104 protein-coding genes and 1 riboswitch (2 of these 105 running past the window's edge) are annotated in these 114,778 nt (G+C 59.6%); of the genes, 66 read left to right on the top strand and 38 right to left on the bottom strand.

Annotated features, from left to right (window positions below):
* Positions 1-1,054: the 3' portion of a bifunctional isocitrate dehydrogenase kinase/phosphatase gene (gene aceK / locus FQ182_RS07895; RefSeq protein WP_149412185.1), read on the top strand. It extends 680 nt beyond the left edge of the window; only the last 1,054 of its 1,734 coding nucleotides appear in the window; the start codon falls outside the window, past its left edge; it ends in the stop codon at positions 1,052-1,054.
* 34 nt (positions 1,055-1,088) lie between these two features.
* Here aceK and FQ182_RS07890 read toward each other — a convergent pair whose 3' ends face one another.
* Entirely contained in the window at positions 1,089-2,972 is a 1,884-nt protein-coding gene (locus tag FQ182_RS07890; protein ID WP_149412161.1) for a restriction endonuclease, read from the bottom strand.
* A 309-nt stretch (positions 2,973-3,281) separates the two neighbouring features.
* On the opposite strand from FQ182_RS07890, the gene hrpA reads away from it, so the two are divergent.
* The 6 genes from hrpA to FQ182_RS07860 all read left to right on the top strand — a co-directional run bounded on the left by hrpA (position 3,282) and on the right by FQ182_RS07860 (position 12,536).
* Entirely contained in the window at positions 3,282-7,193 is a 3,912-nt protein-coding gene (gene hrpA / locus FQ182_RS07885) for an ATP-dependent RNA helicase HrpA (RefSeq protein ID WP_149412160.1), read from the top strand.
* A 225-nt stretch (positions 7,194-7,418) separates the two neighbouring features.
* Positions 7,419-8,540 carry a beta-ketoacyl-ACP synthase III gene (locus FQ182_RS07880; protein ID WP_149412159.1) on the top strand — a complete coding sequence of 374 codons (1,122 nt, stop codon included), beginning with the start codon at positions 7,419-7,421 and terminating at the stop codon, positions 8,538-8,540.
* 133 nt (positions 8,541-8,673) lie between these two features.
* On the top strand, positions 8,674-9,288 hold the full coding sequence (locus FQ182_RS07875) for an RNA polymerase sigma factor (RefSeq protein ID WP_149412158.1): 615 nt from the start codon (positions 8,674-8,676) through the stop codon (positions 9,286-9,288).
* On the top strand, positions 9,282-9,515 hold the full coding sequence (locus FQ182_RS07870; RefSeq protein WP_149412157.1) for an anti-sigma factor: 234 nt from the start codon (positions 9,282-9,284) through the stop codon (positions 9,513-9,515). Before FQ182_RS07875 ends, FQ182_RS07870 begins: the two co-directional genes overlap by 7 nt.
* A 323-nt stretch (positions 9,516-9,838) precedes the next feature.
* A complete protein-coding gene (locus tag FQ182_RS07865) occupies positions 9,839-11,173 on the top strand; it encodes an OprO/OprP family phosphate-selective porin (protein WP_149412156.1) in 1,335 nt (444 codons plus the stop codon).
* A gap of 238 nt (positions 11,174-11,411) precedes the next feature.
* Positions 11,412-12,536 (top strand): GNAT family N-acetyltransferase, encoded by a 1,125-nt coding sequence (locus tag FQ182_RS07860; RefSeq protein ID WP_149412155.1) that lies wholly within the window; start codon positions 11,412-11,414, stop codon positions 12,534-12,536.
* A gap of 184 nt (positions 12,537-12,720) precedes the next feature.
* Here FQ182_RS07860 and FQ182_RS07855 read toward each other — a convergent pair whose 3' ends face one another.
* The 4 genes from FQ182_RS07855 to FQ182_RS07840 form a co-directional block, all read right to left on the bottom strand.
* The gene (locus tag FQ182_RS07855) at positions 12,721-14,553 is read right to left on the bottom strand and encodes an ABC transporter ATP-binding protein (RefSeq protein ID WP_149412154.1); all 1,833 of its coding nucleotides are present in this window, start codon (positions 14,551-14,553) and stop codon (positions 12,721-12,723) included.
* An 83-nt stretch (positions 14,554-14,636) separates the two neighbouring features.
* A complete protein-coding gene (locus FQ182_RS07850; RefSeq protein WP_133101818.1) occupies positions 14,637-15,200 on the bottom strand; it encodes a peptidylprolyl isomerase in 564 nt (187 codons plus the stop codon).
* Positions 15,201-15,203: 3 nt separating this feature from the next.
* Complete coding sequence (locus tag FQ182_RS07845) at positions 15,204-16,007, bottom strand: alpha/beta fold hydrolase (RefSeq protein ID WP_149412153.1); 804 nt, start codon at positions 16,005-16,007, stop codon at positions 15,204-15,206.
* Positions 16,008-16,021: 14 nt separating this feature from the next.
* On the bottom strand, positions 16,022-16,945 hold the full coding sequence (locus tag FQ182_RS07840; RefSeq protein WP_133101816.1) for a LysR family transcriptional regulator: 924 nt from the start codon (positions 16,943-16,945) through the stop codon (positions 16,022-16,024).
* Between the two features lie 49 nt (positions 16,946-16,994).
* On the opposite strand from FQ182_RS07840, the gene FQ182_RS07835 reads away from it, so the two are divergent.
* The 3 genes from FQ182_RS07835 to FQ182_RS07825 all read left to right on the top strand — a co-directional run bounded on the left by FQ182_RS07835 (position 16,995) and on the right by FQ182_RS07825 (position 19,129).
* Positions 16,995-17,309, top strand: coding sequence for a 3-phosphoglycerate kinase (locus FQ182_RS07835; protein ID WP_149412152.1), 315 nt, complete (start codon positions 16,995-16,997; stop codon positions 17,307-17,309).
* A gap of 150 nt (positions 17,310-17,459) precedes the next feature.
* A complete protein-coding gene (locus FQ182_RS07830; protein ID WP_149412151.1) occupies positions 17,460-18,059 on the top strand; it encodes an FMN-dependent NADH-azoreductase in 600 nt (199 codons plus the stop codon).
* A gap of 203 nt (positions 18,060-18,262) precedes the next feature.
* Positions 18,263-19,129: a carboxylate/amino acid/amine transporter gene (locus FQ182_RS07825; protein WP_149412150.1), complete on the top strand. Its 867-nt coding sequence runs from the start codon at positions 18,263-18,265 to the stop codon at positions 19,127-19,129.
* A 15-nt stretch (positions 19,130-19,144) separates the two neighbouring features.
* Here FQ182_RS07825 and FQ182_RS07820 read toward each other — a convergent pair whose 3' ends face one another.
* Complete coding sequence (locus FQ182_RS07820) at positions 19,145-20,440, bottom strand: mechanosensitive ion channel family protein (protein ID WP_149412149.1); 1,296 nt, start codon at positions 20,438-20,440, stop codon at positions 19,145-19,147.
* 193 nt (positions 20,441-20,633) lie between these two features.
* Here FQ182_RS07820 and FQ182_RS07815 point away from each other — a divergent pair, with 193 nt between their 5' ends.
* Positions 20,634-21,980 (top strand): DEAD/DEAH box helicase, encoded by a 1,347-nt coding sequence (locus FQ182_RS07815; protein WP_133101811.1) that lies wholly within the window; start codon positions 20,634-20,636, stop codon positions 21,978-21,980.
* Positions 21,981-22,025: 45 nt separating this feature from the next.
* Here FQ182_RS07815 and FQ182_RS07810 read toward each other — a convergent pair whose 3' ends face one another.
* Entirely contained in the window at positions 22,026-22,301 is a 276-nt protein-coding gene (locus FQ182_RS07810; protein ID WP_149412148.1) for a hypothetical protein, read from the bottom strand.
* A 156-nt stretch (positions 22,302-22,457) separates the two neighbouring features.
* On the opposite strand from FQ182_RS07810, the gene FQ182_RS07805 reads away from it, so the two are divergent.
* Positions 22,458-22,850, top strand: coding sequence for a transcriptional regulator (locus tag FQ182_RS07805; RefSeq protein ID WP_149412147.1), 393 nt, complete (start codon positions 22,458-22,460; stop codon positions 22,848-22,850).
* Positions 22,851-22,962: 112 nt separating this feature from the next.
* Here FQ182_RS07805 and FQ182_RS07800 read toward each other — a convergent pair whose 3' ends face one another.
* From FQ182_RS07800 to FQ182_RS07790, 3 genes are all read right to left on the bottom strand, one after another.
* A complete protein-coding gene (locus FQ182_RS07800) occupies positions 22,963-23,829 on the bottom strand; it encodes a DUF6279 family lipoprotein (protein ID WP_149412146.1) in 867 nt (288 codons plus the stop codon).
* A 66-nt stretch (positions 23,830-23,895) separates the two neighbouring features.
* Entirely contained in the window at positions 23,896-24,621 is a 726-nt protein-coding gene (locus FQ182_RS07795) for a TorF family putative porin (protein ID WP_149412145.1), read from the bottom strand.
* 222 nt (positions 24,622-24,843) lie between these two features.
* Positions 24,844-25,023, bottom strand: coding sequence for a hypothetical protein (locus FQ182_RS07790; RefSeq protein ID WP_007946007.1), 180 nt, complete (start codon positions 25,021-25,023; stop codon positions 24,844-24,846).
* A 322-nt stretch (positions 25,024-25,345) separates the two neighbouring features.
* On the opposite strand from FQ182_RS07790, the gene FQ182_RS07785 reads away from it, so the two are divergent.
* Together FQ182_RS07785 and FQ182_RS30170 are read left to right on the top strand one after the other, a co-directional pair.
* Positions 25,346-26,182, top strand: a complete 837-nt coding sequence (locus FQ182_RS07785; protein WP_149412144.1) for a S1 RNA-binding domain-containing protein — start codon at positions 25,346-25,348, stop codon at positions 26,180-26,182.
* A gap of 358 nt (positions 26,183-26,540) precedes the next feature.
* The gene (locus tag FQ182_RS30170) at positions 26,541-26,663 is read left to right on the top strand and encodes a PA1414 family protein (protein WP_256666160.1); all 123 of its coding nucleotides are present in this window, start codon (positions 26,541-26,543) and stop codon (positions 26,661-26,663) included.
* A gap of 244 nt (positions 26,664-26,907) precedes the next feature.
* Here FQ182_RS30170 and FQ182_RS07780 read toward each other — a convergent pair whose 3' ends face one another.
* Both FQ182_RS07780 and speB read right to left on the bottom strand, forming a co-directional pair.
* Positions 26,908-28,287 carry a sodium:solute symporter gene (locus FQ182_RS07780; protein WP_149412143.1) on the bottom strand — a complete coding sequence of 460 codons (1,380 nt, stop codon included), beginning with the start codon at positions 28,285-28,287 and terminating at the stop codon, positions 26,908-26,910.
* A gap of 189 nt (positions 28,288-28,476) precedes the next feature.
* Complete coding sequence (gene speB, locus FQ182_RS07775) at positions 28,477-29,427, bottom strand: agmatinase (protein WP_149412142.1); 951 nt, start codon at positions 29,425-29,427, stop codon at positions 28,477-28,479.
* A gap of 198 nt (positions 29,428-29,625) precedes the next feature.
* Here speB and FQ182_RS07770 point away from each other — a divergent pair, with 198 nt between their 5' ends.
* Positions 29,626-30,519, top strand: a complete 894-nt coding sequence (locus tag FQ182_RS07770; RefSeq protein ID WP_149412141.1) for a LysR family transcriptional regulator — start codon at positions 29,626-29,628, stop codon at positions 30,517-30,519.
* Positions 30,520-30,524: 5 nt separating this feature from the next.
* A complete protein-coding gene (locus FQ182_RS07765; RefSeq protein WP_149412140.1) occupies positions 30,525-31,127 on the top strand; it encodes a tRNA-uridine aminocarboxypropyltransferase in 603 nt (200 codons plus the stop codon).
* A 182-nt stretch (positions 31,128-31,309) separates the two neighbouring features.
* Here the strand turns inward: FQ182_RS07765 and FQ182_RS07760 are convergent, their stop codons facing one another.
* The 3 genes from FQ182_RS07760 to FQ182_RS07750 are packed head-to-tail and all read right to left on the bottom strand — an operon-like array spanning position 31,310 to position 36,218.
* Positions 31,310-32,665 (bottom strand): HlyD family type I secretion periplasmic adaptor subunit, encoded by a 1,356-nt coding sequence (locus tag FQ182_RS07760; RefSeq protein ID WP_149412139.1) that lies wholly within the window; start codon positions 32,663-32,665, stop codon positions 31,310-31,312.
* Positions 32,666-32,675: 10 nt separating this feature from the next.
* Positions 32,676-34,835: a type I secretion system permease/ATPase gene (locus FQ182_RS07755; RefSeq protein WP_149412138.1), complete on the bottom strand. Its 2,160-nt coding sequence runs from the start codon at positions 34,833-34,835 to the stop codon at positions 32,676-32,678.
* 24 nt (positions 34,836-34,859) lie between these two features.
* Positions 34,860-36,218, bottom strand: coding sequence for a TolC family outer membrane protein (locus FQ182_RS07750; protein ID WP_149412137.1), 1,359 nt, complete (start codon positions 36,216-36,218; stop codon positions 34,860-34,862).
* A 499-nt stretch (positions 36,219-36,717) separates the two neighbouring features.
* On the opposite strand from FQ182_RS07750, the gene FQ182_RS07745 reads away from it, so the two are divergent.
* The 6 genes from FQ182_RS07745 (at position 36,718) to FQ182_RS07720 (ending at position 48,606) form a co-directional block, all read left to right on the top strand.
* Positions 36,718-42,417 carry a retention module-containing protein gene (locus FQ182_RS07745; protein ID WP_149493976.1) on the top strand — a complete coding sequence of 1,900 codons (5,700 nt, stop codon included), beginning with the start codon at positions 36,718-36,720 and terminating at the stop codon, positions 42,415-42,417.
* A 148-nt stretch (positions 42,418-42,565) separates the two neighbouring features.
* Positions 42,566-43,468: a cysteine synthase CysM gene (gene cysM / locus FQ182_RS07740; protein WP_133101798.1), complete on the top strand. Its 903-nt coding sequence runs from the start codon at positions 42,566-42,568 to the stop codon at positions 43,466-43,468.
* Entirely contained in the window at positions 43,468-44,820 is a 1,353-nt protein-coding gene (gene rlmD / locus FQ182_RS07735; RefSeq protein ID WP_149412135.1) for a 23S rRNA (uracil(1939)-C(5))-methyltransferase RlmD, read from the top strand. Before cysM ends, rlmD begins: the two co-directional genes overlap by 1 nt.
* Before the next feature lie 119 nt (positions 44,821-44,939).
* Positions 44,940-47,183 carry a GTP diphosphokinase gene (relA, locus tag FQ182_RS07730; RefSeq protein WP_149412134.1) on the top strand — a complete coding sequence of 748 codons (2,244 nt, stop codon included), beginning with the start codon at positions 44,940-44,942 and terminating at the stop codon, positions 47,181-47,183.
* 18 nt (positions 47,184-47,201) lie between these two features.
* Positions 47,202-48,035: a nucleoside triphosphate pyrophosphohydrolase gene (mazG, locus tag FQ182_RS07725; protein WP_149412133.1), complete on the top strand. Its 834-nt coding sequence runs from the start codon at positions 47,202-47,204 to the stop codon at positions 48,033-48,035.
* 25 nt (positions 48,036-48,060) lie between these two features.
* Positions 48,061-48,606: a DUF2058 domain-containing protein gene (locus tag FQ182_RS07720; RefSeq protein WP_149412132.1), complete on the top strand. Its 546-nt coding sequence runs from the start codon at positions 48,061-48,063 to the stop codon at positions 48,604-48,606.
* A gap of 159 nt (positions 48,607-48,765) precedes the next feature.
* Here the strand turns inward: FQ182_RS07720 and FQ182_RS07715 are convergent, their stop codons facing one another.
* The 4 genes from FQ182_RS07715 to purM form a co-directional block, all read right to left on the bottom strand.
* Entirely contained in the window at positions 48,766-48,954 is a 189-nt protein-coding gene (locus FQ182_RS07715; protein ID WP_149412131.1) for a hypothetical protein, read from the bottom strand.
* A 272-nt stretch (positions 48,955-49,226) separates the two neighbouring features.
* Positions 49,227-49,940, bottom strand: coding sequence for a DUF3108 domain-containing protein (locus FQ182_RS07710; RefSeq protein WP_133101792.1), 714 nt, complete (start codon positions 49,938-49,940; stop codon positions 49,227-49,229).
* Between the two features lie 8 nt (positions 49,941-49,948).
* Positions 49,949-50,599: a phosphoribosylglycinamide formyltransferase gene (gene purN / locus FQ182_RS07705; RefSeq protein WP_149412130.1), complete on the bottom strand. Its 651-nt coding sequence runs from the start codon at positions 50,597-50,599 to the stop codon at positions 49,949-49,951.
* Positions 50,599-51,657, bottom strand: a complete 1,059-nt coding sequence (gene purM, locus FQ182_RS07700; RefSeq protein WP_149412129.1) for a phosphoribosylformylglycinamidine cyclo-ligase — start codon at positions 51,655-51,657, stop codon at positions 50,599-50,601. The genes purN and purM overlap by 1 nt, the downstream gene beginning before the upstream one ends.
* A gap of 356 nt (positions 51,658-52,013) precedes the next feature.
* Between purM and FQ182_RS07695 the strand changes: the two genes are divergently transcribed.
* From FQ182_RS07695 to FQ182_RS07675, 5 genes are all read left to right on the top strand, one after another.
* The gene (locus FQ182_RS07695; RefSeq protein ID WP_149412128.1) at positions 52,014-53,072 is read left to right on the top strand and encodes a DUF2066 domain-containing protein; all 1,059 of its coding nucleotides are present in this window, start codon (positions 52,014-52,016) and stop codon (positions 53,070-53,072) included.
* A gap of 43 nt (positions 53,073-53,115) precedes the next feature.
* Positions 53,116-54,189: an AI-2E family transporter gene (locus FQ182_RS07690; protein WP_133101788.1), complete on the top strand. Its 1,074-nt coding sequence runs from the start codon at positions 53,116-53,118 to the stop codon at positions 54,187-54,189.
* 230 nt (positions 54,190-54,419) lie between these two features.
* Entirely contained in the window at positions 54,420-55,124 is a 705-nt protein-coding gene (hda, locus tag FQ182_RS07685; protein ID WP_054049492.1) for a DnaA regulatory inactivator Hda, read from the top strand.
* Between the two features lie 214 nt (positions 55,125-55,338).
* The gene (locus FQ182_RS07680) at positions 55,339-55,983 is read left to right on the top strand and encodes a C40 family peptidase (protein ID WP_149412127.1); all 645 of its coding nucleotides are present in this window, start codon (positions 55,339-55,341) and stop codon (positions 55,981-55,983) included.
* 144 nt (positions 55,984-56,127) lie between these two features.
* Positions 56,128-56,661 (top strand): C40 family peptidase, encoded by a 534-nt coding sequence (locus tag FQ182_RS07675; protein ID WP_149412126.1) that lies wholly within the window; start codon positions 56,128-56,130, stop codon positions 56,659-56,661.
* Between the two features lie 65 nt (positions 56,662-56,726).
* Here the strand turns inward: FQ182_RS07675 and FQ182_RS07670 are convergent, their stop codons facing one another.
* Positions 56,727-58,040 carry a sorbosone dehydrogenase family protein gene (locus FQ182_RS07670; protein ID WP_149412125.1) on the bottom strand — a complete coding sequence of 438 codons (1,314 nt, stop codon included), beginning with the start codon at positions 58,038-58,040 and terminating at the stop codon, positions 56,727-56,729.
* Positions 58,041-58,139: 99 nt separating this feature from the next.
* Positions 58,140-58,377, top strand: a riboswitch (cobalamin riboswitch).
* A 77-nt stretch (positions 58,378-58,454) separates the two neighbouring features.
* Between FQ182_RS07670 and cobO the strand changes: the two genes are divergently transcribed.
* The 13 genes from cobO (at position 58,455) to FQ182_RS07605 (ending at position 70,248) form a co-directional block, all read left to right on the top strand.
* Entirely contained in the window at positions 58,455-59,066 is a 612-nt protein-coding gene (gene cobO, locus FQ182_RS07665) for a cob(I)yrinic acid a,c-diamide adenosyltransferase (protein WP_133101784.1), read from the top strand.
* Positions 59,063-60,403, top strand: a complete 1,341-nt coding sequence (locus FQ182_RS07660; RefSeq protein WP_149412124.1) for a cobyrinate a,c-diamide synthase — start codon at positions 59,063-59,065, stop codon at positions 60,401-60,403. The genes cobO and FQ182_RS07660 overlap by 4 nt, the downstream gene beginning before the upstream one ends.
* A complete protein-coding gene (gene bluB / locus FQ182_RS07655) occupies positions 60,400-61,050 on the top strand; it encodes a 5,6-dimethylbenzimidazole synthase (RefSeq protein WP_149412123.1) in 651 nt (216 codons plus the stop codon). The genes FQ182_RS07660 and bluB overlap by 4 nt, the downstream gene beginning before the upstream one ends.
* On the top strand, positions 61,047-61,955 hold the full coding sequence (gene cbiB, locus FQ182_RS07650) for an adenosylcobinamide-phosphate synthase CbiB (RefSeq protein WP_149412122.1): 909 nt from the start codon (positions 61,047-61,049) through the stop codon (positions 61,953-61,955). Before bluB ends, cbiB begins: the two co-directional genes overlap by 4 nt.
* Positions 61,948-62,937, top strand: coding sequence for a threonine-phosphate decarboxylase CobD (gene cobD, locus FQ182_RS07645; protein WP_149412121.1), 990 nt, complete (start codon positions 61,948-61,950; stop codon positions 62,935-62,937). The genes cbiB and cobD overlap by 8 nt, the downstream gene beginning before the upstream one ends.
* Complete coding sequence (locus FQ182_RS07640) at positions 62,934-64,385, top strand: cobyric acid synthase (RefSeq protein WP_149412120.1); 1,452 nt, start codon at positions 62,934-62,936, stop codon at positions 64,383-64,385. Before cobD ends, FQ182_RS07640 begins: the two co-directional genes overlap by 4 nt.
* Positions 64,386-64,959: 574 nt before the next feature.
* Positions 64,960-65,481 carry a bifunctional adenosylcobinamide kinase/adenosylcobinamide-phosphate guanylyltransferase gene (gene cobU, locus FQ182_RS07635; protein WP_149412119.1) on the top strand — a complete coding sequence of 174 codons (522 nt, stop codon included), beginning with the start codon at positions 64,960-64,962 and terminating at the stop codon, positions 65,479-65,481.
* Entirely contained in the window at positions 65,478-66,533 is a 1,056-nt protein-coding gene (gene cobT / locus FQ182_RS07630) for a nicotinate-nucleotide--dimethylbenzimidazole phosphoribosyltransferase (RefSeq protein WP_149412118.1), read from the top strand. The genes cobU and cobT overlap by 4 nt, the downstream gene beginning before the upstream one ends.
* Positions 66,530-67,105: an alpha-ribazole phosphatase family protein gene (gene cobC, locus FQ182_RS07625; RefSeq protein WP_149412117.1), complete on the top strand. Its 576-nt coding sequence runs from the start codon at positions 66,530-66,532 to the stop codon at positions 67,103-67,105. The genes cobT and cobC overlap by 4 nt, the downstream gene beginning before the upstream one ends.
* A 2-nt stretch (positions 67,106-67,107) precedes the next feature.
* Positions 67,108-67,836, top strand: a complete 729-nt coding sequence (locus tag FQ182_RS07620) for an adenosylcobinamide-GDP ribazoletransferase (RefSeq protein ID WP_149412116.1) — start codon at positions 67,108-67,110, stop codon at positions 67,834-67,836.
* A 42-nt stretch (positions 67,837-67,878) separates the two neighbouring features.
* Positions 67,879-68,283, top strand: coding sequence for a MarR family winged helix-turn-helix transcriptional regulator (locus FQ182_RS07615; protein WP_149412115.1), 405 nt, complete (start codon positions 67,879-67,881; stop codon positions 68,281-68,283).
* Between the two features lie 63 nt (positions 68,284-68,346).
* Entirely contained in the window at positions 68,347-69,546 is a 1,200-nt protein-coding gene (locus FQ182_RS07610; protein ID WP_178114410.1) for an MFS transporter, read from the top strand.
* 150 nt (positions 69,547-69,696) lie between these two features.
* Positions 69,697-70,248 (top strand): glutathione peroxidase, encoded by a 552-nt coding sequence (locus FQ182_RS07605; RefSeq protein WP_149412113.1) that lies wholly within the window; start codon positions 69,697-69,699, stop codon positions 70,246-70,248.
* Between the two features lie 65 nt (positions 70,249-70,313).
* Here the strand turns inward: FQ182_RS07605 and FQ182_RS07600 are convergent, their stop codons facing one another.
* The 3 genes from FQ182_RS07600 to FQ182_RS07590 all read right to left on the bottom strand — a co-directional run bounded on the left by FQ182_RS07600 (position 70,314) and on the right by FQ182_RS07590 (position 72,730).
* On the bottom strand, positions 70,314-71,597 hold the full coding sequence (locus tag FQ182_RS07600) for an OmpP1/FadL family transporter (RefSeq protein ID WP_149412112.1): 1,284 nt from the start codon (positions 71,595-71,597) through the stop codon (positions 70,314-70,316).
* 146 nt (positions 71,598-71,743) lie between these two features.
* Complete coding sequence (locus tag FQ182_RS07595; RefSeq protein WP_149412111.1) at positions 71,744-72,226, bottom strand: hypothetical protein; 483 nt, start codon at positions 72,224-72,226, stop codon at positions 71,744-71,746.
* A gap of 279 nt (positions 72,227-72,505) precedes the next feature.
* Positions 72,506-72,730, bottom strand: coding sequence for a hypothetical protein (locus tag FQ182_RS07590; RefSeq protein ID WP_019407963.1), 225 nt, complete (start codon positions 72,728-72,730; stop codon positions 72,506-72,508).
* 979 nt (positions 72,731-73,709) lie between these two features.
* Here FQ182_RS07590 and FQ182_RS07580 point away from each other — a divergent pair.
* Both FQ182_RS07580 and rmuC read left to right on the top strand, forming a co-directional pair.
* Positions 73,710-74,033, top strand: a complete 324-nt coding sequence (locus FQ182_RS07580; RefSeq protein WP_149412110.1) for a sel1 repeat family protein — start codon at positions 73,710-73,712, stop codon at positions 74,031-74,033.
* Positions 74,034-74,208: 175 nt separating this feature from the next.
* Positions 74,209-75,573 (top strand): DNA recombination protein RmuC, encoded by a 1,365-nt coding sequence (gene rmuC / locus FQ182_RS07575; RefSeq protein WP_178114409.1) that lies wholly within the window; start codon positions 74,209-74,211, stop codon positions 75,571-75,573.
* Between the two features lie 46 nt (positions 75,574-75,619).
* On the opposite strand, the gene FQ182_RS07570 is transcribed toward rmuC, so the two are convergent.
* The 3 genes from FQ182_RS07570 to FQ182_RS07560 form a co-directional block, all read right to left on the bottom strand.
* A complete protein-coding gene (locus FQ182_RS07570) occupies positions 75,620-79,090 on the bottom strand; it encodes a PAS domain-containing hybrid sensor histidine kinase/response regulator (protein ID WP_149412108.1) in 3,471 nt (1,156 codons plus the stop codon).
* Positions 79,091-79,207: 117 nt separating this feature from the next.
* Positions 79,208-79,591 (bottom strand): YbaN family protein, encoded by a 384-nt coding sequence (locus FQ182_RS07565; RefSeq protein ID WP_178114406.1) that lies wholly within the window; start codon positions 79,589-79,591, stop codon positions 79,208-79,210.
* 20 nt (positions 79,592-79,611) lie between these two features.
* Positions 79,612-80,199 (bottom strand): YecA family protein, encoded by a 588-nt coding sequence (locus FQ182_RS07560; RefSeq protein ID WP_149412106.1) that lies wholly within the window; start codon positions 80,197-80,199, stop codon positions 79,612-79,614.
* A 274-nt stretch (positions 80,200-80,473) separates the two neighbouring features.
* On the opposite strand from FQ182_RS07560, the gene recQ reads away from it, so the two are divergent.
* Both recQ and FQ182_RS07550 read left to right on the top strand, forming a co-directional pair.
* Positions 80,474-82,600: a DNA helicase RecQ gene (recQ, locus tag FQ182_RS07555; RefSeq protein WP_149412105.1), complete on the top strand. Its 2,127-nt coding sequence runs from the start codon at positions 80,474-80,476 to the stop codon at positions 82,598-82,600.
* Between the two features lie 121 nt (positions 82,601-82,721).
* The gene (locus FQ182_RS07550; protein WP_149412104.1) at positions 82,722-83,156 is read left to right on the top strand and encodes a MarR family transcriptional regulator; all 435 of its coding nucleotides are present in this window, start codon (positions 82,722-82,724) and stop codon (positions 83,154-83,156) included.
* A gap of 31 nt (positions 83,157-83,187) precedes the next feature.
* Here the strand turns inward: FQ182_RS07550 and FQ182_RS07545 are convergent, their stop codons facing one another.
* On the bottom strand, positions 83,188-85,377 hold the full coding sequence (locus FQ182_RS07545) for a patatin-like phospholipase family protein (RefSeq protein ID WP_149412103.1): 2,190 nt from the start codon (positions 85,375-85,377) through the stop codon (positions 83,188-83,190).
* An 84-nt stretch (positions 85,378-85,461) separates the two neighbouring features.
* Here FQ182_RS07545 and FQ182_RS07540 point away from each other — a divergent pair, with 84 nt between their 5' ends.
* A complete protein-coding gene (locus FQ182_RS07540; protein WP_149412102.1) occupies positions 85,462-85,749 on the top strand; it encodes a SelT/SelW/SelH family protein in 288 nt (95 codons plus the stop codon).
* A gap of 9 nt (positions 85,750-85,758) precedes the next feature.
* Here FQ182_RS07540 and FQ182_RS30865 read toward each other — a convergent pair whose 3' ends face one another.
* The 3 genes from FQ182_RS30865 to FQ182_RS07525 all read right to left on the bottom strand — a co-directional run bounded on the left by FQ182_RS30865 (position 85,759) and on the right by FQ182_RS07525 (position 87,903).
* On the bottom strand, positions 85,759-86,049 hold the full coding sequence (locus FQ182_RS30865) for a hypothetical protein (protein ID WP_371923854.1): 291 nt from the start codon (positions 86,047-86,049) through the stop codon (positions 85,759-85,761).
* A 65-nt stretch (positions 86,050-86,114) separates the two neighbouring features.
* A complete protein-coding gene (locus FQ182_RS07530) occupies positions 86,115-86,996 on the bottom strand; it encodes a DMT family transporter (RefSeq protein WP_149412101.1) in 882 nt (293 codons plus the stop codon).
* Between the two features lie 154 nt (positions 86,997-87,150).
* Positions 87,151-87,903 (bottom strand): AraC family transcriptional regulator, encoded by a 753-nt coding sequence (locus tag FQ182_RS07525; RefSeq protein ID WP_149412100.1) that lies wholly within the window; start codon positions 87,901-87,903, stop codon positions 87,151-87,153.
* 134 nt (positions 87,904-88,037) lie between these two features.
* On the opposite strand from FQ182_RS07525, the gene FQ182_RS07520 reads away from it, so the two are divergent.
* Positions 88,038-88,847, top strand: coding sequence for a UDP-2,3-diacylglucosamine diphosphatase (locus FQ182_RS07520; RefSeq protein WP_149412099.1), 810 nt, complete (start codon positions 88,038-88,040; stop codon positions 88,845-88,847).
* Between the two features lie 81 nt (positions 88,848-88,928).
* Here FQ182_RS07520 and FQ182_RS07515 read toward each other — a convergent pair whose 3' ends face one another.
* From FQ182_RS07515 to phhA, 3 genes are all read right to left on the bottom strand, one after another.
* Positions 88,929-90,125: an amino acid aminotransferase gene (locus FQ182_RS07515; protein ID WP_149412098.1), complete on the bottom strand. Its 1,197-nt coding sequence runs from the start codon at positions 90,123-90,125 to the stop codon at positions 88,929-88,931.
* Positions 90,125-90,481 (bottom strand): 4a-hydroxytetrahydrobiopterin dehydratase, encoded by a 357-nt coding sequence (locus FQ182_RS07510; protein ID WP_149412097.1) that lies wholly within the window; start codon positions 90,479-90,481, stop codon positions 90,125-90,127. Before FQ182_RS07510 ends, FQ182_RS07515 begins: the two co-directional genes overlap by 1 nt.
* 105 nt (positions 90,482-90,586) lie before the next feature.
* Complete coding sequence (gene phhA / locus FQ182_RS07505) at positions 90,587-91,393, bottom strand: phenylalanine 4-monooxygenase (protein ID WP_149412096.1); 807 nt, start codon at positions 91,391-91,393, stop codon at positions 90,587-90,589.
* A gap of 277 nt (positions 91,394-91,670) precedes the next feature.
* Between phhA and FQ182_RS07500 the strand changes: the two genes are divergently transcribed.
* A complete protein-coding gene (locus FQ182_RS07500; protein WP_149412095.1) occupies positions 91,671-93,233 on the top strand; it encodes a sigma-54-dependent transcriptional regulator in 1,563 nt (520 codons plus the stop codon).
* A 166-nt stretch (positions 93,234-93,399) separates the two neighbouring features.
* Here the strand turns inward: FQ182_RS07500 and FQ182_RS07495 are convergent, their stop codons facing one another.
* The 3 genes from FQ182_RS07495 to FQ182_RS07485 all read right to left on the bottom strand — a co-directional run bounded on the left by FQ182_RS07495 (position 93,400) and on the right by FQ182_RS07485 (position 94,810).
* Positions 93,400-93,666, bottom strand: coding sequence for a hypothetical protein (locus FQ182_RS07495; RefSeq protein WP_149412094.1), 267 nt, complete (start codon positions 93,664-93,666; stop codon positions 93,400-93,402).
* Between the two features lie 49 nt (positions 93,667-93,715).
* A complete protein-coding gene (locus FQ182_RS07490; protein ID WP_149412093.1) occupies positions 93,716-94,054 on the bottom strand; it encodes a hypothetical protein in 339 nt (112 codons plus the stop codon).
* 111 nt (positions 94,055-94,165) lie between these two features.
* Complete coding sequence (locus FQ182_RS07485) at positions 94,166-94,810, bottom strand: HD domain-containing protein (RefSeq protein WP_149412092.1); 645 nt, start codon at positions 94,808-94,810, stop codon at positions 94,166-94,168.
* A 119-nt stretch (positions 94,811-94,929) separates the two neighbouring features.
* On the opposite strand from FQ182_RS07485, the gene FQ182_RS07480 reads away from it, so the two are divergent.
* The 6 genes from FQ182_RS07480 (at position 94,930) to FQ182_RS07455 (ending at position 100,817) form a co-directional block, all read left to right on the top strand.
* The gene (locus FQ182_RS07480) at positions 94,930-95,409 is read left to right on the top strand and encodes a GNAT family N-acetyltransferase (protein WP_149412091.1); all 480 of its coding nucleotides are present in this window, start codon (positions 94,930-94,932) and stop codon (positions 95,407-95,409) included.
* A 147-nt stretch (positions 95,410-95,556) separates the two neighbouring features.
* Positions 95,557-96,378: an SDR family oxidoreductase gene (locus FQ182_RS07475; protein WP_149412090.1), complete on the top strand. Its 822-nt coding sequence runs from the start codon at positions 95,557-95,559 to the stop codon at positions 96,376-96,378.
* Between the two features lie 36 nt (positions 96,379-96,414).
* Positions 96,415-97,416 (top strand): substrate-binding domain-containing protein, encoded by a 1,002-nt coding sequence (locus FQ182_RS07470; RefSeq protein WP_149412089.1) that lies wholly within the window; start codon positions 96,415-96,417, stop codon positions 97,414-97,416.
* Entirely contained in the window at positions 97,413-98,921 is a 1,509-nt protein-coding gene (gene araG / locus FQ182_RS07465) for an L-arabinose ABC transporter ATP-binding protein AraG (RefSeq protein ID WP_149412184.1), read from the top strand. The genes FQ182_RS07470 and araG overlap by 4 nt, the downstream gene beginning before the upstream one ends.
* Positions 98,922-98,937: 16 nt before the next feature.
* Positions 98,938-99,903, top strand: a complete 966-nt coding sequence (gene araH / locus FQ182_RS07460; protein WP_149412088.1) for an L-arabinose ABC transporter permease AraH — start codon at positions 98,938-98,940, stop codon at positions 99,901-99,903.
* Positions 99,904-100,013: 110 nt separating this feature from the next.
* Entirely contained in the window at positions 100,014-100,817 is an 804-nt protein-coding gene (locus tag FQ182_RS07455; RefSeq protein ID WP_149412183.1) for an IclR family transcriptional regulator, read from the top strand.
* On the opposite strand, the gene FQ182_RS07450 is transcribed toward FQ182_RS07455, so the two are convergent.
* Positions 100,818-101,870 (bottom strand): NAD(P)-dependent alcohol dehydrogenase, encoded by a 1,053-nt coding sequence (locus tag FQ182_RS07450; protein ID WP_149412087.1) that lies wholly within the window; start codon positions 101,868-101,870, stop codon positions 100,818-100,820.
* A gap of 216 nt (positions 101,871-102,086) precedes the next feature.
* Here FQ182_RS07450 and FQ182_RS07445 point away from each other — a divergent pair, with 216 nt between their 5' ends.
* Positions 102,087-102,974 (top strand): AraC family transcriptional regulator, encoded by an 888-nt coding sequence (locus FQ182_RS07445; RefSeq protein ID WP_133101744.1) that lies wholly within the window; start codon positions 102,087-102,089, stop codon positions 102,972-102,974.
* Between the two features lie 74 nt (positions 102,975-103,048).
* Here FQ182_RS07445 and FQ182_RS07440 read toward each other — a convergent pair whose 3' ends face one another.
* Entirely contained in the window at positions 103,049-104,713 is a 1,665-nt protein-coding gene (locus tag FQ182_RS07440) for an electron transfer flavoprotein-ubiquinone oxidoreductase (RefSeq protein ID WP_149412086.1), read from the bottom strand.
* A gap of 569 nt (positions 104,714-105,282) precedes the next feature.
* Here FQ182_RS07440 and FQ182_RS07435 point away from each other — a divergent pair.
* The 12 genes from FQ182_RS07435 to FQ182_RS07380 all read left to right on the top strand — a co-directional run.
* On the top strand, positions 105,283-106,032 hold the full coding sequence (locus FQ182_RS07435; protein WP_133101742.1) for an electron transfer flavoprotein subunit beta/FixA family protein: 750 nt from the start codon (positions 105,283-105,285) through the stop codon (positions 106,030-106,032).
* 2 nt (positions 106,033-106,034) lie between these two features.
* Complete coding sequence (locus FQ182_RS07430) at positions 106,035-106,979, top strand: electron transfer flavoprotein subunit alpha/FixB family protein (RefSeq protein WP_149412085.1); 945 nt, start codon at positions 106,035-106,037, stop codon at positions 106,977-106,979.
* An 82-nt stretch (positions 106,980-107,061) separates the two neighbouring features.
* Positions 107,062-107,877 (top strand): ABC transporter substrate-binding protein, encoded by an 816-nt coding sequence (locus FQ182_RS07425; protein ID WP_149412084.1) that lies wholly within the window; start codon positions 107,062-107,064, stop codon positions 107,875-107,877.
* Positions 107,878-107,886: 9 nt separating this feature from the next.
* The gene (locus FQ182_RS07420; RefSeq protein ID WP_133101739.1) at positions 107,887-108,243 is read left to right on the top strand and encodes a DUF4398 domain-containing protein; all 357 of its coding nucleotides are present in this window, start codon (positions 107,887-107,889) and stop codon (positions 108,241-108,243) included.
* Complete coding sequence (locus tag FQ182_RS07415; RefSeq protein WP_149412083.1) at positions 108,240-109,055, top strand: OmpA family protein; 816 nt, start codon at positions 108,240-108,242, stop codon at positions 109,053-109,055. The genes FQ182_RS07420 and FQ182_RS07415 overlap by 4 nt, the downstream gene beginning before the upstream one ends.
* A 303-nt stretch (positions 109,056-109,358) precedes the next feature.
* Positions 109,359-110,798 carry a PLP-dependent aminotransferase family protein gene (locus tag FQ182_RS07410; protein ID WP_133101737.1) on the top strand — a complete coding sequence of 480 codons (1,440 nt, stop codon included), beginning with the start codon at positions 109,359-109,361 and terminating at the stop codon, positions 110,796-110,798.
* A 93-nt stretch (positions 110,799-110,891) separates the two neighbouring features.
* Complete coding sequence (locus FQ182_RS07405; RefSeq protein ID WP_149412082.1) at positions 110,892-111,362, top strand: translation initiation factor 2; 471 nt, start codon at positions 110,892-110,894, stop codon at positions 111,360-111,362.
* Positions 111,363-111,522: 160 nt separating this feature from the next.
* Positions 111,523-111,777: a YkgJ family cysteine cluster protein gene (locus FQ182_RS07400; RefSeq protein WP_133101735.1), complete on the top strand. Its 255-nt coding sequence runs from the start codon at positions 111,523-111,525 to the stop codon at positions 111,775-111,777.
* 43 nt (positions 111,778-111,820) lie between these two features.
* On the top strand, positions 111,821-112,426 hold the full coding sequence (locus FQ182_RS07395) for an START domain-containing protein (protein WP_149412081.1): 606 nt from the start codon (positions 111,821-111,823) through the stop codon (positions 112,424-112,426).
* A gap of 79 nt (positions 112,427-112,505) precedes the next feature.
* A complete protein-coding gene (locus FQ182_RS07390; protein ID WP_149412182.1) occupies positions 112,506-112,766 on the top strand; it encodes a hypothetical protein in 261 nt (86 codons plus the stop codon).
* A 213-nt stretch (positions 112,767-112,979) separates the two neighbouring features.
* On the top strand, positions 112,980-113,321 hold the full coding sequence (locus FQ182_RS07385; RefSeq protein WP_133101733.1) for a ribonuclease E inhibitor RraB: 342 nt from the start codon (positions 112,980-112,982) through the stop codon (positions 113,319-113,321).
* Between the two features lie 460 nt (positions 113,322-113,781).
* On the top strand, positions 113,782-114,778 hold the 5' portion of the coding sequence (locus tag FQ182_RS07380; protein ID WP_149412080.1) for a circularly permuted type 2 ATP-grasp protein. Its footprint extends 413 nt past the window's final position; 997 of the gene's 1,410 nt are visible here — the first part of the coding sequence; it begins with the start codon at positions 113,782-113,784; its stop codon lies off the right edge, out of view.

Below are 114,778 nucleotides of genomic sequence, written 5' to 3'. Positions count from 1 at the left end.
GCTGGTGATTCCGCTGCTGCACCGAGAGGGGCGCGGTATCCAGATCGATGCGCTGATCACCGACGAAGCCGATGTGTCGATCATCTTCTCGTTCACCCGTTCCTATTTCATGGTGGATGTGCCGGTGCCAGCGGAGTTTATCGGCTTCCTCAAGCGCATCCTTCCGGGCAAGCATATCGCCGAGTTGTACACCTCCATCGGCTTCTACAAACACGGCAAGTCCGAGTTTTACCGGGCACTGATCAACCACCTGGCCACCACCGACGACCAATTCATCATGGCGCCCGGCGTGCGCGGCATGGTCATGAGCGTGTTTACCCTGCCGGGCTTTAACACTGTGTTCAAGATCATCAAGGACCGCTTTTCACCGTCAAAAAACGTCAACCGCGCCACGGTGATCGAGAAGTACCGGTTGGTGAAGAGTGTCGATCGGGTCGGGCGCATGGCCGATACCCAGGAGTTCGCCGACTTCCGCTTCCCCCTGAGCAAGTTCGAACCCGAGTGCCTGGCCGAACTGCTGGAAGTGGCGGCGGGCACCGTCGAGCTTGAAGGCGACACAGTGTTGATCCGCCATTGCTGGACGGAGCGGCGCATGACGCCGCTCAACCTCTACCTGGAAAACGCCAACGACGCCCAGGTGCGCGAAGCCCTGGAAGACTATGGCCTGGCGATCAAGCAACTGGCGGCGGCGAATATCTTTCCTGGCGACATGTTGCTGAAAAACTTTGGCGTGACCCGTCACGGTCGCGTGGTGTTTTATGACTACGACGAAATCTGCTTTCTGACCGAAGCCAACTTCCGCCATATCCCGGCACCGCGTACTCCGGAAGATGAAATGGCCTCGGAGCCGTGGTATTCCATCGGGCCGCTGGACGTGTTTCCCGAGGAGTTTCCACCGTTTCTGTTTGCCGATGCCGGCCAACGCCGGCTGTTCGACGAATTGCACGGCGAGTTATACAACGCCGATTACTGGAAAGGCCTGCAGGAAGCGATTCGAGCCGGGAAGGTGATTGATGTGTTTCCGTATCGGCGCAAGGGGTTGGATAACGAGTAGGGTGGCAGGCGAGCTGCTGCCCTGGGTTGCTTGGTTATGTGGGCTCCCACTGGCGACTCAAAGGCTCGTTGTCGGCGGTGCCGTTGTTCAAGGCTTGCAAATGCGCCTCATAGCCGGCCCTGACGGACGCCGGTACGCCAACCACTGGTGTCTGCACGGGAAGCTTGCTGGCCCCTTCGGTGACTACCTTGTCGATAAAGTTCTGGTGACCAAGGTGGCGGGTGCCTATCACCTCATCAATGAAGCGGCTGGCCTGGGTGTTGTTGATGTTGGGGTATCGATCGGCGATACCGGCTCGCAGCATGGTGCGATCGTCGGCGGTGAAGTTGTTTTCGCCATTAGCGACATAAGCAGGCATCAGTCCTGACAGGGCGGCGGTGGAGGCCTTCACCGTGCCGAGCTGAGGAGAAACAACCACCGACGGCACCTGGTTCAACGTCTGGTTTTCCACTTCTCCCGCGACGCCGCGGGCCCCTTTTTTATCGATGGCTTGCTGCTGGAAATAGTCGCGAGCCGCCAGGTAGTCCGATACTTGATTGTGTAAGACCTGCATCGTTGGGGCAGTGGCCGTGTTTACCGGCCAGGTTTGCAGATGAGCCTGAATGTCTTGCGAGCTTGCACCCTGAAGTATCAGCCGTGACAGCTCTTCGCCGGGTTGGCCTGGAAGCTTTTCCAGTTGCTGGAAAATTCGCTCGGCCGCATGGTCCAGATAGCTGTGCTGAACATTTTCGGCCAACTGCGCTACCGCTGCGCCGACTATGATCAGGCCGTTGCTGCTGTTGCTGCCTCGGCTTTGTAGACCCACCACCGTCTTGAAGGGCTGGTCGCTGTAGACCTGATCGTAGTCGTAAACAGGCTCCAGCTTCCCAAGCAGCTCGCCCAGGATGGCGCCGGCGCTTCCCGATTTTTGGATATCCTGCCCCAGGGCATACACGTAGTAGTCGGCGTTCAGGGTTTTACGGGGTTCTTGAGGCTTGTCGCCGGGTATGCTGTAGCTCAGCCGCAACGGCGGGCCTTTTGTGTCAGCGTTTGGGCGGATGTCCAGTGCATCGACTGAAATCAGGTTGTTTTTTGCTACCACGGGGGCAAATTTCAGTTGATGTCCGTCCAGCAGCACCGGCTTGGTGTTGCGGATCAGCCAATCGACTTTCGCCCCCAACTCTGCGGCGCGCTCGACCGCGTCGATACCGGCGTTGGGGCCGTGCACCACTACCGTCTTGCCGGCGAACTTTTCAGGATTCCTATCGGTGGCCCGCATGAACTCGTCCAGGTCCAATACATTGCTGCGCAAGGCCTCCTGCTGATGCAGGCGTATATTGCCCAGGCGTTTTTCCGCCAGGGTCTGTGGGCCGTCGTTGTTCCATAGGCTGGTGTGTGGGCCGGCGCCCATACCCAGCACTACTTGGCGGCTGTCCAGGGCCTGGCCGTTATCCAAGCGGATTTGATAGGTGCCGTTTTTCAGTTGGCTGATGGATATGACCTGCGCGGGCAGGTGTTCTGCCCCCAGCTCTTTTGCTCGCTCCAGTTGGTGCTGGTTACCGGCTGCAAACTCGCCCCGATCAGCGTAGCCGGGGTCGTAGGTGGGTGCCTGCTGACCCCATTGGCTGATGATTTCATGTTGGTGATTGATGTAACCCTGGCCACGAACATTCGCCGACCATGGTTCTTCCTGGCCGATAATGCTGACCTTACCCCGCAAGGGCGATGTCTGGCCGTCTGCGGCAAATCGGCTATTCAGTTCATTGGCCAGATAAGCCACGCTGCTGCCAACGCCGACAAAGGTCAGGTCACGCAATCGATGAGGATCAAGGGGCTTGTCGACGTTGACAATAGCTTGGCTTGTTGTCGTGGTTGGCGTGAGGTGTGCAGCGCCTGCCCCTGAGGGCTGTGGGTCATGCAGTGTCTTTCCGAGTAGCATCAGGACAATCCTTTTAAAAGACCTCATCCACAGGAATAAAAAACTCTTCCCCGGTGTTGCCTATCGCAAGTGCTGCGAATATCAACGCCTCATTAGAGCGGTTCTCTCAATGGGAGCCGTAAGGATTGTTCTGAGTAAGTCCTGCTATATGTTCCCAACTTGAGTAGGAAGGCTCCTCAAAGGCGAAACGGACACCGGTGACAGACTCGTCTTTGCACGCCAAAGTCTGCGACAATCGCCCCCCTGAATTTTGCCGATCATGTCACCGCAGGCTTCCCCTGCCTTACTAAAAAGACCTTTGCGTACCTGATGACTGACCAAGCGCCCGCTATCGACCAACTGCTGAAAAACCTTGATCACGCCATGCTCGCTGACCGCCAGCGCTTGCGTCGGCAGTTGCTTGAGCTGCGCAAGAAGCCCGATGAGGACAAGCTTGCCCAGTGGGTGACACGCATGCAGGCTTCCTGCGCCCAGGTAGAGGCGCGGCGCGCGAGTCTGCCGCTGATTCGCTATGACGACAGCCTGCCCATCGCCGCCAAGCGCGACGAGATCAAGGAAGCGCTGCTCAAGCATCAAGTGCTGATCATCGCCGGTGAAACCGGCTCGGGTAAAACCACGCAATTGCCGAAGATTTGCCTGGAGATCGGCCGTGGCCAATACGGCTTGATCGGTCATACCCAGCCCCGACGAATTGCCGCGCGCAGCGTGGCGAGCCGGGTCGCTGAAGAGTTGGCTACACCGTTGGGCTCATTGGTCGGCTATCAGGTGCGGTTCGAGGACCAAAGCGATTCCAACACCCTGATCAAACTGATGACCGACGGCATACTGCTGGCGGAAACCCAGAACGACCGCTACCTCGAACGCTACGACACCATCATCGTCGACGAAGCCCACGAACGCAGCCTGAACATCGACTTTCTGCTGGGCTATCTGAAAATCTTGCTGCCGCGTCGCCCGGACCTGAAAGTCATCATCACCTCGGCCACCATCGACCTGGAGCGCTTTTCCAAGCATTTCAACGATGCGCCGATTGTCGAGGTTTCTGGCCGTACCTTCCCGGTAGAAACCTGGTACCGCCCGCTGACCCTGGAACAGGACGAAGAGGGCAACCGTATCGAGGACGACTTGACGGTGGACCAGGCGATTCTGGCCACCCTCGATGAAATCGCTGCTTTTGAGCGCAGCGAGCGCAAGAGCCCTGGCGATGTGCTGGTGTTCCTGCCCGGCGAGCGAGAGATTCGCGATGCCGCCGACATGCTGCGCAAGGCCCAGCTCAAACACACCGAAATCTTGCCGCTGTATGCGCGCCTGTCCCCGGCTGAACAGCAGCGGATTTTCCAGTCCCATCCAGGCCGGCGCGTGGTGCTGGCGACCAACGTCGCTGAAACCTCATTGACGGTGCCGGGCATTCGCTACGTGATCGACAGCGGTACCGCGCGCATCAGCCGCTACAGCTATCGCGCCAAGGTCCAGCGCCTGCCCATCGAAGCTGTGTCCCAGGCCAGCGCCAACCAGCGTAAAGGTCGTTGCGGACGGGTCGAGCCGGGCATCTGCGTGCGGTTGTACAGCGAAGAAGATTTTATCGGGCGCCCGGAGTTCACTGACCCGGAAATCCTGCGTACTAACCTCGCAGCGGTGATCCTGCAGATGCTGCACCTGCGCCTGGGCGAGATCACCGATTTCCCGTTTATCGAGCCACCCGATGGCAAGGCCATTAGCGACGGTTTCAACCTGCTGCAAGAGCTGTCGGCGGTGGACCGCAACAGCCAGCTGACGCCGATGGGCCGGCAACTGGCGCGCCTGCCGGTGGACCCGCGCATGGGCCGCATGTTGCTGGAAGCGGCCAAGCTTGGCAGCTTGCAGGAGGTATTGATCGTGGCCAGCGCCATGTCGATCCAGGACCCGCGCGAGCGCCCGCCGGAGCGCCAGCAAGCGGCTGATCAGGCCCACGCGCAATGGAAGGACATCGATTCCGACTTCGCCGGGCTGGTCAATCTGTGGCGTGGCTTTGAAGAGCAGCGCCAGGCATTGACCGCCAGCCCACTGCGCAATTGGTGTCGCAAGAATTTCCTGAATTACCTGCGTTTGCGCGAATGGCGCGACTCCCATCGCCAATTGAGCCTGATCTGCCGTGACATGCAGTTGACCCTCAATAAAGAGCCCGCCGACTACCCGAAATTGCACAAGGCGGTGCTGTCTGGCCTGCTCAGCCAGATCGGCCAGAAGACCGAAGACGGCGACTATCTCGGCGCCCGTCAGCGGCGCTTCTGGATTCATCCGTCCTCGGGGCTGGGCAAGAAACGCCCGCAATGGCTGATGGCCGCCGAACTGGTGGAAACCACCAAGCTGTATGCGCGGATGGTGGCCAAGATCGATGCCGACTGGATCGAGCCTTTGGCCGGTCACCTGATCAAGAAAAACCACTTCGAACCTCATTGGGAGAAGAAGCGCGGGCAGGTGGTGGCTTTTGAACAGATCACCCTGTTCGGGCTGATTGTGGTGGGCCGCCGGCCGGTGCATTACGGGCCGATCGATCCGGTCACTTCCCGCGAGCTGTTTATCCGCGACGGCCTGGTGCGTGGTGAGATCCTGTCCCGGGCCAAGTGCCTGACCGCCAATACGCTGCTGCTGGAGCAGCTCGACGAACTGGAAGCCAAGGCTCGTCGCCGTGACATTCTGGCGGACGAAGAAACCCTGTTTGCCTTTTATGACGCGCGCTTGCCGGCGGAGATTCACCAGACCGCGACGTTCGACAGTTGGTACAAGGTCAACAGCCAGAAAGACCCGCAACTGCTGATCATGCGCGAAGAAGACGTGCTGGCCCGCGAAGCCAGTGAAGTCACTGCCGCCCATTACCCAGACACCCTACACCTGGGCGACCTCGCCCTGGCCTTGAGCTATCACTTCGAACCCAACCATCCCCGGGATGGTGTGACCTTGCGTGTGCCGGCGCCGCTACTGCCGGCCTTGCCCGCCGAGCGCCTGGAATGGCTGGTGCCCGGCGTGATCGAAGCCAAGTGCATCGCCTTGGTGCGCAACCTGCCCAAGGCCCTGCGCAAAAACTTCGTGCCGGTGCCGGACTTCGTCAAGGCGGCGCTGCAACGCATCGAATTTGCCAACGGTTCGCTGCCACAGGCCCTGGGGCGCGAGTTGTTACGCATGACCGGCGCCCGGGTCAGCGATGAAGCCTGGGCCGAGGCTGCGCAGCAGGTGGAAAACCACCTGAAGATGAACCTGGAGGTGGTCGACGGCCAGGGCAAGTTCCTTGGCGAGGGCCGCGACCTGGCTGAGTTGACCGCGCGATTTGCCGAGGCCAGCCAGGCCGCCTTGGCGGTACCGCAGACCGCGAAAAGCCAGCAGCCGGTGGAGGCCAAGGTTTTCGCCGCCGTCGCCGAGAAAACTCAAGCGAAGATCGCCGGGTTGTCGATGACGGTCTATCCGGCGCTAGTGGAAGAAAACGGCATGGTCAAGGAAGGACGTTTCTCCACCGCCGTCGAAGCCGAGTTCCAGCATCGCCGCGCTTTGCAGCGTTTGCTGATGCAGCAATTGGCCGAACCGGCGAAATTCCTGCGGGGCAAGTTGCCCGGCCTGACCGAACTGGGGCTGATGTACCGCGAATTGGGGCGTATCGATGCGCTGGTGGAAGACATTCTGCTGGCCAGCCTCGACAGCTGCGTGCTGGAAGGGGAGGCGAGCCTGCCCCGCGATGGCGCCGGTTTGGCGGCCCTGGCCGAACGCAAGCGGGGCGCTTGGACTGAACACGCCGAGCGTCTGGCGCGCTTGACCCTTGAGGTGCTGAAGCTGTGGCACGCTCTGCAAAAACGCTTCAAGGGCAAGATCGATTTGGCCCAGGCGGTGGCGCTCAATGATATCAAGCAACAGTTGAGTCACTTGGTGTACCCAGGCTTTGTGCGGGAAACACCGGCGCAATGGTTCAAGGAGTTGCCGCGCTTCCTCAAGGCCATCGAGTTGCGCCTGGAGAAACTCCCAAGCCAGGTGCAGAAGGACCGGGTCTGGAGTTCTGAACTGAGCGGTTTATGGAGCCAGTACCAAACGCGCTTGAACAAGCACACCCAGGAAGGCAAGCGCGACCCGCAGTTGGAGCTATACCGATGGTGGCTGGAGGAATATCGAGTGTCGTTGTTTGCCCAGCAATTGGGAACAAAGGTGCCGATTTCTGATAAGCGCTTGAGTAAACAATGGAGCCTGGTGGAGGCGTGACCTGAATTTCGGGGGCGGGGCGCTATCGCAAAAGGCGCAAAAACCCCCGGTTTATGGCAAACTTCGCCGCTATAAATGCCAGGTTCGTCTAGATGGGTTGTTACAGCCACGACGCGATGGACTAAAGCGATTCCCGTTTGATGTCCGCGGGGCGGACTAGAACGACTTACGGTTTGGTACGACGGTACCAATACCTTCTGCCTGAACAGATTTAGAGGAACGACCGTGCATAACGTCGTCATCAGCGGCACAGGCTTGTACACCCCGGCCAACAGCATCTCCAACGAAGAGCTGGTGCAGTCTTTCAATGCTTACGTCCAACAGTTCAATGCCGACCATGCCGCCGCCATCGAGCAGGGCGACGTCCAGGCGCTGACCGAATCCAATGCCGCCTTTATCGAAAAGGCCTCGGGTATCAAGAGCCGTTTTGTCATGGACAAGGAAGGCATTCTTGACCCAAAACGCATGGCGCCACGCTTGCCCGAGCGCACCAATGACGAGTGGTCGATTCTTTGCCAAATGGCCATTGGTGCTGCCGAGCAAGCCTTGCAGCGGGCTGGCAAGACCGCCGCCGACATCGACGCAGTGATAGTTGCCTGTTCCAACCTGCAACGGGCTTACCCGGCCATCGCCATCGAAGTCCAGGAAGCCCTGGGGATTCAGGGTTTTGGTTTTGACATGAACGTGGCCTGCTCTTCAGCCACCTTCGGCATCCAGAACGCCTGCAACAGCATCAAACTGGGCCAGGCACGGGCGATCCTGATGGTCAACCCGGAAATCTGCACCGGCCATCTGAACTTCCGCGACCGTGACAGCCACTTCATCTTTGGCGACGCGGCCACGGCGGTGATTCTTGAGCGGGCTGACCTGGCTACCTCCGAGCATCAATTCGAGGTGGTAAGCACCAAATTACTGACCAAGTTCTCCAACAACATCCGCAACAACTTCGGCTTCCTCAACCGCGCTGCGGAAGAAGGCGTCGGTGCGCCGGACAAGCTGTTCGTGCAAGAAGGCCGCAAAGTTTTCCGGGATGTCTGTCCGATGGTTGCAGAATTGATTGGCCAGCACTTGACTGAAAACCAGTTGAGCGTGACTGATGTCAAGCGTTTCTGGCTGCATCAGGCCAACCTGAGCATGAACCACCTGATCGTCAAGAGGCTGCTGGGTCGTGAAGCCACGGAGGAAGAAGCTCCGGTAATCCTCGATACTTATGCCAACACCAGTTCGGCCGGTTCGGTGATCGCGTTTCATACTTACCAGGATGACTTGCCCAAGGGCGCTGTGGCGGTACTCAGCTCCTTTGGTGCCGGTTATTCGATTGGTAGTGTGATCCTGCGCAAGCGCTGATTCACCGGACGGACGCGGTCAGTGGGAGCGGGCTTGTCGGATCGCTGCATCGCAGCGATGCGACGATGCGACAAGCCCAGCTCCTACATTGACCGTATGTTTACCTGGAAATGTCTTTGTACCGAGGTCTTGAATGGCAGCAGCGGACGACGCGCACCTGCTCGAACGCTTGCTCAAGGGTGAGCAGCGGGCGTACAAGGAATTGGTCAGCACCTACCAGAGCGCCATGCGCGCTGTGGCTTATGCCATCGTTGGCCAGCGACATGCCGATGAGGTGGTGCAGGACGCCTGGTTCTCGGTGGTGCGCAACCTGGCGAAGTTCGAGGGGCGTTCGAGCCTCAAGACGTGGTTGCTGACTATCACAGCCAATTCGGCCAAGGGCCGCTACAAGCAAAACCGTCGGGAGGTGCTGCTCGATGACCTGCCGTCGCCGCACGGCACCGTCGGCGACGAGCGTTTTGCCGCCGGTGACGGCCACTGGCTGGTTGCCCCGTTTGCCTGGCACGAAGACACCCCCGAGGCGCTACTGACTGAAAACGAGCTGCGCGAATGCCTTGAGCACACGCTGCTGAGTCTTTCCCAATTGCAAAGCAGTGTGCTGCTGTTGCGTGAACGTCAGGGCCTGGAGTTGGAGGAGATTTGTAATCTTCTGGAAATTTCGCTCTCCAATGTCCGAGTGCTGCTGCATCGAGCACGGCTTAAGGTCTTCGCCACGGTGGAGCATTTTGAGGAAACCGGCGAATGTTGACCTGTAAAGAACAAGTGGCGCGCTCCAGTGACTATCTCGATGGGCAGTTGACCTTTCGTGAGCGCTTGCTGGTACGTCACCACTTGATGTTCTGCCCCAATTGCCGGCGCTTTATTCGCCAGATGCGCTTGATGCAGGCCACGCTACGGGTCATGCCCGAGCCACCGGTGGCGGGCATCGATGAGTTGGCCGAGCGCCTGGCTGCCGAGCGTTCCGGCAAGCCTTAGAGACTGACATTATTCATCGTCACACCGAGCCTGCGACGACCCTGGTCGCGGGTTTTTCTTCGCCCTTCAAAAACATCCGGGAAAAAATATTTCATTCCTGTCAGTTTTTTTCATGATTTTTTATCTGCCATTTCCGACACTTTTTTCAATAAGACGCTTGCTGGCCGTGGCTTTGCGCTTATTTCCTTTGGTTGTAAGAAAGTTCCCCTGTAACAAAATCTTTATGTTGCAGCAACTCAGCTGAAATATCCCCTCCCAACACCAGCGGGCCAGAGCCCGCGTGTTTTCCAATGCAAAAGACCACCAATTAGGGGAATTCTTCGATGATCCGTAAGCACTTCGCCGGTTTAGCGGCCAGCGCCCTGGCCCTGGCCGTTACCGCCCAGGCTTTCGCTGGTACTGTCACTACTGACGGCGCCGATATCGTTGTCAAAACCAAGGGCGGCCTTGAGGTTGCTACTACCGACCAGAACTTCAGCTTCAAGCTGGGTGGTCGCCTGCAAGCCGATTACGGCACATTTGACGGTTTCTACACCAAGAACGGTGACTCGGCCGACGCCACTTACTTCCGCCGTGCTTACCTGGAACTGGGCGGCACCGTCTACAAGGACTTCAAATACCAGCTCAGCTACGACTTTTCCCACAACTCGGGCAGCTCCGACGACGGTTACTTCGACGAAGCGTCCATGTCCTACGTGGGCTTCAAGCCGGTCACCATCCGCGTCGGCCGTTTTGACCAAGACTTCGGTCTGGAAAAAGCCACCAGCTCCAAGTGGGTGACGGGCATCGAGCGTAACTCTGCGTACGAAATGGCCGACTGGGTCAACTCCCACGAAAACGGCATGGGTATCCAGGTCAGCTCTGTGGTTGCCGACATGGCTTACCTGTCCGCCAGCGTTGCGTCCAAGGACATCAACGACAAGGACGGCAACGGCGTGAAGCAATTTAACGGCCGTGCCGTATTCGCGCCGCTGCATGAAACCGGCAACGTCTTGCACGTCGGCCTGGACGTCGCGGTACGTGACCTGAAAGACACCGCTTTTGACTCCCGCATCCGTCCTCGTCTCGGCGTACGTGGCGTGGCAACCACTGGCGGCAACGATGCCGGCGCCAACGGTAACCGTGCCACCTTCGGCGGCGGCGTGGGCCTGGATTCCGGCAACTTGACCAGCACCGACGCTTACGACACCGACACTGTGTTCGGCGGCGAATTCGCCTTTGCTACCGGCCCGCTGTCGCTGCAGGCTGAATACCTGAGCCGCAAGATGAAGGCTGACAGCAGCGCCTATCAGGACGTCAAGTCCAGCGGCTTCTACGGTCAACTGGCCTACACCCTGACCGGCGAATCGCGCATTTACAAACTCGACGGCGCCAAGTTCGACACCATCAAGCCCCAGAACAAGCAGTTCGGCGCGTGGGAAGTGTTCTATCGCTACGACAACATCAAGGTTGATGACAAAAACGTTGTTCGCAACAGTGCTACCCGTGAAGTGGGCGATGCCAAGGCCAACCTGAACACCATCGGTGTCAACTGGTACGCCAACGAAGCGGTCCGGGTCTCGGCCAACTACATCAAAGTCAGCACCGACAAGATCGTCAACGCCAATGGCGATGACAGCGGTGATGCCATCGTAGCCCGCGTGCAATACGTGTTCTAAGCAGCCTGCAACACCGTTTCATCGCGCTCTTTCTTCATCCGTTAAAGCGCTTCTCTTTTTTCACCCCGCCGATTGGCGGGGTTTTTTTTGCTCTGAAAACTCACTGCTTTGTGTAGGAGCGAGCTTGCTCGCGAAAAAACCTGCGGGAGACGGGTTCTGTCAGAATGAGCGCGTTATTGTTGACAGCCATCGCGAGCAAGCTCGCTCCTACATAAAGTAGTTGTCGCCGGGGAATGGGATGCCGTTACAACGATTGAATAGCCTGCGCGCGATTGCACCTGATGAGTGGAACGCACTGGTCCCCGTCGATCAGCCTTTTTTGCGTCATGCCTTCCTCAGTGCGCTTGAGGACAGTGCCAGCCTTGGCCCGCAGTCCGGCTGGCAGCCCGAGCATTTACTGCATTATGAAGGCGAGCGCTTGATCGCTGCGCTGCCCAGTTATCGCAAGTGGCATTCTTACGGCGAATACGTGTTTGACCATGGCTGGGCCGACGCTTGCGAGCGTGCGGGCATCGACTACTACCCGAAATTGCTCACCGCCGTGCCCTTCAGCCCGGTCAGCGGCCCGCGCCTGCTGGCGGCCAGCCCCGAGGACGGTTTTGAGTTACTCAAGAGCCTGCCCGGTTACCTGGAGATCGAAGGCCTTTCCAGCGCCCATATCAACTTTACCGACGCACTGGCCGACGTCGCACTGGCGCAGCAGCCGGGTTGGCTGCAGCGCCTGGGTTGCCAGTTTCATTGGCAGAACCGCGGTTATCGGGACTTCCAGGACTTCCTCGACGCCTTGAGTTCACGCAAACGCAAACAAATGCGCAAAGAGCGCGAACAGGTAGCGGGGCAGGGCATTGAGTTCGAGTGGTTACAAGGCCATGAGTTGAGCGAGGCACAATGGGATTTTGTCTACGCTTGTTACGCCAATACCTACGCCGTGCGCCGGCAGTCGCCTTACCTGACCCGGGCGTTTTTCAGCTTATTGGCTGAGCGCATGCCGGAGGCGATTCGGGTGGTGCTGGCCAAGCAAGGCTCGCGGCCAGTGGCCATGGCCTTTAGCTTGATCGGAGGCGACAGCCTTTACGGGCGATACTGGGGCTGCCTGGCGGAATTCGACCGCCTGCATTTCGAGACCTGTTTCTATCAGGGCATGGATTACGCGATTGCCCACGGCCTGCAACGTTTCGACGCCGGTGCCCAAGGCGAGCACAAGTTGATTCGCGGGTTTGAGCCGGTGATTACCCATTCCTGGCATTACCTGCGCCATCCCGGATTGAAATCGGCTGTGGCGGACTTCCTGGAGCGCGAGCGCAGTGAAATCCTCGCCTATGCCGAGGAGGCGCGCTCAGCCTTGCCTTACCGGCAGGGCTGAACGCGCTTGGCTCAGGCAGTCTCTTCCTTGCCCAGCCATCGATAGGTCACACCGCCCACTACCAACCACACCGATACTGCCGTGGCCTTGATGACAGCACCGATGTGGCACAAATCCAGTGCATGAAAAAGCGCCAGAGCCCTTTGGATTCGGGCGCTGGCGCTATGGGTGGTGGCAATGTATGTCAGTCGATCCCGACAAACCCTCCAGTCTGGTGCTGCCACAACCGCGCATACAACCCACCATGAGCCAACAACTCGGCATGACTGCCACTCTCGGCAATCTGGCCCTTCTCCAGCACCACCAAGCGGTCCATCCGTGCAATGGTGGAAAGCCTGTGGGCGATGGCGATCACCGTCTTGCCCTGCATGAGGGTTTCCAGGCTTTCCTGAATCGCTGCTTCCACTTCCGAGTCCAGCGCCGAGGTGGCTTCATCCATGATCAGGACCGGCGCGTCCTTGAGCAGCACTCGGGCGATGGCGATGCGCTGGCGTTGCCCGCCGGAGAGCTTCACCCCGCGTTCACCGACGTGGGCATCCAGGCCCGTGCGGCCTTCGGCGTCCGAGAGCAGCGGGATGAACTCGTCGGCACGGGCCTTGCGAACGGCTTCCCACAGTTCGTCGTCGGTGGCGTCGGGCTTGCCGTACAGCAAGTTGTCGCGGATCGAACGGTGCAGCAGCGAAGTGTCCTGGGTGATCATGCCGATGCGCTCGCGCAGGCTTTCCTGGGCCACTTCGGCAATGTTCTGGCCGTCGATCAGGATGCGCCCGCCTTGCAGGTCATACAGGCGCAGCAGCAGGTTGACCAACGTCGACTTGCCGGCGCCGGACGGGCCGATCAGGCCGATTTTTTCACCCGGCTTGATGTCCAGGTTCAGGCCGCCGATGATTCCGCTTTTCTTGCCATAGTGGAAATCCACCTGCTCGAAACGCACTTCGCCGTGGGGCACGCTTAGGCGTGGGGCGTTTTCCCGGTCGGTCACGGCCACCGGTTGCGCGATGGTTTTCAGGCCGTCTTGAACCATACCGATGTTCTCGAAAATGCCGTTGACCACCCACATGATCCAACCGGACATGTTGACGATGCGAATCACCAGGCCAGTGGCCAGTGCGATAGCGCCCACCGAGATCAACGACTGGGTCCACAGCCATAGGGCAAGGCCCGTGGTGGTGACGATCAACAGGCCGTTCATGCTGGTGACAGCGATGTCCATGCTGGTCACCACTCGGCCGGCCAACTGGCTTTTTTGCGTTTGTTCGACGATGGCTTCCTTGGCGTAGTTTTGCTCGAAGTTGGTATGGGCAAACAGTTTCAAGGTGGTGATGTTGGTGTAGCCGTCGACGATCCGTCCCATGAGCTTGGAGCGCGCTTCGGAGGAGTTCACTGAGCGCTGTTTGACCCGTGGCACGAAGTAGGTAAGGGCCAGGCCGTAGCAGACGATCCAACTGATCAGCGGGATCATCAGCCGCCAGTCAGCCTCGGCGAACAGCACCAGGGCGCTGATGGCGTAGATCAGCACATGCCAGATGGCATCCACTGCCGACACTGCTGAATCCCGCAGGGAAGTGCCGGTTTGCATGATGCGCTGGGCAATACGTCCGGCGAAGTCATTCTGGAAGAAGTTCAGGCTCTGTTTGAGCACGTAGCTGTGGTTCTGCCAGCGGATCAGGCTGGTCATGCCGGGGTTGATGGTCTGGTGCACCAGAAAATCGTGCAGGGCGCCGAAGATCGGGCGCAGTAGCAAGGCAACCACGGCCATCCAGATCAGCTCGGTGCTGTGGATCTGGAAGAAGTTGGCGGGCGGCGTGCCCTGGGCCAGGTCGATGATGCGGCTCAGGTAGCTGAACAGCGCCACTTCGATCAACGCGCCAATCAGCCCCACCACCAGCAGCGCGGCAAAGCACGGCCATACCTGGCGCAGGTAATAGAGGTAGAAGGGCAGGACTTTATCGGGAGGGGCCGCGCTGGGAGGCTCGCGGAAAATATCGATCAGTTGTTCAAAACGACGATAGAGCATTAGGTCTGACGCCCGCCTGGCGGGCTCTCCTGTTCAAATACGCGCGGTGCCTTGTGGGCACCGCGCGAAACTCCCTGTAGACCTCAGTCGATGCGCTTGGCCGACTTGATCAGGACAGGATCGATTGGCACGTTTTGCATGCCGCTTTTGGTGGCGGTCTGCGAGTTGACGATGACGTCAACCACGTCCATGCCTTTGACCACTTTGGCAAACACGGCGTAACCGGCATCGCGACCCGGATCGAGGAAGGCATTGTCGGCGACGTTGATAAAGAACTGGCTGGTGGCCGAGTTCGGATTCGAAGTGCGCGCCATCGACAAGGTGCCGCGTACGTTATGTAGGCCGTTGCTGGCTTCGTTAGTGATCGGTGGCTGGGTGTCTTTCTGCTGCATCTGCGTGGTGAAACCACCGCCCTGAACCATGAATCCAGGGATCACACGGTGAAAAATGGTGTTGGTGTAGAAACCCTTGTCGACGTACTCAAGGAAGTTCTTGGTGCTGATTGGCGCCTTTACCGGGTCCAGTTCGATTTCGATTTCGCCGTTGGTGGTAACGAGCAATACATGGGGTGCCTTGGCCGGCGTGGCCGCCATCAGGTTGGCAGCAAACAGAACAGAACCGGCGAAGAGGGCGATTTTTTTCAGCATGGGTCAGTGATCCTGAGTAGTGGTTTCGACTGTCTTTAGAAAATCGAGCAAGGTGGCATTAAAGACTTCGGGTTGGTCCAAGGGCGTGGCATGGCGAGAATCCTTGATCACCACCAGCCGCGCATCGGGCAGCAGTTTTACATAGATTTCTTTCTGCGCCACCGGGGTGTAGTCGTGGTCGGCGCTGACGACCAGCGTTGGACAGGAAATTCGCGAAAGTCGTTCCTGAACGCCCCAGCCGACGATTGCATCGAAGCTAGCGAGATAAGCACGTTTGTCGTTTTTTGCCCAGCGCTCGGTCATTTTGCGCCGCAGCTCGGCCTGCTCCGGTTTGGGGAAGAGCATGCTGCCCAAGGCCTTGCCGATGCTGTTCAAGCTGAGGATTCGCGCCAGGCTCCAGCGCTTGGCCCATTGCCAATAATCGTTGGCGGTGCGGACCTTGACCTGGGGCGCGCTGTTGACGATGCACAGGCTCTTGAGCAAATGGGGCTGATCCACCGCCAATTGAAAGGCGATCATGCCGCCCATGGACAAACCGACCACGTGAGCCGGTGTCAGCTGCAGATGTTCGATCAGTGCCACCAAATCGGCGGTAAACCCGGCGATGCTGTAGCGTTCACGGGGTTTGTCGGAGCGGCCGTGACCGCGTGCATCCACCACGATCAACCGGTAGTGCTTGGACAGCACAGGCACCTGCAACTCCCAATCCAGGCTGCTGGAGCCCAGGCCGTGGATCAGGATCAGCGGCGCGCCGTGGCCATATTCCTCGTAATGCAGGGTGCAACCTTCATGTTCGAAATAGGCCATCGGTGAACTCCGTTTCAGGCTTGCTGTGGTGCAGCAAAGGGCGCATCCAGCGGCGCGGTGTCAAAGGTGCGCAGCAGTTCGACGAGAATCTGCGTAGCCGGGCCCAAGGGTTTGTCTTTGTTGGCGTACAGGAAAAACGTCGGATGGCGACTGCCGCCCTGTTCCAAGGGTAGCTGCTTGAGCACGCCTTCCTTGAGTTCGCGTTCGATCATGTGCCGGGGCAGCCAGGCAAACCCCAGGCCGCTGCCGACGAAGGCGGCGGCGGTGGCCAGGCTGCCGACAGTCCAGCGCTGCTCGGCGCCGAGCCAGCCGACATCCCGCGGTTGCTGGCGACCGGAGTCGCGGATCACCACTTGCATTTGGCTTTCCAGGTCCTGGAAGCTCAGTTCGCGGTTCAGTCGGTGCAGCGGATGCTCGGGATGGGCAACGGCGACAAATTCCACGTCGCTCATCTCAGTGCCCAGGTAACCCGCAATGCTGAAGCCGCAGATGGCCAGGTCGGCCACGCCTTCCATCAGCAACTCTTCGACGCCGGAGAGCACTTCTTCGCGCAGGCGCACCCGGCAGCCCCGGCTTTGCGGCATAAAGGCGGTGAGGGCGCGCACCAGGCGGGCATTGGGATAGGCAGCATCGACCACCAGTCGCACTTCGGCTTCCCAGCCCTGTTCCATATGGTGGGCGAGGTCTTCCAGTTGGCTGGCGCTTTTCACCAGTTGCCGGGAGCGGCGCAGCAGCACTTCGCCGGCGTCGGTCAGGACCGCCTTGCGCCCGTCGATGCGCAGCAGCGGCACGCCCAGCTGGTCTTGCATGCGTGCAACGGTGTAACTCACGGAGGATTGCGAACGGTGTAGCGCTTCAGCCGCCTGGGCGAAGCCACCATGGTCGACCACGGCCTGCAGCGTGCGCCATTGATCAAGGGTAACGCGGGGCGCTTTCAAAATGGGCTCCTCTTGTCCTAAGCTGGCGGTCTTTATTGGAGACTGCCGAATGAGAAAATTCTGTTGTGTGCTGCTGGCGCTGCTGCCTTTGAGCGCGTTTGCCTATCCGATCGATGTGGAGAAAAGCATCTCCGGGGTCAGTATTGATTACACCGCCGATGACACGGATGCCGACATTAGTTCGATCCAGCTAAACAATTACGGCACGATCGACGCGGTGTGCAAGGTAGCCTTTCGCAATGGTCCGGAAACGCCGCGTCTGCGGACGGTCACGGTGCCTGCCGGTAAAAGCACCCATGCAACCGCCAAGTTCACGCGCTCGATTATCAAGATGCGCATCAAGCTGACCTGCGCCGCGAAATAAGGCAAAGCTGCGCGTGCCCACAGCGATACTGCGCTTATAAACAAATTTATAGATGGGTTATAGCAGTTTTTTACGCTTTTTTATCGAATCGGTTCTGTTTAGCCTTCACTCCATCGACTTACAGCATTCACCGATGGAGGCTACCGAGCCATGTCACGCGTTCTGATCATTGAAAGCAGCGCCCGCCAGCAGGATTCAATCTCCCGCCAACTGACTCAACAGTTCATCAGCCAATGGCAGGTTGCCCATCCGGCTGATCAGATCACCGTGCGTGACTTGGCCATCAACCCGGTGCCTCACTTGGACGCCAACCTGCTGGGCGGCTGGATGAAGCCCGCCCAGCAACGCAACGCCATCGAGCAGGTGGCTCTGGACCGCTCCAACGAACTGACCGACGAACTGCTGGCCGCCGACGTCCTGGTGATGGCCGCGCCGATGTACAACTTTGCCATTCCCAGCACCCTCAAGGCCTGGCTCGACCATGTGCTGCGCGCCGGCGTGACCTTCAAGTACACCGCCACCGGGCCTCAAGGGCTGCTCAATGAAAAGCGTGCTTTCGTCCTGACTGCTCGCGGCGGCATCCATGCCGGCGGCGCCAGCGATCATCAGGAACCCTACCTGCGCCAGGTCATGGGCTTTATCGGCATCCATGACGTCACCTTCATTCATGCCGAAGGGGTGAACCTGGGTGGAGATTTCCAGGAGAAAGGCTTGAATCAAGCCAAGGCGTTATTGGCGCAGGTTGCCTGATCCTTTAATCGCCAGATAATCGCCTGATGTTTGAATAGCTCCACGCAAACCCTTCAAGTACGCGTATCGAACCTCCCTTTGCACTTGTTGCTCCTGAGTGCTCCGACCCGATTGACGCTTTAGCGAGATCGGGTTTTTTTTGCCTTGAGTTTCGCAAGTGCTGGAAAACCGCTAAGGTCGCCGCCATTCGATACGAGGCGAGCATGGGCTATCTACTGATTGTCACCCTGATTCAGGCGTTTTCCTTCAGCCTGATCGGCGAATACCTTGCCGGTCACGTCGACAGCTACTTCGCTGTGCTGGTGCGGGTATTGCTGGCGGGGCTGGTGTTTATCCCGCTGACCCGCTGGCGTTCAGTGGAGCCGGCCTTCATGCGCGGTATGTTACTGATCGGCGCCCTGCAATTTGGCGTGACTTACGTTTGCCTGTACTTGAGCTTCCGGGTGTTGACGGTGCCGGAGGTATTGCTGTTCACCATCCTCACACCCTTGCATGTGACCTTGATCGAGGATGCCCTGAACCGGCGCTTCAATCCGTGGGCGCTGATCGCCGCGCTGGTGGCGGTAGCGGGTGCGGCGGTGATTCGTTTCGATCAGATCAACCCCGACTTCTTCATGGGCTTTTTGCTGCTGCAACTGGCCAACTTCACCTACGCGGCCGGGCAGGTGCTTTACAGGCGCCTGGTGGCCCGTCACCCCAGCGATCTGCCGCACTATCGGCGTTTCGGTTATTTCTATCTTGGGGCGTTGGCGGTGGTTTTGCCGGCGTTCCTGCTGTTCGGCAAGGCCAACTTCCTGCCGGAAGCGCCGTTGCAATGGGGCGTGCTGGTGTTCCTTGGCCTGGTCAGCACTGCACTGGGCTTGTACTGGTGGAACAAGGGCGCTTGCCAGGTCAACGGTGGCACGCTGGCGGTGATGAATAACCTGCATGTGCCAGTGGGGTTGCTGCTGAACCTGTTGATCTGGAATCAGCATGAGCCTTTAGGGCGGTTGTTTCTGGGCGGCCTGGTGATTCTGGGGGCGGTGTGGATCAGCCGATTGGGCATCAAACGCACCGCCAGCGCCCTGTAGGCGCTGGCGTAGCAGCTATAGCGAGGCGCTCTTTTCGGGCAGGTGGCTGGCGCCGAGCACCGCTGGCAACATCCCCGCCCGCAAGTCGTTACCACTGGGCTGCTGATACAGGCTCAAGCCAAATTCCGGTAGCAACGCCAGCAGGTAATCGAAGATGTCTCCCTGGATACGCTCGTAATCGACCCACGCCGTGGTGCGGGTGAAGCAGTAGATTTCCAGTGGCACGCCCTGGGCGGTGGCCTGCATCTGGCGGACCATGCAGGTCATGTTCGGCTGGATGTCCGGGTTGCTTTTCAGGTAGGCCAGGGCGTAGGCCCGGAAGGTGCCCAGGTTGGTCATTCGCCGGCGGTTGGCCGACAGCTGCGCGCTTTGCTCCTGGGTTTCGTTCCATGCCTTCAATTCCGCCTGTTTGCGGCCGATGTAGTCGGTCAGCAGGTGGACCTGGGTCATGCGCACTTCTTCATCATCGCGCAGGAATCGCACGCCGCTGGCGTCGATAAACAGGCTGCGCTTGATCCGTCGCCCGCCCGAGGCCTGCATGCCGCGCCAGTTCTTGAAGGATTCGGACATCAGGCGCCAGGTGGGGATGGAGACGATGGTCTTGTCGAAATTCTGCACCTTGACCGTGTGCAGGGTGATGTCCACCACATCGCCATCGGCGCCGACCTGAGGCATCTCGATCCAGTCGCCGACCCGCAGCATGTCGTTGCTGGTCAGTTGTACGCTGGCGACGAATGACAGCATGGTGTCCTTGTAGACCAACAGGATCACCGCCGACATGGCACCAAGACCGGAGAGCAGCAACAGTGGCGAGCGGTCGATCAGGGTGGCAACAATGATGATCGCGCCAAACACGAACAGCACCATTTTCGCCAACTGCACGTAGCCCTTGATGGAGCGGGTGCGGGCGTGTTCGGTACGGGCGTAGATGTCCAGCAAGGCGTTGAGCAGGGCGCTCATGGCCAGGATCTGGAACAAAATGGTGAATGCCAGGGCGACATTGCCGATAAATACCGCGCTGGTCTTGCTCAGTTCTGGCACCAGGTGCAGGCCGAACTGGATCACCAGCGATGGCGTCATTTGCGCCAAGCGATGGAAGACTTTGTTGTGCCGCAGGTCATTGAGCCAGTGCAGTGCCGGCTGGCGGCCCAGCAATTTGACGGCATGGAGGATCAGGTAGCGTGCCACCCGTCCGAGAAGAAGGGCCACCACCAGCAAGATCACCAGGGCCAGGCTTGAATGCAGCAGCGGATGTTGATCGAGGGCGCCCCAAACGTCTTGGACGTTGAGCCAGAGCTGTTTGATATCCATGGGTAAACGCGATTCTTCTGTAGGACGTGATGGGGCGATTAGAGCATTTAAGTGCTTCAAAGTTATCGTTGCGGACAAACCCCCTGACAAAAAAGCACCTGATTAGCGTTGTTCGCGTAAAGAAACTCGGCCTCGGCGCCCGAAACCGTTACCCTATGCAGCTGTTTTTTTGTATTTCTTCGAGGTAACACCCGTGTTTTCCCAATTCGCCCTGCACGAACGCCTGCTCAAAGCCGTGGCCGAGCTTAAATTTGTCGAGCCAACGCCTGTGCAAGCAGCGGCCATCCCGCTCGCGCTCGAAGGGCGTGACCTGCGGGTGACAGCTCAAACCGGGAGCGGCAAAACCGCTGCTTTCGTTCTGCCGATCCTCAACCGTCTGATTGGCCCGGCGAAAGTCCGGGTCAGCATCAAGACCCTGATTCTGCTGCCGACTCGTGAGCTGGCCCAGCAGACCCTGAAGGAAGTCGAGCGTTTTGCGCAGTTCACCTTCATCAAGTCCGGCCTGATTACCGGTGGTGAAGACTTCAAGGTCCAGGCCGCCATGCTGCGCAAGGTGCCTGACATCCTGATCGGTACGCCGGGCCGGATGATCGAGCAACTGAACGCCGGCAACCTGGACCTTAAGGAAGTCGAAGTGCTGGTCCTCGACGAAGCCGACCGCATGCTTGACATGGGTTTCTCCGACGATGTGCAGCGCCTGGTGGAAGAGTGCACCAACCGCCAGCAGACCATGCTGTTCTCCGCCACCACCGGTGGTTCGACCCTGCGCGACATGGTCGCCAAGGTCCTGAACAACCCCGAGCACCTGCAGCTCAACGCCGTCAGCCAACTGAACTCGACCACCCGTCAGCAAGTTATCACCGCTGACCACAACGTGCATAAAGAGCAGATCCTTAACTGGTTGTTGGCCAACGAGACCTACCAGAAGGCCATCGTTTTCACCAATACCCGGGCCATGGCCGACCGCATTTACGGTCGTCTGGTGGCGCAGGAGTACAAGGCGTTTGTCTTGCACGGTGAGAAGGACCAGAAGGATCGCAAGCTGGCCATTGACCGCCTGAAACAGGGCGGCGTGAAGATCCTGGTGGCAACTGACGTCGCCGCACGTGGCCTGGACGTCGACGGCCTGGACATGGTGATCAACTTCGATATGCCCCGCAGTGGCGACGAATACGTACACCGTATCGGTCGTACCGGTCGTGCCGGCAACGATGGCCTGGCCATCTCGCTGATTTGTCATGGCGACTGGAACCTGATGTCGAGCGTCGAGCGCTACTTGAAGCAGTCGTTCGAGCGCCGCACCATCAAGGAAGTCAAAGGCACCTACGGCGGGCCGAAGAAGGTCAAGGCTTCGGGCAAGGCTGTTGGCGTGAAAAAGAAAAAGGTCGACGCCAAGGGCGAGAAGAAGAAAACCGGCGCCAAGTCGCCGACCAAACGCAAGATAGCCAACCGACCGAAGACCGACGCACTGTCGCTGGTCAGCAAGGACGGCATGGCGCCACTCAAGCGCCGCAAGCCAGAAGCGCCAGCCGCTGAATAAAGCGTTGGTGTAAAAAAACCGGACGATGTCCGGTTTTTTTTGGCCTCAACTATCGGCTTTGGCCGCCGCTTCTTTCAACTCCTTGAGTCGAGCGTCGATCAATTGGCACTTGTCCGGGAACTTTGAACTTTCGGTGTCTAGGTCCATTTTCTGCAGTTCATCGTTGATTTCATTGGCTTTTTTTGGATTTTGTTCGGTGAGCCTTGTCACTTCCAGGGCCAGTTGCTCACGCTTGACCGTGGCTTCTTCCGGGGTGCAGGCCCAGACGGGCAGGGCGGCCAGCAACGTAGCAGCGATAGCCATATTCAGTAGGGTTTTCATTGTTCAGACCTCCATGGCGGTGATGTTTGGTTGAGGGCCCAGGCGGGTGAAAAGTTCAGTGCAATGACGCCTGTCCACTAGGCTGAACGGCCAGTGATGTCGCATGTCACAACCTTTGAAGGGCATCTTTTTCGTGTGCCTGCAGGAGGAATCAGGATGACGACTTACAATTGGGATTTGATCGAGCGTCTGCTTCATGAAGTGCAGAACAGCGCCGGTCACAGCTTTACACCACGCCCCTACGCCGAACAGGAAGCGGCGGCCAAGGCGGCGGACGGTGAGCCGACGGGTAACCTGGATGATCTGAAAGTGACTGCCACCGAGTACGAAAAGCTCTTGTTGGACCGTGGCTTTATCGAGTCGCGTCCTGAAGATGAAGGTGGCAATGGCGAAAACTTCATCCTGACCCCTCGCGGCTCACAGTTGTTGAGCCTGATCGACAGCTCGATCCCCGGCAACGATCACCCGCGCCAGGTGCTGGATGAGCAGGCGGATGCGCTGGATACGGCGACGTTTGATGAGGTAGCGTCCAAGGCGCAGATTGCCTGATTAAATGTTGAGCAAGCTTGCTCCGGGCGGCGATCTGACGATGGTCGTGTACGTTAACGCGTGCTTTTTGGATAAGCGCGCGGTTCTTGAACTCATCGCGAGCAAGCTCGCTCTACAGAGGGGCGGCCTTCAGGCATTTTAATGCCTTGAAATCACTGCGCACCTTGTCGATCTTCAGCGCCAGTTTCTGCCGTTGCTGCACGGTGCTTTCGGCCATCAGGTCGACAATCAGGCTGCGGGCCGCAGCTTCAGTCTGGGCGTAGGCTTGTCGATAGTCCGGGGTCCACAGGCTTTCCCGGTCCACCAGTAACTGTTCCATTTTTTGCGGAAAATCGCTGCTGGCGCGTTGCCCCACGGCTGCGATGAATTGCGCCTGCCAGTGAGCCCGGTTGCCGATCCACTGTTTGTTCTGCTCGCCCAGTGCGATCGACCAGGCGGTCACTCGATTCTGCTGGCTGGCGCTTAATGGTCCCAGCCATGCATCCAGGCGTTTGCTCATGCGCTCGCCGCGCTCCTTGATCTGCTGTTCCAGGGACGGTTTCAGGTATTCGTCCTGGCGCTTGCGCAGGTCCTTGGCCAGCGCCTCGTTCATTTCCTCGACCTGCTGGTCGTCCAATCCCTGCAGCAACTCGATGGCCGATGGCGTGACTTCGCGCGCGACCTCGGCAATAGCCTGTTTGGCTTGCGTGGTACGGGTTTGCAGAGCGGCGTCGGTCACCTGATTGCTGTCGACCATCTGTTGCAAACGGTCCAGCCAGCCCAGGTAGCCCGGCAGTTGCGTGGTGCAATGCCAGGCCAAGTGTTCCTTGAGTTTGTCGTTGAACCAACTCTTTTGCCCGGCGTTCATGTCCAGGTAGTCGTTGAGGGTCCAGGGGATGATCACATCGAGGTTGCGGTAGGCCAGGCCGACGCGGTTGCAGCCTGCAAGCACCAGGCTCAGGGTCAGCAATATCACCAGGAGTTTTAACCGACGGAGCATGGGCGAGTCCTTGCGCAGACGAGAGTAATGCATCTGAACTCGCCATGGGCGCGACAGTTCAGCACATCAATAAAACGATCGTTCCGCCTTCAAGGTCAACAGGCCATCACATTGCGAATTGCGCCCAGAGTAGGCCGAGCAATCGCCGCCGCTGAGGCTGGAGTCGCTGTAGATCAGGTCAAGGTCAATGCCCATCCAGGGGCGAGAGAACTTCACCGACCAGTCGCTGAAGTTACTGATGGAGCCGCCATCGGCCACTGAAACCGGGGCGCCCAACTGGTGAGTGGTGTACTTCATGCTGACGCCGATGCCGAAGGGCTGAGTGCCTCCTAGGTCGGCAAACAAGGTGCTGTCACGGCGGTCTGGGTCGTTGCTGAAAGACGCGCCGAAGCGATTGCCCAGCAAGTTGAGACCTCCGTAGAGTTCCTGGCTATCGAGGGGGCTTAGCTTGGGGTAGCTGTAATGAATCATCCCCAACTCATAGCCCAGGGTCTGGTCGAAAGGGCGCTTGAAACCCATATAGGAATCGACTTCCAGATTGCTGGTCGGCGAAATGCCCATGCTGGGTGAGAATTGTCCGAAGTACAGGCCGCTGTTGTGGGCCAGGTCCAGTCCGCCATGGAAGGAGTCGCTGCCCGCAGACGTGGGTTTGACCAGGCCCTGGGCCATGCTGCGGCTGGGGCTGGTGCCTAACTTGAGGTCGAAATCGCCCAATTCACGCTGGAAGACCTGCGCTTGGGCAACGGGGCAAGCCAACAGGGCGCTGACCAGGAGGATGCATATTTTGAGCACGCTTCACTCCGTAAAAAGCGAGGAGCAGTAACCGGAAATATCAGGAAAGTGCCTGATCTAGACGTGTGCAAGCATACCGGCGAAAGCCTGGCGATGAGGCCCGTTCGTCGATTAGTTAAGCAAGGGGTGTATCAAGATGGGTGTTGCGGGCTCTAGTCCTAGCGCCTTGGAAGGCAAAGCGCATAGGGACCAGGTGTGATGCGCAAGCTGCTTTTTTTAAGCTTACTTCTTGCCCAGCGTAATCTGCTTGGACGGACCGAAAGTCTGACCGCTCACGCCTTTGGCAATCTGCTGGATCTCGCCACCGGATTTGAGGAAGGCAGCAATTTGGTTGTTGATCGATTCGCTGGTTTCAACGGCCGGAGCTGGCTTTGCTTTGCTGTTGGATGCTTTTACGCGCATGGCGGCCACTAACCTGTAGAAAATTAACTTGGCCAAACATCGTACATGAAAAGCTTGACAATTGCTTGGTAAATATCCTCCTGAAATAAGCGGTGCTGTTGGAAATTGGCTAAGTTGACGTTTGAAAAAATACCTAACTCGCTGTTTTAACTACGAACCCTCGAGGAAGCGTGCCTGGATCATCGGTGAAGTCGAGGGTGTTGATCAGACGAGCGGGACCGCCCGCACTCAGGACATGATTTTTCGGGGTTGCGCGCCTGGACGCGGCACCGCCGCCGCCAAACTCGGGTAGAATGCCGCCCACGCAATGAGGGTATTGGAAATGGCTTTAGTCGGGCGCTACAACAGCTTGCAAGTGGTTAAACACACTAACTTTGGTTTGTACCTGGACGGTGATCAAGAGGGAGAAATCCTCTTGCCCAATCGGTATATCCCCAAAGATATTCCCAGTGAAGATGAAGACTGGCTTAACGTTTTTATTTATCTGGACAGCGATGACAAGCTCATTGCCACCACGGAAAAACCGAAAGTTCAGGTGGGCGAGTTTGCCAGTCTGAAAGTTGTTGAAGTGAATAGTATCGGCGTCTTCCTGGATTGGGGCCTGCCCAAAGACTTGCTGCTGCCGTACTCCGAAGAAAAACGCCAGATGACGGCGGGTGAATATTGCGTCGTGCATGTCTATCTCGATAAACACACCAAGCGCATCACCGCCACCGCTCGCCTTGATCGCTATCTGGACAAGACCCCGGCTAACTACCAGGTCGGTCAGGAAGTTGACTTGCTGGTAGCCGAAGCGACCGATATGGGCTTCAAGGCCATCATCAATAACAAACACTGGGGTTTGATTCACAAGAACGAAGTGTTCAAGTTCCTGCGTCCGGGCAAGGAAGAGAAAGGCTTTATCAAGGAGATTCGTGCCGACGGCAACATCAGCCTGAGCCTGCAGCCGGTGGGCGAAGAAGCCGCTTCGAGCCTGAACTCGAAGATCCTCGCCAAGTTGCGTGACAACAACGGCACCTTGCCGGTTAGCGACAAAAGCGACCCGGCGGTGATCAGCAGCTTGTTCGGTGTCAGCAAGGGCAACTTCAAGAAGGCCATTGGGGCGCTCTACAAGCAAGGGCACATTGTGATTCACTCGGATCGTATTGAGCTGAGCTGACCATCCGAGAGTGCGCGGGCAGCAGGACGTGGCTGGCCGCTTGGTGTTCACCTTCCGACGCAGCTGTTCCTATCGGGCGCGGCTGGCCCGCCTGGTTTTCCCACGCGTGCGTGGTTGATGTGGCGCAAAGCCATGCTCGGGGCTAATCTCAATGCGTGGATTGACCTGCAATAAGAGAGCAGGACGGTACCGCTGCAGGGCACACGAGCGATTGCTTGAACGATCAGTCAAAATCGTGATCAATTCAGTAATAGTTCGTTGTGGTTTCAGGCGAGCATTACGTAGGACTTAGGGCTACTATCTGTAGGAAGCGGTTACAGAATTCCAGCCGCTCGGCACTACCCTCAAAGGGGGCACCATGAAAGATAAACTGCAAAACTGGCTGCACGACCTCGGCGTCGCACTCGGCTTGATCGAGCCACCGCTGCAACCGGTGCCAATTCGCACCGATGATGAGCAGCGTCGCCCACGTCGCAGGTAAGTCCTGAAAAGCGCTCGAACGATTGTTGCTGGTATCGGGCGAGCGCTGCCGGGTGAGTTATTTGGGGCCATTCCCTGTCCCTAAAGGTCGCGCTCGCGGGCTAAATCCTTCCGAAACTCCCTCCCACGGTGTATTCGTCTGATTATGGAGATTTCCTGGTCGGATATTTCCCATCGTGTTAAGCGTCAGCTTTTTCGTTATTTGAATTTCCCATACTCCTTTTCCCTCAAGGCAAAGGCAGCACTCAGGCCGCCTCGGCCACCGGCTCCGGCCGACGGGACAGCAAACTCACCAACACAAAGCTCACCAGGCCAACCCCCAGGCTGTAATAGATCGGCGTATTGGCATCCAACCCATCCTTGATCATGAACACCAACGCGGTGACAAAGCCTAGCGTCATGGACGTAATGGCACCCGAGGTGGTCGCCCGCTTCCAGTAGATTGCGCCAATCAACGGAATCAACATACCGCCCACCAACAGGTTGTAGGCCAGGGTTAGAGCGCTGATCACGTCGTTCACCACCAGGGCGATACCCAATACGGCGATGCCGGTCAGTGCTGTGAACTGGCGGTTGATCTTCAGGCTCGACTGTTTGCCACCGCGCAGACGCGGCAGCAGGTCTTCGGTCAGTACGGTGGAAGCGGCGAGCAAGCCGGCGCTGGCAGTGGACATCATCGCGGCCAATGCGGCGGCGATCACCAGGCCACGAATACCCTCGGGCAACGACACTTTGACGATTGCGGCAAAGGCGTTGTTGACGTTGTCCAGGTCCGGGATCAGCACATGGGCGGCCATGCCGATCAGCGCACAGGCCAAGCCGTAGAGAATGCAGTAGACGCCAGCGAAGGTGCCAGCGTACTTGGCGACTTTTTCGTCACGAGCAGTGAACACCCGTTGCCAGATGTCCTGGCCGATCAGGATGCCGAAGAAGTAGATCATGAAGTAGGTGATGATGGTGTCCCAGCCGATGCTGGTGAAGCTGAAGCTCGATGCCGGCAGCTTGGCCACCAGTTCATCCCAACCGCCGACGCGGTACAGGCAGATCGGCAGCAGGATAAACATCAGGCCGACGGTCTTGATCACGAACTGCACGATGTCGGTCAGGGTCAGCGACCACATGCCGCCGATGGTCGAGTAAACCACCACCACGCCACCGCCCACCAACACCGAGATCCAGAACGGCAGGTCGAACAGCACTTGCAGCACGGTGCCGATGGCCAGGATCGAAGTCACGCCGATCATTAGCGCGTAGGCCAGCATGATCACCGCGCTGGCCTGGCGGGCCATTGGGTTATAGCGTTTTTCCAGCACCTGGGTGACGGTAAAGATCTTCAGCTTCAGCAACGGTTTGGCCAGGAACAGGTTCAGCGCGATGATCCCCATGCCCAGTGCGGCGCACAGCCAGAACCCGGAAATCCCGTGGACATAACCCAGGCGCACGGTGCCTACCGTGGACGCACCGCCCAGCACGGTGGCGGCCATGGTGCCCATGTAGAGCGTCGGGCCGAGGTTGCGGCCGGCGACCAGGTAGTCTTCGTGAGTCTTGGCCCGACGCATGCCATAGTAGCCGAGCACGAGCATGCCGGCGGCGTAGATGAGTACGACGAATAAATCCAAAGCCATGATGAGAGTCTCCGATTATCTTTTTTATGGGCTATCAGGCGGCTTGACGCATCGCCGGTTTATCGAACGCATCTATGCGCTTGCTGCGAGGATTTTTCGGCCCATAAACAGAGGCCGATTCCGGAAAAAGACTGAGCAAACTCAGGTGAACCACCGAAGCCAGGCCCAGGGTCACCACCAGGCCGATCCTCAGCGATGGACCACGCCGGGCAGTACACAGAGCATCTCGTACAGCAAGTTAGCGCCCAGCAGCGAGGTGTTGCCGGTGGTGTCGTAGGGCGGCGAAACCTCTACCAGATCGCAACCAACCAGGTCTAGGCCCTGGCAGCCACGGATGATTTCCATGGCCTGGATAGTGGTCAGCCCGCCAATTTCTGGCGTACCGGTGCCAGGTGCCCACGCCGGGTCGATGCCGTCGATATCAAAGCTGAGGTACACCGGGCCGCCGCCGACTTTTTCCCGCACTTCAGCCATCAAGGGTGCGAGGGAGTGATGCCAGCATTCCTCGGCCTGGATCACGCGAAAGCCCTGTTTACGGCTCCAGTTGAAGTCTTCGGCGGTGTAGCCCTGGGCCCGCAGGCCGATCTGTACCACGCGATCGCAATCGAGCAGGCCTTCTTCCACGGCGCGACGGAAGGTAGTGCCGTGGGCGATTTTCTCGCCAAACATATGATCGTTGACGTCGGCGTGGGCATCGATGTGCACCAAGCCAACCTTGCCGTGTTTTTTGTGGATCGCTCGCAGGATCGGCAGGGTGATGGTGTGGTCGCCGCCCAGGGTCAGGGGGATGACCTTGTGCTCAAGGATCTCATCGTAGGCTTCTTCGATGATGCGCACGGCGTCCAGCAGGCTGAAGGTGTTGATGGCGACGTCGCCGATGTCGGCAACCGATAGCGAGTCAAACGGCGCGGCACCGGTGGCCATATTGTAGGGGCGGATCATCACCGATTCGGCGCGAATTTCCCGGGGGCCGAAGCGGGTGCCGGGACGCAGTGAGGTACCAATGTCCAGAGGCACGCCGATAAAGGCAGCGTCCAGGCCTTCGGCCGATTGCAGATGGGGAAGACGCATCATGGTGGCGATGCCGGCGAAGCGCGGCATTTCATTGCCGCCCAGTGGTTGGTGGAAAATCTTGTCCACGGGATTACCTCATCGTTATTTTGTTTATTAGAGGCCGATTCTGCGAAATGCCGAGGGTGGAAAGAATCGCTGTGGGCAAATACTTAGTTCATATTTTTCTAAACTAAAGCCTGAGGTAGACTGCGCAGTGATCATTCTCACGCTCCACGTGGGAATGCCGCCCTGGACGCTCTGCGTCCGCTCTTAAGCGGAGAACCCATGGCCAGCGCCTTGCCCGACCTCAAACTCTTGCGCATCTTTGTCAGCGTCGTGCGGCACCAGGGGTTTGCCAACGCCCAGCACGAACTCAACCTGTCGACGTCGGCCATCAGCACTTACATGAGCCAACTGGAAGGCGCGTTGGGTCTGGTGCTGTGCCACCGTGGCCGAGGCGGTTTCAGCCTGACCAGCAAGGGCGAGTTGTTCCACCAGGAAACCCTGCGCCTGTTGGGCGAGCTGGAAGGCTTCGAACAATACGCCGCCGCACTCAAAGGCGAACTGCGCGGCACTCTCAAGCTGGGCGTGCTGGACTCCACCGTCAGCGACAAGGCACTGCCGTTTGCCGAAGTGATCGGCGCCTACAGCCTTGAGCATCCGGCGGTGCATTTGCACCTGTCGGTGATGAGCCCTTACGAATTGCAGTTGGGCGTACAGGACAATCGCCTGGACTTGGCCATCGGTGCCTTTTCCACACGCATGAGCGGGTTGATGTATATGCCGCTGTATCGCGAACAGCACTGGCTGTATTGCAGCTCCCGCCATCCGTTGTTCAACGAGCGGCGCATTCCCGAACAGGTGATCACCCAGCAGCGCATGGTCGGCCGTGGTTACTGGAGCCAGGCGGAACTGGCGCGCCACGGCTTCAAGCACAGCGCCGCCACTGTGGAAAGTATGGAGGCACAGTTGATTCTGGTGCTGTCCGGCGCTTACATCGGCTACTTGCCGGAGCACTATGCCCAGGCCTGGGCCGACAAGGGCGACTTGCGGGTATTACTGCCGGCAACCTTCGGTTATCAGGCGCCGTTCTCGATGATTATGCGCCGGGGCCGCAGCCGCGAGCCGCTGATCCAGACTTTCCGCGATTTGCTTAAAGCCCAGCTCAACCAGGCCTGATTCCCATGTCCAGACCCCAATGCCCACGCTGTATGCGCCCCTCCAGCCATTGTTTATGCGCGCTGATCCCCAGCCTCGACAGCCGTACTCGCGTATTGCTATTGCAGCATCCCAGTGAGGTCAACCATGCCTTGAATACGGCGCGGCTGGCGGCGTTGGGGTTGGAGAATGCGCAGTTGGTGGTGGGGGAGGTGTTTGACGATTTACCGGCGCTGTTGAACCCGCCGGGGTATCAGGCGCGGTTGTTGTTTCCCGCTGAGGGTGCGCAGCCATTGCAGCCTTACACGCCGTGCGACGAACCGTTGTTGCTGGTGGTCCCCGATGGCACCTGGCGCAAGGCGCGCAAGTTGCTGCACCTCAATCCACTGCTGGCGGCACTGCCTCGGGTGACGTTGGCCGAGGGCGCTGTTTCCCGCTATCGGCTGCGCAAGGCACCGGGGCCTGGGGCATTGTCGACGGTAGAGGCGATTGTGCAGGCGTTGCAGGTGCTGGAAGCTCCGGCCTCATTTGAGCCGTTATTAAGGCCGTTTGAAGCGTTGATCGAAGGGCAGATTGCGGCTATGGGCGAAGAGGTTTTTCAGAGAAATCATGGCGAACCATCGCCGTAAGTGCTGAACCTGTGGCGAGCGGGCTTGCCCGCGTTGGGCCGCGTAGCGGCCCCAATAGAGCCACTGCGATCTGTCAGGAAGACTGCAGTTGTTGGTTTTAGGGCTGCTTCGCAGCCCAACGCGGGCAAGCCCGCTCGCCACAACAAGCCCGCTCGCTACAAGTTCTTTGTCAGCCACCCAGTCTACCGTTCGCGCATTGCCTCCGTCCGTGCCTTCAACACTGGCTTGAGTAAGTAATCCAGCACACTCTTCTCCCCGGTAATAATGTCTACCGTTGCCACCATCCCCGGAATGATCAGCAGCGGTTTGGCATCCCCGCCCAGATGGTTTTTATCGGTGCGTACCTGGATCAGATAGAAACTGTTGCCCTTGTCATCGGTAATCGTATCGGCGCTGATCAACTCCAGCTTCGCCGCCAGCCCACCGTAGATGGTGTAGTCGTAGGCACTGAACTTGACCATCGCCTTCTGTCCCGGATGCAGGAACGCCACATCCTGCGGGCGCACTTTGGCCTCGATCAGCAGGTTGTCTTCCAGGGGCACGATTTCCACCATATCGCTGCCCGGCTGGACCACGCCACCGATGGTGTTGACCTTCAATTGCTTGATCACCCCATGTACCGGCGAGACGACGGTGGTGCGGCTGACCCGGTCGTCGATGGCGATGCTCGTGGCGGTGATTTTCGACAGGTCGGTGCGTTTTTCATTGAGTTCCTTGGCCGCGTCCGAACGAAAGCCCTGCACCGATTCGTCGATCTTGCTCTTGATCTCATTGATCGCCGACTCCGCCCTTGGGATCGCCAGGGTGGTCGCGTTCAATGAGCCACGAATCTCCACAGCGCTGCGTTTTAGCCGCAGGATTTCCACTGGCGATACCGCGCCGGTGCCCACCAGCGGCGCCGACATATTCATCTCTTGCTGTAGCAACGCCAGGCTGGAACTGAACTGGCCCTGCTTGGAGCGAAACTCCGCCAGTTCCTGGGTTTTCTGCCGCAGTTGTTCGGTCAACGTCCGTTGTTCGCTGTTCAGGCGCCGCTGGCGTTGTTCATATAAAGAGCGCTCGTCCTCGGCCACCTGCGGCGCCTTGGCGATCACTTCGTCTGACAGCTTGAACGGCCGGCCTTCAGCCTCAGCGGACAGCCGCTCGACCTGGGCGATCAGCGCAAAACGGTCGACCTCGCTTTCGCCCTTGTTGGAACGAAAACGCGTGTCGTCCAGTTGCAGCAAGGTGTCGCCTTTATCGACCATTTGTCCTTCGCGCACGAAAATCTGCGTGACGATACCGCCCTCCAGGTTCTGGATCACTTGCACCTTGCTCGATGGGATGGCCTTGCCTTCGCCCATGGTTACTTCATCGAGCACGGCGAAATTGGCCCAGACCAGGGCGCTGATGATCAGGGCTGCGGTGAGCCACACGGTGATGCGCGAGCCTCGTGGCGAATCCTGCAGCGAGGCGCCGGCTACTTCGGGCATGAATTCGCTTTCGGCGCTTTTGCCAAAACTTGAAAAGTAGCCCCGTGAATCGGTAGTCGCTGACATGGTAGGGCTCCTAGACCGCCGCCGAGCCGACACGGCCCTTGCGCAGTGCATCGATGACGCTTTCTTTCGGGCCATCGGCAACGATCCGGCCGTTGTCCAGAACGATCAGCCGATCCACCAGGCTGAGCATTGAGGTGCGGTGGGTCACCAGCAGTAAGGTCTTGCCTTTGACCCACTGTTCCAGGCGTTGGCGCAGGAGGTCTTCGCTGCTGTTGTCCATGGCGCTGGTGGGTTCGTCCAGCAGCAGGATAGGCGGGTCGAGTAGCAGCGACCGCGCCAGCAGCACCGCCTGGCGCTGGCCGCCGGAAAGCAGTTGGCCGCGCTCACCCACTGGGCGGTCGAAGCCCTGTGGGTGTTGGCGGGCCAGTTCGCTGACGCCGGTCAGTTCGGCTACTTCGAGCATCCGCGCGTCGCTGATGTAGCGGGCGCCGAGGGTCAGGTTATCGCGCAAGCTACCGGCCAGCAGTGGCAGGTCATGGGCGACGTAACCCACTTGCTGACGCAGGTCGGCCACATCCAGTTGCCGCAGGTCGAGGCCGTCAAGCAGCAATTGGCCTTCATCGGGCGCATAAAAACCCATCACCAGTCGCCCGAGTGTGCTTTTGCCCGAGCCGCTACGGCCGATGATGCCGACGCGTTCGCCGGCCTTGAGGCTGAAACTGATAGTGGCCAGGGCCGGGGCGTTTTGCCCGGCGTAGCGGAAGGTCACTTGGTTAACCTCCAGCGCTCCGGTCAATTGTGTGCGCTCCAGCGGGCGCTGGTGCGGGTCGCGCTCCTGGGGCAATGACATCAGCGCGTCGGTGCTGCGCATGGTCAGTTGTGCCTGTTGGTAGCGGGTGATCAACCCGGCAATCTGCCCCAGCGGCGCCAGTACCCGGCTGCCGAGCATGTAAGTCGCCACCAGCGCACCGACGCTGAGGTTGCCGGCAATGATGCTGTAGACCCCGGCGACGATGGTCGCCATCCCGGAAAACTGCTGGATAAACAGCGTGCCGTTGGTCGCCAGCGCCGATAGGTTGCGCGCGTGGCTGTCGAGGCGGGTGAGCGCGCCGTGGGTACTTTCCCACTGGTGCTGGCGTTCGCTTTCGGCGCTGCAGGCCTTGAGAGTTTCCAGGCCACCAAGGGTTTCAATCAGCAGGGCCTGGCGTTCAGCCCCCAGGACCAGGCTTTTTTGCACGGTATCGCGCAGGCGAGTCTGGATGATCAGGGCGAAGAGGATGGTCAGTGGAAACGCGCACAGCGGGATGATCACCAGCCAGCCGCCCAACAGGCCAATCACCACCAACATCAGTACGGCGAAGGGCAAGTCGATCAGGCTGGTAAGGGTCACGGCGGTGAGGAATTCCCGCAGGCCCTGGAAGTCATGGATGCTCTGGGCGAAGCCGCCGATGGTCGCGGGTCGGGCCTTCATCGACATACCGGTGATGCGCTCGAACAAGGTGGCGGAAAGAATTACGTCGGTTTTCTTGCCGGCAGTGTCCAGCAAATGGGCGCGTACCACCCGCAGCACCAACTCAAAACTGGTGCCGATCAACAACCCGATGGCCAGCACCCACAAGGTCGAGACCGCCTGGTTGGGCACCACGCGGTCGTAGGTTTGCATGACGAACAGCGGCACCATCAGCCCCAGCAGGTTGATCAGGAAACTGGCGAGAATCGCATCGCTGTAGAGCCAGCGGGACAGTTTTAGGGTGTCGCGAAACCAGGCTTCAACCCGAGGCACCAGAGGCGCGCGCAGGTCTTCGATTTCGTGACGGGGGCGGGCGAACAGGGCCTGGCCGCTGTAGGCCTCGGCCAGCTCTTCGCGGCTGACCCATTGCTCGCCACCTTCGGCTTCGCTGGGTAAAATCAGCGCCTGGCCATCTTCGCTCCAGCGTCTGAGGACGGCGCAACGGCCGTCCTTGAATATCAACAAGACCGGTAGGTTTAACGCTGAAATCGCTCCCAATTCGCGACGCAGTAACCGCGCCTGCAAACTGGCCCGCGCCGCTGCCCGTGGCAACAACTCCAGGCTCAGGCGCTGTTGCGCCAACGGCAAACCGGCACTCAGGCTGGAACGGCTGACGGTGCAGCCGTGCAGTTTGCAGAGGATCAGCAGACCGTCGAGCAGCGGGTCATCAAAGCTCTGGCGCGGGTCGATGCCGGTGTTCAGCGGTTCCATTTGGGTCACGGCGGTGTGCTCCAGGGCGTAGGGCTACTTCATTTCAGGCAAGTGGGCATCGCTTCTGACTTCCGACTGGGCAATGGCTTCGGCCGGCACCACCACGCGTTCCTTGTTCAGCAACTCGCCTATGTTGGCCAGCACGCGGTACATGGAGAACTCTTCGGTGTAGCGCACTTCGGTGTAGCGTCGGTTGGCGTTGTACAGCTCGTTTTCACTGTCTAACAGGTCGAGCAGGGTGCGTTGGCCAAGGCCGAACTGATCCTGATAGGCCATCCGCACCCGTTGGGTGGTTTCGGCGTATTCCCGTGCGGTGGGGGTCTGCACGCGCGCGTTGTCCATCGCATGCCAGGCTAGCGAGAGGTTTTCGTTGAGCATGCGCAGGGCGTTGTTGCGGATGTCCATGGCCTGGTTGATCTTGTGGGAGTCCGACGCCAGGCGGGCCTTGTCGCTGCCGCCACGGAACAGGTTGTAGTTCATCACCACGCCGACCCGCCATTCATTGTCGTGGCCGAGATCACCCTGCACATTATTGTTGGCGCCCACCGCCGCCTCGGCATCGAAGCGCGGGTAGAACGGCGATTTGGCCACTTCGTACTGACTTTCGGCGGCCATCACATCGGCCTGGGCGGATTTCAGGTAGGGGTTGTTCTCCAGCATGCTTCGCCTTGCGCCGAGCATGTCAGCGGGCAGTTCTCCCTTGATTGAGGCCGGGCCTTCCAGCTCATCGGGCAGACGACCGACAACGCTGAAGAAATTCGACTCGGCGTCCTGCAAGTCGACCATCGCCGTTTGGTAGTTGTTTTCCGCCAGGGCCCGACGGGCAGTGGATTGATCGCTGTCGGCGGTGCTGCCGATGCCGCGCTGAGTGCGCAGGCCGATCTGGTCATTGACCCGCAGGTGCGCCTGCAGGTTGTTTTTTGCCAGGGTCAGCAACTCCCGCCGTTTCAGCACTTCCAGGTACACCTCGGTGGTGCGCAAGGCCAGGCTCTCGGCGGTGCCACGGGTGTAATAGGCTCTGGAGTTGACCACGGCGCCCGTGCGCTGCACTTCGTTGGAGGTGTTGAAACCGTCAAAGAGCATTTGCCGCAAGCGCAGTTCCGACTGGGTGTAGTTGTCGGTTTGCGTATTGTGGTTGTTCCCTCGCGCCCGTGTGGTGCTGTTGTCGCTATAGCCGCGGCCATAGGCAGCGTTGAGGTCGAGGCTGGGGTAAAAACCGCCCCGGGCCACTTTCACATCTTCATCGGCCGAGAGCCGGTTGTTGCGGCTGGCGTTCAGTTCAGGATGGCTGTCCAGAGTGCTTTGGATCGCTTGGGTCAGCGACATGGCTTGGGTATTGGCGCAGGCCATGGCGATCAGAATCGCGCTGCAGAGTGGGGTCAAAACGCGCATGGGGTACATCTCCCGCTGTCAGTGTTGCTAGCTTGTCGCCATTTATTTGACGAATTTTAATGATCAAACCGTCTCAGGCTTGTAACAACACAGCTAAGAACATTTGCGGGGCAAGCTAAGAAGAATTTCTCATAATGGTTATGCACAAAAAAACTTATGCGTTCGGCTTGAAGCAATACATTGTTCAAACCACAGGCCTTGAATTTTAAGCGCTATGGCGCGTTTTAGGGCTCAAGGAAAGTTCAAACGCAAATGTAGTCGGGTGAAGGTTGAGAGGAAAAAAAGGAATTCAAAGGTGACGGTTTTTTGTCACCTGCCTTTTTGGATGGCTCTTTTTAGCAGGTGTGTAGGGGTTGGCTGAGCTTGATTTGATTCAGTTTTGTGCCACTGCTTGCGGTATGCCGAGAGCCCTCCAGTCGCCAGCCTGGTGATTCATGAATCCGCTGCATTTGTGCACGTAACCGATGTGCCGACCTGGGTCGGACATGGAGAAGAGCACATGGCTAAGCTAATCGGTGTTGTCAGCAAGATCGTTGGGGAAGTCTTTGCCGTCGCGGGGGATGGCAGCCGCCGTGCCCTGACCGAAGGCGACCGCCTGTTCGCTGGCGAGCAACTGCAGACCGGCGCTGCTGGCGCGGTGGCGGTGCACTTGCAAAACGGCCATGAACTGACCCTTGGGCGCGACAGCAGCTTGAGCCTGTCACCGCAATTGCTGGCAAGCCAGGCGCCCCAGGTCAACACGCCCGACAGTGTGACGCCCACCGAGGCGATGCTGACCGATGTCCAGCAGCTGCAAAAAGCTATTGCCGCCGGCGCCGACCCGACCCAAACCGGCGAAGCCACCGCTGCCGGCCCCACTGGTACCAACGCTTCTGGCGCCTTGGGTGGCGGGCATTCCTTTGTGCTGCTGACGGAGGTGGCTGGGCGGGTGGAACCGGTCATCGGCTTTCCGACGGCCGGCTTTGGTGGGATTCCCGAGTTTGCGCTATTCCAGGTCGCGGGAGAGCCCGATACCGGCAACGACACCCCTGTGGTTGCGCCGCCACCGGTCCTGCCACCCGATAATCCGGTGACCTTGAGCGGGTTGACGGTCGAAGGCGGTGAAGTGACCGTCAACGAGGCCAACCTGGCCTTGGGTTCAGCGAGCAATCCGGCGGCGCTGGTGCAAACCGGCACCTTCAGCGTCTCGGCACTCGATGGCTTGCAGAGCCTGACGGTGGGCGGGATCAGTGTCGTCAGCGGCGGCGTGGCCAGTGGCTTCCCGCAAAGCATCACCACCGGGCTGGGCAACACCTTGAGTATCACCGGGTATAACGCCACCACCGGGGTGATCAGCTACAGCTATACCTTGACCGGCAATGAAGCCCATTCGGCGGGCGGCGGTACCAACAGCCTGGGCGAACAGTTCAGCGTGGTCGCCACTGACAGCGACGGCGACTCGGCCACAGGTTCGCTGGATGTCACGGTTATCGATGATGTACCCAGGGCCATCAACGACACCCCCGAAGGCAGCGCTTCGGAAAGCCAATTGATCCTCACTGGCAATGTATTGGGCAACGACGTGCAAGGCGCCGACCGTGTCGCCAGCGGCCCGATCGTCGGCGGTACGTTTGCCGGGCAGTACGGCACCCTGGTCCTGCAGGCTGATGGCAGCTACATCTACACGTTGAACACGGGCGACGCGGACTTTATTGCCCTGCACGGCGGCGGCAATGGTACGGAAACGTTTGCCTATACCCTGACCGATGCCGATGGCGATACCAGCACCGCCAACCTGGTGCTGCAAGTGCACAACAACGACGATCCAGTGGTGATTGGCGGTATCAACGTCAACGGTGCTGACATGACCCTCTACGAAAAAAACCTGACCGATGGCAGCAGCCCTGACGCCACGGCACTGACCCGTACCGGCAACCTGACAGTGTCGGCGGTGGATGGTCTGCAGAGTCTCAATGTGGGTGGCATCAACGTGGTCGCTGGTGGCGTAAGCGCAGGCTTTCCGCAATCGATCGTTACCGGGTTGGGCAACACCCTGACCATCACCGGCTATAACGCGGCCACTGGGGTCGTCACCTACAGCTACACCTTGACCGGCAATGAAGCTCATTCGGCGGGCGGCGGTACCAACAGCCTGGCCGAGAGCTTCAGCGTCGTCGCCACGGATACCAATGACAGTTCGGCCACGGGCGCGTTGCATATCAGTGTGGTTGATGATGTGCCGCAGGCAGTTGATGATAGCAACCTCAGCACTGCATCCGAAAGCTTGCAAACCCTCAGCGGTACGGTGCTCGGCAACGATGTGCAAGGTGCTGATCGTGTCGCCACCGGGCCTATTACAGCGGGGACTTTTGCCGGGACTTACGGCTCGCTGGTACTGGCTGCCGACGGTACTTACACCTACACACTGAATACCGCCGACGCCGACTTTATCGCCCTGCATGGCGGCGGCAACGGCACGGAGACTTTCGCCTACACACTGACCGATGCCGATGGCGACACCAGCACTGCCAATCTCGTCTTGCAAGTGCATAACAACAACGACCCGGTCGTGCTCACTGGCCTGGAAGTGAACGGCGGCGAACTCACTGTCTACGAGAAAAACCTGCCGTTGGGCAGCGCTACAGACACTCCTGCCCTGACCCAAAGCGGCACCTTCACTGTCACCGCGTTGGACGGTTTGCAAACCTTGACCGTGGGCGGCATCAGCGTCGTTAGCGGCGGGGTAGCGGCTGGTTTTCCACAGTCGATTCCGACCGGTTATGGCAATACCCTGACCATCACTGGCTACAACGCGACCACGGGCGTGATCAGCTACAGCTACACCCTCAACGGTACCGATAGCCACCCGACTGGCGCTGGCGCTAACAGCATCAGTGAATCCTTCGTTGTAACGGCCGCCGACTCTGATACCAACACCGCTACCGGCTCGCTGGACGTTACCATCGTCGATGACGTGCCTAAGGCGGTTGATGACAGCAATCTCAATACCGCATCCGAAAGCTTGCAAACCCTCAGCGGTACGGTGCTCGGCAACGATGTGCAAGGTGCTGATCGTGTCGCCACCGGGCCTATTACAGCGGGGACTTTTGCCGGGACTTACGGCTCGCTGGTACTGGCTGCCGACGGTACTTACACCTACACACTGAATACCGCCGACGCCGACTTTATCGCCCTGCATGGCGGCGGCAACGGCACGGAGACTTTCGCCTACACACTGACCGATGCCGATGGCGACACCAGCACTGCCAATCTCGTCTTGCAAGTGCATAACAACAACGACCCGGTCGTGCTCACTGGCCTGGAAGTGAACGGCGGCGAACTCACTGTCTACGAGAAAAACCTGCCGTTGGGCAGCGCTACAGACACTCCTGCCCTGACCCAAAGCGGCACCTTCACTGTCACCGCGTTGGACGGTTTGCAAACCTTGACCGTGGGCGGCATCAGCGTCGTTAGCGGCGGGGTAGCGGCTGGTTTTCCACAGTCGATTCCGACCGGTTATGGCAATACCCTGACCATCACTGGCTACAACGCGACCACGGGCGTGATCAGCTACAGCTACACCCTCAACGGTACCGATAGCCACCCGACTGGCGCTGGCGCTAACAGCATCAGTGAATCCTTCGTTGTAACGGCCGCCGACTCTGATACCAACACCGCTACCGGCACGTTGGACGTCAACATCGTCGATGACGTGCCCAAGGTGGTGGCCAGCGAACGCTCGGTCACGGCCACCGAGGTGGATTCCAACCTGCTGCTGATCATCGACGTGTCCGGCAGCATGAATGATGCATCGGGCGCGGGCGGCACGCGTTTGAGCCTGGCCAAGGCGGCGATCAACGAGCTATTGACCAAATACGACGAGATGGGCGATGTGAAGGTGCAGATCGTCACCTTCAGCACCGGTTCCACGCAGTTGACCAGCCAGTGGGTGGATGTGGCCACCGCGAAGAGCATTGTCGCAGGCATCAGCGCTACGGGCGGTACCAACTACGACTCAGCCCTGGGCACTGCACAAACGGCCTTCACCTCTGGAGGCAAGCTGACAGGGGCGCAGAACCTGTCGTACTTCTTCTCCGACGGCAACCCCACGCTGTCCAATACCAACAACCCGAACAACCCCGGCGATCAGGTCAATCCGGAGTTTGGCGACGGTATCAACGCGAGCGAAGAGGTGCTGTGGAAAGCCTTCCTCGACGCCAACGGCATCAAGTCCTACGCCATTGGCCTGGGCGCTGGTGTCAACGGCATCTACCTGGACCCGGTGGCCTATGACGGCAGCACCCATACCAATACCAACTCGGTGGTGGTCACTAACCTTGCCGGCCTGGATGCGGTATTGGCCGGCACTGTGCAAGGTGCGCCGGTCACCGGCAGCCTGATGACCGCCGGCACCTTTGGCGCTGACGGCGGCTTTATCAAATCCCTCATGGTGGATGGCATCACCTACACCTACGACCCCGCGGGCCTGGGCAATCAGGGCTCAATGAGCGCCAACCTGCCAGGCGGTCATGGCACGTTCGACACCCTGAGCAACAGCATCACCATCACCACCAGCCAGGGCGGTACGTTGGTGGTGGACATGGACAGTGGCGAGTTCCGCTACACGCCGCCGAAGCTGACGGACACGGCAATCACTGAAAACTTCGGCGTGGTGGTGAGCGACAACGACGGCGACCTGGTCAACTCCAGCCTGGTGGTCAAGGTCAACCCGAATGCGACGCCGGTTGCCGGCGATGACCATGTCATCACCAACATCTTCTCCAGCACGATTGTGGTGCCCGGCGAGTTGCTGTTGCTCAACGACAGTGACCCCAACTATGACCGGCTGACGGCCACGCCCACCAGCTTCACCACCGGTTGGGCGCTCAAGGGTGCCGACTTTACCGGCACGGGCAGCAAGGCATTTGCCGTCAACAACAATGTTCCCGCCAACCAGATTCTGCCTGACGTGCGGTCGTCATTCGCCGGTAATACCGCGACACTCATCGCGACGCTGGCGATCAGCGGCTATCTGGGCAACGTCACCACGGCCAACGCCAATGACGAAGACCGGATTACCGTCAGCCTCAAGCAGGGTGAAACCCTCAACCTGGACCACAATGTGGCGGGTGGTCGTATCACCATGGAGTACTCCCTTAATGGCGGTGGCTATATCCCCATCGCCGACGGAGGCACCATCACCGCAGCGGCCGATGGCGTCTATCAGATCCATATCACCAACATCACCAACACCAGCGGCAGCAACGTCGACGGTTCGCAGAACTACCTGTTGACCATGAAACTCAACTACGCCGGCGCCCAGGACTTTTCGCCGGACTTCCATGGTAACTACACGGTCAACGACAGCCACGGCGGCAGCGACAGCGGCGCCGTGAGCATCAGTTATCAGAGCGGCAATACCCTCAACGGTACCGCCGGGGACGATATTCTGATGGCCGGCCCGGGGAACAACATCCTCAACGGTGGTGACGGTAATGATGTGCTGACCGCAGGCACCGGCAATAACCAACTGCATGGTGGCAATGGCACCGACCTGCTGTTCAGCGGGGTGGGCAATGACCTGCTCGACGGCGGGGCAGGCATTGACACTGCCAGCTATGCCCACGCCACAGGCGGTGTGACCGTCGACCTCGGTCTGCTGGTGGCGCAAAACACTTTTGGCGCAGGGACCGATACCCTGATGGCGGTGGAAAACCTCATCGGTTCCAACTTCAACGACACCCTGATCGGCAACGGCAGTAACAACTTGCTCTCTGGCGGTCTGGGCAACGACACCCTCAGCGGTGGCGGTGGCGATGACATCCTGATTGGCGGGCCGGGCAACAACACGCTGACCGGCGGCACTGGGGCCGACACCTTTCAGTACGCCATCGGTAACACTGGGCATGACGTCATCACGGACTTCGTGCTGGGTATCGACAAACTGGATCTGTCGCAATTGTTGCAAGGGGAAAACGCGACGACGGCTTCGCTGGATGACTACCTGCACTTCAAGGTCGTGGGCGGCATGACCACCCTTGATATAAGTGCTGTGGCGGGTGCGGCCCCCAGCCAGACCATCGACCTGGCCGGGGTCAACCTGGCGACCCATTACGGTGTGACGCCGGGGGCGGGCGGGGTGATTGCGGGCGGGGCGGATACGGCAACTATTATCAATGGGATGTTGAATGATCATTCGTTGAAGGTGGATACGGTTTAGCGACAGCTGCAAGCCTCAAGCTGCAAGATCCCAACTTGCCGCTTGTGGCTTATAGCTTGCAGCTATATCAACCGCACTTTGCGTGATATGGCCTGCCAGCGTTTGCCGGTATGATGGGCGCCCCCGCAGTCTGGATTGCGAATACGTCATGACCTTGCAGTACCCAACTATCGCCGATTGCGTCGGCAACACCCCGCTGGTCCGCTTGCAGCGTCTGCCGGGCGTCACCAGCAATACCCTGTTGCTCAAGCTTGAGGGTAATAACCCGGCGGGTTCGGTCAAGGACCGTCCGGCGTTGTCGATGATTACCCGCGCCGAGTTGCGTGGGCAGATCACGCCCGGCGATACCCTGATCGAAGCCACCTCTGGTAACACCGGGATTGCCTTGGCCATGGCCGCGGCGATCAAGGGTTACAAGATGATCCTGATCATGCCCGACAACTCCAGCGCCGAGCGCAAGGCGGCAATGACTGCCTATGGTGCCGAGTTGATTCTGGTGACTCAGGAAGAAGGCATGGAAGGCGCGCGCGATCTTGCCGAGCGCATGGCGGCCGAAGGCCGTGGCCAGGTGCTGGACCAGTTCGCCAACGGTGATAACCCTGAAGCGCACTACACCAGCACGGGTCCGGAAATCTGGCGCCAGACCCAGGGTAGCATCACTCACTTCGTCAGCTCGATGGGCACCACCGGTACCATCATGGGCACCTCGCGCTACCTCAAGGAGCAGAATCCCGAGATCCAGATCGTTGGCCTGCAACCGATGGAGGGCGCGGCGATCCCGGGGATTCGTCGCTGGCCCGAAGAGTACCTGCCGAAGATCTACAACGCTGACCGCGTTGACCGCATCATCGACATGGCCCAGCGCGAAGCCGAAGACACCACCCGTCGTCTGGCCCGTGAAGAAGGCATCTTCTGCGGCGTGTCCTCCGGCGGTGCCGTGGCTGGGATGTTGCGCTTGTCCCAGGAGCTTGAAAACGCGGTGATCGTCGCCATCATCTGTGACCGAGGCGACCGTTACCTGTCGACCGGCATTTTCGACGTGCCTAACTGATGGCCAAGCACGAGAGAGGCCTGCGCTTCCAACCGACGGGCGGCAGCCGGGCCCCACAAATTCCAGTGGGCAAAAAACAACGCCTGACCATCGAGCGCCTGGCCAATGACGGCCGTGGCATTGTGTTCTTTGAAGGCCGTACCTGGTTTGTGACCGGTGCCCTGGCCGGCGAAGAAGTCGAGGCGCGGGTCTTGGGTGCCCACGGCAAAGTGGTCGAGGCCCGCACCGAGCGGGTATTCACCGCCAGCGAACTGCGTCGGCCAGCCCCTTGTGTACACGCCGGCCGTTGCGGCGGTTGCAGCCTGCAACATTTGCCCCACAACGAACAGCTTGCCCTGAAACAGCGCATGCTCGCCGAGCAACTGTCCCGTGTGGCCGGTGTCGAACCTCAGGAGTGGGCTGCCCCCTTGAGCGGGCCGGAATTCGCCTACCGACGTCGTGCGCGGGTGGCTGTGCGCTGGGACGTCAAGGCCAAAAAACTTGAAGTGGGTTTTCGCGCCGCCGCCAGCCAGGACATCGTCGGTATTGACGATTGCCCGGTGCTGGTACAGGCCTTGCAACCGATCATGCAACGCTTGCCGAACATGCTTCGCCGTTTGAGCAAGCCACAAGCTCTTGGGCATGTTGAGCTTTTCAGTGGCTCGTCCATCGCGGTGTTGTTGCGGCACATGGCGCCGTTGTCGGACGCCGACCTGGTGGTACTTAAAGAATTTTGCACGTTCCATGAAGCGCAACTGTGGCTGCATGGCGAAGGTGAACCACAACCGTTCGAGCCCGATCAAACCCTAGGCTATCGCCTGGATCGGTGGGATCTGGAACTGGCTTACCGGCCGGGGGACTTTATCCAGGTCAACGCCGGAGTTAACGAGGCGATGGTCGCCCAGGCCCTGGATTGGCTGGCGCCAAAACCCGATGAACGGGTACTGGACCTGTTTTGCGGCCTAGGCAACTTCGCCTTGCCCCTGGCCCGTGAGGTACGGGAAGTGGTGGCAGTGGAGGGCGTGCAGGCTATGGTTGAGCGCGCTGCTGCCAATGCTGTGAGCAACAATTTGCATAATGTGCGGTTTTTTCAGGCCGATTTGTCCCAGCCCTTGGCTAACGCAGAATGGGCCAATGCAGGCTTTTCTGCGGTACTCTTGGACCCACCCCGTGATGGTGCCCTAGAGATTGTGCGCAAGCTCGCCGCTCTTGGGGCCGATCGCCTGGTGTATGTGTCCTGCAATCCAGCCACGCTGGCGCGGGACACGGTCGAGTTGGTCAAGCAAGGCTACCGGCTAAAACGTGCCGGGATCCTCGATATGTTTCCGCAGACGGCACATGTCGAGGCGATGGCGTTATTTGAAGCGAGCTAGGATGCTCGCTTAGTCCGACTGGCCTGCGTTCTCCAGGGTCGTGACCTGCCTGGGAGCATGCGTTACAAAGGTCAGCGATTTTGACGCGCTGAAGGCGCGTCGTAGGGAAGGTAAGCAAGATGGTACAGGTGAGAGCACACCAGCCGATCAACACCGACGGCAGTATCAATCTCGAGGCATGGCTGGATCATGCCGTCAGTGTCGACCCGGCACTGGACCGTGAAGCCTTGAAAGCAGCCTGCGAGTTCGCTCGTGAGTCTGAACAGCAAGACAATGCGGCCAAGAATTTGTGGTCTGAAGGCACGTCAAGTTTTCGTACCGGGCTTGAAATCGCCGAGATTCTCGCCGATCTCAAACTCGATCAAGACTCGCTGATCGCTGCGGTGCTCTATCGCGGCGTACGCGAAGGGCATATTCAGTTGCCGCTGGTCAGCCAGCGTTTCGGCGCCGTCGTGGCCAAGCTGATCGACGGTGTGCTACGCATGGCCGCCATCAGCGCCAGCCTGAGCCCGCGCCAGTCCATGGTGCTGGGCACCCAGGGCCAGGTGGAAAACCTGCGCAAGATGCTGGTGGCGATGGTCGACGACGTGCGTGTCGCCCTGATCAAGCTGGCCGAACGCACCTGCGCGATTCGGGCGGTGAAAACCGCCGATGACGAAAAACGCAACCGCGTCGCCCGGGAAGTCTTCGACATCTACGCGCCCCTGGCTCACCGCCTGGGCATCGGCCATATCAAATGGGAGCTGGAGGACTTGTCCTTCCGCTACCTGGAACCCGATCAATACAAACAGATTGCCACGCTGCTCCATGAGCGGCGGCTCGACCGTGAGCGCTTCATCTCCGATGTGATGGGCCAGTTGCGCACGGAATTGCAGGCCACTGGGGTCGACGCTGACATCAGCGGTCGGGCCAAACACATCTATTCCATCTGGCGCAAAATGCAGCGCAAGGGTCTGGAGTTCAGCCAGATCTACGACGTGCGTGCCGTGCGGGTGCTGGTGCCTGAAATGCGCGATTGCTACACCGCGCTGGGGATCGTCCACACCCTGTGGCGACACATCCCCAAGGAATTCGACGACTACATCGCCAACCCCAAGGAAAACGGCTACCGCTCGTTACATACGGCGGTAATCGGCCCCGAGGGCAAGGTGTTGGAAGTGCAGATCCGCACCCACGCCATGCACGAAGAGGCAGAGCTGGGTGTGTGTGCCCACTGGCGCTACAAGGGCACCGACGTCAAGGCGGGGTCCAACCAGTACGAAGAGAAAATTTCCTGGCTGCGCCAAGTGCTGGAATGGCACGAAGAGCTGGGGGACATCGGCGGCCTGGTCGAACAGTTGCGGGTGGATATTGAGCCCGACCGGGTCTACATCTTCACTCCCGACGGCCACGCCATCGACCTGCCCAAGGGCTCCACACCCTTGGACTTCGCCTACCGCGTGCACACCGAGATCGGCCACAACTGCCGTGGCGCGAAGATCAACGGACGCATCGTGCCGCTCAACTACAGCCTGCAGACCGGTGAACAGGTCGAGATCATCACCAGCAAGCACGGCACGCCGAGCCGCGACTGGCTGAACCCGAACCTGGGCTACATCACCACGTCCAGGGCGCGGGCGAAGATTGTCCACTGGTTCAAGTTGCAGGCGCGCGACCAGAACGTCGCCGCCGGCAAGACCTTGCTGGAGCGGGAACTCGGGCGCCTGGGCCTACCCCAGGTGGACTTCGACAAGCTGGCCGAAAAGGCCAACATGAAGCTCGCCGAAGACATGTTCGCCGCCCTCGGCGCCGGCGATTTGCGCTTGGCGCAACTGGTCAACCTGGCCCAGCAACTGGTGGAGCCGGAGCGTGGCAACGAACAGCTGGAACTGATCCCGCGCAAGGCCACCGGCTACAAGCCAGGCAAGCGCGGCGACATTCAGATCCAGGGCGTCGGCAACTTGCTGACGCAAATGGCCGGCTGCTGCCAGCCGTTGCCGGGCGATGCCATCGTCGGCTACATCACCCAGGGCCGCGGGGTGAGCATTCACCGTCAGGACTGCGCCTCGGTATTGCAGCTGGGCGGGCGCGAGCCAGAACGGATCATTCAGGTCAGTTGGGGCCCGGTGCCGGTATTGACTTACCCGGTGGATATCATCATCCGCGCCTACGACCGCTCCGGCCTGCTGAGGGACGTGTCGCAAGTGCTGCTCAATGAGCGGATCAACGTGCTGGCGGTCAACACGCGCTCGAACAAGGAGGACAACACGGCGTTGATGTCCCTCACTATCGAGATTCCGGGGATGGACGCGTTGGGGCGGTTGCTGGGGCGAATCTCCCAGTTGCCGAACATCATTGAGACCCGGCGCAACCGGACGCCATGAGCGGACAGAGATTGATCGATGTATTCACTTGAAGACCTGCTGCACCTGATGAGCCGTCTGCGCGACCCGCAGTACGGTTGCCCGTGGGACATCAAGCAAACTTACGCCACCATCGTCCCTCATACCCTTGAAGAAGCCTACGAAGTCGCTGACGCCATTGAGCGCGGCGACTTTGATCACTTGCAAGGCGAGCTGGGCGATCTGTTGTTCCAGGTGGTGTATTACAGCCAGTTGGCGCGAGAAGAAGGGCGCTTCGAATTTGCCGGGGTGATCGACAGCATCACCCGCAAGCTGATCCGCCGTCACCCGCACGTGTTCCCGACGGGTGATCTGTATGCGCCGCTGGATATCCCGCAACTGAGCGAAGAGCAGGTCAAGCAGCGCTGGGAAGAGATCAAGGCCGAGGAGCGCGCAGAAAAATCTGACGCCCCGCAGCTGTTATCCCTGCTCGACGACGTGCCAATAACCTTGCCAGCGTTGTCCCGCGCGGCCAAATTGCAGAAGCGCGCCGGGCAGGTCGGTTTCGACTGGCCTGAGGCTTTGCCGGTGGTGGATAAGGTCCGCGAAGAGCTGAATGAAGTGCTGGAAGCCATGGCCGATAACGACTCGGCGGCCATTAGCGACGAGGTTGGTGACCTGCTGTTCACGGTGGTCAACCTGGCGCGGCACCTCAAGGTCGACCCGGAAACCGCCCTGCGGCTTGCCAACGCCAAATTCGAAAGGCGCTTGCGATTTATCGAACAGGCATTGCGCGACACCCGTCGTCCCATGGAAGATTGCACCCTCGAAGAGTTGGACGCCCTATGGGGCGAAGCCAAACGCCAGGAAAAGAACGTGTCCAGCTGCGGTTGAGCAGTTGCCTAAGTGAGTAAGCACCATGAGCATTTCCCTTCGCGACCAGTTGCTCAAAGCAGGGCTGGTCAACCAAAAGCAGGCCAAGCAGGTCGGCAAAGACAAGCAGAAGCAGCAACGTCTGGTTCATAAAGGCCAGGCCGAGGCGGACGACACTCAAGTGCGTCTGGCCCAGGAAGCACAGGCCGAGAAGGTCAAGCGCGACCAGGAGCTCAACCGCCAGCAGCAGGAAAAGGTCGAGGCCAAGGCCCGTACGGCCCAGGTCAAGCAGTTGATCGAAACCTCGCGCTTACCCAAGCTGACCACCGAGGACTACTACAACTTCGTCGATGACAAGAAGGTCAAGCGCCTTTCGGTCAACACCTTGATGCGCAACAAGCTGAGCAACGGCTCACTGGCAATTGTCCATCATGGCGGCGGTTACGAAGTGATTCCTCGCGAGGCGGCGCTGAAGATCCAGGAGCGGGCTGCGGAGCGTATCGTTCAGCTCAACATCCTCACCGAGACCCAGGTGCCGGATGAGGATGATCCATACGCCGCCTACCAGATCCCTGATGATCTGATGTGGTAAGGCTGTAAAAACAACACGTGTGGCGAGGGGGCTTGCCCCCGTTGGGCTGCGCAGCGGCCCCAATAAGGCCCGAAAACAACAAACCCCGCTTAATGGCGGGGTTTGTGTTTGCGGATATCGCGGCTGCGTGGGCCGGGGTCCCCGCCGGATTTCAGAGTTTCAGGCGCTTTGCGCCTGGCGTCTCATTTCCAGAGTTTCGAGCTCGCTTTTATAATTATGGGCGTCGGTTTCAGAGTGAAACATTCCCACCAGCAAGTCTTGCTGATGGACATCCCAGATACGTATGCCGTTGGCTACACCTTCGTGGGACATATGTGCATCGTCGCGCTCAGTTACTTTTACAGTCATCTGCTTGCTCCAATCTCTGGTTGGTCTGCGGCAAGTCGTCGCAGGCCTTTGTTATATGTTTTGTTAGCTTGCTAAGTAAATAACCAGGATTTGCAACAAACCTTTACAGAAATAGGAACAGTCGCCCAGGCCCCGAAAACCGCGATATTACGTCGCAGGCGGCTGAGTTTTATGACAAAAGCTTCATGTTGCAGTCAGGTCGCCGAGCTACCGATATCCTGCAGGCGAAAAAAAGCCCCGCATTTCGCGAGGCTCTTTTAATCGATCGTGGATCAGCTGCCTTTCACAGCCTTGCCGTTGACCGTACCTTCCAACAACATGATGTTGTATTCCTTGCCGTCGGTTTCAACCTGTTGCAGGCGAACCAGCAGGTAGTCCCAGCTCTTGGCAAACCACATCACGGTGGTGCGTTTGCTTTGAGTCGGGTCACGCACGCGTTCGACCTTGATGGCATCGATCTGGCCGGCCTTGGTCTCGACTTTCTCTTCACCCAGTACACGGAAGTCATAGGTCTCGACTTCGCCGTCGTCGACCACCTGGTAACTCATGGTCTTCTTGCCAGCGGCGACGTCATGTTGCAGGGCCAACTGGTAAGTGGATTTGTCGACCATGCCACGGTTCAGCGGGATCTTCACCGCGTCGCCGCGGTCAGTGCCGGTGACCATCTTGGTGGTCCAGTCGAAATCCAGGTCGGCCTTCTTGGCTTTGCCCAGGCCACCACGTTCGAAGTGGTAGGACTGTGGCAGCAAGGTGTCCTTGTCCAGGGTCAAGGTGCTTTCTTCGGTCAGGCTGGCGATCATCATCGAGGCCTTGAAGCTCAGCTTCCAGGCGCCGTTGGCGGTTTTCTCCAGGCTTCGCGAAGCGGTGCCGCTCATGGGTAACTGCTTCCAGTCGGCGGTGTAGCTGGCGGAGAACGGCTGAAGGTCTGCCGCCTGCGCCAAAGGCAGGGTGAGCAGCGCAAAAGCAAAGAGCAGGGCGCGACGCATAAAATCTCCTAGGTTCGAATCAAGTGGCCGCTGGCCGCAAGTAACTGACCGTCCAATAATGCACCCGGTTCACCAAGAATCAACCGCCCCTCAGCGAACCAGCGAACAGCCAGCGGGTAAATCTTGTGTTCCTGGGTGTGAACCCGTTGCGCAAGCGACTGCGCAGAGTCCGCAGACTCTACCGGAACCACTGCCTGTACGACCAGAGGCCCGCCATCGAGTTCCTCGGTGACGAAGTGCACGCTGCAACCATGCTCCGTATCGCCGGCTTCGAGGGCGCGTTGGTGGGTATGCAGGCCTTTGTACTTGGGCAGCAGCGAAGGGTGGATATTGAGCAGGCGCCCCTGGTAGTGCCGCACGAAATCAGCGCTGAGAATGCGCATGAAGCCGGCCAATACCACAAGCTTGGGATTGAAGGCGTCGATCAGTTCGATCAGGGCCGCATCGAAGGCCTCGCGGCCCTCGAAAGCCTTGTGGTCCAGGGCGCGGGTGTCGATCCCTGCGTCCCTGGCACGTTGCAGGCCGTATGCGTCGCTGCGGTTGGAAATCACCGCAGCGATGCGCGCCGGGCTGTCGCCCGTGCGCGTGCTATCGATCAGAGCCTGCAAGTTACTGCCGGTGCCGGAGAGCAGCACCACGACGTTACAGGTTGCTGACATCAGTGCGCCTTGAGGTTCTTCAGTTCCACCTGGGCTGCGCCTTCGGCAGCCGTGGCGATCTGGCCGATGACCCATGGCTGCTCGCCGGCTTCGCGCAGGACATTCAGCGCGGTTTCAACGTGCTCTTGAGCTACGCAGATGACCATGCCGACGCCGCAGTTCAGCACGCGGTGCATTTCGGTTTCGTTGACGTTGCCTTTCTCTTGCAGCCAGTCGAATACTGCCGGACGCTGCCAGCTGGCCACGTCGACAATGGCCTGGGTGCCTTTAGGCAGTACGCGCGGGATGTTGTCCAGCAGGCCGCCACCGGTGATGTGGGCCATGGCCTTGACGGCGCCAGTATCCTTGATCAGCTTGAGCAACGGCTTGACGTAGATGCGGGTCGGGGCCATCAGCAGGTCGGTCAATGGTTTGCCGTCGAGCTGGATGTTTTCGATGTCGGCACCGGACACTTCGATGATCTTGCGGATCAGCGAGTAACCGTTGGAGTGCGGGCCGGACGATGGCAGGGCCAGCAGGGCGTCACCGGCGGCAACCTTGGAGCCGTCGATGATCTCGGCTTTTTCCACGACGCCGACGCAGAAGCCAGCCAGGTCATAGTCTTCGCCTTCGTACATGCCCGGCATTTCAGCGGTTTCACCGCCTACCAGGGAGCAACCGGACAGTTCACAGCCCGCGCCGATGCCGGTCACGACCTGGGTCGCGGTCTCGACATTGAGCTTGCCGGTGGCGTAGTAGTCGAGGAAGAACAACGGTTCGGCACCGCAGACGATCAGGTCGTTGACGCACATGGCCACCAGGTCGATGCCGATGGTGTCGTGCTTGTTCAGGTTCAGCGCCAGGCGCAGCTTGGTGCCGACGCCATCGGTGCCGGAGACCAGAACAGGCTGCTTGTAACCGGCCGGGATTTCGCAGAGGGCGCCAAAACCGCCCAGGCCACCCATGACTTCAGGGCGCGCAGTGCGCTTGGCGACGCTCTTGATGCGTTCGACCAATGCTTCACCGGCGTCGATGTCTACACCGGCGTCCTTGTAGCTCAGGGAGGGTTGCTTGCTCATGATCCAGGCCTTTAGGGGGGATTCAGGGGTAACGACCGAATGCGGCGGGAATGCTGAAACGGATGGTTTCAGAATGCCTTGCCATGGACGGTCTGCGAAGGCGCGCGATTTTATCAGGCTTGAGGGGCAGCGGCCATCCTCGGGCCGACGGGCAGGGGCATATGGGGTTAAAAAAACGCTAATCGACGCGGCTTCTGACCGTATATAAGGTATAGCCTTTAACCGACTATCGTTATGACAGTACAAAAACTTACCAGGACCTTGTGAATGTTTTGCTGGTCGCTGTGGTCACAGCCTTGCTTAACAGTGCTCACGCGGTCTGTTCCAGCCGCTTTTTTGTCGTTCGGGAATCTTCCATGCGTTTGTGTAAATTCTTTTTTGTAGGCTGTTTGTCATTGGTCAGCCTGGCGAGTCATGCCGAAACCCTCAATGGCCTCTATCAAGTGCTCGAACCTGTCAGCAGCCAGACGCCGGATGAGCGCGCCCAGGCGACCCAGCGCGCCTTGGAAACCCTGGTGATTCGCTTGACCGGCGATGCCAAGGCAGCCAAAGGCCCCGGCCTGGCGGCAATCCGCAAGGACCCGCAACAAATCATCAGCCAGTACGGCTACGACGCCGGCCCGCCTGAAAGCCTGCAGGTAGATTTCGACCCGGTCAGCACCGATCGCGCCTTGCGCGAAGCAGGCCTGGCGCTGTGGGGCAGCAATCGACCGTCGATCCTTGGTTGGTGGCTGAGTGATTCCACCGAAGGCAGCAGCCTGGTTGGTGACGGCCAGGCCGCTGCGCAGCCATTGCGCCGCGCGGCCCAGCATCGCGGTTTGCCGTTGCGCCTGCCGTTGGGCGATCTCGATGAGCAGATCGTCGCCACCGCACCTAATCTTGAAAGCGCTGACCCAGCTCCACTGCGCTCGGCGTCGGAGCGTTATGGTGCCGATGCCATGTTGGCGGTGCATGCCCGTGAAGAGGGCGGGCAATGGCAAGCCAAATGGCGTTTGTGGCTGGGCGATAAAGCCGAGCAGGGCACCGTACAAGGCGCAGATAGCGCGGCCCTGGCCGACGCCGTGCTGTTGGCCGTGAGTGAGCGCCTGGCGCCGCGCTTTGCAGTCAAGGCGGGGGCAACCAGCGAGCAACTGCTGGAAGTGAAGGGCATGACCCTGGAGCGCTACGCTGCCTTGGGGCACTTGCTGGAGCCGTTTGGCGCGCAACTGCAACGGGTCGATGGCAGTCGTATCGTCTATCGGGTCAATGGCAGCGCCGACCAGTTGCGCACCCAGTTGAGCCTGGCGAAGTTGCAGGAGGTGCCGGCCGGTGAGGTGCCTGCACCTGCGCCCGTCCAGCAGCCGACGGCCGAAGGTGCGCAACCGGCGCTTGCGCCGCAGGTCGAGCCGACGCCGCAACTGCGTTTTCGTTGGTAACTGTTCTTCCTTATATAGAAGCAACTAACAGATGGAGTGGTTTATGGCGGATTCGCGTCGTTGGGTGTGGCTTGGCGGGATCGTCGTGCTGTGCGTTTTTGTATTCTTGCTGCATTCGATATTGACGCCGTTCCTGGTTGCGCTGCTGCTGGCCTATCTGTTCGATCCCTTAGTGGATCGCCTGGAAAAGGTTGGGTTGTCGCGCACCTGGGGTGTGGTGGCAGTGTTTGCGCTGTTCACCCTGATTGTCATGGCGCTGCTGCTGGTGCTGGTACCGATGCTGGCCAAGCAATTGTTTCGCCTCTATGAACTGGCGCCGCAAATGCTCGATTGGCTGCAACACACTGCCATGCCTTGGGCTCAGACCAAGCTTGGCCTGGCCGATGGCTTCTGGAAATTCGACAAGGTCAAGGCCGCCATCAGCGAGCACATGGGGCAGACTACCGATATTGTCGGGATTGTCCTCAGTCAGGCGACGGCTTCCAGCCTGGCGCTGATTGGCTGGTTGACCAATCTGGTGTTGATCCCTGTGGTGGCGTTCTACCTGCTGCGGGACTGGGACCTGATGATGGCGAAGATCCGCAGCCTGTTGCCGCGTAGCCGTGAGGAACGCATCGTCTCTCTGGCAGGAGAGTGCCATGAAGTGCTCGGCGCGTTCGTTCGTGGTCAATTGCTGGTGATGTTGGCCCTGGGGATTATTTATGCGGCGGGGCTGATGGCAATCGGTCTGGAGCTGGGCCTGTTGATCGGCCTGATTGCTGGCCTCGCGGCGATTGTGCCGTACATGGGGTTTGTCATTGGCATTGGTGCGGCGCTGGTGGCCGGGCTGTTCCAGTTTGGCGGTGACTTCTACCCGATGCTGGGGATTGTCGCGGTCTTCATGGTGGGCCAGGCGCTGGAAGGCATGGTGCTGACGCCATTGCTGGTGGGGGATCGGATCGGTCTACACCCGGTGGCGGTGATCTTTGCGATCCTGGCGGGCGGTGAACTGTTTGGCTTTACCGGCATCCTGCTGGCATTGCCGGTGGCAGCAGTGATCATGGTGCTGGTGCGCCATGTGCACGACCTGTACAAGGATTCAGATGTCTACACCGGTGTCGACGAGCCCAATCTATAAGGTCGAGGTTCAGCGCTCCCTCACAAACCCGGCTCAGTGCCGGGTTTGTCGTAGTTGCTCCCCAGACCAGTGGCCGTGGCGTCAAATAATCTCTACGAAATCCAACACGTTAACGCAAACCTTTGATTTTGCTTGTGGTCTGCTGCATTGTGCACCCGGCGTCACGGGTATAAACTTTGCACACTTTTCACAGAGGCCACTAACGGTCCGATTGGAACCGCTCAGTCAGCATGAAACCGATTCAGCTGCCCCTAGGTGTGCGTCTGCGTGACGACGCTACCTTTATCAATTACTACCCAGGCGCCAATGCCGCTGCACTCGGCTATGTCGAGCGGCTTTGCGAAGCCGACGCCGGGTGGACCGAAAGCCTGATTTACCTCTGGGGCAAGGACGGCGTGGGGCGTACCCACTTATTGCAGGCCGCTTGCCTGCGCTTTGAGCAGATGGGCGAACCGGCGGTGTACCTGCCTTTGGCCGAGTTGCTGGATCGTGGCATCGAAATCCTCGACAACCTTGAACAATACGAGCTGGTTTGCCTGGATGACCTGCAAGCAGTTGCGGGTCGGGCGGATTGGGAAGAAGCGCTGTTTCATCTGTTCAATCGCTTGCGTGACAGCGGGCGGCGCTTGCTGATTGCTGCGTCTACCTCGCCTCGGGAGTTGCCGGTGAAGCTGGCAGATCTCAAGTCTCGCCTGACCCTGGCGCTGATTTTTCAGATGCGCCCACTGTCTGATGAAGACAAGCTGCGCGCCCTGCAATTGCGTGCATCCCGTCGCGGCCTGCACCTTACCGATGAAGTCGGGCACTTTATCCTCACCCGTGGCACCCGCAGCATGAGTGCGCTGTTCGAATTGCTCGAACGCCTCGACCAAGCCTCTTTGCAGGCCCAGCGCAAGCTGACTATTCCTTTCTTGAAAGAAACCCTCGGCTGGTAGCCAGCCCTTTAAAATAGGGGCTCTTGGCATTTTGCAGGCGCCAGAAATCTTGCGTTTTAGCCTGTTTGGCCACGCAAAAGGGTCTTGTAGGGGTTTAAGGGCTTAGATGTCATAGCCCAAACAAGAAGTCACATGGATCACGATTGAATTTGCAAATCGATATGATAGAAGGCATAGTCTCGGCTTCTTTACACATCCAGCCACGGTCGTGCCCATGCTAAATCGCTTCGCACCCCTCGTGCCTCTCGCACTCGTTACCCTGTTGTTTGGTTGCGCCACCCACCCTCAACAGGTGGCTGAGCAGCAAAAGCCTCAACAACACAATCAACAAAAATTTGTCGCTGCGCAGTCTTCCACTGCTTACCAGGAAGCTGTCTATTCAGAAGAAGTAGCGACAGAAAAAGAACTGGCTGAATTTTCCGACAGCAAGCCTTATCAGCTTCCAGTTCTGGCCGACAGCATCCTCGAACGCGGCCTGTCTCTGGTCGGTACCCGTTACCGTTTTGGCGGTACTTCTGAAGCCGGTTTCGATTGCAGCGGTTTCATCGGTTACCTGTTTCGCGAAGAGGCCGGCATGAACCTGCCGCGTTCCACTCGTGAAATGATCAACGTTGATGCACCGTTGGTCGCGCGCAACAACCTCAAGCCTGGTGATCTGCTTTTCTTTAGTACCAATGGTCGTGGTCGCGTCAGTCACGCCGGTATTTACCTGGGCGATGATCAATTTATCCACTCCAGCAGCCGTCGTAGCGGTGGCGTTCGGGTCGATAAGTTGGGCGACAGTTACTGGAGCAAGACCTTTATCGAAGCCAAGCGCGCCCTGGCCATGGCCCCGACTACCGTTACCTCCCGCAAGTAAAGTTAAAGTGATACTTGAAGTTTGATGTGTAAGCGCTAGAATCCTTGGATATTGTTGTGAACTGATCGCGCGAGCTTTGCTTGCGCGGTCTGGTTTTCAGCCTTCGGCAACGAAAGCCGCATCCAGATCAGGATCGCTCTGCCCATGTCGACCTCGGCCCGCCTAATTCTTCTCATTTGCGCCGCGCTGCTCAGCGCCTGCGCAAGTCGTCCACCTCCCGTGGCCGTCAAGCCCAAGCCGGTGTTCAACTATTCCACCCAAGCCTTTTCTCCGGCTGCCGAAGACGTGCTTTTTCGTGCGTTGGGCCTGGTCGGCACGCCTTATCGCTGGGGCGGCAATACGCCGGACTCGGGGTTTGATTGCAGCGGCCTGATTGGTTTTGTCTACCGTGACGCTGCCGGTATCTCCTTGCCGCGCACCACCCGCGAACTGATCGTGATGCGTGCTCAGGATGTGAGTGAAGACGCCCTGCAAACCGGCGACCTACTCTTTTTTGCCACCAATGGCGGCTCGCAGGTCAGCCACGCGGGAATCTATGTGGGCGAAGGGCGCTTTGTGCATGCCCCGCAAACGGGCGGTACGGTGAAGCTGGACACGCTATCCAAGGCGTATTGGCAGAGTGCGTACCTGAGCGCCAAGCGGGTATTGCCGCCGGAACATCTGGCGCGTAATCCCTAAGAAGCAGCTATTAAGCTGCAAGAAGGCGCGCAACGGCCACTTGCAGCTTGAGGCTTGCTACCCGGTTATTTAGCCGCCGACACCCGCCACACTTTATTCCCCACATCATCGGCCACCAGCAAATCCCCCTGCTGATCGATCACCACGCCCACTGGCCGGCCCATGGCTTTCTCATCGCTGTTGAGGAACCCGGTCAGTACATCCACCGGTTGCCCTTTTGGCTTGCCCGCTTCAAACGGCACAAAGATCACTTTGTAACCACTGTGAGGCTTGCGATTCCACGAGCCATGCTGGCCGATAAACGCGCCGTTACTGAACGGTGCTGGCAACTTGCTGCCCTCGGCGAAGGTCAGGCCCAGTGATGCAGTGTGCGGGCCGACCGCATAGTCTGGTGCAATGGCCTTGGCCACCAGGTCCGGGTCTTGTGGGGTCACGCGCACATCGACGTGCTGGCCGTAGTAGCTGAACGGCCAGCCATAGAAGCCGCCATCCTTGACCGAGGTGATGTAGTCCGGCACCAGGTCGCTACCGATTTCATCCCGTTCGTTGACCGCCGTCCACAGTTTTCCGCTTTGCGGTTCCCAAGCCATGCCGTTGGGGTTGCGCAGGCCAGAGGCGAAGATGCGGTGCTGGCCGGTGGCGCGGTCTACTTCCCAAATCGCCGCCCGACCTTGCTCCGCTTCCAGGCCGTTTTCCGCGACGTTGCTGTTGGAGCCGACGCTGACGTACAGCTTGTTACCATCCTTGCTGGCCACCACGTTTTTGGTCCAGTGATGGTTCAGAGGGCCGCCCGGCAGGTCGACGACCTTGGTGCCAGCCTCCTTGATGGAGGTTTCGCCTGGCTGATAAGGGAAGCGCAACAGCTTGTCCGAGTCAGCGACGTACAGGTCGTTGCCCACCAGGGTCATGCCGAACGGCGAGTTGAGGTTTTCCAGGAACACCGTGCGGGTTTCAGCGACGCCATCGTGGTCGGCGTCCCGCAGCAGGGTGATGCGGTTCGGGCTCGGCACGCCAGCGCCGGCTCGGCCCATGACCTTGCCCATCACCCAGCCGCGAATGCCCTTGGAGTCGTCCGGCTTGGGCGGTGCGTTGGTTTGCGCCACAAGCACATCACCATTGGGTAGTACGTACAGCCAGCGCGGGTGATCCAGGCCTTCGGCGAACGCTGCCACCTGGGTGCCGGCCGCCGCAGTGGGCTTGACGCCGTCCGGCCAACCGATCGCCGGGGCGATATTCACGGTGGGGATCAGGGTTTTGTTCGGTTCCGGAAGCTTGGGTGAGGGCCCGGTGCCGTCGGACACTTGCAAGGTGGAACTATCACCGCAAGCGGCCAGGGTGCCAGCGACCATGATGAGTAAGGCGAGTCGGGTCTTATGCATGTTTTTCTCCTCAATACCTGTAGTCATAGAGGCACGACGCGCTGCGATGGTTCAAGTGCGCCGCCAGCTTTAATTGACGCTCCACCCCCAACCCACTAACCTTCGCCGCTTGTTTCAGGTGCTCTGTGGCGTGTGCGTCAACAGAGTGAAACAGGGAAGCCGGTGAGTGAGCGCACTTGTACACAGTGAAGCCACGATCCCGGCGCTGCCCCCGCAACGGTAAATGAGTCAAGACGGTGCTTTCGCCACTGTATCGCCCCGCGATATGGGAAGGCGCACCCTCGGCGCGCAACGCCACTCATGAGCCCGGAGACCGGCCTGATTCATCCAACAGCATCACGGTGGGCGATGCTTGGCTGTTTGTTTTCTCTTTTCCTGCCCGCCGTTTTTGTCCAGCCCCAACGGAGAGCTGCCATGACTGAATCCCCCGATCGTGACGAACGCCACCTGGCGCGCATGCTGCGCAAAAAAGCGGTGATCGACGAGCGCATTGCCAATTCACCGAACGAATGCGGATTGCTGCTGGTGCTCACCGGCAACGGCAAAGGCAAGAGCAGTTCAGCCTTTGGCATGCTGGCCCGGGCCATGGGCCACGACCTGCAGTGCGGTGTGGTGCAGTTCATCAAGGGCCGCAATAGCACCGGTGAAGAGCTGTTCTTCCGCCGCTTCCCCGAGCAAGTGCGTTTCCATGTGATGGGCGAAGGCTTTACCTGGGAAACCCAGGACCGCCAGCGTGATATCGCCGCCGCCGAAGCCGCCTGGGTGGTGTCCCAGGAAATGCTGCGCGACCCGTCCATCGGCCTGGTGGTGCTGGATGAGTTGAACATCGCCCTCAAGCACGGCTACCTCGACCTGGACCAGGTCCTCAGCGACCTGCAAGCCCGCCCGCCGATGCAGCACGTACTGGTCACCGGTCGCGGTGCCAAGCCGGAACTGATTGAAATGGCCGACACCGTCACTGAAATGGGCGTGCTCAAACACGCGTTTCAGGCCGGTATCAAGGCACAGAAGGGCATCGAACTTTGAAGCAGTCCCGTCACTGCCCCGCAGTTCTGATCGCCGCACCCGCGTCAGGCCAGGGCAAAACCACCGTCACCGCCGCACTGGCCCGCTTGCACCGCAATCTTGGGCGCAAGGTCCGCGTGTTCAAGTGCGGCCCGGACTTTCTCGACCCGATGATCCACGAGCGCGCCAGCGGTGCGCCGGTCTATCAATTGGACATGTGGATGGTCGGCGAGCAGGAAAGTCGGCGGCTGTTGTGGGAAGCGGCGGGGGAGGCCGACCTGATTTTGATCGAAGGCGTCATGGGCCTGTTCGACGGCACGCCGTCCAGCGCTGACCTGGCGCGGCATTTTGGCGTGCCGGTGCTGGCGGTAATCGACGGCACGGCCATGGCCCAGACCTTTGGCGCTTTGGCCTTGGGGCTAGCCCGTTACCAGCCTGATCTGCCGTTCGCCGGGGTGCTGGCCAATCGCGTCGGCACCTTGCGTCATGCGCAGTTGCTGGAAGGTAGCCTTACCGAAGGCCTGCGCTGGTACGGCGCATTGTCGCGGGAGACCGGTATCGAGCTGCCGAGTCGTCATCTTGGGCTGGTGCAAGCCAGCGAATTGAATGACCTGGATCTGCGCCTGGATGCTGCCGCGCAAGCGTTGGGTAGCAGTTGCGAGGTAGCGCTGCCGCCGCCGGTAGAGTTCGCTGCGCCTGAGCCGATAGAGGCCGAACCGTTGCTGGCCGGTGTACGGATTGCCGTTGCCCGTGACGAAGCCTTTGCCTTTACCTACGGCGCCAGCCTCGACTTGTTGCGAGCGATGGGCGCCGAGCTGCGCTTCTTCTCGCCGATTCATGATTGTGAACTGCCAGAAGCGGACAGCCTGTACCTGCCCGGCGGTTATCCGGAACTGCATCACCTGGCGTTGTCGCAAAACACTTCGATGCTGACCGCCATCCGCGCCCACCATGGCGCCGGTAAGCCCTTGCTGGCCGAATGCGGCGGTATGCTGTATTTGCTGGACTCGCTCACCGATGTCGATGGCACCCGCGCCGAATTACTCGGACTGCTTCAGGGCGATGCTGTGATGCAAAAGCGCCTGGCCGCCCTGGCGCTGCAAAGTGTCGATTTGCCCGAAGGCGTTCTGCGTGGCCACACCTACCATCATTCCCTGACCAGCACCCAATGGCAGCCGATTGCCCGGGGCCTGAGCCCCAACGGCGGACGCGGCGCCGAGGCGGTTTATCGGCAGGGACGGATGACCGCCTCTTATGTGCACTTTTATTTCCCGTCCAACCCGACAGCGATTGCAGCGTTATTTGTGCCAGACACCCAAACCAATGTGGGAGCGGGCTTGCCCGCAATGAGGCCATGACCGACAACACCTTCCCCCAGGCCGACCGCGAAGCCGTCTACCGGGCCATCGCCGAACGCCGCGACATGCGCCACTTCAGCGGCGGCACCGTCGCTCCCGAGCTGCTTCACCGTTTGCTGCAAGCCGCCCACCAGGCACCCAGCGTCGGCCTGATGCAACCGTGGCGTTTCATCCGGATCAGTGACCGCGGCCTGCGGGGCAAGATTCAGCAACTGGTGGAAGAAGAGCGTATTCGCACCGCCGAAGCCCTCGGCGAGCGTTCCGACCAGTTTATGAAGCTCAAGGTCGAAGGCATCAATGATTGCGCCGAGGTGCTGGTGGCCGCGCTGATGGATGACCGCGAACGGCATATCTTCGGCCGTCGCACCTTGCCGGAAATGGACATGGCGTCCTTGTCCTGCGCGATCCAGAATCTATGGCTGGCATCCCGGGTCGAAGGGCTGGGTATGGGCTGGGTGTCGTTGTTCGAGCCCCAGGCCCTGGCCGATCTGCTGGGTTTGCCGGCGGGCGCCAAGCCCCTGGCGGTGCTGTGTCTGGGCCCGGTGGCCGAGTTCTACCCGGCACCGATGTTGCAGCTGGAAGGCTGGACCGAACCGCGTCCATTGAGTGACATGCTGTATGAGAATTATTGGGGAGTGAGTCAATGAGTGTGGCCTTGCTGAGTGTCGCTGCCGTGGCGCTGGATGCGCTGCTGGGCGAACCCAGGCGCTGGCATCCGCTGGTGGCATTCGGTAATTTCGCCGGGCGGATCGAGCAGCGTTTCAACTCGGGTGGCCGTGGCTGGCGCAGCCATGGCGTGACCGCCTGGGTGATCGCGGTGGTGCCGCTGACCCTACTGGCCACGGCCTTGTCGTGGGCGCCGTATGTGGGTTGGGTGATCGAGATCCTCGCGTTGTATTGCGCCCTCGGCATGCGCAGCCTTGGCGAACACGTGGCGCCCGTGGCCCAGGCCCTGCGCAGTGATGACCTGGACGAGGCGCGCAAGCGCGTCGGTTATCTGGTCAGCCGCCAAACCAGCGAGTTGGACCACACCGAAGTTGCACGCGCCGCCACCGAATCGGTATTGGAAAACGGCAGCGATGCGGTGTTCGCCGCGCTGTTCTGGTTTGTCATCGCCGGCGTGCCCGGCGTGGTGCTCTATCGCTTGAGCAATACCCTGGATGCCATGTGGGGTTATCGCAACCAACGTTTTGAACGTTTTGGCTGGGCTGCGGCGAAGATCGACGATCTGCTCAACTATATTCCCGCAAGGTTGGTGGCGTTGACCTACGCGCTACTGGGCAAAACTCGGCTGGCGATCAAGTGCTGGCGCACTCAAGGCCCAACCTGGGACAGCCCCAACGCCGGTCCGGTGATGGCGGCGGGCGCAGGTGCCCTGGGTGTCGAGTTGGGCGGGGCAGCGATTTATCACGGCGAACTGCATCAGCGTCCGCAATTGGGCGAAGGTGTGCCGGCGAGTGCCGATTCCATCGACCAAGGCTGGCAACTGGTGCAGCGCGGCGTGTGGCTATGGTTGTTGATTCTGTGTGTGGGGGCTGAATTTTATGCTTGAGCACGGTGGTCGGCTGCGCAAGGCAGCGATGCAATACGGCATCAGCGAGGCCGACTGGCTGGACCTATCCAGCGGCCTGGCGCCCTGGCCCTGGCCGATCCCCGAGGTCCCGCTACGGGCCTGGGCGCGCCTGCCGGAAACCGATGATGGCCTGGAGGCGGCCGCCTGCGAGTACTACGGCGCCGCCCAGGTGCTGCCGGTGCCCGGTTCCCAGGCCGCAATCCAATTGCTGCCGCGTCTGCGTCGTTCGGACAAGGTCGGCGTGCTGTCGCCGTGCTATGCCGAGCACGCCGAAGCCTGGCGCCGCGCCGGTTATATCGTGCGTGAAGTGCTGGAGCAGGAAGTGGACTTCTTCCTCGACAGCCTTGACGTGCTGGTGGTGGTCAATCCCAACAACCCCACCGGCCTGAGCCTCACGCCGCAACGCCTGCTGGACTGGCACGCACGCCTGGCCCAACGCGGCGGCTGGCTGGTGGTGGATGAGGCCTTTATGGACAACACCCCACAGTTAAGCCTGGCGAGCCAGACCCATCAGGTGGGCTTGATCGTATTGCGCTCGTTCGGCAAGTTTTTTGGCCTGGCCGGGGTTCGACTGGGCTTTGTCCTGGCCGAGCGCAAGTTGCTCAAGTTGCTTGCTGAACAAGTCGGGCCATGGGCGGTCAGCGGGCCGACGCGGATGTTGGGCCAGGTGTGCCTTAAGGATGTCGCCGGCCATACGCGCCAGCGCCTGCGCTGCGAAGAAGCCAGCCAGCGTCTGTTTGAACTGCTGGAGCGTCATGGCCTGCGACCGCAAGGCGGCTGCGCGCTGTTCCAGTGGTTGATTACCGACCGCGCCGAGCACCTGCACGAATTTATGGCCCAGCGCGGTATTCTGCTGCGCCTGTTTGTCCACGACAGCAGCCTGCGCTTTGGGCTACCGGGTACCGATGCTGACTGGCTGCGCCTGGAACAAGCGCTCACCGCGTACAAGCAAGCATCATGAGTACCTTGATGGTGCAGGGCACCACGTCCGATGCCGGCAAAAGCACCTTGGTCACCGCCTTGTGCCGCTGGCTGGTGCGCCAGGGCGTGGCGGTGGTGCCGTTCAAGCCGCAGAACATGGCGCTCAACAGCGCGGTGACTGCCGAGGGCGGCGAGATTGGCCGGGCCCAGGCGGTCCAGGCCCAGGCGGCGAAGCTGGCGCCTCACACCGATATGAACCCGGTGCTGCTCAAACCCAATAGCGACACCGGTTCGCAGGTCATCATCCATGGCCGGGCCGTCACCACCATGAATGCGGTGGCTTATCACGACTACAAGGCCATCGCCATGCAAGCGGTGTTGGCGTCCCATGCCCGCTTGAGCGCGGCGTATCCGGTGGTGATGGTGGAAGGTGCCGGATCACCCGCCGAGATCAATCTGCGAGCCAACGACATCGCCAACATGGGCTTTGCCGAGGCGGTGGATTGCCCGGTGCTGTTGATCGCCGATATCAATCGCGGCGGGGTGTTTGCTCATTTGGTAGGGACGCTGCAATTGCTGTCGCCTTCGGAGCAGGCGCGGGTCAAGGGTTTCATCATCAACCGTTTTCGTGGCGATATCGCGCTGCTGCAACCTGGGCTGGACTGGCTGGAAGAACGCACCGGCAAGCCGGTGGTGGGTGTTCTGCCTTACGTGATGGATTTGCACCTGGAGGCCGAAGACGGCATCGACCAGCGTCAGATCGACAAGGCGGCGCAGGTGCTCAAGGTAGTGGTGCCGGTATTGCCGCGTATCAGCAATCACACGGATTTTGATCCGCTGCGGCTGCATCCCCAGGTGGATTTGCAGTTTGTCGGGCCGGGGCAGGCGATTCCTGCGGCTGACCTGATTATCTTGCCGGGGTCGAAAAGCGTACGTAGCGACTTGGCCTATTTGCGGGCCAATGGTTGGGACGTGGCGCTGGGCCGGCACTTGCGCTATGGCGGCAAGGTGTTGGGGATTTGCGGTGGGTTGCAGATGCTTGGCGAGCAGGTGCATGACCCGTTGGGGCTGGAAGGGCCCTGCGGTTCCAGTGAGGGGCTGGGGCTTTTGGCGTTTAGCACGACGCTGGAAGAAGAGAAGCAGCTGCGCAATGTTCGCGGGCGGTTGCTGTTGGAAGACGCTGAGGTCAGTGGTTATGAGATTCATGCGGGTGTGACCAGTGGCAGTGCCTTGTCGCGGCCGGCGGTGGTTTTGGATGACGGTCGTAGGGAGGGTGCGCAAAGTGCCGACGGGCAGATTCTTGGTACTTATCTGCATGGGTTGTTTGAGACTCCGGCCGCTTGCAGTTCGTTGTTGCGCTGGGCGGGGTTGGAGAATGTGCAGGAAGTGGATTACCACGCCCTTCGCGAACGGGATATTGAGCGGTTGGCGGATTTGGTAGAGCAGCATTTGGATACGGGATTGTTGCGTCAGTTGTGTGGGGTTTGAGGGTGTACACCGATCTAGTGTGAGAGCCGGGCTTGCCCGCGGATCAATGCCTGCGTTCGGTCTCTGGTTTTATGGGCAGGCAGATCAAGAACTAGATCAAAAGCCAGTGCCCGCCAATCCGCTTTCTGGAGCGAGCTGGCTCGCCTGCGATGGGCTCACAGGCTCCGCATTCATCCAGGAAGCCCGTGTCATCGTTAACGACCATCGCGAGCAAGGAGCAGTAGATCCGCTCTTGCTTTTCACCACTCAGGTCGGCTACCAGGCCGCCGTGCTTTTGCTTTTGATCTTAGGCGCCCCGTTAACCACGATGGCTGAACGCAGGTATTGCTCCGTGGGTAAACCGGCAGGACGCCGGTTTAGCCGCGCTGGGCCAAGGATGGCCCATCGCGGCGGCCCACGGAGCAATGCCGGAGTGAAGGCATGCCGAGCCACAGCGAGGCACCAAGTGGTGGGGCAAGAGCCTTTTGCTTACTTTTGGGCTCTTTCAAAAGTGAGTCGCTGTAAGAGCGAAACCCCAAGCCGCCGTTACCGCAGCAACGGAAACACACACAATCAAAAAAAGAGGCCCCACCCCATGCTCCAACTAATCCTGGGCGGCGCCCGCTCCGGCAAAAGCCGCCTCGCCGAAAAACTCGCTGCGAACAGCATGCTCGCGGTCACCTACATAGCCACCAGCCAACCCCTGGACGGCGAAATGAACGAGCGCGTCACCCTGCATCGCCAGCGCCGCCCAGCGGAATGGAGCCTGATCGAAGAACCCATCGAACTGGCCCGCGTCCTACGGGAAGCCGCCGCCCCCGACCGCTGCCTGCTGGTCGACTGCCTGACCCTATGGCTAACCAACCTGCTGATGCTCGAAAATCCCGCACGTCTTGCCTCAGAGCGCGACGCCCTGCTGCAAACCCTAGCCTCCCTGCCAGGTGAAATCATCTTTGTCAGCAACGAGACCGGACTGGGTGTCGTGCCGCTGGGCGAATTGACTCGCCGCTATGTCGATGAAGCCGGTTGGCTGCATCAAGCCCTGGCCGAGCGTTGTCAGCGTGTTGTCCTGACCGTCGCCGGCCTGCCCCTGACTTTGAAAGGTACTGCGTTATGACTGACACCTGGTGGCTCAACCCTTGTAAGGCTATTGACGCCCAAGCGCACGCCCAAGCCCTGGCCCGTCAACAACAGCTGACCAAACCCGCCGGCTCCCTCGGCCAGTTGGACGCGGTGGCAGTGCAACTGGCCGGCTTGCAAGGGCAAGTCAAGCCGAGCCTCGACCACCTGTGGATCGCAATCTTTGCCGGCGATCACGGCGTGGTTGCCGAAGGAGTCTCCGCATTTCCCCAGGAAGTCACCGGGCAGATGCTGCGCAACTTCGTCACTGGCGGCGCTGCCATCAGCGTATTGGCCCGCCAGTTGGATGCGCAACTGGAAGTAATCGACCTGGGCACCGTCACGCCGTCGTTGAACCTGCCGGGTGTGCGTCACCTGAATATCGGCGCGGGCACCGCCAATTTCGTCAACGGCCCGGCGATGACCGAGGCCCAAGGCCGCCTGGCCCTGGAAGCGGGGCGCGACAGCGTGCGCCGGGCCGTCGCGGGCGGTGCTCAATTGTTCATCGGCGGCGAGATGGGCATCGGCAACACCACGGCAGCCAGTGCGCTGGCGTGTGCGTTGCTGGACTGCCGAGTGAGTGACTTGACCGGGCCAGGTACTGGCTTGAACGCCCAGGGCGTCAGCCATAAGGTGGCCGTGATCGAGCGTGCACTGGCATTACATATCACTCAGCGCGGCGATGCGCTGCAAGCCCTGTTCAACCTAGGTGGTTTCGAGATTGCCGCGTTGGTCGGTGCTTATCTGGCCTGCGCCCAAGAGGGTGTCGTGGTGTTGGTGGACGGTTTTATCTGCACCGTCGCAGCCCTGGTCGCCACGCGTCTAAATCCTGCGTGCCGTGAGTGGCTGCTGTTCGGTCATCGTGGTGCGGAGCCGGGCCATCGTCATGTGCTGGAAAGTCTTAACGCTGAACCGCTGCTAGAACTGAGCCTACGCCTGGGCGAAGGCAGTGGCGCTGCGTTGGCGGTGCCGTTGCTGCGCCTGGCTTGCGCGCTGCACGGGCAAATGGCAACCTTTGCCGAAGCCGCCGTGGCGGATCGTCCGGCATGACCTTGCACCTGGACTTGCTGCGTCACGGTGAAACCGAACTGGGCGGCGGCTTGCGCGGCAGCCTGGACGATGCGTTGACGGTCAAGGGCTGGGAGCAGATGCGTGCTGCTGTGATCGAACGGGGGCCGTGGGACCGTTTGGTCAGCTCGCCGCTACAACGTTGCGCGCGCTTTGCCGACGAGTTGGGCGTGCGCCTGAACCTGCCGGTGACCCTGGAAAAGGATCTGCAAGAGCTGCATTTCGGTGCCTGGGAAGGGCAGAGCGCTGCGAAGTTGATGGAAACCGATGCCGAGGCGTTGGGCTTGTTCTGGGCTGATCCCTATTGTTTCACCCCGCCCGATGGCGAACCGGTGGAGCAGTTTTCCAACCGTGTGCGCGGCGCCGTCTCGCGTTTGCATCAGGCCTATACCGGCCAACGAGTGCTGTTGATCAGCCACGGTGGGGTCATGCGCTTGCTGCTGGCCCAGGCCCGAGGCTTGCCCCGTGAGCAGCTGTTGAATGTTGAAGTCGGCCACGGCGGCTTGTTCAGCCTGCAGGTCGAGGCCAATGGTGTATTAAGGGAAGGCGCCTGATCATGCTGCCATTCTGGATTGCCCTGCAGTTTCTCAGCAGCTTGCCGATCCGCTTGCCGGGTATGCCGCAGCCGCAGGAACTGGGGCGTTCACTGCTGTTCTATCCGCTGGTGGGGCTGTTGTTCGGGCTGTTGCTGTGGGGCTTGAACACGGTGCTGATGGGCGCGCCGTTGCTGTTGCATGCGGCGTTGTTGCTGACGTCGTGGGTGTTGCTCAGCGGCGGCTTGCACCTGGACGGCCTGGCCGACAGCGCCGATGCCTGGTTGGGCGGTTTTGGTGACCGCGAGCGTACCCTGACCATCATGAAAGACCCTCGCAGCGGGCCGATTGCCGTGGTTACCCTGGGTCTGGTGTTGCTGCTTAAGTTTACTGCGCTGGTGGCCCTGATCGAACAGCACAACGGCGCGGCGCTACTCCTGGCACCGTTGATTGGTCGCAGCTCGATGTTGGCACTTTTTCTTACCACTCGCTATGTGCGGGCCGGAGGGCTGGGCCAGGCGTTATCGGATCATTTACCGCGGGTCGTCGGCCAACAGGTGCTGACCCTCAGTGGTCTGGCGTGCATCTTGATCGGCGGCTTCAGCGGTGGGATCGCGGTGTTACTGGCGGCCATCTGCTTCATTGGCTTGCGTCAACTGATGGTCAATCGACTGGGCGGCACCACCGGCGACACCGCCGGAGCCCTGTTGGAGTTGCTGGAAGTGGCGGTGTTGATTGGTCTGGCTTTGTAACAGTTTCTTGCATTTCCTTAATCGCGGGTATATACACGCGCCATGCTTGCCTCCCAATGTTTATGTACCAACCTGCGTCGTGCCGCTCGTGGCGTCAGCAGGCATTACGACGGCGCTCTCGACGGCTTCGGGATCAACGTCGCCCAGTATTCTTTGCTGTGTAACTTGCAGCGCCTTGATCAACCGAGCATTTCCAGCCTGGCCGATGCCATGGGCCTGGATCGCAGCACCCTGGGGCGCAATCTGCGGGTGCTGGAGGGCGAAGGTCTGGTGCAATTGGTCGAGGGAGACGATCTGCGCAATCGCCTGGTGCTGCTCACCGAGGCAGGTAATGAGCGGCTTGCCGCCGCCTTGCCCGCCTGGGAAGCTGCGCAGCAGAAGCTGATTGATCGGTTGGGAGCAGAAAAGCGCGAAACCCTGTTGGCCTTGCTGGACGAACTTGCTTAAACGCAAGTTTGTTCGATCATAAGCGGGTATATACCCGTGAACGGAGAATAAGAAATGACCTCGATGTGGCGTACTAGTGGCTGGATTCTTGTCGGGAGTGCGCTGATCCTGGCTCTGTCCCTGGGTGTGCGGCACGGATTTGGTCTATTCCTGGCGCCCATGAGTGCCGAATTTGGCTGGGGGCGCGAAACCTTTGCCTTTGCCATTGCCTTGCAAAACTTGATTTGGGGCCTGGCCCAACCCTTCACCGGCGCCGTGGCCGACCGCTTCGGTGCGGCAAAAGTGGTGATGATTGGCGGCGTACTTTATGCCCTGGGCCTGGTGTTCATGGGCTTATCGGACTCGGCATGGTCGCTGTCGTTGAGTGCCGGTTTATTGATCGGGATTGGCCTTTCCGGTACTTCGTTCTCGGTGATTCTTGGCGTGGTGGGGCGCGCCGTGCCAGCGGAGAAACGCAGCATGGCCATGGGTATCGCCAGTGCGGCCGGCTCTTTCGGCCAGTTCACCATGTTGCCGGGCACCCTGGGCTTGATCGGTTGGCTCGGCTGGTCTGCCGCGTTGCTGGTGCTGGGCCTTCTGGTGGCGTTGATCGTGCCGCTGGTGACCATGCTCAAGGATCGCCCGCTGCCGGTGCTGGCAGGCCAGCAGACGCTACGTGAAGCGCTGCACGAAGCCTGTTCCCATTCCGGTTTCTGGTTGCTGGCCTTTGGCTTTTTCGTCTGCGGTTTCCAGGTGGTATTTATTGGTGTGCATTTGCCGGCGTATCTGGTGGACCAGCATCTGCCGGCCACCGTGGGTACGACAGTGTTGGCGTTGATTGGCTTGTTCAATATCTTCGGCACCTACACAGCCGGTTGGCTCGGCGGGCGGATGTCCAAGCCGCGGCTGTTGACCGGCTTGTACCTGTTGCGGGCGGTGGTGATCGTGCTGTTCCTGTGGGCGCCGGTGACTGAAATGAGTGCCTACCTGTTCGGCATGGCCATGGGTTTCTTGTGGCTGTCCACCGTGCCGCTGACTAATGGCACGGTAGCGACCCTGTTTGGTGTCAGAAATCTTTCCATGCTGGGTGGGATCGTGTTTCTGTTCCACCAACTGGGTTCGTTCCTCGGTGGCTGGCTGGGCGGCGTGGTCTATGATCGAACCGGCAACTACGATTTGATCTGGCAAGTGGCGATTGTCTTGAGCGTGCTCGCCGCTGCCTTGAACTGGCCGGTGCGTGAGCGCCCGGTGGCCCGATTACAGGCGCAGATGGAGGCAGCATGAGTTCGATAGGGCGTTGGTTCGTGGCAGGGGGAGCGGGCCTGCTGCTGTTACTGGCATGGTGGGGGTGGCAGCAGGGCGGCCTGGCGTTGATGCAACTGGGCATGGCGATCTGTTAAGTTCTGTGTCTGAACCTATTCAAGGACATTCGACATGCTGATGCGCTGGCTTGCAGTACCGGCCCTGATGGTGGCTTTTGGCGGTGTTGCCATGGCCGCCGATTGCCCGGCGTTGCTTGAAGGCCAATTGCCCAAGTTGCGCGCCAAGGAGTCCATCGACCTGTGCCAGCGCTTTGCCGCAAAGCCGCTGGTGATCGTCAACACTGCCAGCTTCTGCGGGTTCGCTCCCCAGTTCAAAGGCCTTGAGGCGTTGTATCAGCGCTATAAGGACGATGGGCTGGAAGTGATTGGCGTACCGTCGGATGACTTCAAGCAGGAAGCCAAGACCGGCGAGGAAACGGCCAAGGTCTGCTACGTCAATTACGGTGTGACCTTCACCATGACCGAGCCGCAGAAGGTCAAGGGGCCAGACGCTGTGCACCTGTTCAAGATCCTTGCGCAACAAAGCAGCGCGCCCAAGTGGAACTTCTACAAGTACGTGGTAGATCGCCAGGGCAAGGTGATTGCCAATTTTTCCAGCCTAACCAAGCCCGACAGCCCGGATCTGATAAAGGCGGTGGAGCAGGCGTTGGCTTCCAAGCCCTGATCGCCGCCCATTAAAAAGCCCCGCCTCCTTTGCAGGAGGGCGGGGCTTTTTTACACCGGTCTGAATCAGAAGGTGTAAGTCATGCCCAGGCCGAAACCGTTGGCACTGTTTTGGTACTTGGCTTGGTAGTTGGACGGCAGCGAGGTGTTGTTGACCTTGATGTCCTCTTCCTTCAAGTACGAGTAAGCCAGGTCGACCGTCATGTTATCCATGACCTTATAGCCCAGACCCACACTGAAGATCGTACGGTCGCCAGTCGGGATGCGCGGTGAACGATCGGTGTTGTTGGTAGGCGACTGGTCGAATGTCAGGCCGGTACGCAGCACGACCTGTTTGGTCAACTGGTACGAGGTACCTACGGCATAGGCCCAGGTGTCGTGCCAGTTTTGCTCTTCGGTGATGTTAGCGATGCGGCTCGGGGCCAAGGCGCCACCGTTTGTCCCAGTCACACCGTCGTTATTGACGGTGATCTCTTTCAGGCGGCTCCAGCGCGTCCAGGTTGCACCGCCGTAGAGTTTCCAGGCGTCAGTCAGGTCTTGAGTGACCGACAGATCGTAGGACTCAGGGGTCTCGATTTTCAGGGAGGCGTCGTAACGGTTGTTGCGCAGCGCTCCTTGAGTCTGAGCCGGGCCTGTGACAGTGGTGTGGCCTTCAAGCTTGTATTTGACCTTCGAGTGGTAGGTCAGGCCGACACGGGTGGTGTCTGTAGCCTGGACCAGCACACCGAAGTTGAAGCCCAGTGCAGTGTCGTCACCCTTGATCTTGACGTTGGTATCAGCGAAAGGCGCGCCGATTACCAGGGTCTTGTCCGATTCCAATACGCCGGAAATTCGGTTGATGGTTGGGCCAAAACCGATGGAAACCTTGTCGTTGAAGGCATAGCTGACAGTTGGCTGGAAGGTCATGACCTTCACTTCGCTCTTGCTGCCAAAGCCACGGCCCTGGAAGCCGCTTTCGTAATCTGTCACCAGGCCGAAAGGTGCATACACACCAAAGCCGATGGCCCACTGATCGTCGAGTTTGTTGGTGTAGAAACCGAACGGCACCGCGGTGAACGGAACCATGTCGCCTTTGTTGGAACCGCTTGGGCGGCCACTGACGTCCTTGATGTCGGTCGACGCATCAATGGCAGCAACACCGCCGGTGATTTGCTGGCCATTCAAGCGAGACATACCGGCAGGGTTACCGTAGACAGTGCTTGCATCATCGGCAGAAGAAGAGCGACCCGCGAAACCGGTACCCATCCCGCTGACGCTTTGTTCGTTGAGGGCAAAGCCGCTTGCGAACAGTTGGGAGGAGACCATGGCAATGGCGAGGCTAAGTGTGGTCTTGAGCATTACTTTTTTCATTATTAGAACTCCGTGGTGATCACCGCTGCGGAAAGTAACAATATTTTCAAGTTAGCGCTATAGGCTGAAACACAGGAGATAGAGCGGTTTTGTAGGACAATCAGACCAAGGTGAGCGGTGTTTGCCGAATCTTGCAAATTGCCCGATCAGCAGGCGACCTGATTCAGCGGTGAAACACAGGTGTGCCAGGCGCGGGTGAAATCCCGCAGCCGGCCCTGGGGTTGGAAGATTTCTCGCCAGATTCGCGCCATGGCCTGCACGTCGTCGGGAGAGGGTAGGGCGGGGTGATGTTTCTCCACCAGCAGCCAGGCAATGGCAGTGGCGTAACGCAGGTTGACCGTCAACTCAAGCTGGGGCCCGCTAAGGAATGCGTGTTGGCTGGCGAGACCTCGTACCAGGCTGGCGCGTTCTGGGTCGAGGGCCAGGTATTCGTCCCACAGGGCCCGGTGGCGTAGTTCAGTGATGCGATACAGACCATGACCTCGACGGTCATGCAGGGCGGTACCCAAGGCTGATTGGCTGGCAGCGATGCCCAGCAGCAGGGATTCCGCAGCTTGGCTGTGGCGGCCCAGGTAAATCAAGGTGGGCCGGATCACATAACGACACAATTCGCTGGCGGCGATACCCATAAAGCCCTCGAAGCGTGGAAGTGGTCGACGAGGCCTGAGAAGGGGGGGCTTGGCAGCGGTGAATCGGATCTCAGGCTCGCCGGAAGCGGATCATGCCGCTTGAGTTGAAGTGTAGTGTCATATTTACGACGTAAAGGACTGTTTTTAAAATATTTTTATCATTCGGTTATAACCGTTATATCTGTTTGAACTTAAGTAAAAGTTCAATTGCTCGGATTTCAGGCAATAAAAAACCCTGCTTTGCAGGCAGGGTTTCGGGTTTTTCAGTGTTGGGGTCGATCAGGCAATCAGTGCCTGACGGGTACGCTCGATCACGGCCTGCAGCGGTTCTGCGCTGGAGTATTGATCGGGGTACAGGCGTTCACTGTGACGAGCGATGCCGTGTTCGTTGACCAGGGTGAAGCTGAAGCAGCCTTTACGAGCGGCCATGATCAGGCAATTCATTGGTGCAAAAGCATTGGTGAGGGTGCGAATGGCATCCTGAGTATGGATTTGAGTGGACATATTATTGGTGTTCCTACAAATAACACGGTTAAAAACCGTGCAACATTAAAACGTTCCAGTGACGTTGATCACCATTGATCGAACGAAGAGCCCGACTGGAACAAAGCAGCCAGTTTGAAGCGCTAATTAGTTTGGCGCGCTTGGGCTGGCAGGTAGGTACTTAGGAGGGCAGGCAACACAACAGGGGCAAAGGTTCTGGGCCCAGGGTGAAGATCCTGATCAATCTGCAGGTTGGTTCGGTCAGAGTATTGAGACTTCGCGACACCCTTTGCATTATTCAAAGGCAGTGTCGTCGCAAGTGATACCTGGAAACCATCGAGGTGGTCGATCCCATCGATATGGACAGTAACTCTTCTTTAGGAAAGTTATGTCGCGGGGGATTTGTTCGACCAGAATTGACTTTCAGCTTGGTACTAACGCCGGGGATACTAACGGATTGAATCCTGAAAAGGAAGCGCGTTAGAGAAAATACTTCAGTCAGCCCCTAGAAACCCTGGATAAATCAGCGAGGTCGTCGTCGCGGCTAGCCGAATGCCTTTCATGTAGGCCGAACAGTGTGGCGAGCTCAAGAGCGTTTGAAAAGTGGCGGTGGTGTGAGGCGTCAGTAACGTTTTGGGGTGGCGGTGGGCTAAAAAGGGCGGCGATATAACCACCATGTGGGCAGTTGTGCACATTGGTTGCGCAGCGTGTCACCTCACAGTCATAAGGTTGGTAATACCCTTGAGTGCCTGCAACGAAAATTTAAGTCAATGAAAAATCTGGCTTTTTTTTATTGGTGAAAAAATCGTCAGTTTGACTGCGGCCCCCATTCCATGGGCCTTTGCGGGAGTTAAAGGAGGGTTGTCCACTGAGTTATCCACAGCTTCTGTGGATTGTCCCAAGCGCTTGCTCTAGGACGGGCGTGCAGGCTTTTTTCAGCTTTACCCGTATGAAAAAAGGAGTAGAGTGGCGCGCCTTCCGTTCTGCCCTACAGTGCTTTATGAAGTTTCGCTCAGTATCACCTTCTGTTACCGACAGCCCTTCCGTTGTTACCGCACCCAAGCGTTTTTCCTTGAGGGTCGCTTTGTGGCTGCTGGACAACCCGCGCCTAGCTGACAGCCCCAACGTCAAGCATTTTGCTGGTCGCTTGCTCAAGCAGCCCGCCCGTGAAGGTGTGGTTGCCGCGCAAAGTCGATTAGGCCAATTGATGTGCCGCGAATGTGGCAGCGCCCGGGACCGGCGCATCGGTCACGATCTGTTGCGTCAGGCCGCCCGTGCCGGCGACCTCCGTGCCCAGCGCGAACTGGGCCAAATCGAAGACTGAGCTGTCCACGGCGCGCCTGCTTGGTTAACCTTCTTCTTTTATGGTGATGGCAGGAGTGGCTATGGCTTTTGACTGGACCAGTGTGGCGCTGGGTCTCGCTGCTGCTGCGTTACCTTTATTGGTGCTGTGCTGGCAGATTCAGCGACGCCTGAGTGCGCGAATGGCCGGCTGGGAATTGCTCGAAGAGCGCCTCTCCATCGCGCAACTAGCCCAGGAAGGGTTGGCGGCGCAATTGGACGCCAGTCGCGATGAAATCAGTGACCTGAGCCAGGCCAATGCCGCCAAGCAGGCGGATCTTGCTGCTGTGCGCCGGGAAGTCGAGTTGCTGCAGATCGATCGCGACAACGCGCGCGACGCTGCCCATACCTGGAATATCGAGCGCTCTGCCAAGGAAGTCGAGTTGCGGCGCCTTGATGCCTTGTCGGCCGCCCTGCGCGCCGAACTTCGGGAACAACAGGAAAGCCATCAGCAACGCCTCAGCGACCTGCAAGGTTCGCGGGATGAACTGCGGGCACAGTTCGCGGAGCTCGCCGGAAAAATTTTCGACGAGCGCGAGCAGCGGTTCGCCGAAACCAGCCAGCAGCGCCTGGGACAACTGCTTGATCCCCTCAAGGAGCGCATTCAGTCCTTCGAAAAGCGGGTGGAAGAAAGCTATCAGAGTGAGGCGCGGGAACGCTTTTCCCTGGCCAAGGAACTTGAGCGCCTGCAGCAACTGAACCTGCGTCTGTCGGATGAAGCGACCAACCTGACCCGTGCCCTCAAAGGCCAGAAAACCCAGGGCAACTGGGGTGAGTTGATTCTTGAAAGGGTGCTTGAGCATGCAGGCCTGGAGAAAGGCCGCGAGTACCAGACCCAGGTCAACCTCAAGGGCCCGGATGGCGAGCGCTTCCAGCCGGACGTGCTGATCATGTTGCCGGGCGACAAGCAGGTGGTGGTGGACTCCAAGGTCAGCCTGACCGCCTATCAGCAGTACGTTGTTGCTGACGATGAAGTGATCGGCCAGGCCGCTCTCAAGCAGCATGTCTTGTCCTTGCGCACCCACGTCAAAGGCCTCGCCGGCAAGGACTATAAGCGTCTGGAGGGCTTGCACAGCCTGGACTTTGTCCTGCTGTTCGTGCCCATCGAAGCCGCGTTTTCCGCTGCATTGCAGGCTGAGCCGAATCTGTTTCAGGAGGCTTTCGACCGCAACATCGTCATCGTCAGCCCGACGACGTTACTGGCGACCCTACGGGTGATCGACAGCCTGTGGAAACAGGAACGGCAAACCCAGAACGCCCGGGAAATCGCCGAGCGTGCTGGCTGGCTGTATGACAAGTTCGTATTGTTTATCCAGGATCTGGACGAGGTGGGCAATCGCCTGCAGCAGTTGGACAAGGCCTACAGCGCGGCGCGCAATAAGCTGACAGATGGACGCGGGAATCTGGTCAGTCGTACCGAACAACTGAAACTGCTCGGTGCTCGCGCCAGTAAAAGCCTGCCGGCCGATCTGCTGGAGCGGGCGATGACCGATGAAGACGGTGTGGCGCAGTTGCCGGAGTAGAGCCCCGTCAATATGTGAGGCTCCCACAGGTAACGTGCCTCCTTGGCTACAACGGTAAATGCCGACTCAACAACGCCCTAAGCGCCGCAGGCTTGACCGGTTTGGCCAAATAATCCAATCCCGCGGCATGCACCTCGGCCACCATTTCTGGGCGCCCATCGGCGCTGATCACCACGCCTGGTATTGGTGCCGCCAGCTCTGCTCGCAGCCAACCCATCAACTCAGTACCGGTCTCGCCGTGGTCCAGGTGGTAATCCACCAGGGCCAATTGCGGTCGCATCCCCTCTGCCAGCAACGCCACGCACTGCGCCTGGTCGCGGGCGGTCCAGACCTGGCAACCCCAGCGAGTCAGCAAGCTGCGCATGCCGATGAGGATGCTGTCTTCGTTATCCACGCACAGCACCTGGGCGCCACTCATGGGTTGGCCATTTTCCAGTACGGTCTGGACCGGTGTGCTGGTTTGCTTGCGGGCCAGGGGCACGCTGACGCTGAATACGCTGCCCTTGCCCGGCCATGAGCGCACACGCAAGCGGTGGCCAAGTACTCGGCACAGGCCGTCGGCGATCGCCAGCCCAAGGCCCAGGCCCTTTTCGGCACGGGTCTGGTGGCTGTCCAGGCGCTTGAACTCTTCGAAGATCACTTTCTGTTTGTCTGGCGGGATGCCGGGACCCCGGTCCCAGACCTCCAGGCATAGCTCTCCCCGGCGCCGCCGCACCCCCAGCAGCACCGGGCCATCGGCATATCGGAAGGCGTTGGTCAGGAAATTCTGCAAAACCCGTCGCAGCAACTTGATGTCGCTGTCGACACGCAAGCGGCTGCCCCGCACGCGGAAGTCCAGGCCTTGTTCCTGGGCCAGTGCCTTGAACTCGGCGCCCAAGGCATCAAACAGTTCGTTGAGGGCAAAGGGGTGGTGCTGAGGATTGATCTTGCCGTTTTCCAGGCGTGAGATGTCCAGTAGGTCGCTAATCAGGTCTTCGGCCGAGCGCAGCGAGCTGTCCAGATGCTGCACCAGTTGCCGGGTTTCCCCCGACAATCCGTCGTTCTGATGGGAGAGGGCGGCGGAGAACAACCGCGCCGCGTTCAGCGGTTGCATCAGGTCGTGGCTGACCGCCGCCAGGAACCTTGTTTTCGACTGGTTGGCCGATTCGGCGACGCCTTTGGCATCGGTCAGGGCGACGTTCAGTTGCGACAGTTCATGGGTACGTTCAGTGACGCGCTGCTCCAGGCCTTCGTTGGCCTCGGTCAAGGCTTGCTCGGCCTCGCGGAATGCGGTGATGTCGGTGAAACTCATGACAAAGCCGCCGCCGGGCATCGGGTTGCCAATCAGCTCGATCACCCGGCCATTGGGGAACAGGCGCTCCGAGGTATGGGCACGGCCTTGGCGCATCCAATGCAGGCGCCGGGCGACATGCACTTCGGCTTCCCCCGGACCGCACAGTCCGCGTTCGGCGTTGTAGCGAATAATGTCGGCAATCGGCCGGCCGACGCTGATCAGTCCGTCCGGGTAATTGAACAGCTCCAGATAACGACGGTTCCAGGCCACCAGCTTGAGGGACTGGTCGACCACGCTGATGCCTTGGGTGATGTTTTCAATGGCGCCCTGCAACAGCGCCCGGTTGAACTGCAGCACTTCCGAGGCTTCGTCGGCGATTCGTACGACGTCTTCAAGCTGCATTTCCCGGCCTTCAATGGCCGCTTTCACCACCGCTCGGGTCGAGGAGGCGCCCAGCACACCGGCCAGCAGCCGCTCGGTGTGGGCGATCCAGTCATTGTCAGCGTTCTGGTTAGGGTTGAAGCCTTTGCCTTGGCGATAGGCGAAGCGGATAAAGCTCTGTTGCGCCCGTTCTTCACCGACGAAGCGGGCGGCCAGGCTGAGCAGGTCGTTGATCTGCACCGAGAGCATAGAGCGCGTACTGGCGCGCTGACTGGTTTCCTGGCCGATAAATCGGCCGGCCTGCCAGTGTTCGGAGACCCGTGTGCGCGACAACACGGAAACCCAGGCAAACAGCGTGAAGTTACCGGCCAGGGACAGCACCACGCCTTGGGTCAGTGGCGTGATCGGCAGTCCCAGCGGGTTGCCATGCAACCAGCTCAGGCCAGGGAAGATACTCAGTGACCAACCCAGGCTGTGGGCCGCAATCGGCAGTACCAAGGTGTAGAACCACAGGAATGTCCCTGCCGCCAATCCGGCAAACACCCCACGGCGGTTGGCCTGTTTCCAATACAGCGCACCGAGCATCGCCGGCGCCAGTTGGGTGACAGCGGCAAAGGCAATCTGGCCGATGGTCGCCAGGCTCGCGGTGGAGCCCAGCAGGCGGTAGCTGACGTAAGCCAGCAGGAGAATGATGACGATACTGACCCGGCGCACCGAGAGCATCCAGTGGCGGAACACTTCGAATGGACGTTCGGCGTTGGTACGGCGCAGCAACCAGGGCAGCAGCATATCGTTGGAGACCATGGTCGACAGCGCGACACTGGCCACGATCACCATGCCGGTCGCCGCCGAAGCACCCCCGATAAAGGCCAGCAGCGCCAGGGCCGGATGGGATTCGGCCAGGGGCAGGCTGATCACATAGGAGTCGGGCAGTACCGAACCCGGCAGCAGCATTTTCCCACCCAGGGCAATCGGCACCACGAACAGCGCGGCCAGCACCAGATACGCGGGGAACACCCACTTGGCCAGGCGCAAATCCTGAGGGTCGATATTTTCCACCACAGTGACGTGGAACTGCCGGGGCAGGCAGATGATCGCCATCATTGCCACGCCAGTCTGGACCACCATCGATGGCCAGTTGATGGTCTCTTTCCAGTACTCCTCCAGCCGTGGCGCAAGCATTGCCTGGCTGAACAAATCATCAAAACCGTCATACAGGCCATAGGTAACGAAGGCGCCAACAGCGAGGAACGCGAACAGCTTGACCAGGGATTCAAAGGCAATCGCCAGCACCATGCCGCGGTGGTGTTCCGTGGCATCGAGGTTGCGGGTACCGAAGACAATGGTGAACAGTGCCAGCACTAGCGACACGATCAGTGCGGTGTCCTGGGCCCGTGTGCCGGTGGCATCGGCGCCGGCACCGATCAGCAGGTTCACCCCCAGCACGATGCCTTTGAGTTGCAGGGCAATGTACGGCAGCACGCCCACCAGGCAGATCAGAGCTACCACCACTGCCAGGGACTGGGACTTGCCATAGCGGGCGGCGATAAAGTCGGCAATGGAGGTGATGTTCTCCTGCTTGCTGATCAATATCATTTTTTGCAGCACCCAGGGTGCCAACACCAGCAACAGCACCGGACCCAGGTAAATCGGTAAAAACGCCCACAACTGTTCGGCCGCCTGGCCGACCGCGCCGAAGAAGGTCCAACTGGTGCAATAGACGGCCAGCGACAGGCTATACACCCAGGCACGCACCCGTGGTGGCAGCGGCGTGCGGCGGCGGTCACCATAGAAGGCAATGGCAAACATAATGGCCATATAAGCCAGGGCAACGGCGGCGATCAGCCCGCTGGACAGCGTCATGAGAACTCCGGACATAAGAACACCCGGGCATTCCAGGCCCAGGACGGACAGTCTCGCATGATGCTTGGGGTTAGTCAGTGTCGACCAAGGTCGTGTGCAAGCTTTATCAATTGAGTATCAGCGTCGGGGCAGGGTTTTCTGTCGCAGGATATAGAGGGTCACCAGCACCGCACTGGTCAACATGAACCCGCGGGCCCAAGGCAGCGGTACCAGGTAGCAGGAAAACCCGATGCTCAGCCACATCACCCCAATGGCATATACCTTGCCCTTGAGCGGAATGCCGTTGCCATCCAGGTAATCACGAACCCACGGGCCCAGCCGCGGGTGCTCCACCAGCCATTGGTAGAAGCGCGGTGAACTTCGGGCGAAGCAGGCGGCAGCCAGCAGCAGAAAGGGGGTGGTCGGCAAGACCGGCAGGAAAATTCCGATGACTCCGAGCACTACGCTCAGCCAGCCGATGGCCAGCAGAGCGTAACGCACGAGCAGAGAACGGTTGCCCATGGGCGCCACGGGCAACGGACTCAGTGGTGGCGAGGCTTGAGGAGCGCCGGTTTTTCGTCAGGTGCGTTGCACAGCAGGTACAGGGCGGTCAGCGCTTCCGGGATCTGAACGACCATGTCGTCCATCAAGTTGGCGTCGGTGGCGATGTCAGCGAACTCAGGCTGATCGTCGAACAGGCCGGAACCGACCATGATCGGCAGCAGCATTTCGCTGACTTCTTCCTCGGCGGTTTCGAACCAGGCGGCTTCGCGCAGGAACACACCTTCCATAAAGCCAATGCACCAGCCGCGCAGATCGGAATCATCCGGTTCTTCGCCGAGGTCCAGGTCGCATGGCAGCTCGAATTCCTCATCGGAAGCCAGTTGACGGCCGATGTGGGCCTTGAGGGCCAACAGGGTAGCTTCGATTTCTGCGCGCTCGGCGTCGTCACGGTAGTGAGGCTCTTCGGAGAACAGCGCGTCGATCCATTCACGTTCGGGAACCACTTCGGAGCAGATCGACAGGGCGGTCAGGTAGCCGTGGGCGGCCACGTAGTCCAGCGCCTCGTCATGCAGCTCGTCGGCATCGAGGAAGGCTTGCAGGCGGGTTAGTTGCTCAGCGAAGGACATTGACGGGTTACCTTGGGAATAAACGATGCTGAATTCTAGGCCTTCTTGAGCGCCCAGGCCAGTCGCTGTGCACATTTGCCAGGTTTTCAATCGGGTCGCTATTCGTCAGCGGCGCCCTTTGCCGGGTGGTGCTCGGGTATACTGCCGCGTTTTGTGATGCCCCTGCAGGCCAAACGGCGCAGCGGGAAAAGTTCGCTTACGGATTATTTCCCGTCGAGACGCGCTTTTTCGGCCAGCCTGTACAGCGGGATTTCGGCGATATTTGGAGTTTTTCATGCTTGAACAGGCTCAACGCGTCCTCAAGGACATCTTCGGCTACGACAGTTTTCGTGGCCGTCAGGGTGCAATCATTGAGCGCGTGGCCAATGGCGGTGATGCCCTGGTATTGATGCCTACCGGCGGCGGCAAGTCCTTGTGTTTCCAAGTGCCAGCGTTGCTGCGCGATGGGCTCGCCGTGGTGGTGTCGCCGTTGATCGCCTTGATGGACGATCAGGTGGCGACCCTTGAAGAACTTGGCGTTGCCGCTGCGGCATTGAATTCCACATTGAGCGCCGAACAGCAGCGTGATCTTGCCATGCGCATCAAGCGTGGCGAAGTGAAGATGCTTTACCTGGCCCCCGAGCGCCTGGTCCAGCCGCGAATGCTGGCGTTCTTGCAGAGCCTGGAAATCGCCCTGTTCGCCATCGACGAAGCCCACTGTGTATCCCAGTGGGGCCACGACTTCCGTCGCGAATACCTGCAATTGGGGCAGTTGGCGGAACTGTTTCCCAACGTCCCGCGCATCGCCCTGACCGCCACCGCCGACAAGCGCACCCGTGAAGAAATCGTCGAGCGCCTGCATTTGCAGGATGCCGAGCGTTTCCTTTCCAGCTTCGACCGGCCCAACATCTTTTATCGCATTGTGCCCAAGGAACAGCCGCGCAAGCAGTTGCTGGCCTTTCTCTCGGAGCGACGTAGCGACGCCGGCATCGTCTATTGCCTGTCGCGCAAGAAAGTCGACGAAGTGGCGGCATTCCTCTGTGAACAGGGTTACCCCGCGCTGCCGTACCACGCCGGCTTGCCCAATGAGCTACGCGCCTACCACCAGAAGCGCTTCCTCAACGAGGAAGGCCTGATCATGGTCGCCACCATCGCCTTCGGCATGGGTATCGACAAATCCAACGTGCGTTTCGTCGCCCATATGGATTTGCCCAAGTCCCTTGAAGCGTATTACCAGGAAACCGGTCGTGCCGGCCGTGATGGCCTGCCGGCCGATGCCTGGATGGTCTATGGCCTGCAAGACGTGGTGATGCTCAAGCAGATGCTGCAGAACTCCGAAGGCGATGAACGCCACAAGCGGCTGGAACAGCACAAGCTCGACGCCATGTTGTCGCTGTGCGAAGAAACCCGCTGCCGCCGTCAGACCGTGCTCGCCTATTTCGACGAAGACATGCCAAAGCCTTGCGGCCACTGCGACAACTGCGTGGACGGCGTGCAGACCTGGGATGCCACCGAGCCTGCGCGCCAGGGGTTGTCGGCCATCTACCGCACCGGCCAGCGTTACGGCGTCGGCCATCTGGTGGACGTGTTGCTGGGCAAGGACAACGAAAAGGTCCGCAGTTTTGGCCATCAGCACCTGTCGGTGTACGGCGTGGGCAAGGCGCGGGCCGAAGGCGAGTGGCGCTCGCTGTTTCGACAGATGGTCGCCCGTGGCCTGGTGGATATCGACCTGGAAGGCTACGGCGGTTTGCGTCTGAACGACAGTTGTCGGCCGCTGCTCAAGGGTGAAGTCAGCCTGGAGCTGCGCCGCGACCTCAAGCCACAAACCACCGCGAAAACCAGCACCAGCCAGGCCAGCCAACTGGTGCGTGGCGAGGAGCGCGAGCAGTGGGAAGCCTTGCGTACCTTGCGGCGCAAGCTGGCCCAGGAGCACAGCGTGCCGCCTTACGTTATCTTTCCCGACTCCACCTTGCTGGAAATGCTCCGCGAACAACCCACCACCCTGGCGGAAATGGCCAGGGTCAGTGGCGTCGGCGCACGCAAGCTGGAGCGTTATGGCCAGGCGTTCCTCGAAGTCCTCGGCGGCCAGGTCGAAGCGCCGAAAGAAATCGCCGATATTCGTCATGAGTTGATCAGTCTGGCCCGCGCCGGCATGACCCCGATCCAGATCGCTGGGCAGTTGCAATGCTCGGAAAAAAACGTCTACACCCTGCTCGCTGAGTCCATCGGCAAGCAACAACTGTCCCTGGAGCAGGCCCTTGATTTGCCGGAAGATTTGCTCGGCGAAATTCAGGACGCCTTCCTCGACGGAGAAGGCGAGTTGCCACCCGTTTCCGAGATATCGCCGCTGTTTACCGGGCGGGTTCCCGAGGGTGTTTTGTACTGCGTCAGGGCCGCTTTGCAGTCGGAATTCGAGATTTAATGTGTCAATTGCGACATTGTAAGGAGTCAGTACATACCAAGCCTTGCCTACTGTCATGGGTCATGCTTAGCTGACTAATAATTAGCCATACTTTGTTTTTAGTCTAATCCATGAGTTTTTTATGCCGTTAACTGATCAACACCGTTTTGGCATGCAGCTGGCGCAGATGTCCCGAGGTTGGCGTGCCGAGCTGGATCGCCGTCTGGCTGGCCTGGGTCTGTCCCAGGCGCGCTGGCTGGTGCTGCTGCACCTGGCCCGTTTCGAAAGCGCACCTACCCAGCGCGAGCTGGCGCAAAGCGTCGGGGTTGAAGGGCCGACCCTGGCCCGTTTGCTCGACAGCCTGGAAAACCAGGGCCTGGTACAACGCCAGGCGGTACTCGAAGACCGTCGGGCCAAACGCATCGTGCTGTGCGATACCGCCCGCCCTTTGATTGAGCAGATCGAAACCATCGCCACAGCCCTGCGTCATGAACTGTTTGTCGGTGTCGACGAAGATGATTTGCGAGTGTGCATGCGGGTTCACGGGCACATCCTGGCGAATCTGGAAAAAACCTGAGACCAGTGGCAAGTCCCTTTGCCACAGAAAGTCAGAACGTCTGCCCCAGATTCAGATACAGCGCCTTCTGATTGTCATCATTAAATCCATAGCTGAAATTCAACGGCCCCAGCGGCGTATCAAACCCGAGGAAAATACTCGCGGCATTGATGTAGCCGCTGTCGAATTCATTGTCGTTGTTCCACGCGCGTCCCCGTTCCAGGGACGCGCCCAGGTACAGCGGGAAGTCCAGCGGCAGGTATGAACGTGGCGTCAGGCGGCGATAATAGACCGCCCGCATCAGGCTGATGTTCTGTCCGGCAATCGCGTCCTGGCGAAAGCCCGACAGCTGCCGCGCACCGCCCAGCAGGAAGCTGGAAATCACCACGTCCGAATTGTCCAGAGTGCGCCCATAACGACCGCCCAGAACCAGTGTGTCCGGCCCGTGGCTCATGGCCTTGTCCAGCTTGAACTCCCACTGCCGATAGCGCTGGTCGGAACCCAGGCCCGGTTCGAATTCACGGAAGGCCAGGCCGATGTCTTCGCCCGTGTGGGGGAAGTAGACGTTGTCCAGGGAGTCGAAGGAGTACTTCAGTTCATAGAAGCCCTCACTGAAGCTGACGCTCGGCAAGTCGCGATCACCAATGCGCACATCGGCCTTTCCCCAGGCTTCGCCGACACCGAAGCGGATCTCGCCGCTGTTGCCGATCTGCCGGCCGACGTTGAGGCCAAAACCATAACGTTCCAGGCGGTACTCCGAAATCGGATTGTTATCTTCAATCAGCTCGACGTTCTGCGCTTCGGCGCTGATATAGGGGGCGACGAAGTAGCGCGAACCGGTGTCCATCGGCTGATAAAACTCGCTGTACAACTCCTGCCGATCACCAATCTGCACGCGTGTCAGCCATTCGGCGCCGAGGCGGTTGATGCCGTTGATTCGGTAGCTGGCGCCGAGGTTGAAGGCGCTGTCGCCGCGCATGTCATCGGAAAGGTTGAGGCCCAGGCGCAGGTAATCGGTGCCGCTGCGTTTACCCCGCGCGCTGATCACCAAGGTATTGTCCTGGCCCTTTTTCACGACGCGATATTGCACCTGCTCGAAGTAGTCCAGGCCGTACAAGGTACCCATGTCCGCTTGCAGGCGGCCCAGGTCCAGGCGTTCGCCGATGGGTTGGCGGATGTAGTAGCGGATGACGTCGTCGCCGACTTTCGAGTCATTCTCCACCTTGATTGCGGTGATCACCGGATTGCGCTGGCCAGGTGTGCGTGCCGCCGCCAGCTCGGCGTCGACCGACTCGGCGGGACGCAGCCTCGACAGGCGTGCGTCGAGGGCGCGGGTGGCGCGGTAGCCGGCGTCGATCATGTCCTTGGCTCGACCGAAATCGGTCACACCATAAGCGGCCAGCGATGGTTGGATCAACACATCGCGCGGATGCAGGGCCTTGAGTTGTTCCTCGGAGTTGCGCCGGGTCATCAGGGTGATGGACTGGTTGAGCACATCCACCACCGTCGCCAGTTGCTTGCGGGTGCGCAGCGGCGTGCCGATGTCCACCACAATGGCGATGTCGACGCCCATCTCCCGCGCCACATCCAACGGGATGTTGTCGGTCATGCCGCCGTCCACCAGCAGTCGGCCGTCCAGTTCCACCGGGGCGAACACGGCGGGGATCGACATGCTGGCGCGGATCACTTGCGGCAGGTGGCCTTTGCGAAACACCACTTTTTCGCCGCTGGTGATATCGGTCGCGACCGCCCGAAACGGAATGGGCAGCTTGTCGAAGTCCCGAGTGTTGCTGCTGTGGGCGAACATGCTTTCCAGTAGCAGCGCCAGGTTCTGGCCCTGGATTACACCCAATGGCAGGCCGAGGCTGCCGTCGTCGCGAAAGCTGAGCTTTTGTTTGACCAAAAAATCCCGATCATCCTGCTTGCGTCGAAATGGTACATCCTCCCGAGGTGGTGCATCGGAGAGTGCCAGCTTCCAGTCGATGTTCAGCGCCAGCTTTTCCAACTCGTCGATCTTGTAGCCCGAGGCATACAGCCCGCCAATCACCGCGCCCATGCTGGTGCCTGCAATGGCATCAATGTGGATACCTTGTTCTTCCAGAGCCTTGAGCACGCCAATGTGGGCCAGGCCACGGGCGGCGCCACCGGAAAGCACCAGGCCGATCTTCGGGCGCGGTGTCTCAACAGCTTGCACAAGGATGGGGAGTAGGCACAGCAACAGGCAGGACAACAGGCGGCGCATCATCAATCTCGGGGCTGGACGATAAAGGTCGGTATTATAGCCACCCGATCCGCCGATCCCATTACCTCAGGAGCCAGTCATTTCATGTCCGCGCCCAAACCCGAGATTGTCATCACCTATTGCACGCAATGTCAGTGGCTGCTGCGCGCGGCGTGGCTGGCTCAAGAACTGTTGAGTACCTTTGCCGATGACCTAGGCAAAGTGGCGCTGGAACCGGCCACTGGTGGCGCGTTTCGCATCACCTGCGACGGCGTGCAAATCTGGGAGCGCAAGGCGGACGGCGGCTTCCCGGAAGCTAAGGTGCTCAAGCAGCGAGTACGTGACCAGATCGATCCGCAACGGGATCTTGGGCACAACGACCGTACTCAATAAAAGCCACTGTCACTGATGGGCGGGCAGTGGCCTGTATCTATAGGCGGCTATTTGGTCGCCATCTTGTTTTTGATCCAGCCGACCACGAACGTCAGGATCAAGCCGCCCACACCACCGACAATCGTATTGAGCCAGGTGCCAGGCCAGGCCTTGCTTGCTCAAGCCGGCCAGATTGCCGCCGACGGCGCCGCTGATGATTTGGATGATTTGGAAATCAGGCTGATGAACATGTCCATGGTGAAACTCCTGCATAGCGTTGATGGAGTGACCACTCGCATGCAGCAACTTCAAAAAAACCATGGCTGTCGTCGAGGAGTCTGTATCCGTGAACGACGACAGACTGTTACGGATAGGAAACGTATAGATCAGGCCTGCGCAGCGGGCTGTTTGGCCTTTTCGGGGCGGCTCATCAGGCCTGAGACGACGATGGCGAGGATGATCAGCGCGCCGCCCATCAGCATGCGCAGGGTTGGGTTTTCACCAAACAGCAGCCAGGCCACGGTGATGCCGTACACCGGTTCCATGGCGAATACCACTGCCGCCGTGCGCGCCTTGAGCACCGCGAGGCTGGCGACAAACAGGCTGTGGGCCAGGCCGGTGCAGAACACTCCCAACAGACCAATCCACAACCAATCCAGGGCACGTACTTCGGTCAGGCCTGGAGCGGCGGCTGGCAATAGGCACAGCGCCACGACGACGTTCTGGCACAGGGCTGCCTGCACCGGCGGGATGCGGCCACTGGCGCGGTTGTTCAGCGACAGCAGCGAGAACAGCAAGCCGGAACCGACGGCCCAGATCAAGCCGTTGGTGGCTTGGCTGGCGAGATCGAAATCCGGTGTGACCAGCACCAGGCCGACGCTGACCAACACCACCAGGATAATTTCATTGGCGCGGATTCGCTCGCGGAAGATCAGCCCTTCGAGGATCACCGTGAATGCCGGGAAGGTGGCAAATCCCAGCGTCGCAATCGCCACGCCGGCCACCTTCACGGCAATAAAGAAGCTCACCCAATGGCCGGCCAGCAACAAGCCGCTAAGCAGCAGGCGCCGCAAATCGCTGGCTTGCAGCTTCTGCCAGGGAGTGTTGCTGGCAAAACGGGCGAACACTGCCAGGGCGATCACGGCGAACGCGGCGCGGCCAAAGACGATAATGGCCGGGGAGGCCGCGGCGAGTTTGCCGAAGACGCCGGTGAGGCCAAACATCAATGCGCCGATATGCAGGGCGCCGAGGGCAGAGCGCGGAGTCATTGTGATCCTTGGGCAGTGAGCGGACAGACGGCCAGTCTAGAGGGTTACAGCGTTTGGCGTCTGTCGTCGGACTCGCAGGTTTTGTCGCAGGACTCTTGAGCATGTCCGTGTAGCAGCCGTCTCGACCCTGTCGAACGTAGCCTCGTTCTACTCGTCAACTGCTACGGGGACGGCGTCGCAAGGCGCCGGGGGATTCACCGAACTCACGCAACACCGCTGCCGAAAAGGCGCTTTGCGAACCATAGCCAACCTGCGCGGCAATCTCGCCGATGGGCAGGTGACTGTCGCGCAACAGTCCACGGGCCATCTGCAAGCGCCGGCTGCGGATGTAGTCCATGGGCGTCTGCCCGCACTCGGTGACAAAGCGTGCATGCAGCCGTGCGACGGATAGATTGGCCATCCGCGCCAGGTCGGCGACTTGCAGCGGGTGCGCCGCATGTTGGTCGATATGGGCATCGAACGCTGCATAAGGCAGCCGCAGGCTGTCGCGTGGCGCCTGGCCATTGAGGCTGACCAGCAACAAGACGGCGCCTTGCTGGGCGATCAGCGGATCATCCAGCGGGCTGCTCGCCAGCCACTGCACCAACTGGCCTTGCCGGGCATCCAGCGCCACCCGTGCCGGCTGGTCCAGCAGGCGCCGACTGGCGTCGGCATGATCGCCAAGGGACTGCACCAGCCATTGTTCGTCGGGCACATCGAGCACCAGGCAATGACTGCCTTGGGGACTGCCGCAGGCGTGATGGGCCGAGAATGGCAGGACCATGACCCCTTGCGGGCGGATCTCGCCACTTACACCTTCCACGTCGAAATCCAGGCGGCCGGCCAGGGCGAACACCAGTTGCGCATGGTCGTGGCTATGGGCAATCAGGTTGTGGGTGTAGTGGCGTAGCGTGAGTGTCGGTCTCATCGCAATCTCCTGGGCAGGCTGGCAGTTTACATGGCCGGGAGCCTGATGAACGCTGTCATCAGACTGACGCACGACTGTCATGGGCTATTAATCGCCAGGGAGCAAGCTCGCGAAAACACCGTTGAGGTATGCCCATGACCAGCGCCGAGCTTGCCAAACCCAGCCGCAAGCAACGGGTTCGTACCCTGTGGATTTCCGACGTGCACCTGGGCACTCGGGATTGCCAGGCCGAGCACCTGTCGCAGTTTCTCAAGGGCTACCACGCCGACCGGGTGTACCTGGTTGGCGACATCATCGACGGCTGGAAACTGCGCGGCGGCATGTATTGGCCCCAGGCCCATACCAACGTGATCCGCCGCTTGCTGACCATGAGCAAGCGCGGTACCGAGGTGATCTACGTCACGGGCAACCATGATGAATTCCTGCGGCGTTATTCCAAGCTGATCCTGGGCAATATCCAGTTGGTGGACGAGGCGGTGCACGTCACCGCCGATGGTCGTCACTTGCTGGTGATCCATGGCGATCAGTTTGACGTGATCACCCGTTACCACCGTTGGCTGGCGTTCCTTGGCGACTCTGCCTACGAATTCACCCTGACCCTCAATCGCTGGCTGAACCACTGGCGGGCGCGCTACGGTTACGGCTATTGGTCGCTGTCGGCCTACCTCAAGCACAAGGTGAAAACTGCTGTCAGCTTTATCAGCGACTTCGAAGAAGCCATCGCCCATGAAGTGACCAAGCGCGAGTTGCACGGTGTGGTGTGCGGGCATATCCACCACGCGGAGATCCGCAAGGTAGGGGAGGTGGACTACCTCAACTGCGGGGATTGGGTGGAGTCTTGCACGGCGTTGATCGAGCACTGGGATGGGCATATCGAGCTGTATCGGTTGGCCGATGCCCAGGCCAAAGAGGCGCAGCTCAAGGCGGAGATGGTGGCGGGGTAGATCACAGTTTTATGGCCGGACGCAAACAGATGTGGGCTTGGCTGCTCGCCACACAGCCCGCCACACTAAATCGAGCCGCTCTCAGGAGTGGCACACATCCGCAATCGCGTCAGCCAACAGTGTCAGGCGCGTTTCATCAATTCCGGCAACGTTCGCCCGCCCTGAATTGACCATATATACGCTGTGCTTCTCGCGCAGTTCTTTCACCTGATCGGCGCTCAACCCGGTATAGGAAAACATCCCGCGTTGCACGCCGATATGGGCAAAACGCTCTGACAGCCCATGAGGCGCCAAGGCTTCCACCAGCCCGGAGCGCAATTGCGCGATCCGCAGGCGCATGGCTTCGACTTCCTCGCTCCACAGCGCTTTCAGCTCGGCATCACCCAGGATTGTGGCGACTACGGCTGCACCATGATCCGGCGGCGTCGACCACAGGTTGCGGGCAATAAATGCCAGTTGGCTGCGCACATCCAGCAGCTTTTCAGCATCACCTGCGCAGACAATCAGCGAGCCAACACGGTCGCTGTACAAACCGAAATTCTTCGAGCAGGAGCTGGTGATCAGCAGCTCAGGCAACTCGGCAGCGAACAAGCGCACGGCCCACGCGTCTTGCTCCAGGCCATCACCAAACCCCTGGTAGGCAAAGTCGATCAGCGGCAGCAGCTCGCGCTCGCGGACGATCTCCAGAACCTGGCGCCAGTCGTCCTGGGACAGGTCGAAGCCGGTGGGGTTGTGACAGCAGGCGTGCAACAGCACTACGTCGCCCTTGGGCACGCTGGCCAGGGTAGCCAACATCGCCGCAACATCCAGGCGGTTGTCACTGCCCACGTACGGATAGTGGCTGACCTTGAGCCCGGCCTTGGCGAAGATGGTTTCGTGGATCGGCCAGGTCGGGTTGCTCAGCCACACGCCGCGACCGGGCAGGCTGTGGGCGATAAAGTCGGCACTCAGGCGCAGCGCGCCGGTGCCGCCTGGGGTCTGGGTCGCGCCGGCACGGCGTTCGCGCAGCAGCGGCGAGTCGGCGCCCAGCACCAACCTATTAATCAGCTTGCCGAACGCTGCATCGCCGTGGCCGCCGATGTAGGTCTTGGTGGTTTGTTGGTCCGCCAGGCGCTGTTCGGCCAGCTTCACTGAGCGCAGAATCGGCGTCAGCCCCTGGGCATCCTTGTAGACGCCCACGCCCAGGTCGAACTTTTGCGGGCTGGGGTCCTTGGCATAGGACTCCATCAGCCCGAGGATCGGGTCCCCTGGCACTCGGTCAATGGCAGTGAAGTGCATTACTTGCGGCCCTCGGCATCCTTGGCCACTTTGTCAGTGCGCGCGGCCATGATGAAGTCGTTGCGGTGCAGGCCCTTGATGGAGTGGCTCCACCAGGTCACGGTGACTTTGCCCCATTCAGTGAGCAGGCCGGGGTGGTGACCTTCGGCCTCGGCGATCACGCCCACGGCGTTGGTGAAGGCCAGGGCGAATTTGAAATTCTTGAACAGGAAGACCTTTTCCAGCTGCATCACGCCGTCGCGTACTTCGATGTTCCAGTCGGGGATCTGCTTGATCAGTACCGGCAGTTCTTCGTCGCTGACTTGCGGGGCATCGGCGTGGCAGGCTTCGCAGTGGGCTTGGTTCAAGGTGGTCATGTGGGGATTCCTGAAATCGAGTGTTTGGAAAACGGTCGTCAGTGGCGTCACCCTAAAGCAACGCGGGGCCAGGGAACAGACTCACCTGGCCGCAAAAGGCACGTGTCACGCCGCCTTTGGCTTGGGCTGGACCGGTTTTGGAGGGAACAGGGGCGCATGCAGGCCCAACTGCATACCGCGCTTGACCATGCCCATGATGTCTTCCTGCGCCACTTCGAACAGGCGCTTGAGGTTGGGCAATACGAAGTACAGCGGCTGCAGGATGTCGATGCGATAGGGCGTGCGCATAGCTTGCAGCGGGTCGAAGGCTTGATGCTCGGGTTCATCCGACAGGCAGTAAACGCTTTCCTTCGGCGAGGACAGGATACCGCCGCCGTAGATGCGCCGGCCTTCAGGCGTGTCCACCAGGCCAAACTCGATGGTCATCCAGTACAGGCGCGCCAGGTACACCCGCTGTTCCTTGGTGGCAGCCAGGCCAAGCTTGCCGTAGGTGTGGGTAAATTCGGCGAACCAGGGGTTGGTCAGCAGTGGGCAGTGTCCGAAGATCTCGTGGAAAATATCCGGTTCTTGCAGGTAATCCAGCTCTTCACGGGTACGAATAAAGGTCGCCACCGGAAACTGCTTGTTGGCGAGCAACTCGAAGAAAGTCTGGAAGGGGATCAGTGCCGGCACGCGGGCGACTTGCCAGCCGGTGGTTTCCCCCAGCACCTTGTTGATGTCCGCCAGTTGCGGAATTCGGTCGTGGGGCAGGCCGAGCTTGTCGATGCCGTCCAGGTATTCCTGGCAGGCACGGCCTTCGATCACTTTCAGTTGGCGAGTGATCAGGGTGTTCCATACCGCATGTTCTTTGGGCGGGTACTGGATAAAACCTTGCGCGTCGGGCTCGCGGGCCACGTACTGCGTCTGCTTCATACGGCTCTCCTGCTAGGCATTCGTTCTTGTTATGTCCTGCGATAAACCTATTGATACTCCGCCTGGGTCAGGAATCCATCCGTCATCTGCTGCAGCTTGTAGGAAAATTTACTAATATTTGTAAAGTATTCGTTACGGTATTGCCGTTGAGCACTGTGTATTGCGATTTTACGGTTTGAAAAGGTCGCTAGCTGTCACATAATCTTGACGACTATCTGCGCTCAGCGACAAAAAGACGCAGTTCAATCAGCCCTTCAACAATAATTCGGGCCTTTTCATGCGTATCAAAGTGCATTGCCAGAACCGTATAGGCATCCTGCGGGACATCCTCAACCTGCTGGTGGAGTACGGCGTCAACGTTGCCAAGGGCGAGGTCGGCGGCGAACACGGCAATGCCATTTACCTGTACTGCCCGAACCTGGTGAACATGCAGTTCCAGGCGCTGCGCCCGCAGTTTGAAGCGATTGCCGGGGTATTTGGCGTCAAGCGGGTAGGACTGATGCCTAGCGAACGTCGGCATATGGAACTCAATGCCTTGCTGGGCGCGCTGGAATTTCCGGTGCTGTCCATCGACATGAGCGGCGCCATCGTTGCTGCCAACCGGGCGGCAGCGCAGTTGCTCGGGGTGCGGGTGGACGAAGTACCGGGCATTGCGCTGTCGCGCTATGCCGAAGACTTCGACTTGCCGGAACTGGTGCGCTCCAGCAAATCGCGGATCAATGGCTTGCGAGTCAAGGTCAAGGGCGATGTGTTCCTCGCCGATATCGCCCCGCTGCAATCCTCGGAACACGATGACAGCGAAGCCATGGCTGGCGCTGTGCTGACCCTGCACCGCGCCGACCGGGTCGGTGAGCGTATCTACAACGTGCGCAAGCAGGAACTGCGGGGCTTCGACAGCATTTTCCAAAGCTCGAAAGTCATGGCCGCCGTGGTCCGTGAGGCCCGACGCATGGCCCCTCTGGACGCCCCTCTATTAATAGAAGGCGAAACCGGCACCGGCAAGGAACTGTTGGCACGTGCCTGCCATCTGGCCAGCCCGCGCGGGCAGTCACCGCTGATGGCCCTCAACTGCGCCGGCTTGCCGGAGTCCATGGCCGAGACCGAACTGTTTGGCTACGGCCCCGGCGCGTTCGAAGGCGCGCGGGCCGAGGGCAAGCTGGGGTTGCTGGAACTGACGGTGGGCGGCACGTTGTTTCTCGATGGTGTCGGGGAAATGAGCGCGCGGCTGCAGGCCAAGTTGCTGCGCTTCCTGCAGGACGGTTGCTTTCGCCGGGTAGGCAGTGATGAAGAGGTGTACCTGGATGTGCGGGTGATCTGCGCAACCCAGGTGGACTTGTCGGAACTCTGTGCCCGTGGCGAATTTCGCCAGGACCTCTACCACCGCTTGAATGTGCTGTCGCTGCATATCCCGCCGCTGCGTGAATGCCTCGATGGTTTGCCGCCGCTGGTTGAGCACTTCCTCGATCAGGCCAGCCGGCAGATTGGTTGCCCGCTGCCCAAGCTGGCACCAGCGGCCATGGATCGGCTCAGCCATTACCACTGGCCAGGCAATGTGCGGCAGTTGGAGAACGTGCTGTTCCAGGCGGTCTCGCTGTGCGACGGCGGGACGGTCAAGGCCGAGCATATCCGCCTGCCAGACTACGGCGTGCGCCAGCCGCTGGGGGATTTCTCCCTGGAAGGCGGGCTGGAAGAGATTGTCGGGCGGTTTGAAAAGGCGGTGTTGGAACGGTTGTATTCCGAGCATCCCAGTAGCCGGCAGTTGGGGAAACGGTTAGGGGTTTCCCATACCACTATTGCCAATAAACTGCGGGACTATGAGGTCGTCAAAGCTGAAAAGTGACTTTATCAGGAAAGAGTCTCGGGTAAGCACGTTCGTTTTGTGGTGTTAGTCGATCAGATTCAACCGGCCTTGGGCTGCTGTTCGGCGGTGTATTTGGCTTTGCTTGCACGAGGCATTGCGATACGCCTTCTGGCCCTTGAGGAAGGGCCAGGCCAGACAACGTGGGTTACTGATTTACTTCGCCTTCCAGCTTGCGAGCTGCCTCCACGCCGGACGCCGTGAGCTTGATCGGCAGGTTCAACGCGTGTTCACCGGCGTCGTTACAGGTCACATGACCTTCCTTGATCAACCCACGGTCCTGAAGGGCGGCCAAGGCGCTGGCCACCACTTTTTCACCTCGGTAGTTGTCCAGTACTTCTTTACCCAGGCCGCTGGGATGGGCGTGCAGCAGGCGGGTGAGGACTTCTTTCTCAAGGTTTTTATCGACGTTCATGCATACCTCTTCAGGGTGAGTGGTTGGGTAGTGTTCGTCTGCTTATGGCTCAGGGCTGCTTGGGTGCGCCGGGAAGGTTGGAGTCGTCGCCGTGTGGGGTGGCATTTTTGCCCGGCCCCATTTTGCCGTTCTCCACGTCGGTCCCCAGGCCTTGGCGGTTGCCATCGTTGCCTTGGGCGCGCGGGTCGTTGCCCTGGTTGTTAATTGCGCCACCGTTGGTATCAAGGCCGGTGCCCATGGAGTCCTTGGACTCTTGGGTTGCCGGGCTTGGAGGGCTGCCGATAGGGTCTGTCGGGCCGGTGGAGTTGTTTGATGCGGCAAAGCTGCTGAGGGAAACGGTAGACAGCAAGCCAGTGAGAGCGAGGGCAGTCAATTTGGAAGTATTCATGTGGAGCCTCCATATCATTAAAGTCCTTACCTGATATTGGTCAGCCCCCGGTTGCCATTGGTGCCTTGGCAGCGACGAACGGTGCTACGTTGCTTGTAAGAATTTGTGTGCCTATTGTTCGCCAATCTCCTCAATAAACGTCTGCATAAACCCTTTTAGCCGGGCATGACGAAGCTGCGCCAAGCGTTGTCCCGTGGCGGTTTGAAAACCATCGGCCAAGTGCAGCAGCTTGGTCTGGAAGTGATCGAGGCAAAAGCGCTTGTCGTCATACTCGCGGTGGCGTGCAGTCGGGTCAGCCGGGTCATACAGCCCGCTGCCCATGCGCCCGGCGGTGTAGAACGTGCGGGCGACGCCGATCATGCCGAGGGAATCGAGGCGGTCGGCGTCCTGGACGATTTTGGCTTCCAGGGACTCAGGCGTTAACCCCGCCGAAAAGCTGTGGGTCTCGATGGCATGGGTCACGGCAGCCATGCGCGCAGGCTGCCAGCCGAGGTTTTGCAGGATTCCCCCAGCCTTGGTCGCCGCCAGCGCCGACGCCTTGGAGCGCAGCGGCGAGTTCTTTTCCACGGCCACACAGTCGTGCAGCAACACGGCCGCCAGCAGCACTTCGAGGTCGCCGCCTTCCTCGGCCTGGATCGACCGCGCGTTGTGCCACACCCGCTGCAAGTGCGACAGGTCGTGGGCGCCGTCTTCCGACGGTTCCAAGGCGTGGGGCAGCAGGGTGGCGGCGAGGTCGGACAATGGCGTGAAGGGCATCGGGTTTCCTATTGGGGGCTATGCGTTGCCATGCAAGGTTAGTCGTGAATGAAATTGCACTGCAACCCTTCATAAAACAGCCTTAGTATGTGTTCTTTCTTCATTCACAAGGCCTGTCCATGACCATTGAGATTCGCCCCGCCGTGCCCAGTGATGCCGCACAGATCCTGGCCTTTATCACGGAGCTTGCCGACTACGAAAAGGCCCGGCACGAAGTGATCGCCAGCGTGGTGGATATCGAACGCAGCCTGTTCAGCGAAGGCGCCACCGCCCATGGCCTGATCTGTCTGCGGGAAGGGTTGCCAATTGGTTTTGCCGTGTTCTTTTTCAGCTACTCGACTTGGCTGGGCAGCAACTGCCTGTACCTGGAAGACCTGTACATCAACCCGCAACAGCGCGGAGGCGGTGCGGGCAAGAAGTTGTTGCGCCATCTGGCCAAGATTGCCTGTGACAACGGTTGCGGACGTTTCGAATGGAGCGTGCTGGACTGGAACGAACCGGCCATCCAGTTCTACAAATCCATCGGCGCCCAACCTCAGGAGGAGTGGGTGCGTTACCGCATGGAAGGGGACTCACTGCGCGAGTTTGCCCACGGCTGAGTCGTTAAAAAGCCGGCTATAGGTGCCGGTTTTTTTACATTAATGATCAGTATGTGGGATGTTAATTTATATATTGAGATATTTTAAGTTCTGGGTTTATAGTCCCCTGCATCAGCACTCACTACCAAAAATAAAACAGGTGAAGCGATGCAGGCACAACCGTTGTCGTTACCTCCAGTGCCGGAGCCAATCTACGGCGATCGGCTGAAGAACAAAGTGGTGGTGATCACCGGTGCTGCGCAAGGCATTGGCGAGGCCATCGTGGCCTGCTTCCAGGCTCAGCAGGCGCGTCTGGTTATCGGTGATATCCAGGGCGAGAAGGTCGAGAAAGTCGCGGCTCATTGGCGAGAGCGCGGCGCGGATATCTACGCACAACCCATCGACATCACTTCCAAAGAGCAATGGCGAGCCCTGGTGGAGGTTGCCATCGAACACTTTGGGCGCGTCGATGTGTTGGTCAACTGCGCCGGCGTCAACGTGTTTTGCGACCCTCTGGAAATGACCGACGACGATTGGCGCCGCTGCTTCGCCATCGACCTGGACGGTGCCTGGTTCGGCTGCCGCACCGTGTTGCCGCACATGATCGAGCAAGGCATCGGCAACATCATCAATATCGCGTCCACCCATTCCAGTCACATCATCCCAGGTTGCTTTCCCTATCCGGTGGCCAAGCACGGGCTGCTGGGCCTGACCCGCGCCCTGGGCATCGAATACGCGCCCAAGGGCATCCGCGTGAATGCCATCGCACCGGGCTATATCGAAACCCAACTCAACGTCGACTATTGGAACGGCTTCCCCGACCCCCACGCCGAACGCCGGCGCGCCTTCGATTTGCATCCGCCCAAGCGCATCGGCCAGCCCATCGAAGTGGCGATGACTGCGCTGTTTCTCGCCACCGACGAAGCGCCGTTTATCAACGCCACCTGCCTGATGATCGATGGCGGGCGTTCGGTGATGTACCACGACTAAACCTTGCAACTCTCCAATAACAACAAGAGGTGGTTTATGTTCATGAAAAAAGCAATACGCACCTTGGCCTGCGCCGCCGTTGCTGTGGCAATCAGCGGCCTCGGCACCCTCGCATCCGCCGAAGAAATAAAGATCGGCTTCCTGGTCAAACAGGCAGAAGAGCCCTGGTTCCAGACCGAATGGGCGTTCGCCGAAAAAGCCGGCAAGGACCAGGGCTTCACCGTGATCAAGATCGCCGTGCCCGACGGTGAAAAAACTCTGTCCGCCATCGACACCCTCGCCGCCAATGGCGCCAAAGGCTTCGTGATCTGCCCGCCGGACGTGTCCCTGGGCCCGGCAATCATGGCCAAGGCCAAGCTCAATGGCCTGAAAGTGCTGGCGGTGGATGACCGCTTTGTCGACGCCAAGGGCAAACCCATGGAAGACGTGCCCTACGTCGGCCTGGACGCCTACAAGATCGGCCAGAAACAGGGCGAGGCCATGGCCACCGAAGCGAAAAAACGTGGCTGGGATTGGAAAGAGACCTACGCGGTGATCAACACCTTCGACGAACTGGAAACCGGCAAGAAACGCACCGACGGTTCAGTAGAAGGGCTCAAGGCCGCCGGCCTGCCAGCGGACCACATCCTGTTTAGCGCGCAGAAAACCCTCGACGTGCCTGGCAGCATGGACTCCACCAACTCGGCTCTGGTGAAACTGCCCAGCGACGCGAAAAACCTGCTGATCGGCGGCATGAACGACAGCACCGTTCTGGGCGGCGTGCGCGCCACTGAAAGCGCCGGCTTCAAGGCGGCCAATGTGATCGGTGTCGGCATCAACGGCACCGATGCCATCGAAGAGCTTAAAAAGACTGACACGGGTTTCTACGGCTCGATGCTGCTCAGCCCCGACGCGTCCGGTTATAAAACCGCTACCGCCATGTTCGAGTGGGTCACCAAGGGCACTGAACCGGCCAAGTTCACCGCGCTGGATAACGTGACCTTGATCACCCGCGCCAATTTCAAGGAAGAGTTGAGCAAGATCGGTCTGTGGAAATGAATACCGCCGCCTTCGATACCCTGCGCTTCAACGGCATTGGCAAGGAGTTTCCCGGTGTGAAAGCGCTGGCGCAGATCAGCTTTGAAGCGCGACCCCATTCGGTGCACGCGCTGATGGGCGAGAACGGCGCCGGCAAGTCGACCTTGCTGAAAATTCTCGGCGGTTTTTATCCGCCCAACAGCGGCAGCCTGCAGTTGGGCGAGCGCAGCGTCAGCTTCAAGTCGGCAGCAGACAGCATTGCCAATGGCATCGCCGTCATTCACCAGGAGCTGCAACTGGTGCCGGAAATGACCGTTGCCGAGAACCTGTTACTGGGGCATATGCCGTCGCGCTGGGGTGTGGTCAATCGTGGCGCGATGGTGCACAAGGCGCGGGAGTTGCTCAAGGGCCTGGCGGATGAAATCGATCCCCAGGCGCGCCTTGGCAGCCTGTCCCTGGGCCAGCGGCAACTGGTGGAAATCGCCAAGGCCATGTCGCGCAATGCCCATGTGATTGCCTTCGACGAACCTACCAGCAGCCTCTCGGCCCGTGAGATCGAGCGGCTGATGGTGATCATCGCGCGGCTGCGTGACGAAGGCCGGGTGATCCTCTATGTGTCGCACCGCATGGAAGAGGTGTTCCGCATTTGCGATGCGGTGACGGTGTTCAAGGACGGGCGCTTTGTACGCACCTTCGAGGACATGACGCAGTTGAACGTCGATCAATTGGTCAACTGCATGGTTGGCCGCGATATTCAGGACATCTACAACTACCGGCCTCGGGAGCATTTTGGCGAGGCGCTGCGCGTTGAAGGTTTACTCGGGCCAGGGCTGCAAGAGCCGGTGAGCCTTGCGGTCGACAAGGGCGAAATTCTCGGCCTGTTCGGTTTGGTGGGGGCAGGGCGTACCGAATTGCTGCGGCTGCTGGCGGGGTTGTCCCGTAGCGAACAAGGCGCGCTGGTGTTGCATGGCCAGGCGCAGTCTTTCAAGTCGCCACGGGATGCGATTGCCGCCGGTGTGCTGTTGTGCCCCGAGGACCGCAAGAAGGAAGGCATCGTGCCCCGTGCCAGCGTCGCCGAGAACATCAATATCAGCGCCCGTCGCGACCATGCGCGCTTTGGCTGGTTGCTGCAAAGCGGCTGGGAACGGGACAACGCACAGCGGCAAATCAGCGCGCTGAACGTGCGTACGCCGTCGGCCGAGCAGCCGATCCTGTACCTGTCCGGCGGCAATCAGCAAAAAGCCATTCTTGGCCGTTGGCTGTCGATGCCGATGAAAGTGCTGCTGTTGGACGAACCGACTCGCGGTATCGACATCGGCGCCAAGGCCGAGATCTACCAGATCATCCACAACCTGGCGGCCACCGGCATTGCAGTGATTGTGGTGTCCAGCGACTTGATGGAAGTCATGGGTATCTGCGACCGCATCCTGGTGATGAGTGAAGGTGCGCTTACCGGCGTTTTGAACCGCGATGACGCCGATGAAGCGCGCTTGCTGCAATTGGCTCTCCCGCGTTCGCGGGACTGAAGAATACGAGGTGGGTATGTCACAGGTAAAAACCGCGAGAACCTTCTGGCCGGGCTTCAACCAGCGTAAGTTTCTCGACGAGTGGGTCATGTTGCTGGCGGCCTTGAGCATCTTTTTGCTTAGTGCCGTGTTTATCGACAACTTCCTCTCGCCACTGAACATGCGTGGCCTGGGCCTGGCGATTTCCACCGTCGGGATTGCCGCCTGCACCATGCTGTTCTGTCTGGCGTCGGGGCATTTTGACTTGTCGGTGGGGTCGGTGATTGCCTGCTCGGGCGTGGTGGCGGGAATCGTGATTCGCGACACCGACAGCATCGTCCTCGGCGTGTCGGCGGCACTGACCATGGGCCTGGTAGTGGGGCTGATCAACGGCATCGTGATTGCCAAACTGCGGATCAATGCGTTGATTGCAACGCTGGCGACCATGCAGATCGTTCGTGGGCTGGCGTATATCTTTTCCAATGGCAAGGCGGTTGGCGTGATGGACGAAGGCTTCTTCGTCTTCGGTAACGGCCAGCTGTTTGGCGTGCCGGTGCCGATTGTTATCACCGTGCTGTGCTTTGTGTTTTTTGGTTGGTTGCTGAACTACACCACCTACGGGCGCAACACCATGGCCATTGGCGGTAACCAGGAAGCGGCGTTGCTGGCCGGGGTCAATGTCGACAGGACCAAGATCATCATCTTCGCGGTGCACGGTGTGATCGGGGCGTTGGCCGGAGTGATCCTCGCTTCGCGGATGACCTCGGGTCAGCCGATGATCGGCCAGGGTTTTGAGCTAACGGTGATTTCGGCGTGTGTGCTGGGCGGTGTATCCCTGAGCGGGGGCATAGGGATGATTCGCCATGTGATTGCCGGAGTGCTGATATTGGCGATCATTGAGAATGCGATGAACCTGAAGAACATCGACACCTTCTACCAATACGTGATTCGCGGCTCTATCCTGTTGCTGGCGGTGATTATTGATCGGATGAAGCAGCGTTGATTGAGACTGTGGCAAAAGCGCTTTTTGTGGCGAGTGGGCAAGCCCCCTCGCCACACTAATCGTGACCGCCCATAATGCTCGCCGTTTTCGTACTTCCCAATAGGCCCGATATGCAGGAAAACGCCCACATTCCCGTCAAAGACGCCGCTCCCACCGGCACCCAGACCCTGCTGCGTGGCCTGGGCGTGGTGCAAGCGGTGGCGGCTGGCGCGCGGGATCTCAAGGAAATCGCCCGGCGCATCGGCACCACCCGCAGCACCACCCACCGCTTGGCCAGCTGTCTGGTAGAAGAGCGTTACCTGCGCGTAGTGCCGCAAGTCGGCTACCTGCTTGGCCCGAAACTGATCGAGCTGGGTTTCCAGGCCCGTGAAGAGCTGCCTTTGGTAACCCTGGCAATTCCCTACCTGGACGAGTTGTCGGCGTTGACCGGCGACACCATCCACCTGGCGATCCGCGAATTTGACGACGTGCTCTACCTGCACAAGAATCCCGGCCGCAACGGTCCGGAAATGCGCTCGCGGGTTGGCCATCGCATGCCGCTGGCGCGCACCGGAATCGGCAAGGCCTTGCTGCTGGACGACAGTGTGGAAGAGTGGCAGCGCCTGTATCAGGTCAGCTTGCCAGTGGGTGGGAAGAATATGCAGTGGCCGCAGCACCCGGAACAATCATGGGCGCAGTTTGAGCAGCGTATGCAGGAATACGTGGTGGGCGGTTATGCGTTCGATCTGGAAGACAACGAACCGTCGATCCGTTGCGTCGCGGCACCGGTGCGCGATGCCAGCCGGCGAATTGTCGCCGGCATCAGCATCGCCAGTACCGTGCCCTACATGCCGCTGGAAAAAATGGCCGAGCTGATCCTCGTGGTGAAACAGGTTGCAGCCCGGCTGTCAGCGGAGTTGGGCGCGAAGGCCTGATCAGGCCTTCAAGGTCGCCATGTCGATGACGAAGCGGTACTTCACGTCACCGGCGATCATGCGGGTGTAGGCTTCGTTGATCTGGCGGATGTCGAGCATTTCGATGTCGCAAGTGATGCCGTGCTCGGCGCAGAAATCCAGGACTTCCTGGGTTTCGGCAATGCCACCGATCAACGAGCCGGCCAGGACCTTGCGGCCCAATACCAGTTTGGCTGCGTGTACCGGCGGCTCTACCGGTTCGATCAGTCCCACCAGAATATGCACGCCGTCAAAGCGCAAAGTATCGAGGTAGGGGTTGAGGTCGTGTTGCACCGGAATGGTGTCCAGCAGGAAGTCGAAATGCCCGGCCGCAGCTTTCATTTGTTCGGCATCGGTGGACACGATCACGTGATCGGCGCCCTGGCGACGGCCTTCTGCAGCCTTGCTGGCGGAGCGGGTGAACAACGTCACTTCGGCGCCCATGGCCTTGGCGAACTTGATGCCCATATGGCCCAGGCCGCCCATGCCGAGAATCCCGACCTTGTCACCGGCCTTCACGCCATAGTGCTTGAGCGGCGAGTAGGTGGTGATGCCAGCGCAGAGGATTGGCGCGGCGCTGGCCAGGTCAAGCTTGGCAGGGATCTTCACCACAAAATGCTCGCTGACCACGATGCTGTCGGAGTAGCCGCCCATGGTGTTGCTGCCATCCACACGGTCCGGGGTGGCGTAGGTCATGGTCGGGCCTTCGAGGCAGTATTGCTCCAGGTCCGATTTGCAGGCGTCGCAATGGCGGCACGAGTCAACCATGCACCCAACGCCCACCAGGTCGCCGACTTTATGAGCGGTGACGCTGGCGCCGACGGCGGTGACCTTGCCGACGATCTCGTGGCCCGGCATCAGCGGGTACACGGCGATGCCCCATTCGTTGCGCGCCTGGTGGATGTCTGAGTGGCAGACGCCGCAGTAAAGGATTTCGATGGCCACGTCATCGGCGCGTGGGCTGCGGCGTTCGAAGGACATCGGGGCGAGGGGAGTGGTGGCCGACTGGGCGGCGTAACCGATGGCGGTGTACATGGAGAAACCTCGTAAAAACAGTGACAAGTGAGGTGGCCCATTTTCCGCGCCAGGGCTTGGGACGGCCATGGCGATTGCTCCGAGTCTCATGCCTAAAGCTCCGGAGGAGCAGCTAGAAGCAGCAAGTTACAAGCTGCAAGCGATAAACTGCGCGCTCTCTTGCCGCTTGCAGTTTGTAGCCCTGCACAGGTCCATGAATTTCCGAGAACTGTTTTTATGCTGACCCTTCATCTCGACGCCAATGCCGCGCTGGTTGCTCTGATTGAGCCGCTGACCCCCCGCGATGGTTTCTGCCCCACGAACTTGCCGGGTGTGCAGGTATTGCGCGCCAGTTGCGACGTGGCGCGAGGGCCGCAGATTTATGAGCCGAGCCTGATGATTGTCGCCCAGGGCAGCAAAGTCGCGTACCTGGGCCCACGCACCCTGGAGTATGGCGCCGGGCATTACCTGATCCAGGCGATGCCGGTGCCCTTCGAGTGCGAGACCTTTGCCCTGCCCAATGCGCCGCTGTTGGGGGTGACCGTCGGCATTGACCGAGTGGTGCTGGGGGAGTTAGTGATGGCTATGGGCATCAGGCCTGGGCCGCCAGCAGCGGCGCAGACACTTGAGTCGATGAGCTCGGTGGTGCTCGATGACGCCATGCGTGGCTGCGTCGAGCGGCTGTTGCAGTGCCTGCACGATCCGCTGGAGAGCCGGATCATGGGGCCGGCGCGGGTTCGTGAGTTGTTGTTCACCGCCTTGCGCGGACCCCAGGCCGATGTGCTGCGGGCGCTGGTAGAACAACAGGGGCAGTTTGCCCGGGTGGCGACCTCGCTGAATCACCTGCATGCCCATTACGCCGAGCCGCTCAATATCGAAACCCTGGCCGGTTACGCGCATATGAGCGCGTCGACGTTTCACGAACATTTCAAGCGCTGCACGCTGTTGTCGCCGGTGCAGTACCTCAAGCGCCTGCGCTTGCTCAAGGCCCAGCAATTGCTGTTGGTGGAGGGCATGGGCGTGGCGCAGGCCGCCCATAGTGTGGGGTATCAGAGTACGTCGCAGTTCAGCCGGGAATATAAGCGCTACTTCGAGCGCAGCCCTGGGGACGAGCGGGCGGCATAAACCTTGACCGCTACGAACAATGAGGCCACAAAAAAGGCCCCCATTTAGGGAGCCTTGATGTTCAAGCAGCAGGCTTACATATTCGGGTAAGTCGGCCCGCCAGCACCTTCCGGCGTGACCCAGGTGATGTTCTGCGAAGGGTCCTTGATGTCACAGGTCTTGCAGTGCACGCAGTTTTGGGCGTTGATCTGGAAGCGCTTCTCGCCGTCTTCCTGGGTGATCACTTCATACACGCCCGCCGGGCAGTAACGCTGGGCCGGTTCATCATAGAGCGGCAGGTTGGTGCCGATCGGGATGCTTGGGTCTTTCAACTTCAAGTGGCACGGCTGTTCTTCTTCGTGATTGGTACCGGAGATGAATACCGAGCTGAGTTTGTCGAAGCTCAGCTTGCCGTCGGGTTTCGGGTAGTCGATCTGCTTGCTGTCTTTGGCCAGCTTGAGGCAGGCGTAGTCCGGCTTGGTGTCGTGCAGGGTGAACGGTATTTTGCCACCGAGAATGTTCTGGTCGAACCAGTTGAAGCCGGCGCCGATGATCGGGCCGAACTTGTGCATCGCCGGGCCGAAGTTACGGGTGGCGAACAGTTCATCAAAGAGCCAGCTTTTCTTGAAGCTGTCGACGTAACCGATCAGCTCGTCCGCACCTTCGGAACCTGCAAGCAGTTGCTCTGCCACGGCATCCGCCGCGAGCATGCCGGACTTCATGGCGGTGTGGCTGCCCTTGATCTTGGCCACGTTCATGGTGCCCAGGTCACAGCCGATCAGCGCACCACCCTTGAACACCATCTTCGGCAACGAATTGATGCCACCCTTGGACAAGGCCCGAGCGCCGTAACTGATGCGCTTGCCGCCTTCCAGGTACTGCTTGAGCACCGGGTGATGCTTGAGGCGCTGGAACTCGTCGAACGGCGACAGGAAGGTGTTGCTGTAGGAAAGATCGACGATCAGGCCGACGACCACCTGGTTGTTTTCCAGGTGATAGAGGAATGAGCCACCGGTGTTCTCATTGCTCATGATATCCAGCGGCCAGCCGGCGGTGTGTACCACCAGGCCTGGCTGATGTTTGGCCGGGTCGATTTCCCAGATTTCCTTCAGGCCGATGCCGTAGTGCTGGGCGTCGGCGTCACTGTCCAGGTTGAAGCGCTGGATCAGTTGCTTGCCAATATGCCCGCGGCAGCCTTCGGCGAACAGCGTGTACTTGCCACGCAGTTCCATACCTGGGGTATAGAGGCCTTCTTTCGGGTTGCCTTCGCGGTCGACACCCAGGTCGCCGGTGATGATCCCGCGCACCACGCCATTCTCGTCGAACAGCGCTTCCTGGGCGGCGAAGCCTGGGTAGATTTCCACGCCCAGGTTTTCGGCTTGCTGAGCCAGCCAGCGGCACAGGTTGCCCAGGGAAATAATGTAGTTGCCTTCGTTGTGCATGGTCTTGGGCACAAAGAAGTCAGGGACCTTGGTAGCGGTTTCGCTGGAGCGCAGGACATAAATGTCATCGCGCACCACCGGGGTATTGAGCGGGGCGCCCAATTCTTTCCAGTCCGGGAACAATTCGTTCAGCGCCCGTGGTTCAAACACGGCACCGGACAGGATGTGAGCGCCGACTTCGGAGCCTTTTTCGACCACGCAGACGCTGATTTCCTTACCGGCTTCGGCGGCCTTCTGCTTCAGACGGCAGGCGGCAGACAGGCCTGCCGGGCCAGCGCCGACAATGACCACGTCGAATTCCATGTATTCGCGTTCCACAGGCTATCTCCTACTCAAGGCTCTACAGTTTTTTTTCTAATGTGGAGGTTGGGTGTCCCATCCATCGTTTTCCGGGGCCCATATTTCGTGATCTTCGGCGCAAAGGTAACAATGGATCACACACCGCTCTCTCTAAGCGGCGCATTATATCTACACCACCTCCAGCGTCCAATACAAACGTTTGTTTGAATCGTCCGCAACCCAGATAAATCAAAGAAGCGCGGCTTATATCTGACCATTTTGCTGTATTGACCGGAATAGGCGTTCCGGTCAATATACGGTCGGTTTTGCGCTTCCCGTAGGCGGACCGCAGGTTTCAAGGCCACCTCCAAAAATAGGGCGAAGGCCATGCAAGGTGACGCGCAGGTATGTGACGGCGCGCAGTTTACACGCAGTGACAATGAATGACTTGCCGGTCACCCCTGACGAACGGTCTTTATTATTGCCAGCGTGCAACGTTACCTGTCATGACGGTCTACGTTTTTAGAGGTGCCCTTGTGCGCCGTTGAGCATCTACCGCCAGGTTTGTCCGGGCGGCTTTCTTTTCACCGGAGAGTAACGAGGAAACCATGAAGGTTCTTGTAGCTGTCAAACGAGTGGTCGACTACAACGTCAAGGTTCGCGTCAAAGCGGACAACTCCGGCGTCGACCTCGCTAACGTCAAGATGTCGATGAACCCTTTCTGCGAAATTGCAGTGGAAGAAGCCATACGCCTGAAAGAGAAAGGTGTTGTGACTGAAATCGTCGTCGTTTCCATCGGTCCGACCACTGCTCAAGAGCAGTTGCGTACCGCCCTCGCGCTGGGTGCCGATCGTGCCATCCTCGTTGAATCCGCTGAAGAGCTGACCTCCCTGGCCGTTGCCAAGTTGTTGAAAGCCGTTGTCGACAAGGAACAGCCACAGCTGGTGATCCTTGGCAAACAGGCCATCGACAGCGACAACAACCAGACTGGCCAGATGCTGGCTGCACTGACCGGTTACGGCCAGGGCACCTTCGCCTCGAAAGTCGAAGTCAGCGGCGACAGTGTTGCGGTGACTCGCGAAGTCGACGGCGGCGCGCAGACAGTTTCCCTGAAACTGCCGGCCATCATCACCACCGACCTGCGTTTGAACGAGCCGCGCTACGCGTCCCTGCCAAACATCATGAAAGCCAAGAAGAAGCCTCTCGAAGTGCTGACTCCGGATGCTTTGGGCGTTTCCACCGCCTCCACCTACAAGACCGTGAAAGTCGAAGCGCCGGCTGCACGCAGCGCGGGTATCAAGGTCAAGTCGGTGGCTGAACTGGTCGAGAAACTGAAAAACGAAGCGAAGGTAATCTAAAAATGACTATCTTGGTAATCGCTGAACACGACAGCAAAGTGCTGGCTCCGGCCACGCTGAACACCGTGGCTGCCGCTGCGAAAATCGGTGGTGATATCCACGTGCTGGTCGCTGGCCAGAACGTCGGTGCCGTCGCTGACGCCGCTGCAAAAATCGCGGGTGTGAGCAAAGTGCTGGTAGCTGACAACGCTGCCTACGCTCACCAACTGTCGGAAAACGTTGCGCCGCTGGTCGCTGCTCTTGGTTCAGGGGCGGGGGGGACTGGCTACAGCCACATTCTCGCGGCAGCTACTTCCAACGGCAAAAACATCCTGCCGCGTGTTGCTGCGCAGCTGGACGTTGACCAGATCTCCGAGATCATTTCGGTTGAAAGCGCCGACACCTTCAAGCGTCCGATCTATGCCGGTAGCGCCATTGCCACCGTGCAGTCCACTGCATCGGTAAAAGTCATCACTGTGCGTGCCACCGGTTTTGATCCGGTTGCTGGCGAAGGTGGTTCGGCTGCGATTGAAGCTGTTGCTGCTGTCCACGACGCTGGCACTTCCAGCTTCGTTGGCGAAGAACTTGCCAAGTCGGATCGTCCGGAACTGACCGCTGCCAAGATCGTCGTTTCCGGCGGTCGCGGCATGCAGAACGGTGACAACTTCAAGCACCTGTACACCCTGGCCGACAAGCTGGGCGCTGCGGTCGGCGCTTCCCGCGCTGCCGTTGATGCAGGCTTCGTACCCAACGATATGCAGGTCGGCCAGACCGGCAAGATCGTTGCGCCACAGCTGTACATTGCCGTCGGTATCTCCGGCGCGATCCAGCACCTGGCCGGTATGAAAGACTCCAAGGTGATCGTCGCGATCAACAAGGACGAAGAAGCACCGATCTTCCAGGTGGCTGATTACGGCCTGGTAGCGGATTTGTTCGAAGCCGTACCAGAGCTTTCGAAGCTGGTCTAATCCAGCTGCTTCACTTATAAAGAGCCCGGTCTTTTGACCGGGTTTTTTTATGAGCGCGATTTTTTGATCGGAGAACCATGCCATGGAACTGCGTCGCTGGACTGTACTGCTGGGCCTGTCGCTGGTGCCGACCCTGCCCCTTGCCGCCGGCAAATGCGATCGCCTGGTGGTAACCGGCAGCCCGGATGCGCCGCCCTACCTGTGGCGTGACCCCCAGGACCCTACGCACTTGATCGGCGCTACCGCCGACGTGCTGCAGCAAGTGGCCAAGGACCTGGGCGTGAAAATCGACCTGCTATATGGCGGCAAGCGCTCTGCGGCGCTGGATGAAGTGCGCAGCGGGCGCATGGACATCCTTGCCGATGCGCCGTTGACCGTCAGCGAACTGGAGAGCCTGGACTACATCCACCCGGCGCTGGCGCAAACCGACTATCTGGTCTGGACTCGCGCCGGTTCGCCCCTGGCCTACAACCAGGCGACGGACCTGCACGGCCACAAGGGAGCGGTCTCGGAAAAGGCGCGACTGACCCGCGACTTTGAAACCTTCGCCGGTGAACAATTGACCCTGCAGCGCACGCCAACCCTGACCCCGGCCTTTCAGAAACTGCTGCTGGGAGAGGTCGACTACGTGATCGCGGGGCGCTATTCCGGCATGGCCATGGCCCAGACCCTGGGCATGAGCAAGGACCTGGTTGCCTGGGAACCGCCCATCGATCAGCCCGGTCTGTTCCTCGCCATTTCCCACAACTCGGCCTGCAATGATCCGTGGTTACGCGGACAGCTCGCCAAAAAGATGACAGAATTGCCCGCGTCCGGTCTGACGGAGGCCGCTCTGCAGCGCAATCTTGAGCGCTGGAAGGCGCAATTGCGGCAACCCGTCGGAACCCCAACAAAGTAGGGATTTTTAGTGACTATTCGACCTCTTTTCGCGGCCCTCGCCGTTGTAGCCCTGGCGGGATGTGCCGCAGATCCTGCGCCGAATGAACAAATGCGTCTGACCCAGCAAGCCCTGGAACAAGCCACTGCCGTAGGTGCTGTCGCCGATGACGTGCCTGAGTTGAAACTGGCCGAGGGCAAGTTCGCCCAGGCGAAGGCCGAAATGGCTGATGAATCCTTCAAGGATGCCCGCATGCAGGCTGAACAGGCCGAGTTGGACGCCCGTCTGGCAGAAGCGCAGGTGCTGACCCAGAAGAGTCAGGAGGAGTTGGATGTGCTCAACACGCGCATCACCCGCCTGCGCAAACAGCTGGGAGACGCCCAATGAACCCGATGATTCGTGGTTGCTGTGTGCTGCTGCTGGGCAGCGCGGCGCTGGGCGGGTGTGCCAGCCATCCCAGCAGTGAGGTTGTCCTGCAACAGGCCGGTAATGACTTCCAGAAGGTCAAGGAAGACACCAACGTGCTGCGCATCGCCCCCAAGGACGTGATTCGTGCCGGTGAGTCCCTAGCCCGTGCTGACCGTTTGTCCACCTATTGGGGCAGCGGTGCCGACGTGGTGCATTACGCTTACCTGAGCCAGCGCTACAGCGCGATTGCCCGGGAACATACCGAGCAGGTACTCAACGAAGAGCGTGGTGCCAAGCTTGAACTGGAGCGCCAGCGCCTGCAACTGGCCTTGCGCGAGGCCAAGCTGCTCAGCGTGCAGCAGCAGGGCAAGTGGCTGGAGGAGCAGATCGTCAGCCTGGCCACCACCCAGACCGATCGCGGGCTGGTGATGACCCTCGGTGATGTGCTGTTCGACACCGGTGAAGCGGAGCTGAAAAACTCGGCGAACCGCACTGTGCTGAAAATCGTCCAGTTCCTGCAACTCAATCCCAAGCGCGTGGTGCGGATCGAGGGCTACACCGACAGTACCGGCGGCGAGAATGAAAACCTCAAGCTGTCCCGGGATCGTGCCCAGGCGGTGGCCGATGTGCTGGTAGACCTGGGGGTCGATGAAAAACGGGTCCAGGTGGAAGGCTATGGCGACCAGTATCCGGTCGAAGTGAACGCCTCGGAGCGTGGCCGTGCGCAGAACCGTCGCGTTGAAATCGTCTTCTCCGATGAAAAAGGCCAACTCGGTGCTGCCCGTAGTTGAAGATCCGTTGTAGGAGCGAGCTTGCTCGCGAAGGACGTTAACGATAACGCGGATTTTCTGAACAACCGCGGTGCCCTTATGTATTTTTCGCGAGCAAGCTCGCTCCTACAGTTTTGATGGGCAACTTGAAACCCGATCACTGATCGGGTTTTTCATGCCTGAGATTCAGTTTGCAACCCATACAGTTTTTTCTATCACTGGCGCCTGCGCTCGACTATTCTCGCAACTGTCCCCGTACACTTTTAAACTGTGCCGGTACGTTTCACACAAAAATAAAATACCCGTGAAATCGAGTGCTGCGTCATGACCAACCTCCTGCTTTACCAACGTATCGCTCAGCAACTGGCTGAGGATATCCGACGTGGTGTCTATCAACCGGGTGAGCGCGTGCCGTCGGTACGCAAGATGAGCTCCCAGCTCAACGTCAGCCACGCCACAGTGTTGCAGGCCTACGCCAACCTGGAAGACCAGGGCTTGATCCGTGCACGGCCGCAATCGGGGTATTACGTGCACCAGACCCCGGCCCTCACTGCGCCAACGCCGGACATCGCCCGGGTTGAACGCCCTGGGTTGGTCACCCGTAGCAGCATCATTCAGCAAGTGCTGGTGGAATCGCGTCGCGAAGGCGTGTTCCCGTTGGGCGCCGCCGTGCCCAGCGTCGACTACCTACCGGTACGGGCGCTGCACCAGCAACTGGCAAAGGTCACGCGCTTTCAGAGCCCGCGGGCCTTCAGCTACATGTTCAGCCCCGGTTTTGAACCATTGCGCCGGCAAGTGGCGATCCGTATGCGCGATGCCGGCGTAGTGGTCGATCCTTCCGAGGTGGTAATCACCCACGGCTGCGTCGATGCCCTGCAGATGTCGCTGCGGGTGCTGACGCGGCCCGGCGACCTGATTGCCACCGAGTCGCCGACCTATTACGGCTTGCTGCAACTGGCGGACTTGCTGGGGCTCAAGGTCATCGAGATCCCTAGCGACCCGGCCACTGGCATGAGCCTGGAAGCTCTGCAACTGGCGGCCAACCAATGGTCGATCAAGGCCTTGGTGCTGACCACGCGCCTGAGCAATCCCTTGGGCGGTACCATGCCGGAAGAGCGGCAGAAGCAGTTGCTGCGCCTGGCCTCGGACTTCGATATCCAGGTTGTCGAAGACGACATCTATGGCGAGTTGATGTTTGAGCTGGGCCGCACCAAGGCCCTGAAAGCCTACGACCGCCTGGACCGGGTGATTTACTGTTCCAGTTTCTCCAAGACCCTGTCTCCCGGCATACGCATCGGCTGGATGATCGCCGGCAAGTACCAGCAGGAAATCCAACGGCTGCAAATGTTCAGCACCCATTCGGCGTGCAGCGTCACCCAAATGGGCGCAGCGGCGTACCTGGAGAACGGCGGTTACGACCGTCATCTGCGCTACATTCGTCAGGAATACCGCAAGAACCTCAGTGCCTTTCAACTGGCGGTGCAGCAGTATTTCCCCGAGGGTACGCAGATGAGTCGTCCGAGCGGCGGATTTATCCTGTGGGTCAGTTTGCCTGGGCGGGTCAATACTCAGGAATTGCACGTGCGTGCGCTGCAACAGGGCATCAGCATTGCACCGGGGCTTATTTTCAGTAATACGGAACAGTTCAACCACTGTATCCGCCTCAATTGCGGTACGCCGTGGAATCGCGAGGCTGAACGGGCATTGATGACCCTGGGAATGCTGGCGAACCAGTTGTGCCAGGAGGCGGCGAGCGGTTTTTGAACCGCGCAAAGGGCCATAGGCTAATCACCACGCTTGTCATGCTGCGCTCAACAAGCGAGCATATGGCCCTCTGCCGTTAAAGCTGTTGGCGATATGAATCCTACTTTTCCTGCCGCGTTATTGATCTGCCTGCTGAGTCTGTGCAACGCCGCGCCGGTGCTGGCTGCTCCTGTCAGTGAGCCCGTTGTGGCAGCGAATGCCGAGCCAAAGCCTGTGCCCGCGAAAAAAACAGTCCAGCCCAAAAAAGCTGCTGCTGTGAAGAAACGTGCACCAGTCGTCAGCAAATCCAAGTCGGCCCACGAAGTGGCCCAGACTCAACTGCCGCCAGCCCATCTGGACTTGCGCCTGCCGCAGGACATGGTCAGGCACCTGCAGCCCCTTGGCACCTTGCCACAGCCGAAAAACGTGCCGCTGCTCCCGCCGATGTTTGGTGAAAAACCTGTCGACAACAGCGCGTTCCAGATCAACGGCCGCCTGCTGAGTAATGAAATGATGCTACAGCTGCGCAACGAAGAGCGCCGGGAAGTGGAAGGTGCGGCGCTGGATTTCGAGTTCAAGCAATAAATTATTCCCGCCAAGGTGACGCGAATCGCTGACCTTCTGTCGCAGACTGGTCAGTCACTTTTGTTTTGTGCGAAAACCCCTGTTTGACCATTTTAAAACGGCTGTTTAAGGGCGTACTCTAGCCCGACCATCAACACTTTGCCGTCGAGGACCGCTTGTCATGAAATGCCGTGAAGGCTGTGGCGCTTGCTGCATTGCCCCCTCCATCAGCTCACCGTTACCGGGGATGCCCCACGGCAAACCTGCGGGCGAACGCTGCCTGCATCTGTCTGTCGAACAGTTGTGCCAATTGTTCGGCCAGCCAGAGCGGCCTGCGGTGTGCAGTGCGTTTCAGGCGGATCTGGAGGTCTGTGGCAGTAGCCAGGAAGATGCAATCAGACTGATTGGCTGGTGGGAGCAGATGACGGCGGCTTAGTGGGCATTTCAATGTCGCAACTTCAACAATAAGGAATACAACAATGGGTTCGCTGAAACGACTGGCTGTGTTGTGCGGTTTTACTGTTTTGTTTGCTGCCACTGCCCAGGCCGAAGATTGGCAGACTGCCAAGGATGAAGACGGTATCAAGGTGTCCTTGAGTGAGGTGGCCGGGTCCAAGTACAAGGCTTATCGTGGTGTGACCGTGATCAAGGCGCCATTGGCCAAGGTGCAGGCCTTGCAGGACGACGCGGTAGGGGCCTGTAAGTGGATTCATGAATGCAAGTCGCAAAAGCTGCTCAAGCAGGAAGGCGACAAGAGCTGGACCTACACGCAGTTCAAGGCACCGTTCCCGGTGACAGACCGTGACTCGATCTTGCAGATCACCACCACCAAGGACGCAGACGGTAGCGTGACCCGTAAGCTGCTGGAAGTGCCTACCTACCTCCCGGAAGAGAAGGGCTATGTGCGTGTGGCCCAGGTCGAAGGCTTCTGGAAGCTGGTGCCTAAAGGCGCCGACCAGACCGAAGTAACCTATCAGGTCCACACCGAGCCAGGCGGCAGCGTGCCGTCGTGGTTGGCCAACAAGTTCGTGGTGGACGCGCCGTTCAATACCTTGAAAGCCCTCAAAGACCGCGCAGAAAAGTAAGCGCGGCCGATCAGGTGCCTCCTGCCTTCAGTGGAACGATTGCCAAACCCTCAAGGTCCAGATGTCTGTAAACCCATCCATGGGTTTTATCGAGGAGGCACTGATGCAAAAGTGGCAAATTACCTTCGTTGATGATCACGGCGATCAATCCGTGGAACTGTTCGACTGTGAACAGAAACCCAGTACCGAAGAGGCTGCACAGATGATCCGTGCCAAATTGCTGCCGGTGGCTGCTGAACTGGATCTCAATGACCTTGAAGGCCGCACCAACGAGCCAACGGTCAAAAGCCTGAAAACCCAGAACAGTATTCAAATCCTCAGCATTACCCCTGCCGCCTGAACATTCCCTGTACATCGCACACGACCCTCTGGTGGAGGTGATAGCTTCGCGCTACTCTGCAAGGGAGATCAGCGAATGAATCGCTAAGGTCTGGTCTTGTCAGCTACATGCTTATCTCCCAGCGGTGAAGCCATTGCCGTATCACCTGCGCCATTCGAGTGCGGGTTTTGGGAAGCACGGAAAGTCTATCCATCGGTTTGAGGAGGACGTTTCATGAGCACAGCTTATCAAGAAGACATCAGCACCAACGTGTTGCGCCGCATGAAAGAGGGCGGCTTTGATTTTTCACGTTTCCACCCCATCGAGTTCTACGCCATTTTCCCGGATGAGGAACATGCGCGCAGGGCTGCGGGTCGATTTCGTGGGGAATCCCTCAATGCCCAGGTCAGCGTGCGGGATGACGGTGCCGGGTACCTGGAACTGAGCAAAGTGATGTTCGCTACCTACGACGGCATAGGAGACTTTGAGCAAGACTTTGAGGCGGTGGTCGAGCCCTTGGGCGGGATCATCGAAGGATGGGGCGTGAAACAGGAGGTTCGTGGGTTGCCCATGTAGCTTATGAACAACACAGCGTATCGGCTGACCTTTGGGTCGGCCGATTTTGTTTCTGCTCCCGGAAAACCCTCAAGCCATTCTCGGAAATATCCTGCACAAAAAAAGGCCACCCGAGCAGGGTGGCCAAAAGGGAAGACCGGACATGAAGGGGAACCGGTCGGTACATGAGGTACCAAGTTACCGGCGAGGCAATGGGTGAAGCTGTAGGACGTGTCCTGTTCAGCGTGTGGAGGCGATTATCCCCCAGTGTTTATCAGGCAGTGAAATCAACTCTGGCTATGCTGGTGATAGGAAAAGCTCGCTTCGCAATGAGGCACCGCGGGCGACGCTAGGTCATTTTCTGCACCGGGACGGTGCGGCGTGACTAATTGCTCTACCCAACTGATTGATACTTAAGTGTTTATGCCGCTGGCACGGGCCTTGCGATAACCCCTTGCGTCCGGGTGACAAGGAGTTCGGCATGATCCGCACTTATTATGATGAGATGTACGACGGGGCAGGGCTGGTTCGCCCCCATTACCGCGAATTCGCCCGCTGGTTGGCCGAAACCCCGACGGAGCTGCTGGCCCAGCGCCGGCGCGAAGCCGATCTGCTGTTTCACCGCGCCGGAATCACCTTCACTCTGTACGGTGACGAGCAGGGCACCGAGCGCCTGATTCCCTTCGATACCATTCCCCGCAGCATTCCCGCCAGTGAGTGGCGAATTGTCGAGCGCGGCTGCATCCAGCGGGTCAAGGCGCTGAACATGTTTCTCGCCGACCTGTACCACGAACAACGGATCATCAAGGCCGGGATTATTCCCGCCGAACAAGTGCTGGCCAACGAGCAATATCAGTTGGCGATGCAAGGCCTGGATCTGCACCGCGATATCTATTCCCACATCTCCGGGGTCGACCTGGTACGGGATGGCGACGGCACCTACTACGTTCTCGAAGACAACCTGCGCACCCCCAGCGGCGTCAGCTACATGCTCGAAGACCGCAAGATGATGATGCGCCTGTTCCCTGAACTGTTCGCCGCCCAGCGTATTGCCCCGATAGATCATTATCCAAACCTGTTGCTCGACACCCTTAAAAGCTCCAGCCCGCTGGATAACCCCAGTGTTGTGGTGCTAACGCCGGGACGCTTCAATAGTGCGTTCTTCGAACATGCATTCCTCGCACGGGAAATGGGCGTCGAGTTGGTGGAAGGCGCCGATCTGTTTGTGCGCGATGACCGTGTTTTCATGCGCACCACCGACGGGCCGAAAGCGGTGGACGTGATCTATCGCCGTCTCGACGACGCCTTCCTCGACCCCCTGGCTTTCAATCCTGACTCCATGCTTGGCGTACCGGGCCTGCTGGCGGCCTACCGCTCGGGCAATGTGGTGCTGGCCAACGCCATTGGTACTGGGGTGGCGGATGACAAGTCGGTGTACCCCTTTGTCACCGACATGATCCGTTTCTATTTGGATGAAG

Origin of the sequence: Pseudomonas sp. ANT_H4 (genome assembly GCF_008369295.1) — a bacterium.
GTDB lineage: Bacteria > Pseudomonadota > Gammaproteobacteria > Pseudomonadales > Pseudomonadaceae > Aquipseudomonas.
Note: the sequence above shows the minus strand (reverse complement) of the source record. Positions and strands in the feature narration are given on the sequence as shown.

Bases quoted from the DNA above. Each gene is read 5' to 3' on its own strand.
- FQ182_RS07455 (WP_149412183.1), top strand. From the start codon at position 100,014: ATGCAGGAAAACGCCCACATTCCCGTCAAAGACGCCGCTCCCACCGGC.
- FQ182_RS07865 (WP_149412156.1), top strand. From the start codon at position 9,839: ATGATCCGTAAGCACTTCGCCGGTTTAGCGGCCAGCGCCCTGGCCCTG.
- FQ182_RS07545 (WP_149412103.1), bottom strand. From the start codon at position 85,377: ATGCGCCGCCTGTTGTCCTGCCTGTTGCTGTGCCTACTCCCCATCCTT.
- FQ182_RS07760 (WP_149412139.1), bottom strand. From the start codon at position 32,665: ATGTCAGCGACTACCGATTCACGGGGCTACTTTTCAAGTTTTGGCAAA.
- FQ182_RS07875 (WP_149412158.1), top strand. From the start codon at position 8,674: ATGGCAGCAGCGGACGACGCGCACCTGCTCGAACGCTTGCTCAAGGGT.
- relA (WP_149412134.1), top strand. From the start codon at position 44,940: ATGGTACAGGTGAGAGCACACCAGCCGATCAACACCGACGGCAGTATC.
- FQ182_RS30170 (WP_256666160.1), top strand. From the start codon at position 26,541: ATGAAAGATAAACTGCAAAACTGGCTGCACGACCTCGGCGTCGCACTC.
- cysM (WP_133101798.1), top strand. From the start codon at position 42,566: ATGACCTTGCAGTACCCAACTATCGCCGATTGCGTCGGCAACACCCCG.
- FQ182_RS07670 (WP_149412125.1), bottom strand. From the start codon at position 58,040: ATGCATAAGACCCGACTCGCCTTACTCATCATGGTCGCTGGCACCCTG.
- FQ182_RS07640 (WP_149412120.1), top strand. From the start codon at position 62,934: ATGAGTACCTTGATGGTGCAGGGCACCACGTCCGATGCCGGCAAAAGC.
- FQ182_RS07550 (WP_149412104.1), top strand. From the start codon at position 82,722: ATGCCGTTAACTGATCAACACCGTTTTGGCATGCAGCTGGCGCAGATG.
- cobU (WP_149412119.1), top strand. From the start codon at position 64,960: ATGCTCCAACTAATCCTGGGCGGCGCCCGCTCCGGCAAAAGCCGCCTC.
- FQ182_RS07385 (WP_133101733.1), top strand. From the start codon at position 112,980: ATGAGCACAGCTTATCAAGAAGACATCAGCACCAACGTGTTGCGCCGC.
- FQ182_RS07680 (WP_149412127.1), top strand. From the start codon at position 55,339: ATGCTAAATCGCTTCGCACCCCTCGTGCCTCTCGCACTCGTTACCCTG.
- cbiB (WP_149412122.1), top strand. From the start codon at position 61,047: ATGAGTGTGGCCTTGCTGAGTGTCGCTGCCGTGGCGCTGGATGCGCTG.
- FQ182_RS07615 (WP_149412115.1), top strand. From the start codon at position 67,879: ATGCTTGCCTCCCAATGTTTATGTACCAACCTGCGTCGTGCCGCTCGT.
- FQ182_RS07515 (WP_149412098.1), bottom strand. From the start codon at position 90,125: ATGCACTTCACTGCCATTGACCGAGTGCCAGGGGACCCGATCCTCGGG.
- FQ182_RS07620 (WP_149412116.1), top strand. From the start codon at position 67,108: ATGCTGCCATTCTGGATTGCCCTGCAGTTTCTCAGCAGCTTGCCGATC.
- araH (WP_149412088.1), top strand. From the start codon at position 98,938: ATGTCACAGGTAAAAACCGCGAGAACCTTCTGGCCGGGCTTCAACCAG.
- FQ182_RS07495 (WP_149412094.1), bottom strand. From the start codon at position 93,666: ATGAACGTCGATAAAAACCTTGAGAAAGAAGTCCTCACCCGCCTGCTG.
- purN (WP_149412130.1), bottom strand. From the start codon at position 50,599: ATGTCAGCAACCTGTAACGTCGTGGTGCTGCTCTCCGGCACCGGCAGT.
- FQ182_RS07400 (WP_133101735.1), top strand. From the start codon at position 111,523: ATGAAATGCCGTGAAGGCTGTGGCGCTTGCTGCATTGCCCCCTCCATC.
- FQ182_RS07785 (WP_149412144.1), top strand. From the start codon at position 25,346: ATGGCTTTAGTCGGGCGCTACAACAGCTTGCAAGTGGTTAAACACACT.
- FQ182_RS07800 (WP_149412146.1), bottom strand. From the start codon at position 23,829: ATGCTCCGTCGGTTAAAACTCCTGGTGATATTGCTGACCCTGAGCCTG.
- FQ182_RS07595 (WP_149412111.1), bottom strand. From the start codon at position 72,226: ATGGGTATCGCCGCCAGCGAATTGTGTCGTTATGTGATCCGGCCCACC.
- FQ182_RS07715 (WP_149412131.1), bottom strand. From the start codon at position 48,954: ATGACTGTAAAAGTAACTGAGCGCGACGATGCACATATGTCCCACGAA.
- FQ182_RS07475 (WP_149412090.1), top strand. From the start codon at position 95,557: ATGCAGGCACAACCGTTGTCGTTACCTCCAGTGCCGGAGCCAATCTAC.
- hda (WP_054049492.1), top strand. From the start codon at position 54,420: ATGAAACCGATTCAGCTGCCCCTAGGTGTGCGTCTGCGTGACGACGCT.
- FQ182_RS07605 (WP_149412113.1), top strand. From the start codon at position 69,697: ATGCTGATGCGCTGGCTTGCAGTACCGGCCCTGATGGTGGCTTTTGGC.
- FQ182_RS07810 (WP_149412148.1), bottom strand. From the start codon at position 22,301: ATGAAAACCCTACTGAATATGGCTATCGCTGCTACGTTGCTGGCCGCC.
- FQ182_RS07415 (WP_149412083.1), top strand. From the start codon at position 108,240: ATGAACCCGATGATTCGTGGTTGCTGTGTGCTGCTGCTGGGCAGCGCG.
- FQ182_RS07765 (WP_149412140.1), top strand. From the start codon at position 30,525: ATGTCCAGACCCCAATGCCCACGCTGTATGCGCCCCTCCAGCCATTGT.
- FQ182_RS07520 (WP_149412099.1), top strand. From the start codon at position 88,038: ATGACCAGCGCCGAGCTTGCCAAACCCAGCCGCAAGCAACGGGTTCGT.
- mazG (WP_149412133.1), top strand. From the start codon at position 47,202: ATGTATTCACTTGAAGACCTGCTGCACCTGATGAGCCGTCTGCGCGAC.
- cobC (WP_149412117.1), top strand. From the start codon at position 66,530: ATGACCTTGCACCTGGACTTGCTGCGTCACGGTGAAACCGAACTGGGC.
- FQ182_RS30865 (WP_371923854.1), bottom strand. From the start codon at position 86,049: ATGGTTTTTTTGAAGTTGCTGCATGCGAGTGGTCACTCCATCAACGCT.
- FQ182_RS07845 (WP_149412153.1), bottom strand. From the start codon at position 16,007: ATGGCCTATTTCGAACATGAAGGTTGCACCCTGCATTACGAGGAATAT.
- FQ182_RS07435 (WP_133101742.1), top strand. From the start codon at position 105,283: ATGAAGGTTCTTGTAGCTGTCAAACGAGTGGTCGACTACAACGTCAAG.
- FQ182_RS07590 (WP_019407963.1), bottom strand. From the start codon at position 72,730: ATGTCCACTCAAATCCATACTCAGGATGCCATTCGCACCCTCACCAAT.
- FQ182_RS07820 (WP_149412149.1), bottom strand. From the start codon at position 20,440: ATGGATATCAAACAGCTCTGGCTCAACGTCCAAGACGTTTGGGGCGCC.
- FQ182_RS07610 (WP_178114410.1), top strand. From the start codon at position 68,347: ATGTGGCGTACTAGTGGCTGGATTCTTGTCGGGAGTGCGCTGATCCTG.
- phhA (WP_149412096.1), bottom strand. From the start codon at position 91,393: ATGAAGCAGACGCAGTACGTGGCCCGCGAGCCCGACGCGCAAGGTTTT.
- FQ182_RS07510 (WP_149412097.1), bottom strand. From the start codon at position 90,481: ATGACCACCTTGAACCAAGCCCACTGCGAAGCCTGCCACGCCGATGCC.
- FQ182_RS07570 (WP_149412108.1), bottom strand. From the start codon at position 79,090: ATGACGCTGTCCAGCGGGCTGATCGCCGCCGTTGCCCTGGCTTATATG.
- FQ182_RS07565 (WP_178114406.1), bottom strand. From the start codon at position 79,591: ATGGGCAACCGTTCTCTGCTCGTGCGTTACGCTCTGCTGGCCATCGGC.
- FQ182_RS07770 (WP_149412141.1), top strand. From the start codon at position 29,626: ATGGCCAGCGCCTTGCCCGACCTCAAACTCTTGCGCATCTTTGTCAGC.
- FQ182_RS07490 (WP_149412093.1), bottom strand. From the start codon at position 94,054: ATGAATACTTCCAAATTGACTGCCCTCGCTCTCACTGGCTTGCTGTCT.
- rlmD (WP_149412135.1), top strand. From the start codon at position 43,468: ATGGCCAAGCACGAGAGAGGCCTGCGCTTCCAACCGACGGGCGGCAGC.
- FQ182_RS07580 (WP_149412110.1), top strand. From the start codon at position 73,710: ATGAAGTTTCGCTCAGTATCACCTTCTGTTACCGACAGCCCTTCCGTT.
- FQ182_RS07405 (WP_149412082.1), top strand. From the start codon at position 110,892: ATGAATCCTACTTTTCCTGCCGCGTTATTGATCTGCCTGCTGAGTCTG.
- purM (WP_149412129.1), bottom strand. From the start codon at position 51,657: ATGAGCAAGCAACCCTCCCTGAGCTACAAGGACGCCGGTGTAGACATC.
- FQ182_RS07445 (WP_133101744.1), top strand. From the start codon at position 102,087: ATGCTGACCCTTCATCTCGACGCCAATGCCGCGCTGGTTGCTCTGATT.
- FQ182_RS07825 (WP_149412150.1), top strand. From the start codon at position 18,263: ATGGGCTATCTACTGATTGTCACCCTGATTCAGGCGTTTTCCTTCAGC.
- recQ (WP_149412105.1), top strand. From the start codon at position 80,474: ATGCTTGAACAGGCTCAACGCGTCCTCAAGGACATCTTCGGCTACGAC.
- FQ182_RS07830 (WP_149412151.1), top strand. From the start codon at position 17,460: ATGTCACGCGTTCTGATCATTGAAAGCAGCGCCCGCCAGCAGGATTCA.
- FQ182_RS07600 (WP_149412112.1), bottom strand. From the start codon at position 71,597: ATGAAAAAAGTAATGCTCAAGACCACACTTAGCCTCGCCATTGCCATG.
- FQ182_RS07805 (WP_149412147.1), top strand. From the start codon at position 22,458: ATGACGACTTACAATTGGGATTTGATCGAGCGTCTGCTTCATGAAGTG.
- cobO (WP_133101784.1), top strand. From the start codon at position 58,455: ATGACTGAATCCCCCGATCGTGACGAACGCCACCTGGCGCGCATGCTG.
- FQ182_RS07410 (WP_133101737.1), top strand. From the start codon at position 109,359: ATGACCAACCTCCTGCTTTACCAACGTATCGCTCAGCAACTGGCTGAG.
- FQ182_RS07450 (WP_149412087.1), bottom strand. From the start codon at position 101,870: ATGTACACCGCCATCGGTTACGCCGCCCAGTCGGCCACCACTCCCCTC.
- FQ182_RS07855 (WP_149412154.1), bottom strand. From the start codon at position 14,553: ATGCTCTATCGTCGTTTTGAACAACTGATCGATATTTTCCGCGAGCCT.
- FQ182_RS07790 (WP_007946007.1), bottom strand. From the start codon at position 25,023: ATGCGCGTAAAAGCATCCAACAGCAAAGCAAAGCCAGCTCCGGCCGTT.
- cobD (WP_149412121.1), top strand. From the start codon at position 61,948: ATGCTTGAGCACGGTGGTCGGCTGCGCAAGGCAGCGATGCAATACGGC.
- FQ182_RS07870 (WP_149412157.1), top strand. From the start codon at position 9,282: ATGTTGACCTGTAAAGAACAAGTGGCGCGCTCCAGTGACTATCTCGAT.
- FQ182_RS07690 (WP_133101788.1), top strand. From the start codon at position 53,116: ATGGCGGATTCGCGTCGTTGGGTGTGGCTTGGCGGGATCGTCGTGCTG.
- bluB (WP_149412123.1), top strand. From the start codon at position 60,400: ATGACCGACAACACCTTCCCCCAGGCCGACCGCGAAGCCGTCTACCGG.
- FQ182_RS07425 (WP_149412084.1), top strand. From the start codon at position 107,062: ATGGAACTGCGTCGCTGGACTGTACTGCTGGGCCTGTCGCTGGTGCCG.
- FQ182_RS07500 (WP_149412095.1), top strand. From the start codon at position 91,671: ATGCGTATCAAAGTGCATTGCCAGAACCGTATAGGCATCCTGCGGGAC.
- FQ182_RS07850 (WP_133101818.1), bottom strand. From the start codon at position 15,200: ATGCTGAAAAAAATCGCCCTCTTCGCCGGTTCTGTTCTGTTTGCTGCC.
- FQ182_RS07540 (WP_149412102.1), top strand. From the start codon at position 85,462: ATGTCCGCGCCCAAACCCGAGATTGTCATCACCTATTGCACGCAATGT.
- FQ182_RS07390 (WP_149412182.1), top strand. From the start codon at position 112,506: ATGGGTTTTATCGAGGAGGCACTGATGCAAAAGTGGCAAATTACCTTC.
- FQ182_RS07480 (WP_149412091.1), top strand. From the start codon at position 94,930: ATGACCATTGAGATTCGCCCCGCCGTGCCCAGTGATGCCGCACAGATC.
- FQ182_RS07560 (WP_149412106.1), bottom strand. From the start codon at position 80,199: ATGTCCTTCGCTGAGCAACTAACCCGCCTGCAAGCCTTCCTCGATGCC.
- FQ182_RS07750 (WP_149412137.1), bottom strand. From the start codon at position 36,218: ATGCGCGTTTTGACCCCACTCTGCAGCGCGATTCTGATCGCCATGGCC.
- FQ182_RS07745 (WP_149493976.1), top strand. From the start codon at position 36,718: ATGGCTAAGCTAATCGGTGTTGTCAGCAAGATCGTTGGGGAAGTCTTT.
- FQ182_RS07890 (WP_149412161.1), bottom strand. From the start codon at position 2,972: ATGCTACTCGGAAAGACACTGCATGACCCACAGCCCTCAGGGGCAGGC.
- FQ182_RS07835 (WP_149412152.1), top strand. From the start codon at position 16,995: ATGAGAAAATTCTGTTGTGTGCTGCTGGCGCTGCTGCCTTTGAGCGCG.
- hrpA (WP_149412160.1), top strand. From the start codon at position 3,282: ATGACTGACCAAGCGCCCGCTATCGACCAACTGCTGAAAAACCTTGAT.
- araG (WP_149412184.1), top strand. From the start codon at position 97,413: ATGAATACCGCCGCCTTCGATACCCTGCGCTTCAACGGCATTGGCAAG.
- FQ182_RS07780 (WP_149412143.1), bottom strand. From the start codon at position 28,287: ATGGCTTTGGATTTATTCGTCGTACTCATCTACGCCGCCGGCATGCTC.
- FQ182_RS07525 (WP_149412100.1), bottom strand. From the start codon at position 87,903: ATGAGACCGACACTCACGCTACGCCACTACACCCACAACCTGATTGCC.
- FQ182_RS07395 (WP_149412081.1), top strand. From the start codon at position 111,821: ATGGGTTCGCTGAAACGACTGGCTGTGTTGTGCGGTTTTACTGTTTTG.
- FQ182_RS07695 (WP_149412128.1), top strand. From the start codon at position 52,014: ATGCGTTTGTGTAAATTCTTTTTTGTAGGCTGTTTGTCATTGGTCAGC.
- FQ182_RS07485 (WP_149412092.1), bottom strand. From the start codon at position 94,810: ATGCCCTTCACGCCATTGTCCGACCTCGCCGCCACCCTGCTGCCCCAC.
- FQ182_RS07860 (WP_149412155.1), top strand. From the start codon at position 11,412: ATGCCGTTACAACGATTGAATAGCCTGCGCGCGATTGCACCTGATGAG.
- FQ182_RS07710 (WP_133101792.1), bottom strand. From the start codon at position 49,940: ATGCGTCGCGCCCTGCTCTTTGCTTTTGCGCTGCTCACCCTGCCTTTG.
- FQ182_RS07720 (WP_149412132.1), top strand. From the start codon at position 48,061: ATGAGCATTTCCCTTCGCGACCAGTTGCTCAAAGCAGGGCTGGTCAAC.
- FQ182_RS07470 (WP_149412089.1), top strand. From the start codon at position 96,415: ATGTTCATGAAAAAAGCAATACGCACCTTGGCCTGCGCCGCCGTTGCT.
- FQ182_RS07530 (WP_149412101.1), bottom strand. From the start codon at position 86,996: ATGACTCCGCGCTCTGCCCTCGGCGCCCTGCATATCGGCGCATTGATG.
- cobT (WP_149412118.1), top strand. From the start codon at position 65,478: ATGACTGACACCTGGTGGCTCAACCCTTGTAAGGCTATTGACGCCCAA.
- FQ182_RS07675 (WP_149412126.1), top strand. From the start codon at position 56,128: ATGTCGACCTCGGCCCGCCTAATTCTTCTCATTTGCGCCGCGCTGCTC.
- FQ182_RS07430 (WP_149412085.1), top strand. From the start codon at position 106,035: ATGACTATCTTGGTAATCGCTGAACACGACAGCAAAGTGCTGGCTCCG.